The 88,895-nt window shown below is 31.4% G+C and carries 84 protein-coding genes, 1 other RNA gene, 2 pseudogenes and 1 riboswitch (1 of these 88 cut by a window edge); of the genes and pseudogenes, 55 read left to right on the top strand and 32 right to left on the bottom strand.

Translation table 11 applies throughout. From position 1 onward, the window contains the following. The 3 genes from dnaX to ffs form a co-directional block, all read right to left on the bottom strand. On the bottom strand, positions 1 to 1,600 hold the 5' portion of the coding sequence (gene dnaX / locus HMPREF9943_RS00335; RefSeq protein ID WP_004801074.1) for a DNA polymerase III subunit gamma/tau. 104 nt of this gene lie to the left of the window's left edge; 1,600 of the gene's 1,704 nt are visible here — the first part of the coding sequence; the start codon lies at positions 1,598 to 1,600; its stop codon lies off the left edge, out of view. A gap of 56 nt (positions 1,601 to 1,656) precedes the next feature. Next, positions 1,657 to 2,088, bottom strand: coding sequence for a nucleoside deaminase (locus tag HMPREF9943_RS00340; RefSeq protein ID WP_004801075.1), 432 nt, complete (start codon positions 2,086 to 2,088; stop codon positions 1,657 to 1,659). 9 nt (positions 2,089 to 2,097) lie between these two features. Further along, an RNA gene (gene ffs, locus HMPREF9943_RS09765) (signal recognition particle sRNA small type) lies at positions 2,098 to 2,195 on the bottom strand. A 65-nt stretch (positions 2,196 to 2,260) separates the two neighbouring features. Between ffs and HMPREF9943_RS00345 the strand changes: the two genes are divergently transcribed. Further along, on the top strand, positions 2,261 to 4,774 hold the full coding sequence (locus tag HMPREF9943_RS00345) for a translation factor GTPase family protein (protein ID WP_004801076.1): 2,514 nt from the start codon (positions 2,261 to 2,263) through the stop codon (positions 4,772 to 4,774). Here the strand turns inward: HMPREF9943_RS00345 and HMPREF9943_RS00350 are convergent. From HMPREF9943_RS00350 to dnaA, 8 genes are all read right to left on the bottom strand, one after another. Next, positions 4,768 to 6,597 carry an SGNH/GDSL hydrolase family protein gene (locus HMPREF9943_RS00350; RefSeq protein ID WP_004801077.1) on the bottom strand — a complete coding sequence of 610 codons (1,830 nt, stop codon included), beginning with the start codon at positions 6,595 to 6,597 and terminating at the stop codon, positions 4,768 to 4,770. The two genes, HMPREF9943_RS00345 and HMPREF9943_RS00350, sit on opposite strands and share 7 nt — an antisense overlap. Positions 6,598 to 6,722: 125 nt before the next feature. Continuing rightward, positions 6,723 to 8,009, bottom strand: a complete 1,287-nt coding sequence (serS, locus tag HMPREF9943_RS00355; RefSeq protein ID WP_004801078.1) for a serine--tRNA ligase — start codon at positions 8,007 to 8,009, stop codon at positions 6,723 to 6,725. Further along, complete coding sequence (gyrA, locus tag HMPREF9943_RS00360; protein ID WP_004801079.1) at positions 8,002 to 10,467, bottom strand: DNA gyrase subunit A; 2,466 nt, start codon at positions 10,465 to 10,467, stop codon at positions 8,002 to 8,004. The genes serS and gyrA overlap by 8 nt, the downstream gene beginning before the upstream one ends. Before the next feature lie 11 nt (positions 10,468 to 10,478). Further along, a complete protein-coding gene (gene gyrB / locus HMPREF9943_RS00365; protein ID WP_004801080.1) occupies positions 10,479 to 12,404 on the bottom strand; it encodes a DNA topoisomerase (ATP-hydrolyzing) subunit B in 1,926 nt (641 codons plus the stop codon). Next, complete coding sequence (gene recF / locus HMPREF9943_RS00370) at positions 12,379 to 13,497, bottom strand: DNA replication/repair protein RecF (protein ID WP_004801081.1); 1,119 nt, start codon at positions 13,495 to 13,497, stop codon at positions 12,379 to 12,381. The genes gyrB and recF overlap by 26 nt, the downstream gene beginning before the upstream one ends. After that, entirely contained in the window at positions 13,487 to 13,699 is a 213-nt protein-coding gene (locus HMPREF9943_RS00375) for an RNA-binding S4 domain-containing protein (protein ID WP_004801082.1), read from the bottom strand. The genes recF and HMPREF9943_RS00375 overlap by 11 nt, the downstream gene beginning before the upstream one ends. A gap of 144 nt (positions 13,700 to 13,843) precedes the next feature. Then, positions 13,844 to 14,947: a DNA polymerase III subunit beta gene (gene dnaN / locus HMPREF9943_RS00380; protein ID WP_004801083.1), complete on the bottom strand. Its 1,104-nt coding sequence runs from the start codon at positions 14,945 to 14,947 to the stop codon at positions 13,844 to 13,846. Positions 14,948 to 15,088: 141 nt separating this feature from the next. Next, positions 15,089 to 16,423 carry a chromosomal replication initiator protein DnaA gene (dnaA, locus tag HMPREF9943_RS00385; RefSeq protein ID WP_004801084.1) on the bottom strand — a complete coding sequence of 445 codons (1,335 nt, stop codon included), beginning with the start codon at positions 16,421 to 16,423 and terminating at the stop codon, positions 15,089 to 15,091. A 497-nt stretch (positions 16,424 to 16,920) separates the two neighbouring features. On the opposite strand from dnaA, the gene rpmH reads away from it, so the two are divergent. The 6 genes from rpmH (at position 16,921) to HMPREF9943_RS00415 (ending at position 20,575) form a co-directional block, all read left to right on the top strand. Continuing rightward, complete coding sequence (gene rpmH / locus HMPREF9943_RS00390; RefSeq protein ID WP_004801085.1) at positions 16,921 to 17,055, top strand: 50S ribosomal protein L34; 135 nt, start codon at positions 16,921 to 16,923, stop codon at positions 17,053 to 17,055. A 39-nt stretch (positions 17,056 to 17,094) separates the two neighbouring features. Then, entirely contained in the window at positions 17,095 to 17,430 is a 336-nt protein-coding gene (gene rnpA, locus HMPREF9943_RS00395) for a ribonuclease P protein component (protein ID WP_040402473.1), read from the top strand. Then, complete coding sequence (locus HMPREF9943_RS00400; RefSeq protein WP_004801087.1) at positions 17,431 to 18,312, top strand: YidC/Oxa1 family membrane protein insertase; 882 nt, start codon at positions 17,431 to 17,433, stop codon at positions 18,310 to 18,312. A gap of 9 nt (positions 18,313 to 18,321) precedes the next feature. Further along, a complete protein-coding gene (locus HMPREF9943_RS00405; RefSeq protein WP_004801088.1) occupies positions 18,322 to 18,921 on the top strand; it encodes a Jag family protein in 600 nt (199 codons plus the stop codon). 99 nt (positions 18,922 to 19,020) lie between these two features. After that, the gene (gene mnmE, locus HMPREF9943_RS00410; RefSeq protein ID WP_004801089.1) at positions 19,021 to 20,355 is read left to right on the top strand and encodes a tRNA uridine-5-carboxymethylaminomethyl(34) synthesis GTPase MnmE; all 1,335 of its coding nucleotides are present in this window, start codon (positions 19,021 to 19,023) and stop codon (positions 20,353 to 20,355) included. Between the two features lies 1 nt (position 20,356). Next, positions 20,357 to 20,575, top strand: a complete 219-nt coding sequence (locus HMPREF9943_RS00415; RefSeq protein WP_004801090.1) for a hypothetical protein — start codon at positions 20,357 to 20,359, stop codon at positions 20,573 to 20,575. Positions 20,576 to 20,594: 19 nt separating this feature from the next. Here HMPREF9943_RS00415 and HMPREF9943_RS00420 read toward each other — a convergent pair whose 3' ends face one another. After that, the gene (locus tag HMPREF9943_RS00420; protein WP_004801091.1) at positions 20,595 to 21,269 is read right to left on the bottom strand and encodes a PRD domain-containing protein; all 675 of its coding nucleotides are present in this window, start codon (positions 21,267 to 21,269) and stop codon (positions 20,595 to 20,597) included. A gap of 150 nt (positions 21,270 to 21,419) precedes the next feature. Continuing rightward, a riboswitch (Lysine riboswitch) is annotated at positions 21,420 to 21,589 on the top strand. Between the two features lie 48 nt (positions 21,590 to 21,637). On the opposite strand from HMPREF9943_RS00420, the gene HMPREF9943_RS00425 reads away from it, so the two are divergent. The 4 genes from HMPREF9943_RS00425 to lysA are packed head-to-tail and all read left to right on the top strand — an operon-like array spanning position 21,638 to position 25,047. Beyond that, positions 21,638 to 22,096, top strand: a complete 459-nt coding sequence (locus HMPREF9943_RS00425) for an ACT domain-containing protein (protein WP_004801092.1) — start codon at positions 21,638 to 21,640, stop codon at positions 22,094 to 22,096. Continuing rightward, a complete protein-coding gene (dapA, locus tag HMPREF9943_RS00430; RefSeq protein WP_004801093.1) occupies positions 22,097 to 22,993 on the top strand; it encodes a 4-hydroxy-tetrahydrodipicolinate synthase in 897 nt (298 codons plus the stop codon). Between the two features lies 1 nt (position 22,994). Continuing rightward, positions 22,995 to 23,741: a 4-hydroxy-tetrahydrodipicolinate reductase gene (gene dapB / locus HMPREF9943_RS00435; RefSeq protein ID WP_004801094.1), complete on the top strand. Its 747-nt coding sequence runs from the start codon at positions 22,995 to 22,997 to the stop codon at positions 23,739 to 23,741. Between the two features lie 7 nt (positions 23,742 to 23,748). Continuing rightward, positions 23,749 to 25,047, top strand: a complete 1,299-nt coding sequence (gene lysA / locus HMPREF9943_RS00440) for a diaminopimelate decarboxylase (protein ID WP_004801095.1) — start codon at positions 23,749 to 23,751, stop codon at positions 25,045 to 25,047. A 16-nt stretch (positions 25,048 to 25,063) separates the two neighbouring features. Here lysA and HMPREF9943_RS00445 read toward each other — a convergent pair whose 3' ends face one another. Further along, the gene (locus tag HMPREF9943_RS00445) at positions 25,064 to 25,687 is read right to left on the bottom strand and encodes a DUF3267 domain-containing protein (protein ID WP_004801096.1); all 624 of its coding nucleotides are present in this window, start codon (positions 25,685 to 25,687) and stop codon (positions 25,064 to 25,066) included. A gap of 309 nt (positions 25,688 to 25,996) precedes the next feature. On the opposite strand from HMPREF9943_RS00445, the gene HMPREF9943_RS00450 reads away from it, so the two are divergent. The 5 genes from HMPREF9943_RS00450 (at position 25,997) to HMPREF9943_RS00470 (ending at position 31,780) form a co-directional block, all read left to right on the top strand. Beyond that, on the top strand, positions 25,997 to 26,671 hold the full coding sequence (locus HMPREF9943_RS00450; protein WP_004801097.1) for a YiiX/YebB-like N1pC/P60 family cysteine hydrolase: 675 nt from the start codon (positions 25,997 to 25,999) through the stop codon (positions 26,669 to 26,671). Further along, entirely contained in the window at positions 26,672 to 27,757 is a 1,086-nt protein-coding gene (locus HMPREF9943_RS00455) for a hypothetical protein (RefSeq protein ID WP_004801098.1), read from the top strand. 67 nt (positions 27,758 to 27,824) lie between these two features. Next, complete coding sequence (locus tag HMPREF9943_RS00460) at positions 27,825 to 29,570, top strand: DUF885 family protein (RefSeq protein ID WP_004801099.1); 1,746 nt, start codon at positions 27,825 to 27,827, stop codon at positions 29,568 to 29,570. A gap of 96 nt (positions 29,571 to 29,666) precedes the next feature. Further along, complete coding sequence (locus HMPREF9943_RS00465) at positions 29,667 to 30,422, top strand: hypothetical protein (protein WP_004801100.1); 756 nt, start codon at positions 29,667 to 29,669, stop codon at positions 30,420 to 30,422. 596 nt (positions 30,423 to 31,018) lie between these two features. Continuing rightward, positions 31,019 to 31,780 (top strand): hypothetical protein, encoded by a 762-nt coding sequence (locus HMPREF9943_RS00470; RefSeq protein WP_004801101.1) that lies wholly within the window; start codon positions 31,019 to 31,021, stop codon positions 31,778 to 31,780. 309 nt (positions 31,781 to 32,089) lie between these two features. On the opposite strand, the gene HMPREF9943_RS00480 is transcribed toward HMPREF9943_RS00470, so the two are convergent. Both HMPREF9943_RS00480 and HMPREF9943_RS00485 read right to left on the bottom strand, forming a co-directional pair. Further along, the gene (locus HMPREF9943_RS00480; protein ID WP_004801103.1) at positions 32,090 to 33,004 is read right to left on the bottom strand and encodes an alpha/beta hydrolase; all 915 of its coding nucleotides are present in this window, start codon (positions 33,002 to 33,004) and stop codon (positions 32,090 to 32,092) included. 147 nt (positions 33,005 to 33,151) lie between these two features. Further along, a complete protein-coding gene (locus HMPREF9943_RS00485) occupies positions 33,152 to 35,389 on the bottom strand; it encodes a glycoside hydrolase family 16 protein (RefSeq protein WP_004801104.1) in 2,238 nt (745 codons plus the stop codon). Between the two features lie 236 nt (positions 35,390 to 35,625). On the opposite strand from HMPREF9943_RS00485, the gene HMPREF9943_RS00490 reads away from it, so the two are divergent. The 14 genes from HMPREF9943_RS00490 (at position 35,626) to HMPREF9943_RS00555 (ending at position 46,589) form a co-directional block, all read left to right on the top strand. After that, positions 35,626 to 36,228 (top strand): L-threonylcarbamoyladenylate synthase, encoded by a 603-nt coding sequence (locus HMPREF9943_RS00490; protein ID WP_004801105.1) that lies wholly within the window; start codon positions 35,626 to 35,628, stop codon positions 36,226 to 36,228. Then, entirely contained in the window at positions 36,225 to 36,671 is a 447-nt protein-coding gene (rpiB, locus tag HMPREF9943_RS00495; RefSeq protein WP_004801106.1) for a ribose 5-phosphate isomerase B, read from the top strand. Before HMPREF9943_RS00490 ends, rpiB begins: the two co-directional genes overlap by 4 nt. Further along, positions 36,668 to 37,909 (top strand): serine hydroxymethyltransferase, encoded by a 1,242-nt coding sequence (gene glyA, locus HMPREF9943_RS00500; RefSeq protein WP_004801107.1) that lies wholly within the window; start codon positions 36,668 to 36,670, stop codon positions 37,907 to 37,909. Before rpiB ends, glyA begins: the two co-directional genes overlap by 4 nt. Before the next feature lie 16 nt (positions 37,910 to 37,925). Continuing rightward, positions 37,926 to 38,549, top strand: a complete 624-nt coding sequence (upp, locus tag HMPREF9943_RS00505) for a uracil phosphoribosyltransferase (protein ID WP_004801108.1) — start codon at positions 37,926 to 37,928, stop codon at positions 38,547 to 38,549. Beyond that, a complete protein-coding gene (locus HMPREF9943_RS00510) occupies positions 38,549 to 38,905 on the top strand; it encodes a hypothetical protein (protein ID WP_004801109.1) in 357 nt (118 codons plus the stop codon). The genes upp and HMPREF9943_RS00510 overlap by 1 nt, the downstream gene beginning before the upstream one ends. Continuing rightward, positions 38,902 to 39,576, top strand: a complete 675-nt coding sequence (locus HMPREF9943_RS00515; protein WP_004801110.1) for a F0F1 ATP synthase subunit A — start codon at positions 38,902 to 38,904, stop codon at positions 39,574 to 39,576. Before HMPREF9943_RS00510 ends, HMPREF9943_RS00515 begins: the two co-directional genes overlap by 4 nt. A gap of 29 nt (positions 39,577 to 39,605) precedes the next feature. After that, positions 39,606 to 39,833 (top strand): ATP synthase F0 subunit C, encoded by a 228-nt coding sequence (atpE, locus tag HMPREF9943_RS00520; RefSeq protein ID WP_004801111.1) that lies wholly within the window; start codon positions 39,606 to 39,608, stop codon positions 39,831 to 39,833. Positions 39,834 to 39,855: 22 nt separating this feature from the next. Next, on the top strand, positions 39,856 to 40,368 hold the full coding sequence (gene atpF, locus HMPREF9943_RS00525) for a F0F1 ATP synthase subunit B (protein WP_004801112.1): 513 nt from the start codon (positions 39,856 to 39,858) through the stop codon (positions 40,366 to 40,368). Next, positions 40,368 to 40,904, top strand: coding sequence for a F0F1 ATP synthase subunit delta (locus tag HMPREF9943_RS00530; RefSeq protein ID WP_004801113.1), 537 nt, complete (start codon positions 40,368 to 40,370; stop codon positions 40,902 to 40,904). The genes atpF and HMPREF9943_RS00530 overlap by 1 nt, the downstream gene beginning before the upstream one ends. Before the next feature lie 5 nt (positions 40,905 to 40,909). After that, positions 40,910 to 42,433, top strand: a complete 1,524-nt coding sequence (gene atpA, locus HMPREF9943_RS00535) for a F0F1 ATP synthase subunit alpha (protein ID WP_004801114.1) — start codon at positions 40,910 to 40,912, stop codon at positions 42,431 to 42,433. A 5-nt stretch (positions 42,434 to 42,438) separates the two neighbouring features. After that, the gene (gene atpG / locus HMPREF9943_RS00540; RefSeq protein WP_004801115.1) at positions 42,439 to 43,296 is read left to right on the top strand and encodes an ATP synthase F1 subunit gamma; all 858 of its coding nucleotides are present in this window, start codon (positions 42,439 to 42,441) and stop codon (positions 43,294 to 43,296) included. 12 nt (positions 43,297 to 43,308) lie between these two features. Further along, on the top strand, positions 43,309 to 44,709 hold the full coding sequence (gene atpD / locus HMPREF9943_RS00545) for a F0F1 ATP synthase subunit beta (RefSeq protein WP_004801116.1): 1,401 nt from the start codon (positions 43,309 to 43,311) through the stop codon (positions 44,707 to 44,709). After that, entirely contained in the window at positions 44,702 to 45,100 is a 399-nt protein-coding gene (atpC, locus tag HMPREF9943_RS00550; RefSeq protein WP_004801117.1) for an ATP synthase F1 subunit epsilon, read from the top strand. Before atpD ends, atpC begins: the two co-directional genes overlap by 8 nt. 91 nt (positions 45,101 to 45,191) lie before the next feature. Beyond that, positions 45,192 to 46,589: a 6-phospho-beta-glucosidase gene (locus tag HMPREF9943_RS00555; RefSeq protein ID WP_004801118.1), complete on the top strand. Its 1,398-nt coding sequence runs from the start codon at positions 45,192 to 45,194 to the stop codon at positions 46,587 to 46,589. Positions 46,590 to 46,605: 16 nt separating this feature from the next. On the opposite strand, the gene HMPREF9943_RS00560 is transcribed toward HMPREF9943_RS00555, so the two are convergent. Beyond that, complete coding sequence (locus tag HMPREF9943_RS00560; protein WP_004801119.1) at positions 46,606 to 47,958, bottom strand: MATE family efflux transporter; 1,353 nt, start codon at positions 47,956 to 47,958, stop codon at positions 46,606 to 46,608. Positions 47,959 to 48,536: 578 nt separating this feature from the next. On the opposite strand from HMPREF9943_RS00560, the gene HMPREF9943_RS00565 reads away from it, so the two are divergent. After that, the gene (locus tag HMPREF9943_RS00565) at positions 48,537 to 49,037 is read left to right on the top strand and encodes a hypothetical protein (RefSeq protein WP_004801120.1); all 501 of its coding nucleotides are present in this window, start codon (positions 48,537 to 48,539) and stop codon (positions 49,035 to 49,037) included. Positions 49,038 to 49,139: 102 nt separating this feature from the next. Here the strand turns inward: HMPREF9943_RS00565 and HMPREF9943_RS00570 are convergent, their stop codons facing one another. Both HMPREF9943_RS00570 and HMPREF9943_RS00575 read right to left on the bottom strand, forming a co-directional pair. Next, entirely contained in the window at positions 49,140 to 50,270 is a 1,131-nt protein-coding gene (locus tag HMPREF9943_RS00570; protein ID WP_004801121.1) for a sensor histidine kinase, read from the bottom strand. Then, positions 50,267 to 50,965, bottom strand: coding sequence for a response regulator transcription factor (locus HMPREF9943_RS00575; protein ID WP_004801122.1), 699 nt, complete (start codon positions 50,963 to 50,965; stop codon positions 50,267 to 50,269). The genes HMPREF9943_RS00570 and HMPREF9943_RS00575 overlap by 4 nt, the downstream gene beginning before the upstream one ends. Before the next feature lie 167 nt (positions 50,966 to 51,132). Between HMPREF9943_RS00575 and HMPREF9943_RS00580 the strand changes: the two are divergent. From HMPREF9943_RS00580 to HMPREF9943_RS00605, 6 genes and pseudogenes are all read left to right on the top strand, one after another. Further along, positions 51,133 to 51,337 (top strand): annotated as a pseudogene (locus HMPREF9943_RS00580) (CTP synthase); the annotation flags it as partial. A 39-nt stretch (positions 51,338 to 51,376) separates the two neighbouring features. Continuing rightward, positions 51,377 to 51,856 carry a 2-C-methyl-D-erythritol 2,4-cyclodiphosphate synthase gene (gene ispF, locus HMPREF9943_RS00585; RefSeq protein WP_035581601.1) on the top strand — a complete coding sequence of 160 codons (480 nt, stop codon included), beginning with the start codon at positions 51,377 to 51,379 and terminating at the stop codon, positions 51,854 to 51,856. Between the two features lie 63 nt (positions 51,857 to 51,919). Further along, entirely contained in the window at positions 51,920 to 52,702 is a 783-nt protein-coding gene (locus HMPREF9943_RS00590) for a DUF5011 domain-containing protein (protein ID WP_004801125.1), read from the top strand. Continuing rightward, positions 52,699 to 53,265 (top strand): rhomboid family intramembrane serine protease, encoded by a 567-nt coding sequence (locus tag HMPREF9943_RS00595; protein WP_004801126.1) that lies wholly within the window; start codon positions 52,699 to 52,701, stop codon positions 53,263 to 53,265. The genes HMPREF9943_RS00590 and HMPREF9943_RS00595 overlap by 4 nt, the downstream gene beginning before the upstream one ends. Positions 53,266 to 53,358: 93 nt before the next feature. Next, entirely contained in the window at positions 53,359 to 54,987 is a 1,629-nt protein-coding gene (locus HMPREF9943_RS00600) for an autotransporter outer membrane beta-barrel domain-containing protein (RefSeq protein ID WP_004801127.1), read from the top strand. 64 nt (positions 54,988 to 55,051) lie between these two features. Then, complete coding sequence (locus tag HMPREF9943_RS00605; protein WP_004801128.1) at positions 55,052 to 55,234, top strand: DUF4250 domain-containing protein; 183 nt, start codon at positions 55,052 to 55,054, stop codon at positions 55,232 to 55,234. A gap of 29 nt (positions 55,235 to 55,263) precedes the next feature. Here HMPREF9943_RS00605 and HMPREF9943_RS10005 read toward each other — a convergent pair whose 3' ends face one another. Beyond that, positions 55,264 to 55,410, bottom strand: coding sequence for a hypothetical protein (locus HMPREF9943_RS10005; RefSeq protein WP_154647513.1), 147 nt, complete (start codon positions 55,408 to 55,410; stop codon positions 55,264 to 55,266). 143 nt (positions 55,411 to 55,553) lie between these two features. Here HMPREF9943_RS10005 and HMPREF9943_RS00610 point away from each other — a divergent pair, with 143 nt between their 5' ends. From HMPREF9943_RS00610 to HMPREF9943_RS00665, 12 genes are all read left to right on the top strand, one after another. After that, positions 55,554 to 57,221, top strand: coding sequence for a hypothetical protein (locus tag HMPREF9943_RS00610; protein WP_004801129.1), 1,668 nt, complete (start codon positions 55,554 to 55,556; stop codon positions 57,219 to 57,221). 203 nt (positions 57,222 to 57,424) lie between these two features. Continuing rightward, positions 57,425 to 58,492 (top strand): hypothetical protein, encoded by a 1,068-nt coding sequence (locus HMPREF9943_RS00615; protein ID WP_004801130.1) that lies wholly within the window; start codon positions 57,425 to 57,427, stop codon positions 58,490 to 58,492. Positions 58,493 to 58,561: 69 nt separating this feature from the next. Continuing rightward, a complete protein-coding gene (locus HMPREF9943_RS00620) occupies positions 58,562 to 59,389 on the top strand; it encodes an SAM hydrolase/SAM-dependent halogenase family protein (protein WP_004801131.1) in 828 nt (275 codons plus the stop codon). Between the two features lie 107 nt (positions 59,390 to 59,496). Further along, positions 59,497 to 60,474: a mannose/fructose/sorbose PTS transporter subunit IIA gene (locus HMPREF9943_RS00625; protein ID WP_004801132.1), complete on the top strand. Its 978-nt coding sequence runs from the start codon at positions 59,497 to 59,499 to the stop codon at positions 60,472 to 60,474. A gap of 10 nt (positions 60,475 to 60,484) precedes the next feature. Beyond that, the gene (locus HMPREF9943_RS00630; RefSeq protein ID WP_004801133.1) at positions 60,485 to 61,297 is read left to right on the top strand and encodes a PTS mannose/fructose/sorbose transporter subunit IIC; all 813 of its coding nucleotides are present in this window, start codon (positions 60,485 to 60,487) and stop codon (positions 61,295 to 61,297) included. Between the two features lie 17 nt (positions 61,298 to 61,314). Continuing rightward, complete coding sequence (locus HMPREF9943_RS00635; protein WP_004801134.1) at positions 61,315 to 62,232, top strand: PTS system mannose/fructose/sorbose family transporter subunit IID; 918 nt, start codon at positions 61,315 to 61,317, stop codon at positions 62,230 to 62,232. 21 nt (positions 62,233 to 62,253) lie between these two features. Continuing rightward, positions 62,254 to 62,634, top strand: a complete 381-nt coding sequence (locus HMPREF9943_RS00640; RefSeq protein ID WP_004801135.1) for a DUF956 family protein — start codon at positions 62,254 to 62,256, stop codon at positions 62,632 to 62,634. A gap of 251 nt (positions 62,635 to 62,885) precedes the next feature. Next, positions 62,886 to 63,962 carry a carbamoyl phosphate synthase small subunit gene (locus HMPREF9943_RS00645; RefSeq protein WP_004801136.1) on the top strand — a complete coding sequence of 359 codons (1,077 nt, stop codon included), beginning with the start codon at positions 62,886 to 62,888 and terminating at the stop codon, positions 63,960 to 63,962. Then, positions 63,955 to 67,149 (top strand): carbamoyl-phosphate synthase large subunit, encoded by a 3,195-nt coding sequence (gene carB / locus HMPREF9943_RS00650; RefSeq protein WP_004801137.1) that lies wholly within the window; start codon positions 63,955 to 63,957, stop codon positions 67,147 to 67,149. Before HMPREF9943_RS00645 ends, carB begins: the two co-directional genes overlap by 8 nt. A 198-nt stretch (positions 67,150 to 67,347) precedes the next feature. After that, positions 67,348 to 67,896 carry a LemA family protein gene (locus tag HMPREF9943_RS00655; protein WP_004801138.1) on the top strand — a complete coding sequence of 183 codons (549 nt, stop codon included), beginning with the start codon at positions 67,348 to 67,350 and terminating at the stop codon, positions 67,894 to 67,896. Then, positions 67,896 to 69,614 (top strand): DUF2207 domain-containing protein, encoded by a 1,719-nt coding sequence (locus HMPREF9943_RS00660; protein ID WP_004801139.1) that lies wholly within the window; start codon positions 67,896 to 67,898, stop codon positions 69,612 to 69,614. Before HMPREF9943_RS00655 ends, HMPREF9943_RS00660 begins: the two co-directional genes overlap by 1 nt. A 220-nt stretch (positions 69,615 to 69,834) precedes the next feature. Further along, positions 69,835 to 70,044 (top strand): hypothetical protein, encoded by a 210-nt coding sequence (locus tag HMPREF9943_RS00665; protein WP_004801140.1) that lies wholly within the window; start codon positions 69,835 to 69,837, stop codon positions 70,042 to 70,044. On the opposite strand, the gene pdxR is transcribed toward HMPREF9943_RS00665, so the two are convergent. After that, on the bottom strand, positions 70,041 to 71,414 hold the full coding sequence (gene pdxR / locus HMPREF9943_RS00670; protein ID WP_004801141.1) for a MocR-like pyridoxine biosynthesis transcription factor PdxR: 1,374 nt from the start codon (positions 71,412 to 71,414) through the stop codon (positions 70,041 to 70,043). The two genes, HMPREF9943_RS00665 and pdxR, sit on opposite strands and share 4 nt — an antisense overlap. Positions 71,415 to 71,513: 99 nt before the next feature. On the opposite strand from pdxR, the gene HMPREF9943_RS00675 reads away from it, so the two are divergent. Further along, positions 71,514 to 72,386, top strand: a complete 873-nt coding sequence (locus HMPREF9943_RS00675; RefSeq protein ID WP_004801142.1) for a pyridoxamine kinase — start codon at positions 71,514 to 71,516, stop codon at positions 72,384 to 72,386. Beyond that, entirely contained in the window at positions 72,364 to 73,017 is a 654-nt protein-coding gene (locus tag HMPREF9943_RS00680) for a YggS family pyridoxal phosphate-dependent enzyme (RefSeq protein ID WP_004801143.1), read from the top strand. Before HMPREF9943_RS00675 ends, HMPREF9943_RS00680 begins: the two co-directional genes overlap by 23 nt. 331 nt (positions 73,018 to 73,348) lie before the next feature. On the opposite strand, the gene HMPREF9943_RS00685 is transcribed toward HMPREF9943_RS00680, so the two are convergent. The 11 genes and pseudogenes from HMPREF9943_RS00685 to HMPREF9943_RS00735 all read right to left on the bottom strand — a co-directional run bounded on the left by HMPREF9943_RS00685 (position 73,349) and on the right by HMPREF9943_RS00735 (position 80,870). Further along, positions 73,349 to 73,867 (bottom strand): AAA family ATPase, encoded by a 519-nt coding sequence (locus HMPREF9943_RS00685; RefSeq protein ID WP_004801144.1) that lies wholly within the window; start codon positions 73,865 to 73,867, stop codon positions 73,349 to 73,351. Between the two features lie 149 nt (positions 73,868 to 74,016). After that, positions 74,017 to 74,145: a hypothetical protein gene (locus HMPREF9943_RS10330; RefSeq protein WP_004801145.1), complete on the bottom strand. Its 129-nt coding sequence runs from the start codon at positions 74,143 to 74,145 to the stop codon at positions 74,017 to 74,019. Between the two features lie 827 nt (positions 74,146 to 74,972). Further along, positions 74,973 to 75,524 (bottom strand): flavin reductase family protein, encoded by a 552-nt coding sequence (locus HMPREF9943_RS00690; protein ID WP_004801146.1) that lies wholly within the window; start codon positions 75,522 to 75,524, stop codon positions 74,973 to 74,975. A gap of 18 nt (positions 75,525 to 75,542) precedes the next feature. Continuing rightward, on the bottom strand, positions 75,543 to 76,382 hold the full coding sequence (locus HMPREF9943_RS00695; protein ID WP_004801147.1) for an aldo/keto reductase: 840 nt from the start codon (positions 76,380 to 76,382) through the stop codon (positions 75,543 to 75,545). A 19-nt stretch (positions 76,383 to 76,401) separates the two neighbouring features. Continuing rightward, on the bottom strand, positions 76,402 to 76,761 hold the full coding sequence (locus HMPREF9943_RS00700) for a cyclophilin-like fold protein (protein ID WP_004801148.1): 360 nt from the start codon (positions 76,759 to 76,761) through the stop codon (positions 76,402 to 76,404). 136 nt (positions 76,762 to 76,897) lie between these two features. Further along, positions 76,898 to 77,670: pseudogene (locus HMPREF9943_RS10400) on the bottom strand (carboxymuconolactone decarboxylase family protein). 15 nt (positions 77,671 to 77,685) lie between these two features. After that, on the bottom strand, positions 77,686 to 78,141 hold the full coding sequence (locus tag HMPREF9943_RS00715; RefSeq protein ID WP_196793780.1) for an alpha/beta hydrolase: 456 nt from the start codon (positions 78,139 to 78,141) through the stop codon (positions 77,686 to 77,688). A gap of 30 nt (positions 78,142 to 78,171) precedes the next feature. After that, positions 78,172 to 79,335, bottom strand: a complete 1,164-nt coding sequence (locus tag HMPREF9943_RS00720) for an iron-containing alcohol dehydrogenase (protein WP_004801152.1) — start codon at positions 79,333 to 79,335, stop codon at positions 78,172 to 78,174. 12 nt (positions 79,336 to 79,347) lie between these two features. Beyond that, positions 79,348 to 79,932, bottom strand: a complete 585-nt coding sequence (locus tag HMPREF9943_RS00725) for an LbetaH domain-containing protein (protein ID WP_004801153.1) — start codon at positions 79,930 to 79,932, stop codon at positions 79,348 to 79,350. A gap of 9 nt (positions 79,933 to 79,941) precedes the next feature. Then, positions 79,942 to 80,463 (bottom strand): flavodoxin, encoded by a 522-nt coding sequence (locus tag HMPREF9943_RS00730; RefSeq protein WP_004801154.1) that lies wholly within the window; start codon positions 80,461 to 80,463, stop codon positions 79,942 to 79,944. An 11-nt stretch (positions 80,464 to 80,474) separates the two neighbouring features. Continuing rightward, positions 80,475 to 80,870, bottom strand: a complete 396-nt coding sequence (locus tag HMPREF9943_RS00735; RefSeq protein ID WP_004801155.1) for a MerR family transcriptional regulator — start codon at positions 80,868 to 80,870, stop codon at positions 80,475 to 80,477. A gap of 547 nt (positions 80,871 to 81,417) precedes the next feature. Between HMPREF9943_RS00735 and HMPREF9943_RS00740 the strand changes: the two genes are divergently transcribed. From HMPREF9943_RS00740 to rnmV, 4 genes are all read left to right on the top strand, one after another. Continuing rightward, entirely contained in the window at positions 81,418 to 81,597 is a 180-nt protein-coding gene (locus HMPREF9943_RS00740; protein WP_004801156.1) for a hypothetical protein, read from the top strand. 29 nt (positions 81,598 to 81,626) lie between these two features. Continuing rightward, on the top strand, positions 81,627 to 85,910 hold the full coding sequence (locus tag HMPREF9943_RS00745) for a 2-hydroxyacyl-CoA dehydratase (protein ID WP_004801157.1): 4,284 nt from the start codon (positions 81,627 to 81,629) through the stop codon (positions 85,908 to 85,910). A gap of 265 nt (positions 85,911 to 86,175) precedes the next feature. Continuing rightward, the gene (locus tag HMPREF9943_RS09615; protein ID WP_004801158.1) at positions 86,176 to 87,720 is read left to right on the top strand and encodes an ElyC/SanA/YdcF family protein; all 1,545 of its coding nucleotides are present in this window, start codon (positions 86,176 to 86,178) and stop codon (positions 87,718 to 87,720) included. Positions 87,721 to 87,895: 175 nt separating this feature from the next. Then, the gene (rnmV, locus tag HMPREF9943_RS00755) at positions 87,896 to 88,417 is read left to right on the top strand and encodes a ribonuclease M5 (protein ID WP_004801159.1); all 522 of its coding nucleotides are present in this window, start codon (positions 87,896 to 87,898) and stop codon (positions 88,415 to 88,417) included. Between the two features lie 46 nt (positions 88,418 to 88,463). Here the strand turns inward: rnmV and HMPREF9943_RS00760 are convergent. Continuing rightward, positions 88,464 to 88,895, bottom strand: a 432-nt coding sequence (locus HMPREF9943_RS00760; protein ID WP_004801160.1) for a hypothetical protein, incomplete at its 5' end; no start/stop codon positions are given.

Below are 88,895 nucleotides of genomic sequence, written 5' to 3' on the forward strand. Positions count from 1 at the left end.
AAAGAATAATCGGTGAAGCTACCGGTAGATTTTTTGTTTTCATTAACTGAATATATTTATTTCTTAAGTTTTTCCAATCATCATTTTGAATACCTACAAAACGATAACCGATATTAAATATTTCTTTAATCAGTGAGGCAATCTGTTTATAATTTTTATAATAGTTAACTGCATTAACATCCGGCATAAATTCAAAACTTATAATAATTGCATCTTTACATGCAGCAACAGGTGTTCCGGCTGATAACATATGAGCACATTTTGCGGTTTTAAGATTAGACATATATCTTTTTATAATTATCCATTTTTCCTTTACATCGTTGAGTATATGACGATCAGCCTGCACTAAGATATTAAGAAGCTCTTCTTCCTTAACCTGTATATCTGAATCATTATATTCTTCTATATCATTCTTATCTTCTTCAATATCTATAATTGGAGGTTCTTCTGTATCTTCCTCTATAAATTGTATTTCTTCATCTTTTTCTTTCTGAACATCCTTGTTTTTTATAACTTGAGCTTCCTGATGATCATGATTACACATCTTTAAAACAGACAATTCAAAATAAATGTGCGGATTAACGGCTTTAACATATTTTTCTGTAGCATGAATAAGAATATCTATAAAAGACAATGCTTCATCACTTGTAATGTAAGGTACAATCTGTTTAATATCTTCTTGATTCATAACAGATAATATTTGCGTATTATTTGTATTTTTATAAATAACTGTATCTTTTAATATATAAATAAGATCATATGTTAATCGTTTGATATCAATTCCATTATGATCCATTTTATCTAAAGATTTAAGAGCATTTTCCATATCACCGGATAATATCATTTTAATAAGTCTGATTTTATCTTCCATAGAGACAATACCATATATAGCATTAACATCTTTTAAAGAAAGATGCTGATCATTATATGCTAAGCATTGTTCAAGTATAGATAATGCATCTCTCATTCCTCCATTTGCTAATTTAGCAATCTGAATTATAGCAGAATCTTCATATGTTTTATTTTCTTCTAAAAGTACTATTTTCATACGATCAATCAGTTCTTGTTCAGTAAGACTTGTAAAATCAAATCTCTGACATCTAGATATGATTGTTGGCAGAATCTTATGAGGTTCTGTTGTCGCAAGAATAAAAATAACATGTGCCGGTGGTTCTTCTAATGTTTTTAATAATGCATTGAAAGCACCTGTAGACATCATATGAACCTCATCAATAATATAGACTTTATATTTGCCGCTAACCGGTGCATATTTTACTTTATCTATTAAATGTCTTACTTCTTCTACACCATTATTACTGGCAGCATCTATCTCAATAACATCCGGATGACTGCTATTTTCAATAGCTTTACAATTTTCACATTCTCCACATGGTTTATTGTCATTAAGACAATTAACAGCCTTGGCAAAAAGCTTAGCAACAGTTGTTTTTCCAGTTCCTCTTGGTCCACAGAATAGATAAGCATGAGCAATTCTATTCTCTTCAATCGCATGTTTTAATGTTGTTATGATTGCTTCCTGTCCTGAAACATCTTCAAAAACTTGTGGTCTATATGCTCTATACAATGATTTATATGCCATCTTTATCAGCTCCTTTGATTATTATACATGATTTTATAGAAAAAGAGAATTCATTATTATGATTCTCTTTTCTCTTTAAAATATTTTTTTAAAATCATTTGACATTCTTCAAAATCTTTAAATTCTATTTCAGGATAATAATTATAAATATGTGTATTTAAATAATCACTTAATCCTATCCATCTGTTATCTCTTGCACCAATAATTATTTTTTTTATTCTTGATTGAATAATAGCTCCGCTACACATCATACAAGGTTCTAAGGTAACATACATCTCACAGTCATTTAAATGCCAGTTTCCAAAATAATCACTAGCTTGTTGAATCGCAAGCATTTCTGCATGAGAAATAACACAATGCTGTTTCTCTTTTAAATTATGTGCTTGTGCAATAATCTGATTTTGATATACAATCACTGCTCCCACCGGTATTTCATCTTCGCTATAAGCTTTTTTTGCTTCTTCTAAAGCTATCTTCATATAATCCATAAACATTCCTCTAATAAAAAGACCATTACACATAGACCTTGATCCTTAATGCTGCTACCTTCCGGTCCTGACATGGTTCAGATATGCCTATTGTAATGGCTTATTCATTATAACAATATTATTATTTGTTTGCAAGATATTCTATGTTAGAATTACAGCAGGAGACCGGAATATGAAAACCGTTATAGGCATAACTGCTCATGTAGATGCAGGAAAAACAACTTTATCTGAAAGCTTATTATATCTTAGCGGAGCTATAAGGAATCAAGGACGTGTTGATCATAAAGATTCTTTCTTAGACTATAATAAGCAAGAAAGAGAAAGAGGAATCACTATTTTCTCTAAAATATCTTCTATTCATTATAATAAAAAAGATCTTACTTTTATTGATACTCCGGGTCATATAGACTTTAGCGGAGAAATGGAAAGAGCCTTAACTATATTAGATTATGCTTTATTAATTATTAATGGATGTGACGGTATTCAATCCCATACAAAAACAATCTTTAGATTATTAAAGTATTATCATATTCCTACATTTTTATTTGTTAATAAAATGGATATTTCTTATTTAACACAAGAACAATTATTAAAAGACTTAAATGAATTATCTGATCATATTGTTCTACTTAGTGAGATAAATGATGAAGAACTTGCTATGAAATCAGATACTCTTCTGGAAGAATATTTAAATTATAATAAAATATCTCATAAATCATTACAAAAAGCTATTAAAGAGAGAGAAATATTTCCTGTCTATTTTGGCAGTGCCTTAAAGAATATAAATATTAAAGAAATGCTTGATAGTATAACTGATCTGATTATAGAATCTCCATTAAATAATAAATTAAAAGGCATAGTTTATAAAATTCTTTATGAGAACAATGAACGTTTAACTTTTATAAAAATAACGGGTGGTCAGATACATGTTAAAGAAGAAATAAATGGAGAAAAGATTAATCAGATAAGAGCTTATCAAGGTGAAAAATATTCTTTGTTAAAACAGGCAAAACAAGGTGATATTGTTGCTTTAACCGGTATTAAATCATTAAAATCAGGTGATATGATAGGTTATTCATCTTCTCTTATGACATCAATATTTCCAGTTATGCATTATGATCTTCACATAGAAGATAATGAACAATCAGCATTAATGATGGAAAATCTTAAAAAACTTGGAGAAGAAGAACCGCTTCTTCAATTAAAAATAAGAGATATCAATCATATTGAAGTTTCATTAATGGGAGAAGTCCAAATTGAAATATTAAAACAGCTTATTAAAGAACGCTATCATCAGAATATTTCTATTGATCATCAGCAAATAAGCTATAAAGAAACAATAAAATATCCTGTTGAAGGAGTAGGACATTTTGAACCTTTACGACATTATGCTGAAGTTCATGTTTTATTAGAACCGCTTCCTTCAGGAAGTGGTCTTCAATTTGAAAATAAATGTATGAATGATCTTCAGGAGAATTATCAAAATCTCATTATGACTCATTTAAAAGAAAAAACACATCTTGGTATATTAACAGGCAGTCCCATTACTGATATAAAAATTACCTTACTGGGAGGTGCTTCTCATTTAAAACATACTGAAGGTGGAGACTTCAGACAAGCTGTTTATCGTGCTGTCAGACAAGGTTTAATGATGAGTGAATCTATCTTATTAGAACCTTCTTATCATTATGAAATCACAATTCCTTCAAAATACATAAGCAAGATATTCTATGATTTTCAAAACTATAATACTCCTATTATTAAAGAAGATAATGGTCAGAATGCTTTGCTTTATGGTGATGCACCGGTTCTGTTCTTATCAGGATATAATCAGGAACTTATGAATTCTACTAAAGGAAATTGTCATCTTTCTCTTCTTAATGTTTTTTATACACCGGTTAATAATCAGGAAGAGATTATAAAACAAATGAATTACCACCCTTTAGAAGATTTAGATAATCCTTCAGGATCTATCTTCTGTACTCATGGCTCAGGATATTATGTAGAATATGATCATGTTTCCTCTAAAATGCATCTGCCTTATTTTTCAAAAGAAAAAGAAATAACTCATTATACATATAAACCTATTCATATTAGTGATGAAGAAGTTAAACGTGTTTATGAGAATACTTATGGCAAACAAAATATAAGATTAAATAAAGATATTTATGGTATTCATCATAAAACAAAGGCTAATACTGTAACTCAGAAAAAAGAATATTTAATAGTAGATGGCTATAATATGATTTTTTCATGGGATGAGCTTAAAGATCTTTCTCAAACATCTCTTGCTTTAGCAAGAGATAAACTTATTAATATTTTAAGCAATTACCAGGGATATAAAAAATGTTTATTACTTATTGTATTTGATGGTTATAAAGTTAAAGATAATATCGGTGAAGAGATTAATTATCATAATATTCATATTGTTTATACTAAAGAAGCACAAACTGCTGATGCTTATATTGAATCAATTACTAAAACAATGACAGATGAATATCGTGTTACTGTTGCCAGCAGTGATTATATGGAACAGAGTATGATTCTCGGTCATGGTGCATTACGTATTTCAGCTAGAGAATTAATGCTTGAAATTGAATCTTTAAATAAAAAGGAAAAAGAAGAGTATTTAGGAAAACAGACTGTTTTCCTAAATACTCCTTTAGAAGATTTAATTAATCATTGATTTTTCATAACTTTTAATAGATTATTATATGTTCTTAAATGGGCTGTACTTGTTGTTGCTCCTGATTTTAAGGCATTCTGAAATCTTGTCATAGAAAGGGTCCATTGATGAGCAAATACTTCAGATTTACGATTTTGTAAGCCAAAATTATTTGCTAAATAATCTGATAAATAATCTGTAATCTTATATGCTCCGATAATATTTAAATGATTAGCATTCACAAAATCTTTTGAATAATCTATAGCTAATTTCTTAATATAGCTGTCCTCATTAAAATCAATATAATTAACATTATATTTTTTAGCATACCTCTTTACAACTTCACGTCTTTTAACATTCCAGTCACCGGGACAAGGAACAGTTACAAATAAGACCTTTATATTATTCTTAGCAGCAAGATTCATAATACCATCTAAATAATATTCTGCCATATTACTTACTGATGAACTCTTTAAATTAGAACTTCGAGTATTATGAGCAACTGCCGAACTGTCATATCGAATAAAATACCCTTTAGCATTATTATAATGAGAAGGTATTCTTCTTGTATAATCTAATGATTTAGTTTTAGCTCTTTCTGATGAAATAATCTGATAAAATATTTCATTTGTATCGAAGACTAATACTTTAGGCTTTTGTGTTTTTAATGCTTCTTTAAATAATCCATAAGCCATAGAAACATCTTGTAATGCTTCCCCAAATACATAAGATGTAATGCCTTTTTTTTGATACATCCACATTGGATTAATAGCACTATATATATCACTGTTTCCGATATGAAATACATCTATAGACTTTGATATTTCATGATAATAACTTGTTGGTGCAGAAGCTCTATTTATTTTATTTGAAGATGATGTATTTTTAGAAGATGGTATTAGTAAAGCTCTATATTTTTCATATACTTCAGTAATTTCTTCTTTTGTCATCCTCGCAAGAATCTTTAAATAATTCTGATAATACTTTTTCCAAGCTTCTGATTTATTTTTATAATTGTCTAACTTATATGTTTTACTTAAATAATAAGCAAGATAAGAAGATACTTTATAAGATCCTAATATATTTAATAAGTTCTTACTATAAAAATCATATTGATAATTCATTTTAATTTGAGTTCTATACTCATTCTGATTAAAATCAAGATAAGAAACTTTATATTGATCAGCAAGTGACTTAACTGCTTTATATCTATTATTATTCCATCCTATTATATTCGGTAATGAAACAAATAAGACTTTTATATTATTCTTATTTGCATAAGAAATCATTTTATCTAAATCAGATAAATTCTCTTTATTAATCTGATAAGATAACTGATTAGAAGTCATATAATCTGTTTGTGTCATAGAACTATTATTTAAAGTAATCTGATATCCCTTAGTATTATCTAATGAATCATATTTTGGTTTACTAAACTGATTACTGATAACTCTTTGTAAATTAGAAAAACGAGTAGGAAATGAATTATCATAATCAAACAAAGCTGATGTTTCTACAATGACAGCTTTTGGTTTCTGTTTCTTAAGAGAATAAGCTAATAAATCATAATATTGTGTCCTATAACTGCTGCCACTGATTGCATTATATGATCTAATACCGAATTTATGATACATATCCATAGGATTGATGCCATAAGATAATTTTCTATTACCTATAGATAATACATCTATCGTATTTTCTTTTTCCTTTAATAAATCATCTATATTAACTAGAGTATTCCTATCAGTTAAAGGAATTATATAAAGACTGGACATAAAAATAAGACCGGTAAGAATAAAACAAATGATTATTTTTATTTTCAAAGCAGGTTTAAATCTCTTCATAAGATCTCCTTATAACATAGTATACAATATCATGATTTTTAATAAGTACAATACAATATTTTAAAAATTAAGAAATAATTAATATTTATAAGTTATATGATATGAAAAATTAGAGAGATATCTCTCTAATTTTTAGGTTCAATTATTTTTTTACCACCCATATAAGGATGCAATACATGAGGTATAGAAATACTTCCATCTTCATTATAATTATTTTCAATAACCGCAATTAATCCTCTAGGTGAAGCAGTCACTGTATTATTTAATGTATGAAGATAATATGTTCCTCTATCATTTTTTGCTCTAATCCCAAGTCTTCTAGCCTGCGCATCTCCTAATGTAGAACAAGAACCTACTTCAAAATATTTCTTCTGGCGTGGAGACCATGCTTCAATATCACATGATTTTACTTTTAAATCGGCTAAATCACCACTGCAACATTCAAGCTGTCTAACCGGAACATCCATATTTCTAAAGACTTCTACTGTATATCTCCACATCTTTTCATATTCTTTCATAGAATCTTCCGGTTCACAAAGAACTATCATTTCTTCTTTTTCAAACTGATGAACTCGATAAAGTCCTCTTTCTTCAATACCATGACTTCCTCCTTCTTTTCTAAAACATGGAGAATAAGAAGTCATACGAATAGGAAGCTCTTCAGATTTAATAATCTGACCTTGAAATTTTCCAATCATTGAATGTTCTGATGTACCAATAAGATATAAATCTTCATTCTCAATCTTATACATCATTGCATCCATTTCTTCAAAAGACATAACCCCATTAACAACACTTGATCTAATCATAAAAGGAGGTATAGCATATGTAAATCCCTTTTCAATCATATAATCTCTAGCATAAGCAATCATTGCCTCATGAAGTCTTGCAATATTACCTAATAAGTAATAAAAACCTTCACCACTGGTTCTTCCGGCTGATAATTTATCCATACCATTAACTCTTTCAATAATATCAGCATGATGAGGTATTTCATAAGATGGTACAAAAGCATCTCCAAATCTTTCTACTTCCACGTTCTTTGAATCATCTTCACCAATAGGTACTGATGAATCAATGAAGTTAGGAATTTGCATCATAATTTCTTTAAGCTTTTCACCGACTTGTTTTTCTTTTTCTTCTAAAGCAGGCAAGTCATCATTAATCCGTTTAACTTTAGCTTTTGCTGCTTCCGCTTCTTCTTTCTTACCTTCTCTCATTAAAGCACCAATAGACTTAGAAATAGTATTCTTGCTTGCTCTGTATTCACTAGCTTTAGTAAGTGTCTCTCTATATTCTTTATCTAATGCAATTGCTTCATCCACCAAAGGAAGCTTATGATCCTGAAATTTCTTTTTAATATTTTCTCTTACTGCTTCAGGATCTTCTCTTAATTTTGCAATATCAATCATTTTCTTCTATCTCCTGATCTTCTTCATTTTTTTCAACAACAGAGATTGAAGAGACAACAGAATCATTAACTCTAATCAAACGTACTCCCTGTGTTGCTCTGCCGGCTTCTTTGACTTGTTCCATAGGTAAGCGAATAATAATACCTTCATTAGTCATAATCATCAAGTCTTCATGACCTTCAACAGCTTTCATGGCTACCAGTTTACCATTTTTTGAAGAAATGTTAAGTGTTTTTACACCCTTACCTCCTCTTTTAGCAAGTCTATAATCATGTGCCGGTGACATTTTACCATAACCATATTCTGTAACAACAAGAATCTTACTTCCTTCAAGACTGGTTGTCATACCTATAATCATTTCATTCTTTTCAACATTCATTCCCCGAACACCGGCTGCCGTACGTCCCATACTTCTTACGTCTTTTTCATCAAAACGTATGGCTTTGCCATTAGTTGTAGCAATCATAACTTCACAAGATCCATTTGTCAGCTTGACATCTACTAATTCATCTTCTTCTTTTAAAGTAATTGCTAATTTACCGGACTGTCTGATATTTTCAAATTCAGTTAAATTTGTTCTCTTAACAAGTCCTCTTCTAGTTACAAAGAATAAATAATTTTCTTTATTAACATCTTCTTTATGTAAAGAAATCATTGACTTAACCAATTCATCTTTAGCTAAATTCAATAAATTAACAATTGGTAATCCTTTAGCTGTACGCCCAAATTCAGGTATCTGATATCCCTTTAATCGATAAACTTTACCAAAATTAGTAAATATTAAAAGATCATCATGAGTACTCATATTAAGCATACTACTAACAACATCATCATTATTAGTAGTCATTCCCTTAATACCTCTACCACCTCTATTTTGAGCTTTATAAGTATCTACAGGCATACGTTTTACATAACCATTATTTGTAAGAGATATAATAACATCTTCTACAGGAATTAAATCTTCATCTTCAATATCAAATGTTCCTTGAATAATTTCAGTACGTCTCTTATCACCAAATCTGGATTTAATTTCTAATAACTCTTTTTCAATAATTTCAATAACTCTTTCTTCACTTTCAAGAATATCTTTTAAATCAGCAATAATCTCTAATAAAGCATTTAATTCATTTTCAATCTTTTCTCTTTCTAATCCGGCTAATCGCTGTAACTGCATTTCTCTAATAGCTTTAGCCTGTTTATCAGACATATCAAATTCATTCATTAATCTCTGCTGAATAATATCTGTTGTACGAGAAGATCTTATTAATTCAATAATAGCATCTATCTGATCAATTGCTCTCTTCAATCCATCTAAGATATGTGCTCTATCTTCCGCCTTCTTTAAATCAAAAGCAACTCTTCTTCTAATAACATCTTCCTGATGCTCTAAATAAACTTTAAGCATATCTTTTAATGTCAGAGTTTTAGGTTCATCATTAACTAAAGCAATATTATTGACACCGAATGTTGTTTGCAAAGATGTTAATTTATATAACTGATTTAAGATAATTTCAGGCTGAACATCTCTTCTTAATTCAATCACAACACGAATACCATCACGATCTGATTCATCTCTTAATTCAGTAATACCATCAATATTCTTATTTTTAACATGTTCAGCAATCTTTTCAATAAGTCTTGCCTTATTAACCATATAAGGTATTTCTGTAATAATAATAGCTTTCTTGTTATTACCAATCTCTTCAATATCACTCTTAGCTCTCATAACAATTAAGCCATTACCGGTTTCATAAGCTTTTTTAATAGCACTTTTACCTAAAATATAAGCTCCTGTAGGAAAATCAGGACCCTTTATATATTCCATTAATTCAGTTACTGTAATCTCCTTATTTTTTACATAAGCCAAGAATCCATCAATAACTTCACCTAAATTATGAGGAGGCATATTAGTAGCCATACCAACTGCAATACCTGTTGTTCCATTAATTAATAAATTAGGTATTCTAGATGGTAAAACAACAGGTTCCTTTTCTTCACCATCATAATTAGGCATAAAATTAACAGTATCCTTATTAATATCTCTAATCATTTCCATTGAAATTTTAGACATACGTGATTCCGTATAACGCATAGCAGCAGCACCATCACCATCAATAGAACCAAAGTTACCATGACCATCTACTAACATATAACGATAAGAAAAATCTTGTGCCATACGTACTAAAGCTTCATAAATAGAACTATCACCATGCGGATGATATTTACCCATGACTTCACCAACAATTCTGGCACTCTTTTTATAAGGCTTATCACTATAACATCCTAACTCATTCATACCATGAATAATACGTCTTTGAACCGGTTTTAATCCATCTCTGGCATCAGGTAAAGCTCTTGCTACAATAACTGACATAGCATATTCAAGGAATGATTTTCTCATCTCACTTGTCAGATTAACATTCTTTATACCTTTTTCTTCTATATTATTTATATCCATGTCAATCTCCTTTAAATATCTAAGTTCTCTACATACTTAGCATTTTCTCTAATAAAATCTCTTCTAGGTTCCACTTTCTCACCCATCAGCATATCAAATAATAAATCGGCCTCCATCGCATCATCAACATTAATTCTATTAAGAATACGATGTTCCGGATTCATCGTTGTATCCCATAGCTGTTCTGGATTCATTTCACCTAAACCTTTATATCTCTGAATATTATATTTAGCATCTTTCCCTAATTCTTCTCTTAATTTTTCCAATTCATAATCACTATATAAATAATGATCTTCTTTACCTTGTCTTAATAAATAAAGAGGAGGCTGTGCTGCATAAACATATCCTTCTTCAATTAACGGTCTTAAATAACGATATAAGAAAGTCAGCATTAATATTCTAATATGACCGCCATCAACATCCGCATCGGTCATAATTACAATCTTATGATATCTTAGCTTATCCAAGCTGAATTCTTCGCCGATACCGGTACCAAAAGCTGTAATCATACTTCTTATTTCAGCATTGCTTAAAATTCTTTCTAAACGTGCTTTTTCAACATTGAGTATCTTACCTCTTAAAGGAAGAATAGCCTGTGTTCTTCTATCTCTGCCGGATTTAGCACTTCCTCCGGCAGAATCTCCCTCAACAATATAAATCTCACATTCACTAGGATCTTTGCTGGAACAATCAGCTAATTTACCGGGTAAGTCAGCTATATCTAAAGCTGTTTTTCTTCTTGTCATCTCTCTCGCTCTTTTAGCAGCCATACGAGCCTTAGAAGCTAAAGTTACCTTATCCATAATAATTTTAGCAACATCAGGATTTTCCATTAAAAATTTATCTAATGCATTAGCAAAGATTGTTCGAGAGATTTTTCTTACTTCTGCATTACCAAGCTTTGTCTTAGTTTGTCCTTCAAATTGAGGATTAGGATGCTTTACTGATATAATCGCAGTTAATCCTTCACGACAATCTTCACCACTTAAATTTTCATCTTTTTCTTTTAATGCTCCGGACGTTCTTCCATAATTATTAATCACACGAGTTAAGGCAGCTCTAAATCCTTCTTCATGCATACCACCTTCAATAGTATGAATATTATTTGCGAAAGAATAAATATTAGACTGATAACTATCATTATATTGCATAGCAACTTCTACACTGATACCGTCAATAGTCTCTTCACAGTCAATAATCTCATCATGTAAAGCTGTTTTATTTTTATTAAGATAAGCAACATACTCTCTTAATCCGCCTTCATAATGATAAATATTCTCTTTAATTTTTTCTTCTCTTTCATCAGCAATAATAAGCTTTAATCCCTTATTTAAGAAAGCCAATTCTCTAACTCTTTGATTTAAAATATCAAAATCATAAATAGTTGTTTCAGTAAAAATAGCGGGATCAGCCTTAAACAGTACAGTTGTACCGGTATCTTCACAGTCACCAATAATACTCAAAGTATTAACCGGCTTACCGCCATCTTCAAATCGCTGATAATAAATATGTCCATCTCTATGAACATAAACTTCTAAATATTCTGATAATGCATTAACAACACTGGCTCCTACACCATGAAGACCTCCGGATACCTTATAGCCTCCTTCACCAAATTTTCCTCCGGCATGCAGAACTGTAAAAATGGTTTCAACCGTACTTAATCCTGTCTTAGTATTTGTTCCGGTAGGCATACCTCTGCCATTATCAACAACCTTAATAATATTATCTTTTAAGATAGAAACCTTAATTTCACTACAGAATCCGGCCAATGCTTCATCAATAGAATTATCTACAATTTCCCATACTAAATGATGTAATCCTCTTGAAGACGTTGTTCCTATATACATACCTGGTCTTTTTCTAACCGGCTCTAATCCTTCTAATACTTGTATATCATTATCACTATAACTATGATTTACTCTTGTATCTTCCATTTTTTTCCTCCTTAATATGACCCTCACTGATATATATTTTGAGAGCATCATTTATAATCTGATGATGTATTCCATCAATAGATGTTGAAGTAATAAAAGTTTGAATCTTATGATCAATCATATTTAAAAGCTTAGTTTTTCTTTTATCATCTAATTCACTTAATACATCATCTAATAATAAGATAGGATATTCTCCTATCTGTTTTTTAACAATCTCTAATAAGCCAATCTTTAAGGCTAATACAATAGATCTCTGCTGTCCCTGAGAAGCATAGAATGCAGCATTCTTATCATTTAATTTAAATATAATATCATCTCTATGAAGACCGGAAGATGTCATACTATAAATAATATCTTTATAATAAGTTTCCTGATATTTTTTTAATATTATTTCTTTACTATAATCCTTATACATACAATGATAAGATATACTTAAGCTTTCACTTGAAGAAATATAATCATAGATTTTATGTGATATTTCATCTAATAAAGAAATAAAATCATATCTTCTTTTAATAATATCTTCCTGTAATCCAGCCAGCTGTTCACTTAAAACCTCTAAATAAACATCTGCTTCTTTTTTATGATCATGAAGTGATTTCAAATAAGCATTTCTTTCTTTTAAAAGTTTATAATACTTAGAAATATTATACATATAAATAGGTGAAATCTTAGAAATTTCACTATCAAGCAAACTTCTTCTTTCACCGGGAGATCCTTGAATAAGATAAAGATCAGAAGGAAGAAATAAAATAACATTCAAATAGCCAAGATATTCACTTGTTTTTAAAATATCTTTTTGATTAATGAAAGCTTTTTTTCCTTCTTTACTTAATACAATTCTCATAACTGAAGGTTTATTATTAGTTTCTACCTGACCGGTTATTTTAGAGAATTCCTCATTAAAAAAAATCATCTCTTTATACTTATGCGTTCTAAAAGAACGAGCTGTACTTAATAAATAAATAGATTCTAATACATTTGTTTTTCCTTGTGCATTATCACCTATAAAAATATTAATATAAGGATCAAATAAAAAAGACTGTTGATGATAATTTCTAAAAGAGATAAGTTCTAATGAATTAATCTTCATACACAATATAAGAGACATGATCTAATGAAAAAATATCTCCATCTCTTAATTTCTTTCCTCTTCTTATATCAATTTTACCATTAACGCTGACTTCCCCTTCCTGTATTCTTACTTTTGCCTCAATACCGCTAGAGACTGCTCCGGATAATTTTAAAGCCTGTCCCAAAGTAATATAATCAGTTTTAATATGTAATTCTTTCAAAGTATACACTTCCTCTCATATACTTGACTATTATAGCATAAAATGGCTTAATTTTAAACATAAATAAAAAACAATATAATAACTCTAAACATAATAAAAAACGCTTAAATCAAAAATTTAAGCGTTATAATCAAAAATCATCCTTTAAAAAGTTCTTACCGGAAGAACAATCTGAATATTATTATCAGATTCCATATCCTTAACAATAAAAGGTTTCATACTACCGGAAAACTGTAATTTAACAGTCTTAGTATTAACAGATCTAATAGCATCATTTAAATAACGTCCGCTAAATGATATTTCCAAATTATCTCCTTTAAAGAAAGCCTTATTTAAATCTTCTTCCACAGAACCTATTTCTTGTGAAGAAGATGTTAATAAAACCTTATCAGCTGACATATTTAAAGTAACAATACTTTTCTCAGCATCAGCTAATAAAGTAGCACGATCAATAGCTCCAAGAATATCTTCACTGGATACACTTAATTCATATTCATACTGATCAGCTATTAAACGAGATGTATCAGGGAAAGTACCATCAATTAAGCGAGAAAGAATAATATAATCATCAACAATAAATAATACTTTACGATCAGAAACATATAAATCAATAATCTCATCTTTTTCAATAATACGTGATAATTCAGTTAAAGATTTCTTAGGAATAATAACATTAAAAGAACTCTCTTCTTCTAGTGAAGTCTTTGTCTGTGCTAAACGATAACTATCAGTAGCTATACAAGTTAAAAGATTTCCATCTACTTTAAAATTAACTCCGGTTAAGACCGGTCTTGTTTCACTTTCGCTGGTAGCAAAAGCAGTTTTTTCAATTAAATCCTTAATCTTTAATGAATTAATAGTAAGATGAATACCCTTCTTATTTAAATCAACTCTAGGATAATCAAAAGCAGGTGTTCCATTTAAATTAAAATAAGAGCCTGTTGCTTCAATACATGTTAGCGATCCATCAGCAATATAAATAAGAACCTCATCAGCATTAATCTTTCTAATAATATCAAAGATATAACGACTGGATAAAACAACAGAACCGGTTTCTTTAATATTAATATCCTGAGTAACTTTAGTCTGAATAACAATATCACTATCACTTCCCGTTAATACTAATCCATCACTTTCTAAATCAAACTTAATACCGGTTAATACAGGTAATGGACTTTTCATAGATACAGCTCTTGATACTTTAGCAAGAGCATTTAATAATACTTGTCTTTTAATTGTAAATTTCATAATAGTTAATCTCCTTTTATTATCTTATTTATAAGATAAATAATAATAATCTTGTGAATAATGTGAATAAGTTAAAAATATATTGATTACATCAGTATATTTTATGTGAAAAATAAAATACGGAATTGTGAATTACGGTGCTTAAATCATTTTAGATTTAATTTCTTCTACTGCTTTATGATAATTAGGATCTTTTTTCATATTCTTTTCTACCTTATCACAGGCTTTCATAACTGTGGAATGATCTCTTCCACCAAATTCTTTTCCTATTTGGATATAACTAATACTATCAATTAAACTTCTTACTAAATACATAGCAATATGTCTGGCAACAATAATATTAGAAGTACGTGATTTAGAATTAATTTGTGAAACTGTCAGATTGTAATATTCAGCTACACATTTTTTAATCTGATCAACAGTAATTTCTTCATTCTTTTTACTAACTTCATAGTTTTCTTTAAATGCTTCTAAGGCAAATTCCATATCTATCACATTCTTATTGATACCAAAAACAAGCTTATAAAATAATAATCTTTTTAAGCTTCCCTCTAATTCTCTGACATCTCTGTTAAAATGTGAAGCTATAAAATCTAAGACACTTTCTTCAATTGGATAATCGACTTTTTCTAATTCAATCTTTTTAGATAGAATAGCTTTAGATGTTTCAAATTCCGGTGTATCAATACTGACAGTTAAGCCATTAGTAAATCTTGAAACAAGTCTTTGTTCAATACCTTTTAAGTCTTTTGGAGGCTTATCGGAGCTAATAACAATCTGTTTATTTTCATTTTGCAGACTATTAAAAATATTAAAGAACATCTCACTGCTTGCTTCTTTAGAAGCAATAAATTGAATATCATCAATTAATAAAACATCAATATGACGATAACGATAATTAAAATCATTCATTGTTCTGCTGGCAATTGAACTTACATAATCATTTACAAACTGTTCACTGGTACAATAAATAACCTGAACACCGGGCTTATTTTCTTTAATATAGTTACCAATCGCATTTAGTAAATGAGTCTTACCAAGACCGGAATGAGAATAGATAAATAAAGGACTATAAGCAGTCCCCGGCTTCATAGCAACAGCTAAAGATGCATTTTGAGCAATTCTATTAGAATTACCAACCACAAAGTTAGAAAAAGTAAAATCAGGATTTAAATGATCATCATAATCATAAGAAATATTCTCTTTTTGATGTAAAAGCAAATATCTTTCATCACTCATGAGATCAATAATAATGGCTTCATTATACATTTCATTATAGAGTTCCTCAAGCTGATCTTTATAATCACTAACAATGCCAATATTATATTCAGTTTCAGCAGTAACTATAAGATGATGATCATCAGTTATTTCACGAGCCTTTAATAAGGTGATTATAGAATCAAAAACGACTTTATCTGTAGTTGTATGACCAAAAGCATTTAAAGTTTTAGACCAGTTAGCTTCCAGATTATTCATAATCCACCTTCTTTCTTTAATCATTATAGATTAAAATGTGAATAAAATGAAGATAAAAAAGTTATTCACAGGTTTTCCACATACTTATTCACCTATTAAAATATTGATAATGCTTTTTATTTAATCATTATCCACAAATTTATTAATTAAGCGAATGTGAATAATAAAAAGAAAAAATGTGAACAACTTACATATATTGTGAATAACTTTCTTTATTCACTCTTCTATGCACACTTTATTCACTATAAATTATGATATAAAAACCATATATATCAACAATTTGAAGAAATACTGTGAATATTGTTATGCACTTGTGGATAACTTGTGATTAAGATGTGATTATAAAGGATATAAATAAATATAATTATATTTTTAAATATTGAAGGATATTCTATTTTTTTAAATTTTATTGACTTCAAAAAGCTTTTTTCATATAATAGTGTGGCATATGTTATAGAAGTATAAAGCAATAAATTTTAGTTAAGGAGAGTATAAATATGAAAAGAACATATCAGCCAAATAAAAGAAAAAGAGCAAAGACTCATGGTTTTAGAGCAAGAATGGCTACAGTAGGTGGAAGAAGAGTACTTGCTAGAAGAAGACAAAAAGGAAGAAAAGCATTAACTGTCTAAAAATAGTCCACTTTTATGTGGCTTTTTTTCTTAAAAGGTATGAAAAAAAAATATAGAGTTAAGAAGAATCAAGATTTTACAAAAATTATTCAGCATCATCAGAGTCTATCTAACAAAGAATATGTTCTTTATTATTTAAAGAATGATATGCATTTGAGAATAGGCTTATCTGTTTCTAAGAAATTGGGTCATGCTGTAATAAGAAATAAAATCAAAAGACAGGTACGTATGCTAGCTAATGAAATATTTGATAAAGATTTGTCTTATGATTTTATCATTATTGTAAGAAAAAATTATTTAAATAATGATTATAAGACTAATAGAGATTCTCTTATTTCATTATATAAGAAAACATTAAAAAGGATGGATAAGTAAATGGTACTAGATCAGCGTACAAAGAAATATTTAAAGATTTTTGCATTAATAGCTTTTGTCTTTATTTTAGCAGGCTGTACTAACAATATGAATGCTGATGGGACTTTAAAAGCTTCACGAGCAATTACGGAAGAAACAAAATGGACACTTTCTGCAGGTATATTTGATTTCTTTTTAGTTATTCCAATTGCTAAGGGAATATTATTTATTAATAATCTGACAGGTAATATATTATTTGGAGTAGTAGGACTAACAATTGTTATTAATATTATTTTATTGCCTATAATGATTAAATCAACTGTATCATCTCAGAAAATGCAGATGTTACAGCCGGAAATGGAAAAGATTCAAAATAAATATAAGGGTAAGAAGGATCAGACAAGTCAGTTACGTATGCAACAGGAAATACAGGCTTTATACAAAAAGAATGATGTTTCAATGTTAGGCTCATTTTCAATGCTTTTAACTTTACCAATTATGCTTGCTATGTGGCAGTCTGTACAAAGAGTAAAAGTTTTATATGAGAGTACTACTTTTGGATTAAGCTTAGGATTAACACCAATGTCACAAATTCAAAAGGGGCATTGGGAATATCTGATTATTATTGTAATCATGGCATTATCTCAGTTTTTAGCTATTGAGATTAATAATATGATGCTTAAAAGAGATAAAAATTATCATCCCAGCAAAACACAAAATTCTATGAAATCAATGAATATTATGATGACTGCAATGATTATTTTCTTTGGTATGACAATGCCGACTGCAATGTCATTCTACTGGATTACAACTAATATTATTACAGTTATTAGAACAGTTTATATTCATATTCATTATATTGAAAAAGAACAAGCTAAGAAGGATGAAAATGTGATTAGATAGGTGAATAAAATGAAAACATATGAAGGAAAAACTGTAGATGAAGCATTAAGTAATGCCTGCTTAGATCTAGGTGTTGCTTTAGATGATCTTCATTATGAAATAATTGAAGAAAAAAGAGGATTATTTTCAAAGAAAGCTGTTATTGAATGTTATGTAAATAGTATGATAGAAGAATATATGAGCAGCTTTGTTAGAAGAATCTTAACTGATATGGGATTTACTGTTGAAACAGCAACTTTTATTCAGGATAATAGATTTTATTGTAATATTGATACTGATAATAATTCTATTCTTATTGGTAAAAATGGTGTTATTTTAAGAACATTAAATTTTATTACAAAGCATGCTGTCAATACTGAATTTAAAGAAAAAATTGAAATATCTTTAGATATTAATGGCTATAAAGAATCTCGTTTTCAGAAAGTTACAGCAATGGGTAAAAGAATTGGTAAACAGGTTCAAAAAACACATGTAGATGTTAAATTGGATCCTATGCCTGCTGATGAAAGAAAAGTAATGCATTCAGTGATTGCTGAAATGGATCATTTAAGAACAGAATCTTCAGGAGAAGGAAAGAATAGATATATTACAATTTATTATGTGGATTAACACCTCTATTGAGGTGTTTTTTAATAGTCTTCTTAAAAAGAAAAATTAATGATATAATCATAAAAACTAGAAAAGTGAGGAATAGATAAGGAGATTCATATGAATGAGGATATTATTGCAGCTGTTGCTACATCACGATTAGAAGCTGCTATTTCTATTATAAGATTATCCGGGTCAAATGTGATTGAATTTGTACAATCATTCTTTACCGGAAAAATTATAAATAAAAGAACACAGACAATATCTTATGGATATATTGTTGATGGAGAAGAAAAAATTGATGAAGTGTTAGTTTCTATTTATCGGGGAAAGCATACTTTTACCGGTGAGGAGATGGTTGAAATTAATTGTCATGGTGGAATCTTTATTACAAATAGAGTTTTACAGCTTTGTTTACATAAAGGAGCTAGAATGGCAGAAAGAGGAGAATTCTCTAAGCGAGCATTCTTAAATGGAAGAATAGATCTTTCTCAGGCGGAAGCTATCAGTGATTTGGTAACTGCTCATAATGATGAAGCAAGAAAACTGGCATTAAAAGGAATACAAGGAAGTATCAGTCATTTTATTACTGATTTAAAAGAAGATCTTATTCAGATTATTACACAGATAGAAGTCAATATAGATTATCCTGAATATGATGATATAGAAGAATTAACAGCTGATAAATTACTGCCTAAATCTCAGAAATTAAAAGATAAGATGATGCATATCTTATCTGAATCAAAGAATATTAAATTAGTTAAAGAAGGAATAAGTACAGTTATAGTAGGTAAGCCTAATGTAGGTAAGTCTTCTTTATTAAATGCCTTATTAGAAGAAGATAAAGCAATTGTTACTGAAATAGCCGGGACAACCAGAGATATTGTAGAAGGAACAATCAGATTAGATAATCTTGTATTAAATATGATAGATACCGCAGGTATTCATCATACTGACGATAGAATAGAAACAATGGGTGTAGAGAAATCATTGTCATTAATATCACAAGCTGATTTAGTATTATTGGTACTAGATGGTTCTAAACCTTTAGATAATGAAGATTACATGCTTTTAAATAAAACTAAGAATACTCATCGTATTATTATTATTAATAAACAGGATCAGGGATGTGTTATAGATATAGAAGGTATTCATATAAGTGCTAAAGATATGAATATTACAGATTTAACTGATTATATTAAGAATAGTTTTGATTTAAGTGTAATTAATGGAGAGGATGCTCATGTACTCGCAAATCAAAGACAGCTTCAATTATTAGAACAAGCTAATGAATCATTAAATAAAGCTATTGATGCTATGAATAATAAGATACCTCCTGATTTGATTGTAACTGATTTATATGATAGTTGGGAGAAACTTAAAGAAATATTAGGAGAACAATCAAAAGAAGATCTTTTAGATGAATTATTTAAGAGATTCTGTATAGGTAAATAATATGAGTAAATATACATTTTTAAAAGAAAGATATAAGAAATATTTAAAATATTCATTAATACTATTTCTTTCTTCACTATTTATATTTTTAATAGTAACATCACTTAATGATAGTAATAATCAGACATTAAAATTGATTAGTACAGTTACATTTTATCTTTTAACAGCTTCGGGAGTAGAAAGTATTTTATTATATGTGTTATCTAAGATATTAAAATAAGGAACTCATAAGAGTTCCTTTAAGCTTGTTTATAAAAAGCTGTCCCAAAATGAAGAATAATATAACCCAGCTCATTATCATTAAATGATTTACTGTAGTATTTTTCAACTATATCATTAAGAATTTCAGCACATTGAAATTCTCTTTGATCTTTGATAGCAGTTATATCAGATAAAGGATTACTATCAAGCTGCTGATTTGTTTTTAATCTTTCAATAGCCGGATAGAAATGAAGAGTTATGCCATTATAAAATTCTTTATGCTGTTTTAAATCATATCCTAATTTATCTTTAATTTCTAATAATGCTTCATTCATAATATTTTCTACATCTTCACCTACAATATCACTTGATATATCAAAATCTAAATCTAATAAAGAGAGATTAGAAAGATACATAGCTGTATAATAGATATCATTTTTATCCATTTTAAGACAAAAATGTTCTTCTAAAGATGAAATAATCTTTTTAGCAATAGGATATGTTTCTAAATTTTTACATTGAATAAGCTGTGATTCACTATAGCTGATAAAGCTATTAGATAATAATCGGCTAATAGATAATGATAAATGAATAGATAAATTCTCTTTAGTAGAATAGGGAATATCTAAGTGATAATCATTTAAATATTGATTGATTACTTCATTTATATAGTCTTTGATATTATGGAATTCTTTTTGTATTATGATACTCATTGAAAGACCTCTTTCCTAACTATTTGACATGATATATGAAAAGGAGATATTTGTCTATATCAAAATTTAAAGAAAGAAAATAGATAAGATTTTTAATATAAACTGTTTTTCATAAATTATTGTTAGATTCTTGTTATTGTGCTAAAATTAAAAAGAAATAGAGGTGCGGAAATTAAGAAGTGACTATTATATGAATACAGTCAGATAGTCATAGAGGAATAACGCCGAAGAATTCTTAAAGCTGTATATGAAAGAATTCTGGTGAGATAGAGAATATCTATATCATTGTCACAAAATATTTGTGGAGAGCTATTGTATAAGAGAGGATGCAATAGGTTACTATTGCTTTTTTTATAAGGAGGCAGATGATGAAGAAAAAGAGTATCAGTCAGGTAAAAGTTAATGAAAGCATTATTCAGGTATGCTTAAAGAATGTAGAAAAGAATTCTTTATTTGTATCTGAAATATTTAAGATTATCAGCCGACATAATGTAAATGTTGATATGATATCAAGTATTATGTTAAGTGATGAAATGCAAATAGATTTTACAGCTGATGAAAGTTGTCAGAGTCAGTTAAATGAGGCTATTATGGAGATTCAAAAGAATCATCCTAGAATAGAAATGTATTCTTATAAGAATATAGGAAAAATATCTATATCGGGAGATATGGCTGAAGAAACCGGAGTTGCCTATCATATTTTTAAGATATTTGCAGATTGTCAAATTTCTTTTAGACAGGTTACAACTAGTGAAACAAGTATGGATTTTGTAGTAGAAAAGAAATATTTAAAAACTATTTATGAAAAGATAAAGGAGATGATGTAAATGTCATTATTTGAAGGAAGTGCTGTTGCTTTAGTCTTACCAATGCTTGAAGATGGACAGTTAGATATTGAAGGATTTAAAAGACAGGTTCAAAGAATGATAGATGGTGGGGTACAGGCTTTACTTGTGAATGGAACAACCGGTGAAACCGCAACGATTACTGTAGAAGAAGAATATAAACTGGTTGATATTACAGTTGAAATGGCTAAAGGAACCGGAGTCAAAGTTATTGCCGGTGCCGGCAATAATGATACTTATACAGCTTTACAACTTGCTAAATATGATGAAAAGGCAGGGGCTGATGCTTATTTGGTGGTTACACCTTATTATAATAAGACATCTCAAAGAGGATTAATTGATCATTATACTTATATAGCTGATCAGGTCAATATACCAATGATTATTTATAATGTTCCGGGAAGAACAGGAATGACTATTACTCCTGAAACAGTTCAAGAGCTTGCTAAACATCCTCATATTATTGGTATGAAAGATGCTACTGATAATATCTCTTATTTAATGGAATGCTTAACACGAACACAGGGATTAGATTTTGATATTTATAGCGGCTGTGATGATAATATTCTTCCTTTTATAGCAGCAGGAGGAAAAGGAGTTATTTCTGTAACATCTAATCTTTATCCAAGAGAAATAGAAATGCTAGCTCAGGCTTCATTAAAAGGTGATTTAGAATTTGCCAGAAAGCTTGCGATTGATTTAAATGATGTCTCTAAGAATCTCTTTATAGATGTTAATCCTATTATGCCTAAAGCAGCATTAAAACATATGGGAATTATTAAAAACGCTTCTTTAAGAAGACCATTAATAGAAACGACAAAAGAGAATAAAGATAAACTCTTTAAAGCAATGGATTTATTTGAAAGTAAGAGGTATTAATATGAAAGTTCTTGTTTATGGATATGGAGTCATGGGAAAGAAAGTATGTCAGGCTGTTAAGGATGATCCATCATTAGAATTAATTGCTGTTATATCACATGACTTTGATATAACACCTGATGTTCCTTATTATTATTCTTTAGAAGAAGTTAAAGAAGAAGCAGATGCTCTTATAGATTTTTCACATCCTAATAACTTAGAAGAAATTTTAATTTATTTAAAAGAAAAGAGTATCCCGGGTGTTATTGCAACAACCGGATATAATCAGAAACAACTGGAATTAATCAAAGAGTATACAAAGATGATTCCTATCTTTCAGTCATATAATACTTCATTTGGTGTTGCTATGATTAATAAGATCGTCTCTCAATTTACCAAAGAATTCTATACAAACAATTATGATGTAGAAATTATTGAAGCCCATCATCATCGTAAGATAGATGCTCCTAGTGGAACTGCAAAAATGCTTTATCAAAGTGCTTCTGAGTCTATTAAAGACAGTTATCCTGTTTATGACAGAGAGTCTAGACATCAGAAGAGAGATAGAAATGAAATAGGAATATCTTCTATCAGGGCAGGAACAATATGTGGAGAACATACTGTTCTTTATGGTGGAGAAGATGAATTGATAGAAATAAAACATACTGCTCTTTCTAGAGATATTTTTGCAAAGGGAGCTGTATCAGCAGTCAAAGTATTAATAAATAAAGAACCGGGATTCTATGATTTAAAGAATCTCTATGAATGAGGATACTATGATAATACAGACAAAATATGCTCAAATAAAGAATAATGAATTGTATATAGATGATGTTAGAGCCTCTGATTTAGTTAAGCAATATGGAACACCTCTTTATGTTATGAGTGAGGGACATTTAAGAGATAAATTGGAAGAATTACAAGTCTTTATGAATCAGTATGAAAAGAGCTTAGCTTTATTTGCTTCTAAATCATTTAGCTGTTTAGCTATGTATAAACTGATTAAAGAATATAATATTGGGATAGATTGTGTCAGTGCCGGAGAAATGAGTATAGCTTTAAAAGCAGGTGTTGATCCTGATAAAATTTATTTCCACGGAAATAATAAACTTCCCGTGGAAATAAATTATGCCTTAAATAATAATGTTTATCATTTTGTAGCAGATAATTTCTATGAATTAGATTTATTGGAAAGAATAGCTTCTAAGCTTAATAAGAAAGTCTTTATTACATTACGTGTTGTACCTGAAATTAAAGCGGGAGCTAATGAAAAAATACAAACCGGTATGAAAGATACAAAGTTCGGTTTTCCATCATCTGAAGGAATATATTTAAAGGCTATTCAACAGGTATTAGAATCTTCTTCTTTAGTTTATGAAGGATTACATGCTCATATAGGCTCTCAGGTCTTTGATTTAAATGCTTATAAAGAAGAAATGTATAAGTTTATGAAGTTTGCGGATGAAATCTATCAGACATTTCATATCGTAACGAGTAAAATTAATGCCGGCGGAGGATATGGTATAGCTTATATTCAAGAAGATAAACCCTTAGATTTTAATGTAATTACTCAAACAATTATGTCTATTATTTATTCTCATTATGATCAAAGAGGATGGACTCATCCGTCAGTTATGATAGAACCGGGAAGATATGTTACCGGGAATGCCGGTATTACTCTTTATACAATAGGCTCTATTAAAGAAATACCGGGTATGAAGACCTATGTTGCAGTAGATGGAGGAATGACTGATCATATTAGAACAGCCTTATATAATGCTAAGTATGAAGGTATTATTGCGAATAAGGCATCAGAAAAGAAAAATAAAATTGTTACTATTGCAGGAAAATGTTGTGAAAGCGGTGATATTTTAATTAGAGATATTAAAATACCTGATTCTGTTGAATCAGGTGATCTATTTACGATATTTTCTACAGGAGCTTATCACTATACGATGTCTTCAAATTATAATCAGTTACCTAAACCAGCGATTGTCTTTACTTATAAAGGGCAATCAAGGCTTGTAGTTAGAAGACAGACATTTGATGACTTAATAGCTTTAGATATAGAATAGAGAAATCTATTCTTTTTTATTGATACCATATATATCCTTTATTACCGGGCTGAATATAAGCATTCTTAGGTACTTGCTTTAATATTAATACAATATCTCTATAATCAGGAGCGGGAGATATTAATCCCATAAACATAAGTATCATAGAGATAGTAATAAGCCATTTCATAGATACAGGAGTTATTAAAAATAAAATCATAAATAGAATACCTAATAAAGAAGGAGATAAAGCCATTAATATAAAACGATTTCTTTTTAATCTACAAGGAGATATACAAAAAGCTCTTAATTGTCTTAAAGATATGCCGATATAAACTTTAGATTCCTTATAGTAACATAAAGCATGACATAATTCATGTAAAGGCATACCTACAAAAAAGCCTATAATTAAAGAAAGAGGAAAAAATCTAAAATCAATAAATATATCATTTGTTTGTATTCTCTTTATAAAAACTATAATAAAACAAATAATTATAGGAATAATAAAATATAAAGTTAATCCTTTAAAAATATTATCAGGTCTCTTTAAATAAACAGCATGATTAGGAATATATGTTTCTTTTATTTCCTTATCCCATTCCTGTTTTCCATTAGTAACTGTATTCCAGTCTATATTCCCTTTCCATATAATCTTTGACATATGATTACCTCTCTTACTTGTATTATATACTAATTATAAATGAATATGGATATAAGTTTTTTAAGACAGAATAGACAAAAGAGTTTCTTAACTGAATTACAGGAGATAAATATAATAATATTCATTTTACTAAAGAATCATAAAAAAACATTATAAAAAGTTCACAAAAGAATTGAATTATTAACTTTTAAATATTATAATTTAGGAAAGGAGACGTGATATCAATGGTTTCTTTATCTAAAGAGTGAAGGTCATAATATTCACTCTTGCTTATGTATAATAAATATTTTAGAAAGGAAAGTGAATAAGATGAAAAAAGGAATAGTATTTATTGTATCATTGTTGTTAGTTTTTAATTCGAGCTTAATTGGCGTACAGGCAAAAGATGTATCTGAAATGAATGATAAGGAAAGAGAAGAATATATTAATAAGGTATTTGATCCTAAACTGGTTGACAGATTAAATAAACAGGGAGATAAAAAGCAGGTATATCAGCCTAAGTCGTTAACTGGGAGTAATCGTGGAGTCAGAGCCGCTAAAGGAAGGTATCCAAAAAGAAAAGGTGTTATACTTTATACTCCTGATAAATATAAAGGAGTCGTCCCTCTTGGACATGCAGGCATGGTTTATGATAGAGGTTGGATTATAGAATCCTTGGGAGATGGTGTTCAGTGGGGTTATAATAATTGGGATACCCAGCATAGTAAGTGTTACGCTTTAGGAGTAAAAGGAACATCGGTTAAACAAGATGCCAAAGCCGGTGACTATTGTGTAAAGCAGATTGGAAAACCATATAATTATAACTATTATAATATGGGAACTAGAAAAAGTTTTTATTGTTCACAGCTTATATATGCAGCTTATCTAGATACATGCGGTGTTGACCTTAATACACCTAGTTTTGATATTGGACCTTTAAAAGCAATACATCCGGTAGAATTACTTGAAGGACCAAAGACAACCTTACTTTATAGGAGCAGTTAAATGAAAAAACTATTGTTATGTTTTTTTCTACTTTTAGCCACAGGATGTACTGTTAATGAAAAGAAGGAAAAGATAGACTGGGAACTAGGAGTTATTGAAACGTCTATCTATAAGAGAAATACAAAGATTGTTTATTTTGATGGCGATTTTAATATAAAGGGTGAGGATAGTTTAAAAGCAGCCGGTGTTTCAAAGAATTTAGGAGAATCTTCATACCAAAAAGAAAATGCTTATTTTGAAGCAAGAGGTTTAACTAGAAAGAATGATGACAAAAAAATCATAGAATTAAACAGGAATACAAGAAATATTAAATTTTATGATGTGGATAGGATAAACATTCAAGGTGTTATTGCGAATGATAAATACACATATACAATCAGTAATTTGGATAGAAAAGTTTATATAACTCAAACAGATTATAATAATAAGAAAGTAAAAGAAATTACTTTTAATGATATTATAACTTTAAATCTTTTCTTAGCCGGAGACAAGATAGTAGTTCCTTACAATCTTCTTGAAGATTCAAGGAAAGAATTTATTAATATTTATGATAAGCAATTAAACTTAATTAAGAAGATAGACTTATCTCAATATGGGCGTAGCATAACAGAAGCAGTCGTTATTAATGATAAAATCTATCTGCCTGTTTCTAGTAAAACTAATGAGGATGGAAGTGAAGAGATAAGTAATAATCTGATTGTTGAGTTGGATGTGAAGAGCTTAGATTTTAAGATTATTAAAATTAAAACAAAGGAGCTAGGCCATGTTAATAAATATGGCGATTGGCTTATTATTATGAATTCAGAGTCACCTACATATGAAGGTAGAAAGATGACTTTCTATCATACAAAAACAGGAGAAGAAAAGATATTTAATCTTAAGCATCCATTAAGGGATGTTGAGGTTTATGGTGACTTTATCTATAGTGCAAATTATTATAAAGAAAATAATGAAAGGGGGTATATATTAGTAAAATATTCAATTAAAGATAACATGAAAGAAGTGAGATATAAAAAAGTTAATTTATTGAATAAGTATAAAGAATATCATTATTATTCTGATATCTTTGTAAATTATAACAATTAGAGGAGCCATGCTCCTCTTTTCTTGATTAATGAGAAAAGAAAAGCTATGATAAAAAAGAGGTGATCTTATGAAAATTAAACAGTTATTGATAAGTTTTATTGTATTGGCTTTTATATTAAGCGGATGCGATCATAAAGGTAATAATGAAAATAATCAAAAGGCTTTTGACACCTTTATTGATAATGAATTTAAAAGAGAGATATCATCAGATTATTTGAATATGCATGTTTATTTAGAGCATCCTGATAAATATGGTATTGATACAAGTAAAGTAAAGGTATCATTAGGAACCAGACCTACAAAAGAAAACATTGAAAAAGTAAGAAAAGAAAATGAGAAAGCAAGAAAGGCTTTTTCTGCATTTAATAGAAAAGATTTGACTGAGATACAAAAAGATATCTATGATACTTATAAATTTCAATCTGATTTAGATAGTAAGATGAGTGATAGTAAGTTTGATTATTATGAACAATTTTTTAAAACAATGAATGGTATTCATACAGCACTGCCTTCTTTATTTTCTGACTGGCAGCTGAGAAAAGAGCAGGATGCTAAGGATTTAATTGTTTTAATTAATGATATTCTTCCTTATGTGAATGATGCTTTAGAATATACAAAAATACAGGCAGATAAAGGATTATTAATAAGTGATATAGACAGTATTATCAGTTATTGTAAGAAGATTGCTGATGGAGGAATGAATAGTGCTGTTTTAAGTGAAATGAATAAGGCTATTGATCGGTTGAATTTAGGTACTATAAAGTCTAATGATTATAAGAATCAGTTAAAAGAAGCATTTCGTTCATCTTTTCTTAAAGCCTATACTAATATTATTAATACTTTTAATAGTTTAAAAAATAAGAATAATCATAGAGGATACGCATCACTCCCTAATGGTAAAGAATATTATGCTTTATTATTACAGTCTCAAATGGGAGCTAATGATTCTATGTCTGCAATTAAGAAGTTATTATCAAATGGCTATACAGAGAGTTATCAGAAGCTTACAAAGCTTATTACTCAGAATTATAATATTTATTCTTCTATGACTAATATTCGTACTCAGTTTAATAGCTATGATGAAATACTTCAGTATAATTTAAAAAGATATAAAGAGGACTTTCCGGAAGTAAATAATATTGAATATGAAATTAAGGATATTAATAAGACGATTGCTACTGATGGGGGTATTTCTGCTTATTTTAATATACCGGCTTTAGATTCTAAAGCTAAGAAACAGATCAGAGTGAATCCAAATGCCAGAGATATTAAGAAGATAGATACTTATATTACGGTATCTCATGAAGGTATTACCGGACATATGTATCAATATGCTTATACTTATGCTCATAATAAGAGTCATTATATGAAAGCTATCGCAAATAATAAAGGATTTACAGAAGGATATGCTGTTTATTGTCAGTATTATTGTTTAAAGTATTTAGATTTAAATCAGAATGTTCTTAATGCGTATAAATATAATGAGATCTTATCTTATATTGCGATTATGCAGGCTGATATCGGTATTCATTATGATGGGTGGACATTAGATCGCTTTAAGAGTGAAATGAAAAACTATGGATTTAGCTTAGATGATAATGGGGCTAAAAAACAATATGAACAGTTATGGGCTAATCCCGGAGCTTTTGCTCCTTATTATCTGGGATATCTTCAGATTAATCAATTATTAAAAGAAACAAAAAATAGATTAAAAGAGAAGTTTGATCATAAGAAGTTTATAGCTTCATTAATAGAAAGCGGAGCAGCTCCATTCTCAGTTATTAAAAGACATATTGATAAAATCAAAGAATAATAAAAGAGATTTGAGACAATAGAACTAAAAATGTAGTCATTTAATCGGCTTGTAAATTTAAAGCTCAGCATAAATAATAATGGAGGATGTGAATTAATGAAATATATAAAGTTAAATACAGGTATCCCGTTTAATATTGATAATTTTGAAGATAAAACAAACAAAAACTATCCTTATTATCAAAAGGGAAAAAAGTATGCATTGTGTCCAAATTGTGGTTCTTCCGTTCAAATCATTGGTGGAAAAAATAATACAACACAAAATAGAGCAAGGAGAATGTATGCAGCTCATACACGAAGTGAAATCAGCGGTTTGAATTTTGATGAAGAATCTAAGTTTAACTGCGTAAATTATGAAGGAAATGCTAATAACTGGCAAAGAATTTACGAGGCAAGACCGGATACACCAGAGAATCAGGAAATTCTAGAGTTTATTAATGAACATATTGATGACATAGCTCAAGCGATTGAAGACATTATCGGTTTTAAATGTAAGTATGCAAATAGCAGAAGCAAACTGTTTGAGGATTTATATCAATCTTTTAGAATAAATGGAGGTTTACATATAGAACCTAACCAGTTTGCTCCGGAATACTTACCTAGAATGATTGTAGAGCGAGCAGAACCAATAAAATGCTGGGGAGCTATTCCTTTAGAAAGAGCTAGAAAACATATCATACGAAATCAAAGATTCAAAGATTCAATGGATGGGGTTCAATTTAAACCGGTGATAGATGTTAGACTTGTTGGAACATTGGACAATGATGTAAACCCTACTCAGCTTAACATAAGGTTAATCTTTGGAGAAGAGGAGTTGGACTTACATCATATTTCAGCAAGAATAAGTTATTAGGGGATAGAAAGAATAAACTTATATGGATATACTATTAACGCTTATATTCGAAAAATTAAAAATTGATGGGTATAAATGAATCAGATGAAAGCATAATTCAGTTCCGTAAAGTATTTGACTATGCTGGGGAGTTAGTAAGAAGTAAAGAATTACTGCGTAGATATCCGAGTATTGTAAATGTATTGCGGTCGTTACTAGAATATTTGAACAAATAAAATATGTAAAATATAAACACAGATGCATTTTATATCATCTACGTTTAAGAATAAAAGTATAGTATATAAGAGAAACTTTGATAATTTTGATAAAATGATTGAAATTAAATGAAATAAATTGTACCTCTTTCATTTGGAGGCTTTTAGTTTATATGATTTCAAAAAACTATTGCTTTTATGTGAAATAAATATTAAAATAGTATTAGAAAGTATTTTATTAGGGAGGTGTGTCTATGGAAAATCAATTTATTCTCTTTCTAGGGGTGATTCTCTGCTTTTCCTTAGTCATGCCTATATCCTTTTAGAGCAACAATAAAACGGTTATTCTATTCATATAGGCATGCTTATTATATTTTTTTAAATACAATAGGAGGAATTTATATGAAGAAATTAAGAAAATATACACTCATTATCTTATCCGCTTTTCTGTTTTTACTTACTTCTAATATGCATGATGCTTTTGCATATAATGGAGAAAAAGTCGTATATAAGGACAAGGATGCCATTGTCAAAGTTAATGATAGAGGCAATCAAAGAATTGTAGAAGTCATCAGTTATAAGAATCATAAAAGATTTCTATATACAATTAATAAGTCCGACATTCAGTTGAAGACTTTTGATGCCAAAGGCAGACCGATTGAGTCCGGGATACTGGCTTCCAAAAAGGATGATAGAATTAATCCGATATTATCATCAGATAAGATGCTAAAGGCAAGAAAGCCAATTTCATGGGGAAAGATTGTTGAAACAACAACGATTTTTGCTCAGAGATTATGGTATCAGATGGGGTATAGAAATAAGACAACTTATATGAGAATAGGCTGCAAGGCTAGATATACCATCAACTATAATGGTTTAAGCAGCTGGCAAATAAGAAGATGTGAGTGGTATTCTAAATCTATTAGATTATATAACGGTTATACGGATCAATTATCTCTTTGTTTTGCAGGTTTTACTATTATTGTGTCAATGCTTCGTTTTGCTTTTCCTTTGATTACAGGTGGGCTAGGAATACCGGCAGCAGCGGCGGCAGTTGGAGCAGCATTTGGAGTTCTTTATAAATTTGCTGATTTAGTAGCTAAAGCTGCAAACGAATATGCAGATGCTGATTACTTCTATGATATTATTAAGGTCTGGGCATAAAAGGAGATAAAAACAATGAAATCTAAAATGTCCTTTCGTCAATATTGCATACTTGGGAAAGTGAAATATCCTCGGTACTTAAAGGTATTAGGGCGCATATTTCAAGCTTTATCAATACTGGCTTTCATCTATTTTGGGTTTTTAAATAGAATAAATCCTCTTCCACTTGAGATAGTTTGCATAATTATATGTTTTTGGTTATTATACTTTGTCTTACTTCCAATATTAGCTTGTAAGGAATCATTAAGACAGTATAGAGAGTATTACAATAGTGATGATGAAGAATAATAAAAGCCTCCAATGGAGGCTTTAGTTTATATGATTATCTAAAAATTCTTTGAGTTTTTCAAAATATAGATCAGGATTAGTAATGATACTGTCGGCATGCTCTGCTCCTTTTACAATAACAAGTTCTTTTTCTGCATTACAGGCATTATATAATTGAGAAGCATTACGGACAGGAACAACTGTATCTTGGTCTCCATGGATAAATAGAGTAGGTATATGTGATTTTTCTACCTGTTTAATGGCATCTGCCTTTCTTATATCATAGCCTAAGATATTCTTAGATAAGATAATAGCACTGGAAAGAATTGTTCGTGATGGCAGTTTTGCTTCTTTTAAGAAATATCTAAATTCTTCTTTAATATTAGAGTAGGCACAGTCAGAAATAATGCATTTTACATCAGAAGATAAATCTTCACCGCTAGCCATTAAGACTGTAGAAGCTCCCATAGATATGCCATGTAAAGCAATCTGAATAGGTTGAAAACGGAAATATTTTTGTAATTCATGTATCCATTCAATCAGATCTAAACGATCCTGCCATCCAAAGCCGATATATTTACCTTGACTATCTCCATGAGCACGATCCTCAGGAAGTAAGATAGTATATCCTAATTCATGATAGAATCTAATGAAATATTGAAAATCTCTATAACCGCTTGAATGATATCCATGTACACAGATAACAGCTTTATTTGTATTTCCTTTAATAACTGTTCCTTTAAGTCTAATCCCATCAAATGATGTAATAGATAAAGTTTCCTTTTCTAAATTCTTAATATAGTCTAATTCATTTTGTGTTAATGGATGTAATATAACAGAAGAATGTTTTCTTCTTCTGGCAGCATATAATAAACCTATATATCCTGATACAAAGTAACCTGCTGCAAGTGTAGATACTATTGATGTTCCGATAAGTACTTTAGTTTTTGTTTTCATAAAAATCACCTCTTATATTAAGTGTAACATAATTAAAATAAGATTGAAAAATGAATTTTGTTAAAAAAGAATATATCTTTTATCAATGAAAAACCTCTTAGACAATAGTAGTTGATATATACTATCTGCTAAGAGGTTATTTAAATATTAAGCCTTTTGTTTTTTACTAAAGTATAAAACAAATAAACTGATTAATGAGATAAGCACAAATCCCATTATTGATGTTGTATCAGATGTTTTTGGAGACATTCTTTCTTTATTTTTAGGTATTTCTTTTTCTATACCGGGCTTTGATGAGTCTTTTGCTTTTGGTGTTTCTTTAACACTTGGCTTTGATGGGGTTTTTGGTTTTGATGACTCATTATTGCTTTCTGATGCAATTACTTTCTTATTCACTTTAAATAATGCTGTAGCACTTCCTTCTTCAGAGACAATAGAAAGAGTATGGTTCTCTGCTGATAAAGTACTTGTATAATCTTTTGATAAAGTTACAACAGTACTTCCACTTTTTACAGTATAGAATTTCTTATCAATGACTTTATTGTCAACCATAACTTCTTTAAATGTATCAAATGGGGCTTCTGATTTAAAGACAGCTTCTTCTCCTTGTGTGACTGATTTTGGATTTTCCAGCATTTTAAATACTTTTTTCTTTTTAACAATAGTCAATGTTGTTGACTTTCTTGCCAGTAGATAATCTTTTTCCGCACTTAAGCCTTGATGAGTATATTTAATATCATTTGGCAGAGCTGTGTAATGAATTGTATATTGTCCCGGTTTTAATGCTTTTAATGATGAAAGATCATCTTTACCTTTACATAACAGATTAACTTTAGTCAATCCGCCTTCCGCTTTAAACTGAGGAGAATCTTCAATAGAATAATCAATATGATAATTATTAGAAGTAGTAAGACCTTTTAATACATCAGTATCTCCTTCCTCTATAGTAAGAGGCTTAACTCCTTCTAATTTTGGAGCTTTAGCATAGTATTCCTGAGCATCTTTTTCCTGCTGCTGATTTCTTGCATAAACAACATGATCAATTTCAAATTCAGTACCGGCTAAGTTTTTACCGACTTCTCCCGGCCAAGAACCGCCCATTGCTAAATTTAATTGAATATAATGAGGTCTGTTTAATGCTGTTTTAGCAATTTTATCATGACTGTAATCAACACGTGCTACAATTTTATTGTCAACGTACCATTCAATAGAATCTTTATTCCAGTTAATACCGAAAGTATGATAGCCGTTATTAAAATCTTCATTAATAGTATGGCTGGTACCGCCCAGCTTATGGTCATTCTCCGAGTTAGCCGTACCGGTATGTAATGTTTGCCATACTCTCTTATTATCCGGATGATTTCCTGCTTTCCCTGTTAATTCCATAATATCAATTTCACCGCAGCGGGGCCATCCATATCCTTGTTTACCATTGATATTGCCATCTAATGTGAAATCATGACCCAATGTCCAGAACGCCGGGAAAACACCCTGTCCTTTAGGAAGCTTAGCTCTTATTTCTATACGTCCATATAAGAACTCTTTATGACCATGAGTCCTTACACTGCCGGAATTATAGATAACCGTTCTGCTTGGATTTCTTGGATTTTGATACTGATCTTTTTTATCTCTATCTGTAGCTCTTAAAACAAGCTTACCATTTCTTATAAATACATTTTCTTTATTGTTAACATAGTGCTGCTGTTCATGACCGCGAATTGAACCCAATTCATATTCCCAGTCTTTAAGATTTAATGACTTTTGATCAAAATTATCATACCAGAGTGTTTTATAAGTCTGATTCTGCTGTTGATTGTTACCTTCTTCAAATAACTGAATATCATCAGCCTGAATCTGAGAATTAATAATATTTTGATCCTTATCAGTCCATTTCATAATACAAATTGCTACATTTGTATAGTTTTTTGTATTGAATTTTAATTCAACATCCTGATATTTCCAATCATATTCTTTTTTGTAAGAAACAGATACCTCAGCTCCATTAATAAGAGTAGAAACATCTTGTGTTTTGACATTAAAGTATGCCAATCCTCCTTGTTTCCCTACAAGAACCTTTGCTTTGGCAATATAATTGGTGTTGGGCTTTAAAGTCACCTTTTGATATGCACAGGCATTACGTGATCCTTGAGGAAGTAAACAATACCAGTTTCCTGATGCAGCCGAATTCCCATAGCTGGAGAATTGGGCATCACCGGTTTTTAGCCAGTGATTATGGTGGTTTTCAAATGAGGAGTCTTGTAATAAATTCCCTGTATCCTGTTGTATAGGGACAAGTGGTGGAGCACTTTGAGCAAATGCAAGATGCATTTGAGAACAAGACATCCCAAGGGCTAAAGTAAGCATTAACTTTTTCTTTAAATTCATATTTTCTCTCCTTTCGTTAGTGCTTTCATAAAGCATATCATTATTAATACTAACATTCAAGATTATTATTAATACTAACATTCATGTTTAAATTAAAATAAAAAAGAGTTGTATTTATGATAAGTAAAGCATATAATAATAAAAATGACTAATGGTCATTTTTATATAAAAATATATTAAATAGTATTTTTTTAATAGTTTTTATGATATTATATGCCTGATTGAGGTGAATTATTTTGACAACTGTTGTAGAAGAAAAAGAGATTGATTTAATAGCACAAGCTATTGGTAATGGAGAGATTGTTGCTTTTCCTACAGAAACAGTATATGGATTAGCCTGTAAGTTTAATGATTCAGATGCTTTAGATAAACTTATGGACGCTAAAGAGAGAGATTATTCTAAGGCTGTAACGTTAATGCTGAAAGATATAGATGATATTGGCAAGTATGGTGAAACAGATGAGAATATCATGAAGATAGCAAGAAAATTTATGCCGGGAAGAATCACTTTAGTGCTTAAAAGAAAAAAAACAGTAGATCCAATAATGACAAATTATCTTCCAACAATAGGAATAAGAATACCTGATAGTCAGTTTGTATTAAATCTTATTGATAAGACAGGACCTATTTTGGTAACAAGTGCTAATTTATCAGGTCATCCTAATACTACTAATGAAAAAGAGGTTCTTCATCAGCTTGAGGGACGCATTAGTTATGTAGTTAAAGGACAGTGTTCTTCTGCTTTGGCGAGTACAGTTGTCTTACTTACTGATGGAAAGATAGAGATATTAAGAGAAGGATTAATTCATAAAAAGGATATAGAGGAGGCTCTTTTATGACAATCGCAATTGCATGTGATCATGGCGGATACAGATTAAAGAATGTTTTATTCAAAGAATTACAAAGACAAGGATATAAAGTTAAAGACTTTGGAACATATAGTGAAGAATCATGTGATTATCCTGATTATGCTGCCAAGGCAGCAAAAGCTGTTGCATCAGGAGAATGTGATAAAGGTGTTGTAGTCTGTGGAACAGGTATTGGAGTTTCAATAACTGCTAATAAGGTTAAGGGGATCAGATGTGCTTTATGTCATGATGTTTTTAGTGCTAAAGCAACAAGAAATCATAATGATGCAAATATGTTGGCTATGGGACAGAGAGTTATCGGGGAAGGTTTAGCAATTGAAGTATTAAATGCATGGCTATCTTCAGATTTTGAAGGTGGTCGTCATATTCCTCGTATTGAGAAAATGATGGCTTTAGAAAAGGAGCAATTATGAGAGATCAGAAACTTTTTGAAAGTGTACAAAGAGAATTAAATAGACAAAGAGAAAATATTGAATTAATTGCATCAGAAAACTTTGTATCTGATGAAATCATGGAATTAGCCGGTTCAGTTTTAACAAATAAATATGCTGAAGGATATCCTCATAGAAGATATTATGGAGGATGTGAATTTGTAGATGAAGCAGAAGAATTGGCAATTGAAAGATTAAAAGAAATATTCGGCTGTGAATATGCAAATGTTCAGCCGCATTCCGGCTCACAGGCAAATAGTGCTGTTTATTTTGCATTATTAGAACCCGGAGATAAAGTGCTGGGGATGAGTTTAAATGATGGCGGTCATTTAACTCACGGACACCCATTAAATTTTTCCGGCAAGACTTATGAATTTCATGCTTATGGTGTGAATAGAGAAACAGAATGTCTGGATTATAATGAATATAAAAAGAAAGTAGAAATGATTAAACCTAAACTTGTGGTTGCCGGAGCAAGTGCTTATTCGAGAATCATTGATTTTAAACTGATGGCGGAGATTGCTCATCAGAATGGTGCATTATTTATGGTAGATATGGCTCATATTGCCGGTCTGGTAGCTGCCAATGAACATCCATCACCTTTTCCTTATGCTGATATTGTTACCAGTACAACACATAAAACATTAAGAGGACCTAGAGGCGGAATCATTATGGCTAAGGAAGAGTTTGGCAAAGTGATTGATTCAGCCGTATTCCCCGGTATGCAGGGCGGACCGCTTATGCATATTATTGCTGCTAAAGCAGCTTGCTTCTATGAAGTAATGCAACCTGAATTTAAAGAGTATGCAGTTAAGATTAGAAAGAATGCTAAGGCATTAGAAGAATCATTGAAAGAAGAAGGATTTAGATTAGTTGCCGGCGGTACAGATAATCATTTATTATTGGTGGATGTAAAATCAAGTTGTGGTATTTCCGGTAAGAAAGCACAAAGATTGCTTGATGAAATTCATATTACAGCTAATAAAAATGCTATTCCGTTTGATACGGAGAAACCTTTTAAGGCTTCCGGCATTAGGTTAGGAACTCCCGCTATGACTACTAAAGGATTCAATGAAGATGATTTTAGAGAAGTAGGGAAGATTATCTCTTTACGTCTTAAGAATAAAGAAACAGAAGATATTAAGCAGGAATGCTTAAAAAGAGTTAAAATACTGACAAATAAGGTTGTTATGTATAAAGATCTTAATTATATAAAATGATATTGGGAGGACAAATATGAGTGTTAAGATTTTAGACCATGCTTTAATTAAGCATAAGTTATCAATTATGAGGGAGAAAAGTACATCTACTTATATTTTTAAACAGAATTTAGATGAGATTGCAATGTTGATGGCTTATGAAGTATCTAAAGATTTTCCTTTAAAATTAAAGGATATTGAAACACCAATCTGTAAAACAACAGGATATGAATTAGATAAGCAGATTGTTTTAGTACCTATTCTAAGAGCCGGTATTGGTTTAGTAGATGGATTTAGAACAATTATGCCTAATGCTAAAATAGGACATATCGGAATGTATCGTGATGAAGAAACGCTTCAGCCTCAGGAATATTATGCTAGATTTCCAAAAGGACTGACAGAATCAAAAGTGATTATTGTTGATCCGATGCTGGCAACAGGAGGTAGTGCTGATATGGCTATTCAGGATATTCTTGATCGAGGAGCTAAAGATATTATGTTAGTATGTTTAGTAGGAGCACCGGAAGGCGTTAAATTCTTGCAGGATAAATATCCTGAGCTTGATATTACATTAGCGGCTTTAGATGATCATTTAAATGATCATGGCTATATTGTTCCCGGTCTTGGAGATGCTGGAGATCGTTTGTTTGGTACTAATTAATGATTGAATATAAGATTAGACGACAGTCTTATATTATATTTCTTATTGGCTTAATAGCCACTCTATTTACCGGTGAGATCAGATACCCGGCAGGTTTTATGATAGGTTATCTTATTTCGTTATTAGCTTTTATGATGACTGCTAGAATGACAGATCTTCTTTTAGACAATAAAAGCAATACAAAGATTTTAACAGTTTGTCTATTTATAGGTCAGCTGTTTATATATTCTGCCGGTCTATTAATAGGTTTACTTTTGATGGATTATGTAAGCTATATTACTGTATTTATTGCTTATTTTGTAATAAAAATGACTATTTATTGGGATGCTTTTAAAGAAAGGAGGAAAATCGAATGAGTACATTCTTTAATAACTTACAGCCGGAACTGATCAGTTCAATTACAGTTATGATTATTCTTTCTATAATCTTTATAAAGGTAGGGAAAAAAGCAGAAGCTGCTGATCCTTTAGAAAGACCGAAGGGAGCACTATTAGTAGCTGAAGTAGGCATTAAGACAATTTATGATTATTTAAAAGGATTAATGCCTAAAAAGTTTGAAAAGAATTATTATCCTTATTTTGCGATGTTATTTGCTTATCTTATTGTTTCTAACTTATGGGGACTGACAGGATTTGAAGCTCCCACTACAAACTATTCAATAACATTATCGCTAGGTTTGATTACATTTGTATTGATACAATGGAATTCTATTAAAGCTCATGGCATAGGATCTTATATAAAAGACGCTTTATTGCCGCCTACTAATTTATTAGGTAAAGTATCACCGTTGATATCATTATCAATGCGTATATTCTGTAACTTATTAAGCGGCTCATTTATTATGGGATTAGTCTATGGAGCTACAAAATGGGTATCTTATCATTTGATCCCATTCAATTTTTTAGGACCGGTCATTGCTCCGATATTACATATCTATTTTGATGTGTTCTCAGGAGTTATTCAGGCTTTGGTCTTTATGACATTATCTTCAATTCTGATTTCTATTGAGAATCCGGATGAGGAATAAAAAAATTCAATTTTAGGAGGAAAAATTTTATGACAAGAGGTTTAGTTGCGATTGCTGCCGGAATTGCAGTATTAGCTGGTTTAGGAACAGGTATTGGTGAAGGATTAGTGGCTTCAAAAGCAGTTGAAGCTATTGGCAGAAATCCGGAAGCAGAAAATTCTATTAGAACAACTATGATTTTAGGTATTGCTTTAACAGAGACAGTTGCTTTATATGGTTTATTAACTGCTTTAATTTTAATTTTCGTATTCAAATAAATATTTTAAAGGAGGATAGGCTATGGAATTAAATTTACCGGATATAGCTAGTAAATTAGCTCCTAATATTCAGACAATCATTGTTCAGTTATGTTCAACAGGTATCTTACTATTTGTCTTTAAAAAATATCTTTGGAAACCAATGATGGCTTTCTTTGAAAAGAGAGCTGATTATATTGAAAAGAATATAACAGATTCTAAAGAAATGAGAGAACAGGCTCAGGTCTATTTAAATGAAAGTGAAAAACAGGCTAGAGAATCTGCTTCTCAATATAAGATGATAGTTGAACAGGCAAAAGAAGATGCCAATAAACAAAAACAGATGATTATTGCGGATGCAAATCAACAGGCAAGAAAAAAATTAGAACAGACAAGATCTGAAATTGAATCAGAAAGGCTTCAGGCTCAGGATTCAATGAAGAAAGAAATTGTAGATATTGCAGCTGAAGTAGCAGAAAAAATTATGAATAAAGAAATGGATTTATCTGCAAATAATGAAATGGTTCAAAAGTTTGTAGATGAGGTTGTTAATTAATGGATACTGTCAGCGAAAGATATGCAGAGTCTTTATTTGAACTTGCCTTAGAAAATAATACTGTTAAAGCTTATTTGGATGATATAAAGTTGGTTGATACAGTATTAGAAAGTGATCCTGAATTTGTGGTTTTCTTTTCTCATGTACTTATTGAAGATCAGATAAAGTATCAGCTTTTAGAAGATAGTTTTAAAGATAGTGTAGATCATTATATTTTAAATTTTTTAAAGCTTTTAGTTAAGAAAAGAAGAATTCGCTATATTAGAGAAATAGTCAAAGCTTTTATTAAGCTTTGTAATAAGCAGTTAGGTATTGAAGAAGGTATTATTTATAGTGCCTTTGATTTAACTGATAAACAGATAAATTCTATTGCCCGGGCAATAAGTAAAAAAGAAAATAAAACTGTACAGTTACGCGTTATTAAAGATGAAAGTCTTATTGGCGGAGTAAGAGTACAAGTCAATACGAGAGTCTATGACGGCTCTGTAAAGAATAAAGTAAATATGTTAAAACATAGTTTACTGGAAAGCAGGTGAACAGTGTGGGATTAAGACCGGATGAAATTAGTGCCTTAATTAAAGATCAAATCAAACACTATGATGATATCATCGAACAAAAAGATATTGGAACGGTTATGACTGTTGGAGATGGCGTTGCGGTTATTCATGGATTGGATAATGCAATGGTCAGTGAATTAATAGAATTTCCCGGCAATGTCTTTGGTATGGTTATGAACTTGGATGAGGATAGTGTAGGTATTACTTTGCTGGGTAATGCTGATGAGATCAAAGAGGGCGATGAAGTAAGACGTACAGGAAAGATTATTGAAGTACCGGTAGGTGATGAATTATTAGGTCGAGTTGTTAATCCATTAGGACAGGCTATTGATGGTCAGGGAGATTTACGTACTTCTAAGACAAGACCTATTGAAAGAATTGCTCCTGGTGTTATGACAAGAAAATCAGTTGATCAGCCTTTACAAACCGGTATTACTACCATTGATTCTATTATTCCGATTGGTAGAGGACAAAGAGAATTAATCATTGGTGATCGAGAAACCGGAAAAACAGCTATTGCGATTGATACAATCTTAAATCAGAAGAATCAGAATATTTATTGTATTTATGTTGCGATTGGACAGAAAAATTCTACTGTTGCTCAGGTTGTTAATAAATTAAAACAGGGAGGAGCAATGGAATATACAACAGTTGTTTCAGCATCTGCCAGCGAAATGGCTCCTGTTCAATATATTGCTCCTTATGCCGGATGTGCAATAGCTGAGGAATGGCTTGAACAGGGAAAAGATGTATTAATTGTCTATGATGATTTAAGTAAACATGCCGTAGCATATAGAACACTATCATTATTATTAAAGAGAGCACCGGGAAGAGAAGCTTATCCGGGTGATGTCTTCTATCTACATTCTAGATTATTAGAGAGAAGCTGTCGTCTCAATGAAGAAAATGGAGGAGGATCAATTACCGCCTTACCTATTATTGAAACACAGGCAGGGGATATTTCAGCTTATATTCCTACTAATGTTATTTCTATTACAGATGGACAGATTTTCTTACAGCAGGAATTATTTAATGCCGGCTTTAGACCGGCTATTGATACCGGGTTATCAGTATCACGTGTAGGATCTGCTGCTCAGATTAAAGCTATGAAGCAGGTTTCATCATCATTAAAGTTTGAATTAGCTCAATATCAGGAAATGCAGGCATTTGCTCAGTTTGGCAGTGATCTGGATGAGGCTACTAAAGCAACGATTGATCATGGTGAAAAAGTAAGAGAAGTGTTAAAGCAGGCTCAGTATTCACCTCGTTTAGTTACTGAACAGGTTATTACATTATTTGCTTTAAAGTATGGTTTTACAAAGACGATTAAAACAAATAAGATTAGTGAGTTTATGACGGGTATTACGGAAAATGTAAAAATGACACATCCTGAATACTTAACCGAAATAGAAGAGAAAAAAGTTCTTTCTGATGAATTAATAAGTTCATTAAAAGAAGTGATGTCTGCTTATGTTAAACAGTTTGAAAATTTACAGAAAGCTGAGTAATAATTATGGCAGGATCAATGCAGGCGATTAAACGCCGAATCAAGTCAGTGGATTCAACAAGAAAAATAACACGTGCAATGATGTTGGTAGCCAGTTCTAAATTAATGAAAACAAGAAAACAGATGGATAATATGAAACCATATTATTCAAAAGTAAAAGAAACCTGTGCTCATATTCTATCAGATGCTAATGGGGATATAGAGTCTCCTTATTTAAAGAAGAATGGAAAAGGCAGGAATGTTGTTATTATGATATCCAGCAGTTTAGGATTATGTGGCGGATATAATGCAAATATTTTTAAAAAGACAAGAGAAGTATTGAAAGATGAGGATCTTGTTTATGTGATTGGGCATAAGGGAGAAAGCTATCTGAGAGTACATGAAAAAGCGGAAATAAATACAGATTATATTGATCTTAATTCTACTCTGGATTTTAGAGAGATTATCAGACTTACAAATCATTTGTTGGAGGGCTATAAAGCACAAGAGATTAAATCTATTCGTATTATCTATACTGAATTTATTAATAACTTAACTTTTACTCCTCAAATTATTAATCTTCTTCCTGTAGAAGAAAAAGATTTTGGAAAAAGTAAAGGTATTCATAAGCAGACAGTTTTTGAGCCTAGTCCGGAAGCGGTATTAGATAGTCTGATACCAATGTATCTTCAATCAGTTATTTATGGTTATTTAATTGAGAGTGTAACCAGTGAAAATGCTTCAAGAAGAACATCAATGGAAAATGCGACAGATAATGCAAATGAATTAATTGATGATTTACAGTTAAAATATAATCAGGCACGTCAAAGTGCTATTACAAGTGAAGTCAGCGAAATTGTCGCTGGTGCAAATGCAGAAAATTAGAGGAGGTGCCATATGTCAAATATAGGGAAAGTCATTGCTGCTCGTGGACCTGTTGTTGATATTCAGTTTGATAGTAATAAAAATCTTCCTGATATTAACAATGCTATTAGGCTCAATAATCGCGGTCAGGAGCTGGTAGTAGAAGTTGCTCAGCATATAGGTGATGATGTTGTACGCTGTATCGCAATGGGTTCTACAGATGGTTTGACAAGGGGCTTAGATGCAGAAGATACCGGAGCTGCTATTAGTGTTCCGGTAGGAAGAGAAACATTAGGAAGAATGTTTAATGTTTTAGGTCATGCTATTGATGGTAAAGAGGAATTAACAGAAATAGAACATATGCCTATTCATAGAATTGCTCCTAGTTATGCCGAACAAAGAACAGAAACAGAGATATTAGAAACCGGTATTAAAGTTGTAGACTTAATTTGTCCTTTTATTAAAGGAGGTAAGATTGGTCTATTTGGTGGTGCAGGTGTTGGTAAAACAGTTCTTATTCAGGAATTTATCAATAATATTGCTACTGAACATGGCGGTTTATCTGTATTCTCCGGAGTAGGTGAAAGATCAAGAGAAGGTAATGATCTTTATTATGAAATGAAAGAAAGTGGAGTATTAAATAAGACAACTCTTGTCTTTGGTCAGATGAATGAACCACCGGGATCCAGATTAAGAGTTGCCTTAACAGGACTTACGATGGCAGAATATTTCCGTGATCAGGAAGGGCAGGATGTTCTTCTATTCATTGATAATATCTTCCGTTTTACTCAGGCCGGATCAGAAGTATCAGCTTTACTTGGACGTGTTCCTTCACAGGCAGGCTATCAGCCTACTTTGGCAACAGAAATGGGTCAGCTGCAAGAAAGAATCACATCAACAAAGAAAGGATCCATCACATCTGTACAGGCTGTTTATGTCCCTGCTGATGATTTAACAGATCCTGCCCCTGCAACAACATTTGCTCACTTAGATGCACGTGTTGTCTTAGATCGTAATATTGCCGCATTAGGTATTTATCCGGCTGTTGATCCATTGAATTCTTCTTCAAGAGGATTGGATCCGAATGTAGTTGGTAAAGAACATTATGAAGCAGCTCATGGTGTTCAGCAGATCTTACAGAGATTTCAGGAATTACAGGATATTATTGCAATCTTAGGTATGGATGAATTGAGTGAAGAAGATCGTAAGACGGTTGCCAGAGCAAGACGTATTCGTAACTTCTTATCACAGCCATTCTCAGTAGCTTCACAGTTCACCGGTATGGATGGAAAGTATGTACATGTAGAAGATACTGTTAAGGGATTTAAAGAAATTTTAGAAGGAAAATGGGATCATTTACCTGAACAGGCATTTCATAATGTAGGAACTATAGAAGAAGCGGCAGCGAAAGCGGAAACAATGAAAAATGAGTAAAATACATTTACATATAGTTACTCCTGCTGGAACTTATAGAGATTTAGATGTTGATATGCTTAATATCACAACAACTGATGGGCAGATAGGAATACTTCCTCATCATATTCCATTAGCAGCTGGAGTTGCGATTTCAGAAATGAATTATAAGCTTGACGGACAGTATTATAAATTTGCGATTGCCGGCGGATTTCTTCATGTAACACCTGATAATACAGTTACTGTTATTGGCAATGCTGTTGAATCTCCGGAAGAGATTGATCTTCGTAGAGCAGAAGAAGCTGCACAGCGTGCTAAAGAACGTATGAAACAAAAAGATATTGATTTCAAGAGAGCAGAAGTTGCTTTAAAGAAAGCACTTGTACGTATTGATGTCAAAAATGGATTATAATAGTCATTCTTAGGAATGACTTTTCAAATTCTGTAAATTTTAAATAATGTAAGCGTAACCGTACTATAATAGATACAAATGGAGGTATTATATGGATAAGAAAAAAGTAAAGATAGTAACTATTGGCGGAGGAAGCAGTTATACTCCTGAATTAATGGAAGGATTTATCAAAAGATATGAAGAAATGCCTATCAAGGAAATATGGTTAGTAGATATTCCTGAGGGTGAAGAAAAAATGAATATTGTAGGAGCTATGGCTCAAAGAATGTGGGATGCTTCACCTTATGATGTTAAAGTACATTTAACTCTTAATAGAAGAGAAGCTCTAAAAGATGCTGATTTTGTAACAACACAGTTTAGGGTAGGATTACTTGATGCCAGAATAAAAGATGAAAGGATACCTTTATCTTATGGTCAGCTAGGTCAGGAAACAAATGGAGCAGGAGGTATTTTTAAGGCTTTCAGAACTGTTCCGGTTATACTGGATATAGTTAAAGATATGAAAGAATTATGCCCGGATGCATGGCTTATTAATTTTACTAACCCTAGCGGTATGATTACTGAAGCTATTATTAGATATGGTCATTGGAATAAAGTTATAGGATTATGTAATGTACCTGTTAAATCTATTTTAGATGAACCACCAATGATAGGATTAAAACCTGAAGATTGTATTTTTAAGTTTGCCGGATTAAATCATTTCCATTGGCATAGAATATGGAATGCTCATACGGGAGAAGAAGTGACACTTAAGGTTATTGATGCATTATTTGAATGTGATGATAAATCAGCACCTGAAAATATATTTAAGATTCCTTATTTTAAAGAACAGCTTTATGCAATGGGAATGATACCTTGTGGATATCATAGATATTATTATTGTGAACAGGAAATGCTTGCTCATTTAATTGAAGAGTATCAGACTATTGGAACAAGAGCAGAACAGGTAAGAGAAATTGAAAGAAAACTTTTTGAATTATATAAAGATCCGAACCTTAATTATAAGCCTGAAGAGCTTGCTAAAAGAGGAGGAGCACACTATAGTGATGCAGCCTGTGAAACAATTGTATCAATCTATGCGAATAAGAATACACATATTGTAGTATCTACAAAGAATAATGGAGCAGTACCTAATCTTCCTTCAGACTGTGTTGTAGAAGTGAGTGCCTATATAGGCAGATCAGGACCTCTTGCGATTGCTTTTGGAGATCTTCCATCTGCACAAAAAGGATGGCTTCAGGTTATGAAGAATATGGAATTGACAGTTTTAGAAGCAGCCGTTAAAGGTGATTATGGACTGGCATTAGAAGCTTTTACCGTTAATCCGCAGATTGTATCAGGAGGGGATGCAAAACATATTCTGGATGAATTATTTATTGCTCATAAAAAATATCTTCCTCAGTTTAAAGATACAATTAAACGTTTAGAAGAGGAAGGAATTACTATAAAAGATGATAAAGCAAGATCATTAACAGAAGCAGGAGTATAAATTAAAAAGAAATCGATTAAGTTCGATTTCTTTTTATAAAATCATTTGTCCAAAAAGCATAAAGAAGATAAATAGTCATAACAATCCAAATGACAGGTTCACAGAATATAACTGCCATATAATGATATTGAGGAATAAAAACATAAACAAAGATAATCTTACCAATAAGTTCTATAATACTTGATATTAAAGGGAGCATCTTTTGACCAATACCTTGTAAGGCACTCCTTGTTTGCATAAGAATACCTAGAATAAAATAATTAGGAGCTACTATTCTTAAATAAAGAGAACCATTATAGATGATTTCAGGACGAGAAGAACTGGAAATAAATGTAATCATATTATCAGAGAAAACCCATAATAGGAATGTTAATAAGATAGTTACGAATAAATCATAGAGATAAGCATTTTTTAAACCTTTACGTACTCTATCAGGATTATTAGCTCCTTTATTCTGTGATATAAAAGTAGCAATACCATGACTCATGGAAACAAATGGCATATTACAGAACATATATAGCTTTCTTGCTGAAGTATGACCGGCAATAATATATTCTCCTAAACCATTAATTCCTGATTGTAATATAACAGATCCGCTATTAACAATAGAAGTCTGTAATGCCATCGCATATCCTTGTCCGATTAATTCTTTATACAATTGTTTATCAAAGATAAAATGCTCTTTTTTAGGAATTAATAGAGGTGTAAATTTTAAAATATAAATAAGACATAGAATGACTGATACACCCTGAGCAATAACAGTTGCAATAGCAGCTCCTGAAATACCCATATGTAATGAAGTAATAAAGAAAATATCCAGAATAATATTAAGTATTGAAGAAAATATGAGAAATACTAGAGGTATAATACTATTACCAATAGATCTTAATAATCCGGCGAGAAGATTATAGGCAAACATAATTGTTAAAAATACTACAATCCAGAATATATAGCTATATGCTTCATTGAATATATGTGCAGGAACATTAATTTTAATTAGTAAAGGTTTAAGTCCTATTAAAGCAATAATAGTAATTAAAACACTTGATATAAGTCCAATCACAAGACTTCCGGCTACTGATTTCTTCAGTAAAGTATTATCTCCTGAACCATAAGATCTTGCTGTTACAATAGCCAGACCATTTCCTATACCTAAAGCAAAGCCATTAACTAAATCAAAAACAGAATTAACAGATCCTATAGCGGAAAGAGAAGTACCGCCTAGATATTTAGCTACTATAAAAGTATCCATAGCATTATAAAATTGTTGAAAAATACTTGAAATAAATATTGGTATTGCAAAGATCACTATACTTCTAAAGATTGGACCATGAAGCATATCAACATTCATAAAACTCTTTTTATTCATATAAAAAACTACCTTTCTTATCTATTATAAGACAAAGTTAATATAATATAGTATATTTTCATCATCAGAAAGAGCAATATAAGTAGTATTGATATATAAATCTATCTCATAGTAAAATACATAGTACTCATAAAAATAATAGAATATGAATACTATGTATTTTTTAGTGAACGAAATTACATAAAAAAAGTAAGATATATGTAAGTTATGCCATATTTTGGTATGTTATTCCATATAAGTTCACTTGTAATTAGAAACATTGTATTTTGTATATGAAAAGATAGAGGTAAGTTGCTTAGTAAGAGAAGGTGAAAACTATAAATTTTATATATCACTGATAGTTATGACATTCTATGGGTATAGAACTAGAGAAAGGGTAATATTTTTCTGTAGTATGCTCAATTTTAACAAACCTTACAGAGAGTTGTAATTATTGTGGTGGTGGAACATTAACAAAAACTTGTGGTTAAGATTTTGAAAGTACATGATAAAATAAATTAACTTTATTTGTAAGTAACATTGGTATAATATAAATGTAAGTACTAAGATTATTTTAAATATTAAAGGAGAAACTAATTATGGAAGAATTAAATTATTTACCGGTACATATGATTGTTGAAAATCATGAAATTGGCTTTGATAATAAAAGCAGAAAATTTGACTTGATTATTGTGAATAGCGAAGAAATAGAAATCATAAATAAGAATATTTCTACTAAGATTAAGTATGATGAAATAGATAAAGTAGAAATATCTCTGTGCAGTATTATGTCTTTTATTAGGATTTTATCTGTTTGGATGATTTATCATATTTTTATTACTATTTATGATAAGAACGGCAATATCTATTCATTAGAATGTGAGAATGATGATGTATTGATATTCTTCCTTCAGAAGCTGCATGATGAAAATATTGAGATTATTGATATATTAGACTTAGAGGAAAGCTATCTTAAGTATAGAGATAAAGTCGAAAGAACCGGTTATTTTGAAAGAATAATGCCGAAGAAAGCCAAAGAGCATCATATTGAATATCCTACTAGAACTAATATTGCAAGAACAAAAAGTAAGACCAGGTAATATTTCGTTAATATTAGCTTAAATGCGACACTTAAAATATAAATAATGTTTTAAAACAATCAAATAACTAGTAATTAATATTTTAAAGATAATAAAGAGACTCTAGTGAGTCTCTTTAAACTGTATATGTCTTGGCAGCATAACAATAAATGTTGTGATATTATGATGGGAAGTAATAAGAATTTTTCCTTTATGCATTTTTACAATATTTTTACTGATTGCCAGTCCTAATCCTGTTCCTCCCTGAGTAGTGCCTCTGGCACTATCTGCACGATAGAATTTATCAAAGATATAAGGGATATCATTCTTATCAATAGTATCTCCCATATTCATTATTTTAATAGATACTGTTTCATTATCACTTAATACTTCTATTTTTAATTCACTATGATCATATCCATACTTTAATGCATTAGATATAATATTTTCAAATACTCTTGCTAGAAGCTGTCCATCACCAATAATTGTTACATTACGATCCTGTATGTTTAAGACGGGAGTAATACCATGTTCCTGAAAATTAACAAAGAATTCATCAGTAATCTGCATAATAAGTTCAGATATATTAATAACATTAAGTTGCATCTTTACTTTAGTATTATCTAATTTTGTAAATTCAAATAAGTCATCCATCATAGATTGTAAACGTAAAGACTTGGAATAAGCAATATGAGCATAATTATTAATATCTTCCTGAGATAAATCATTACTTTGAATAAGATCAAGATAACCAATAATAGTAGTTAATGGAGTACGTAAATCATGAGCTATGTTAGTAATAAGATCATTTTTCTGTTTCTCGGCATTTCTTTCAGCATCATAAGCTAAGCGTTCATTCTGTTTTAATATCTCACTCTCTTTCTGATTCTCTTTTAATGTTTGTGCTAAAGCATTAATATTAGCAGCTAATAATCCTAATTCATCATCATATTCAATTTCACACTTTACATCATAGTTACCCATAGTAACTTCTTGAATAGATTCATTTAAAGTATTAATATAACGCAAGGTTAAATTCATCAGCATAAAAAAGATAGCAACAAAGAGAAAGAAAGCTAAAACAAAGTTAAAAACAAGAGTGGTTGTATCATTAAAATCAAATAAATGAAACAGATCAAGAAGATATTCAATAATACTGCTTAAAAGCATCGCAATTAAATAACTAAAAGAAATATTAATAAGAATGCGCCATCTAAAAGATGATATAAATAAATGTCTAAATTTCGCAATCATAGAGTAAACTTATACCCAATACCCCAAACTGTTTTAATATGTCTGGGATTTCTAGGCTGTCTTTCTACTTTCTCTCTTAGTTTTCTAATATGTACCATTATTGTATTATCAGCATTGGTAGGTTTCTCATTCCAGATTGTTTCAAAGATGTCTTCAGTAGAATAAACCGTTTCAGGATGAGTCGCAAGTAAGACAAGAATATTATATTCAATTCTTGTCAGATTAATCGGCATATCATTAATAGTAACAATTTTACGTTTGATATCAATCTTTAAATCATTCGCATTAATAATGCTTGTTTCTTCTTTCAATGGACTATTTAAGACAGTATATCTTCTTAATTGAGATTTTACTCTGGCAACCAGCTCATTAGAGCTAAATGGTTTCCCAATATAGTCATCAGCTCCCTTTAATAATCCTTCAACTTTATCATCTTCAGTAGTCTTAGCAGATAAGAAGATAACAGGAATATTAGAATTCTTTCTTAATAATTCTAATGCCTGAAAACCGTCAATACCGGGCATCATAATATCAAGAATAACTAAATCAATAGAGTGTTCTTTAATATCTTCTATAATATGCGCGGCATCATAAGCCTTAAAGACCTGAAAGCTTTCCTGAGTTAAATAGATTTCAATCAGATCACATATTTCTTTTTCATCATCTATTACTAATATATGAGGTATATTATTCATTTCTTATCTCTCCTTATTTATATAATAATAGAATAAGACAGCTTTGACAATGAAAGACTTTTTAATAATAAAATTATTGCAATGTAATAAGCGCTTTATTGTTTTGAAGGGCAGCCCCTAATAAAAGGGAACTGTATTTTTATTGGGAGGCATATATGACTAAATTTATATTTATAACCGGTGATGGTGCAAAAACAGCTCAGGATTTAGGTTATTATGAGAGATTTATTGATAAAGAAAGAAGAGAAGAGTATCTTGGTGCTACTGTTCAAGTTGTTCCTTATATTACTAACGAGATAAGCAGGATCTTCATCAGATGCAAATATTGTGATTACTGAAATAGTAGGTGATAGAGAATCATTGATTCTTCTTTTTTATATTAAAATTTGTTAATATGATAAGGGAGGAATCATTATGAGAATTGGACAATCAATTGATATACATCAGTTATCAGATCATAGAAAGCTTATTTTAGGAGGAGTAGAAATCCCTTATGAAAGAGGATTGAAAGGACATAGTGATGCGGATGTATTGTTGCATGCGGTTATAGAAGCTATTATTGGTGCTATGGGAGAAGGAGATATTGGAAAGCATTTTCCTGATACTGATCCTAAGTATAAAGGAATTTCTTCAATGATATTATTAGAAGAAACTTATAATCTTATGTGTAATCATCATTATAAGATAGGAAATATTGATACTATTATTATGTGTGAAGAACCAAAGATGGCTCCTTATATTCCATCTATGAGAGAAAATATTGCAAGGGTTCTTCATACTGATATTTCTAATATTAATATTAAAGCCACAAGAGGAGAAAAATTAGGCTTTATAGGCAGAAAAGAAGGTATTGTTTCACAGGCTGTAGTATTATTAGAAGAAGATAAGTAATATATTATCTTTGAAATATTTACTAAATAAAAGTATAATGGTTAAAAGACAGGTGGTGATAATATGAAGAATAAAATAACTGTATGTATTTTATTATTCTTCATTATATTAGAAGCCTGTTTTATTTATATTGCTGAAACTATGACTGTTTTTAGTTTAAAAAAGAATGTTTTTACTTTTGAATATGGAACTGTTATACCTACTAATCCTGATTATTATGTTAATTGTTCTCATAATATTAAAGATTCTATTCAGCTTAATCTTAATAAAGTGCAGACAAAAACAGGAACTTATAGTGCATCTGTAACTTATATTAATAAGACTTATGACTTTAAAATTATTGTTGAAGACAATACCAGACCATATCTTGATTTAAAAAAGATTGTTTATAAAATACAGGCAGGAGAAATACTGTACGCAAGTAAAATAGAAACTCAGCTTAAAAAATCCAGTAAAAGTCATGTCTATTTTTTGTATAGTACTGAAAGTGAGAGTTTAGTAAAATATAAGAAATACAATCAGATGGGAACTTACATAGAAAGAGTCTTAATAGTTGATAAGAATGGAAATAAGTCACAGCCTAAAAGAGTAAAAGTTATTGTCTCTAGAAATAAAATTAAGCCTGTAATAAAAGGTGTTTCAGATATTACAATAGCTTTAGGTTCATCTTTTGATCCATATAGCGGTATTAGTGCTCATGATGATTTAGATGGTAATCTGACTTCAAAGATTAAAATCAAAGGACAGGTAGATACTTTAAAAAAGGGTGAATATACTCTTACTTATAGTGCTACTGATAGTTCAGGTAATACAGCAGTTAAGAAAAGAAGGGTAAGTGTAAAATGATTACAAATATTTATATGCTTGTATGTATAGGTTTATTTATTTATATTAGATTTATTGAAAGCACAAAAGACTTTAATTATACAGCTTTAAAATTAGGAGCTATGTATCCGCCAAAGATTCATGAAAAAAAGGAATACTGGCGTATTCTAACATGTCATTTTATTCATATAGATCCTATTCATTTATTTATGAATATGTACTGTATCTATTATCTTGGGCATTTCTTTGAATCAATGATGGGAACATTACAATATGGAATATTAGTTTTTTCTTCTATGATTTGTTCAGGATTAATTACTTATTTTGCTTCTTATTATAGTGATCATGCGATGCATACACTCACTTTAGGAGCAAGCGGTGTATTCTATGGATATTTAGGAGCTGTGATCGGATTAGCTTTATTTCGAGGAGGAAACTTTGTTTCTCTTTTACAGAACTATCTTTTTATGATTGTGATTAATTTAGGGTTTACATTATTTGCACCCGGTATATCTAAATCCGGTCATTTGGGAGGATTGCTGGGAGGATATCTTTATATATTTGTGATAACACAGTTTTTTTAAGAGAGGCAACTCTCTTTTTTTTACATTATTCAAACGTAAATATCACATAATTCTCTTTTATGATAATTATAAGATCACAGATAGGAGGCAATTATGAATAAACCATTAAAGAATACAATCGCAATAAGCACTTTAATAGGATTAATGGCATTGACAGGAGGAACTTGTTACAGTGATCATAAAAGCATGAATAATGTATTTCCATTAGAAATGAGAAAAAATATATCAAACAATCATCAGTCACAAAAAACTGCTGAACCTTCAAATAAAAAAGCACCTTTGGGGAGTAAACCGCCACAAATGAAGAAAAAGTCATTAAATCCTTTATATTATGGAGTTTTTACTGCTGAAGCATTAGCCATTTCTTTAGCAGCCGCATATCTGATTATGACAAAAGGATCTAAAAAAGATATTAAAGATGTCTTGAAAAATAAGGATCAAAAAATTATAGCCGGATTAACAGTTGCATTGCTTACCGGAGGAATAACTTATGTAAATACTAAAATAGCCTCAGTACAAACAAATAGAATGACTATGCAGGTATCACAAAATTCAGCATCTGCTTCAGGAACGGTTACAGTATCTAAAGATAAGACTTTAACAGGTTCTTATAGTTCATCTTCTCAAGATCAGTCTGTTATTTTGGTGAATGGCGGAACTGCTTCTATTAATAATGCACAAATTATAAAGAAAGGTGATACAGGTAATATTGAAAATTCAGAATTTTATGGTATAAATTCCGGTATACTGGTACAAAAAAATAGTACAGCAATTATTAAAAACAGTACTATTAATACATCTTCTAAAGGTTCAAATGCAGTTTTTGCAACCGGTACAAAAGCTAAGATAACAATATCTGATTCAACAATAAAAACAACAGGATCGTCAGGATCAAGAGGACTGGATGCAACTTATGGAGGGAGTATTATTGGAAATAACTTAAAAATCAGTACTCTTGGTCAGAGCTCAGCAACTTTAGCTACAGATCGAGGTGAAGGGAATATTCATGTTTCTAACAGTACTCTAAAAACAAATGGCGGCGGATCACCATTGATCTATTCTACCGGTAATATATCTGTTAATAAAACCACAGGAATTGCTAATAATTCACAAATAGCTGTTGTTGAAGGAAAAAACAGTGCTTCAGTTAGATCTTCTACATTATATGCAAATGGCAACGGTAATAGGAATCATGTGGATGATGCCGGGATAATGATCTATCAGTCAATGAGTGGTGATGCATCAAGCGGTACAGGAGTCTTTAGTGCTTCTCAGTCTTCTTTAAATATCTCAAGTACATCCAAATATTATAAAACGGCACCAATGTTTTTTATAACTAATACAAATGCTAAGATTAATTTGACAAATACACAGTTAAATTATGGAAGCGGAATATTATTAAATGCCGCTGCAACAAGTGAATGGGGAAAATCCGGTTCTAATGGAGCTACAGTTACATTAAATGCTTCATCACAGACACTGGCAGGGAATATTAATGCAGATAAGCTTTCATCAGTTACACTTCATCTTAAAACATCTTCCTATAAAGGGGCTATTAATAATAAGAATACAGCTAAGAATATAACACTGACACTGGATAAGTCATCATCTATTACATTAACCGGTGATACTTATATAACATCATTAAATGATGAAGATACAAGCTATAGTAATATTCATTTAAATGGCTATAAACTATATGTAAATGGGAAAACTCTCTGATAGACTTGACCTTTTATAAAAAATATCATATATTAGGAAAGGTTTTGAATAAGGGGGTAGAACCATGGATAAGAAATTACCAAGTGATGCACACATATTAGTGAGTTTCTTAAATACACAATTAAGAGATCATTACCAGTCTTTAGATGCATTATGTGAAGATTACCATGTTAATCGGGATGAATTGATTTTAAAGGCATTATCTGTAGATTATACATACAATACTCAAGCTAATCAGTTTAAATAAGCACCTCATTTTGAGATGCTTTTTCAATACTATTCTTTTTGACTAAGCCATTTATATATTCTATAAATAACATAAACAATAAACTCTAGAGAAAACAGGAAGAATCCGATAAATAAAAGATAAGGAAGATATCGTAAAAATAATGCAAAGATGTAAGTTATCAAGCTTTCTATCATATAAAGCCCTCCTTTATTATGAAGTGTATGATATTTTAATATGAAAGTCAAAACATCCTGTCATCTATTTGTTAAAGTTTCATAGAGTCTTTTTATTCACTGATTGAGAAAGATATGATAAAGTAAATTAAGGGGGTAAGTCTATGAATAATATATTTAAAAGCTTTAAAGGAAATATAAATGGCTTATTTAAGCCTGGACTTTCTAAAAAAACATCAATTTTTACTGCGATAGGATTAATTGTACTGATGGCCGGATATTACTATTTTAATCATCCTGCGATTAACTTAAAAGATCCGGAGTTTTTACCGATATTATTTATCTTTGTATTAATATTATTGGTCTTTATAAGTATCTTTTTTAATGGTCATGAGAAAGTTAAAGGAACATTACAGAGTACTTTAGGTATTGTTTTAGGACTCATTATTATCGGCGGGATAGGAGGTATGTTTTTTACTAGTAAAATATTCCATGCTAAGCTATATTCACAAAGAATTAAAGTTGAAGAAGTTAAATTTAATTCAGATACATTGAAAGAAGTAGACTTTAATAAAACACCGATTATAGATAGAAAGAGTACAATTAAGCTTGGAGATAAAGTTATGGGTGAAATACCGGAGCTTGTTTCTCAGTTTGAAGTTTCAGATGCTTATACTCAGATTTCTTATAAGAATAGTGTATATCGTGTAACACCATTGGAATATCCTGATTTTATTAAGTATTTCTCTAATCAGTCTAAAGGTATACCCGGTTATATTCTTGTTAATAGTACCAACGGAAAAGCACAGCTTGTTAAATTAAAAGATTTAGGACTGGGAGGTATGAAATATGTACCATCTGCTTATTTTAATCATAATTTACAAAGAAAGCTTCAATTAGATTATCCCACTACAATATTTGGCTCACCGTCATTTGAAATAGATGAAGAAGGACATCCCTGGTATGTATGTACAACTTATGGATATTACGGTGTAGGGACAAAGAAATATGTTAATGGAATGATTTTATTTGATCCTATTACGGGACACTCTAAGAAATATAAAGAAGGAGAATTTCCTAAATGGGTAGATAGAGTCTATCCGGAAGATTTAGTTATCAAAGAAATTGATGATAATGGATCATTAAAAAGAGGATATCTCAATTCAGTCTTATCACAAAAGAATGTTACTTATACTTCTGATGGATATAATTATCTGGAAAAAGATGGAGATATATGGATCTACTCAGGTATTACATCAGCAAATACTGATTCTTCAAATCTGGGTTTTGTTCTTACAAACCTAAGAACACATAAGACATTAAAATTTGCTTGTTCAGGAGCCAATGAAAAGGCGGCTATGGAATCAGCTGAAGGGGAAGTAAAGAATTATGGCTATAAAGCAACTTTTCCATTATTAGTGAATGTTTCAGGCAATCCGGTTTATCTGTTATCTTTAAAAGATAATGGCGGATTAGTCAAACAGTATGCCATGGTAGATGCTAAAGACTATCAAAGAGTTGTCGTCTATTCGGCTGATACCTATCGTAATCTTTCTAAGTTACAAAAGTCTTATATTAAAACGTTATCAGGAGAAGAAATCACATCTTCTTCTAAAAAAGAAACCATTAAAATTAAAACCATACGAATTTTAAATGTAGATGAGAAAACAAAGATTTATCTTACTGATACAAACAATAAAAAATATAAGATTGAAGCTACATCTTCTAATGAAGATACTATAGCCTTTCTAAAGGAAGGAGATAATATTACTATTCAGTATATTGAATCAGATGTTAATATTATCAAAGAGATTTCTAAGACCGGTTCTTAATAAACCGGTCTTTTATTTACTTTGTATATCAAATTATTATATAATTTAATTAGAAATACAAAATATATTAGAAAGGAGTTGTGATTCCCTTGGTGTATTTAAGCAAGGTATAAGAATTATATTTATAATTAATAAATTAAAAATTCAGGAGAGAAAAGCATGAAAAAAATCGACAATTCAGATTACTTTATAGGAGTTTTTAAATGAGTAAGCTATTATTATGTATACTTTTAGTACTGGCTTCAGGCTGTTCATTTTCTAAGAAAGAAGCTATTGATTATGAATTAGGTGTTATTGAAACGACTACTCTGGATCGTAAAACAAGATTTCTTTATCTTGATAAGAATTTGAATATTGTCAGAAAAGACCATTATAAAGCAAGTACAACTTCTTCCAGTGCTGAAAATCCTTCTTATCAAGGCAGAAAAGTTTATTTTGTTCCTAATGGATTAACTGATGAAGGAATTGAAAAGAAGATATTAGAAGTTGATAGGGATACTCATCAAATTAAATCTTATGATGTAAATAGGGTAAATCTTCAAGGTATTGCTGTCAATGAGAAATATACTTATACGATAAGTAATGATAATACAATTACTTATATCACACAAACAGACTATCATAATAAAAAAGTAAAAGAATTAACTTTTCATGATATTATTACTCTTACTGTTTTAAAAGCTAATGATAAGATTATTGTTCCTTATGGGCTTATAAAAAAGACAGAAAAACAATTAATAAATATTTATGATACAGAATTAAATTTAATTAAGAAACTGGATTTATCAAAATATGGTCATGGTATTACAAGATTAATAGTTATAGGAAATAAAGCTTATATGCCTATTTCATCAAAGTTTAATTATAATACTTATGATAATGATAATAATAATTTGATTGCAGAGTTAGATTTAAAGACATTGAATTATAATATTATTAAGCTTAAGGCATCTGAGGTGGGAGATGTATCTTTTTATAAAGATTGGCTGGTAGTGGTTAATTCTGATGCACCTCGTTATGAGGGAAATAAAATAACATTCTATCATACCAAGACTAAAGAAGAGAAAGTTTATGAATTAAAGGATCATCTTGCCAGAATAGAAAGGACAGGAGATTATTTTTATGGATTGTCATATATAAAGGATGGTTATAAGATTACCAGATATTCAATTAAGGATAATATGAAGGAGCTGAACAGTAAGAAATTTTATCCGTCTAAAGGGTATAGTGTACATTATTATTGTTCAAATATTTTTGTAAAGAATAATTAAATTTTAAAATCCGACTTATAAGAGTTGGATTTTTTCTTTGTATGGCTTACAATATAAAGGGTGATAAAAATGAATATCGTATTACAGACAGATTTTTCTAATACATGGGGCGGAGTAGCCAGTATGAAAGGAATTATAAAAAGTGTCAATGATTCATTAGATATTATTGATTTAACACATGATATTGATAAATTTAATGTCTTTGAAGCATCACTTTCATTACATCGAGTCATTCCTTACTGGCCTTCTCAGACTATCTTTATTTCAGTGGTAGATCCGGGAGTAGGCAGTGAAAGACTGCCGCTGGCTTGTCTGACGAACAGTGGCAAGTATATTTTTTCTCCTGATAATGGATCTTTAACACATATGAAGAAACATATTGCTCAATCAAGAATAATAGATTGGAAGTATGGTTTAAGAAATGAAGGATCTGTTTTTGATGGCAGAGATTTATTTGCGAATGCTGCCGCATTACTGGCAGATGAGCAGATTACATTTGAAGAACTGGGTAAAGAATATCCTGTAGAATATTTATCAGAGTGTGAAGAATATAGTATTCGTCCTTTTTTAGAATTGCATAAGACTTCAGGATTTATAATGACCGGTAATAGGCATTTTGGCGGTATTGAATTAAACATTAAGAATAAGGATTTTGATAATTGTGACTTTGATTTTGGTGATAAGGTTAATATAGTTATTAAGAATAATGAATGTATTTTATTTGATGAAGAAGTTAAGTATCATAAAGCTTTTAGTTTTGTTTCTAAAGGAAAGGCTATTCTTTATCCCGGAAGCAGCGGTTTTTTATCTTTAGATATTAATCAGGGACATTTTATGAATACTTATAATGTTAGTGCCGGTAAAGATTATCAAGTAATAATATCTAAAAAACCATGAAATTTCTTTCCCTTTCTAAGATGAATTGAAAACGCTTAGAATTAATGATATGATGATATTAAGTAAGACTACCAAGAGTCTTAAATAATTTGGAAGGGAGAGATAAAATGGTAGGAATTATCATTGCGAGTCATGGAAAGTTTGCTGAAGGTATCTTTCAGTCAGGCAGTATGATCTTTGGTGATCAGGCAAATGTTAAAGCATGTACATTAATGCCCAGTGAAGGTCCTGAAGCAATTAAGGCAAAGATGGAAGAAGCCATTGCTTCATTTGATGATCAGGAAGAAATATTATTTCTGATTGATTTATGGGGTGGGACACCATTTAATCAGGCAAGTGCTTTAATCGATGGTCATGAAGACAAATGGGCAATTGTTGCCGGATTAAATTTACCTATGCTGATTGAATGTTATGCTTCACGCTTATCTATGACTTCAGCACACGATATTGCAGCACATATCTTAAAGACTGCTAGAGAAGGTGTAAAAATCAAGCCGGAAAGTCTCGATATTGCTGAAGAAAGGAAGATTGAGATGCCAATTCATCAGGGAGCTATTCCTGAAGGAACAGTACTTGGTGATGGCAAGATCAAGTATGTACTTGCTAGAATTGATACAAGACTGCTTCATGGTCAGGTTGCTACTGCATGGACAAAAGCAGTGAGTCCGACACGTATTATTGCTGTATCGGATGCTGTATCAAAAGATAGTCTTAGAAAAACAATGATTGAGCAAGCTGCACCGCCGGGTGTTAAAGCAAACGTTGTTCCTATTTCTAAGATGCTTAAGGTGGATCAGGATCCACGGTTTGGGAATACTAAAGCGATGCTTTTGTTTGAAAATCCACAGGATGCTTTAGAAGCTATTGAAGGCGGTATTAAGATTAAAGAGCTGAATCTAGGTTCTGTTGCTCACAGCAACGGGAAGGTTGCAATCACAAAAGCCGTTTCTTTAGGAAAAGAAGATGTTGATGCATTAGAAAAGCTGATTTCTTTAGGTGTTAAGATTGATGTCAGAAAAGTACCATCTGATAGTCCGGAAGATATTCAGTCAATATTAAAAAAAGCAAAAGCGGAATTAAAGTAAAGGAGATATTATGTCAATAATTACAATAATAATGATTGTTATCGTTGCATTTTTGGCTGGTATGGAAGGTATTTTGGATCAATGGCAGTTCCATCAGCCATTAGTTGCATGTACATTAATTGGTTTAGTTACAGGACACTTGCAAGAAGGAATTGTTCTTGGCGGTGCTCTTCAAATGATGGCTCTTGGCTGGGCTAATGTTGGGGCGGCAGTTGCACCCGATGCGGCATTAGCTTCTGTAGCTTCAGCAATCATTCTGGTATTAGGCTTAAAGGGTGGAACAACAAATGTTACAACTGCTATTAATACATCAATTGCAGTTGCTATCCCTTTATCAGTAGCCGGTTTATTCTTAACTATGATTTGTCGTACAATTGCTATTCCGATGGTTCATTTTATGGATGCAGAAGCTGAAAAAGGCAATATTAAAGGTGTTGAACTCTGGCATATTCTAGCGATTGGATTACAGGGTATTCGTATTGCGATTCCGGCACTGGCTTTGTGTATTGTTCCTCCGGAAGCAGTTACCAATGCTTTAAATGCTATGCCGGCATGGTTATCAGGCGGTATGGTTGTTGGCGGCGGTATGGTTGCTGCTGTCGGTTATGCGATGGTTATTAATATGATGGCAACAAAAGAGGTATGGCCATTCTTCATTATCGGTTTCTGTTTAGCAGCAATCAGTCAGTTAACACTTATTGCTTTAGGTTTAATCGGTTTAAGCTTAGCACTCATTTATCTTGGATTAAAAGAGAAGTCAGGTTCATCAGGCGGTAATTCCGGATCAGGAGATCCGTTAGGTGATATTCTGAATGATTATTAGGATCGGAGGTAAAGAAAATGACTGAAAAAATAAAGCTCACAAAGAAAGATAGATTTGCGGTTGCAGTTAGACATCAGTACCTTCAAGGTTCTTGGAACTATGAGCGTATGCAAAATGGCGGTTGGTGTTATTCTATTATTCCTGCAATCAAGAAGTTATATAGTAATAAAGAAGATAGGATTGCTGCATTAAAAAGACATTTGGAGTTCTATAATACACATCCATATGTTTCTGCACCTGTTATGGGTGTTACACTGGCTTTAGAAGAAGAAAGAGCCAATGGTGTTGAAGTCGATAATGCAACAATCCAAGGGGTAAAAGTCGGTATGATGGGACCTCTTGCCGGGGTTGGAGATCCTGTATTCTGGTTTACGGCTCGTCCTATTTTAGGAGCATTAGGGGCATCATTAGCTTTAGGTGGCAGTATTATCGGACCTTTATTATTCTTTGTAGTATGGAATATATTAAGATTTGGGTTTATCTGGTATACACAGGAATTTGGTTATAAACTGGGAACAGAGATTACTAAAGACTTATCCGGAGGATTGCTTGGTAAAATCACTCAGGGGGCCTCTATTCTTGGTATGTTTGTGATTGGCAGCTTAGTACAGCGCTGGGTAAGTATTAACTTTACACCTATTGTTTCAAAGGTTACACAATCTCCGGGAGCATATATTGACTGGGGCAAGCTTGCATCAGGAGCAAGAGGTATTAAAGAAGCATTAATCCAGTATAACAGTCTCGGTGCTAACGGCTTAGATAAAGTAAAGATCACAACTCTTCAGGAAAACTTGGATTCATTGATTCCGGGTCTGGCTGCTGTATTGTTAACTTTATTGATTTGTCAGTTATTAAAGAAAAAGGTATCGCCAATTGTTATTATTGTTTGTCTGTTCGTTGTCGGTATCTTAGCTAGATTAGCACATCTTATGTAATAAATATCAGGGAGAAATGATATGGTTCGTTCACTCAATTCAAGGGTTGATTTAACAATTGATGCAACATCCTATTTCGGATTGGCCAGCTATGGTAAGGTCATGATAGGAAATACAGCATTTGAATTTTATAATGATCGTAATGTATCGGATTATATTCAAATACCTTGGGATGAGGTTGATTATATTGCCGCCTCTGTAATGATAGGTGGAAAATGGATCAGCAGGTTTTCTATCTTTACAAAGAGTAATGGAAATTTCTCTTTTTCAACGAAGGATAATAAAAAAACTTTAAGAGCTGTCAATCAATATATCCCTTCAGAAAAATTACGTAAATCACTGACATTTTTACAGGTTATTAAAAGAGGATTCTTCTCTCTTTTTAAGAAGAAGGATTCTTGATATTAAAAAAAGTATATCAGTTATGATATACTTTTTTGATTGTTTTTATTTTTGAAATAGTCCTTGAAATACAAAATTTTTCGTTATATACTACTACAGAAGGAGTGAGAGGAATGACTTTAGTATATAGAAAAAATAAGAAAGACAATCCTATATATCTTCAGGTGTTTTATTCTCATTTTTATATTTCTATTTAAGACATATCATCGTATATTGATATGTCTTTTTTTTAAAAGAAAAGAGGTTAAATGATGAAAGCATATTTGATTTTAGAAGATGGTCATGTATTTGAAGGAGAAAGCTTTGGATCAGATAAGGAAATTATCAGTGAATTTGTTTTTAATACATCTATGACAGGCTATACAGAAGTATTAACTGATCCTTCTTATGCCGGTCAGAGTGTTGTGATGACATATCCATTAATAGGAAACTATGGTGTATCTTATAAGGATCAGGAATCTAATCATCCTTTTGTAGAAGGATTTGTGATTCATGAACTATCAAGAATAGGATCAAACTTTAGAATGCATATGAGTCTTAATGATTATATGATAGAAAATAATATTCCCGGTATTCAAGGTGTAGATACCAGAGCTATTACTAAGATTATTAGAATGCATGGCTGTATGAATGGGATGATTACAACACATAAATATCAGGTTCATGAAGTTTTAGATAAAATCAAAGCTTTTAAAGTAACAGGAACTGTTGAAAGATGTACCTGTGATACCAGCTATAAGATAGGGAATGGAAATATAAGAGTGGCTTTATTAGATTTTGGAGCAAAAAGAAATATTGCTAAAGAACTTGCAAAAAGAGGATGTGAAGTTACCGTTTTACCGGCTTCTACTAAAGCAAAGACTATTATTAATGATCATTATGATGGTATTATGCTTTCTAATGGCCCCGGAGATCCATCAGAGAATATAGAGATTATTGAAGAAATAAAGATATTATCACAAACAGATATTCCTATTTTTGCGATTTGTTTAGGACACCAGATGTTAGCATTAGCTCATGGGTTTGAAACAGAAAAGCTTAAATTTGGACATCATGGAGCTAATCATCCGGTTAAGGACTTAAATACAGGAAGAGTTTATATTTCTACTCAGAATCATAATTATGTGATTAAAGATCATACGATTGATAAGAATATCGCAAAACCATGGTTTATAAATGTAAATGATGGAACAATAGAAGGAATGGATTATCTTAACAAAAGAATTAAGAGTGTCCAGTTTCATCCTGAAGCAAGTGCCGGACCGCATGATACAGCTTATTTATTTGATGAATTCATTAAAATGATAGGAGGAAATAAAAATGCCTAGAAGAGAAGATATTAAAAAAGTATTAGTCATTGGTTCTGGTCCTATTATTATTGGACAGGCAGCAGAATTTGATTATGCGGGAACACAGGCATGTCGTGCTTTAAAAGAAGAAGGAATAGAAGTTGTGTTAATTAATTCCAATCCGGCTACTATCATGACAGATAAAGATATTGCTGATCATGTTTATATTGAACCGCTCACAATACCAACTGTAAAACATTTGATTGAAGTAGAAAAACCGGATTCTATTTTACCTACATTGGGTGGACAGAATGCTTTAAATATTGCGATGGCATTGGCTGATGAAGGCTTCTTAGAAGCACATCATGTACAAACGATTGGAACTGATACAAATACAATTAAAGAAGCGGAAGATCGGGAATTATTTAAAGAATTAATGGAGAAAATCAAGGAACCGATAGCTCCAAGTACCATCGTGAATGAAGTAGAAGATGCTTTAATATATGCTAAAGAAATAGGTTATCCGGTCGTTGTGAGACCGGCCTATACTTTAGGAGGAACAGGAGGAGGCATTGCTTCTAATGAAAAAGAGCTTCATGATATTTGTTCCAATGGACTAAGGCTTTCAAGAGTTTCTCAATGCTTAATTGAAAAGAGTATTGCCGGATGGAAAGAGATAGAATATGAAGTTATGAGAGATGGTGAAGGGAATTGTATTACAGTATGTAATATGGAGAATGTAGATCCGGTAGGTGTTCATACCGGAGATAGTGTTGTTGTTGCACCATCACAGACATTGGGTGATCGAGAATATCAGATGTTAAGAAGCTCAGCATTGAATATTATTACTGCTTTAAATATAAAAGGGGGATGTAATGTCCAGTTTGCATTAAATCCTTATAGTTTTGAATACTGTGTGATTGAAGTCAATCCCAGAGTATCACGTTCTTCCGCTTTAGCTTCTAAGGCAACAGGATATCCTATTGCTAAACTGGCTGCTAAAATAGCTTTAGGTTATACATTGGATGAAATAGTTAATGCTGTTACAGGAAAAACTTATGCTTCATTTGAACCGGCATTAGATTATATTGTATGTAAGATACCAAAATGGCCATTTGATAAATTCTATGATGCTTCAAGAACATTGGGAACACAAATGAAAGCAACCGGAGAAGTAATGTCTATCTGTGATAACTTTGAAGGAGCTTTAATGAAAGCATTACGTTCATTAGAACAGAATGTTTATTATTTAAATCTAGAATCATTAAAGGATAAGGATACTCTTTATCTAAGAAAGAAATTAAAAGATATAGATGATCAAAGGTTATTTGTGATAGCTGAATCATTAAGAAAAGGTATATCTATTCAAGAGATTCATGAAATTACAAAGATAGATATATGGTTTATAGATAAGATAAGATATCTTGTTCAGATAGAAGAAAGGTTAAGATCCCAACCTCTTACAATAGAATTATTAAAAGAAGCAAAGAAAAGAGAATTTCCTGATTCAGTAATCTCAGAGCTATCAGGAATGAAATCAGATAGAATTAGACAATTAAGATTAGAAAATAAGATTACAGCAGCTTTTAAGACTGTTGATACATGTGCTGCTGAATTTGATGCAGATACACCTTATTTCTATTCAATCTTTGGCGGTGAACATGAAATACAGCCATCTCATAATCGTAAAAAGGTCATGGTCTTAGGATCAGGACCAATTAGAATAGGGCAAGGTATTGAATTTGATTTCTGTTCAGTTCATTGTGTCTGGGCATTAAAAGAGATTGGATATGAAACAATTATTGTGAATAATAATCCTGAAACTGTATCAACAGATTTTGATATTGCAGATAGATTATATTTTGAACCGCTGACAGATGAAGATGTCAGAGAAATTGTAGATTTAGAACAGCCTGATGGTGCTATTGTTCAGTTTGGCGGACAGACTGCTATTAAGCTGACACAGGCATTAATGGAAATGGGAGTTAAGATTCTGGGAACATCTGCTGATGATGTAGATGCCGCTGAAGATAGAGAAAGATTTGATGAAATATTAGAAAAATGCGGTATTGACAGACCGCAGGGACAAACAGTCTTTACTGTTGAAGAAGCTTTAGAAGCAGCGAATGAACTGGGCTATCCGGTTTTGGTCAGACCATCTTATGTATTAGGTGGAGCAGGTATGGAAATAGCCTTAAATGATGGAGATGTAAAGAAATTTATCGGTCATATTAATGAACAGTTTCAGGAACATCCAATTTTAATAGATAAGTATCTATCGGGTAAAGAATGTGAAGTAGATGCAATATGTGATGAATATGGTGTTTTAATCCCCGGTATTATGGAACATGTAGAAAGAGCCGGTGTTCACTCGGGAGATTCTATCTCCGTTTATCCTCCACAAAAGATTAAACAAGAAATGAAAGATATAATTGTTGAATATACAAAAAGATTAGCTGATGCATTACATGTTAGAGGACTTATTAATATTCAGTTTATTGTCTATGAAGATCAGGTATATGTTATTGAGGTTAATCCAAGATCATCACGTACAATTCCTTATATTTCTAAAGTAACCGGTATTCCTCTTGTTAAAGTGGCAACTAAGGTCATTATGGGACAGTCTATTAAAGATCAGGGATATGATTATGGGATTGTTCCGGAAAAAGAAACAATCGCAATTAAAATGCCGGTATTCTCGTTTGAAAAGATTACCGGAGCTGAAATAAGTTTAGGACCGGAAATGAAATCAACAGGAGAAGTATTAGGAATCTCTAAAGACTTTGATGAAGCAATGTATAAAGCATTTATTGGAACAGGTATTGATCTTCCTAAGAAAAAAAATATTATCTGTACAATCAAAGAGTCTTCAAAAAATGAATTTCTTCCAATCGCAAAACAATATCATGACTTTGGTTATGATCTCTATGGTACCAAAGGAACCTATCAGTTTCTTATTGATCATGGAGTACCATGCCAGCTGGTTAATAGAATTAATGAAAAGCATAATACATTATTTGATCTAATGTTAACAGATACAGTAGATCTGGTAATTGATATTCCTACAAGAAATAACAATCTGAAGGATGGCTTTATGATTAGAAGATTTGCAGTAGAAGCAGGAATTCCTATCTATACATCATTAGATACGGCTCAGGCATTAATTAATTCTCTGGAATTAAGAAGAAAAGGAAAAACATCCTTAATTGATATTGCTCGGCTATAGTAAGCATAAAGACAGATTGATATTGATATGATACTTCCAAAGTAGACAGTCTAATTAACTAAAATTAGATTATCTACTTGGAGGTATTTTTTATGGGAAGAAAAGCGAAGTATAGTATTCTTTGGCTAATCTATAAAAATAATTGTATATTCATAATAAAACTTGATATAATAATGGTGTATCAAGGAGGTAAGAACTATGGTATGGATTATTATAGTAGCAGTAATTGCTTTAATATTATTATGGGCAGTATCTACTTATAATGGATTAGTTAAATTAAGAAATAAAGCAAAAGCGGCATGGGCACAGATTGATGTTCAGCTGACAAGAAGAGCTGATTTGATTCCAAATGTTGTTGAAACGGTAAAAGGTTATGCTAAGCATGAGGAAGAAACTTTAGAAAAGGTTATTCAGGCAAGAAATAAGTATGTAACATCTTCTACTATTGACCAGCAGATGGCTTCAGCAGGAGAATTGACACAGGCACTTTCAAGACTGATGGTTTTAGCGGAGTCATATCCTGAGTTAAAAGCCAATCAGAATTTTATGCGGTTACAGTCTGAACTTTCAGAAACAGAAAATAAGATTGCTTATGCAAGACAGTTTTATAATGACGATGTAGCTAAATATAAGAATATGATTGAAATGTTCCCGTCTAGTCTGATTGCTTCTTTGTTTAATTTTAATGCTTTACCATTTTTTGAAGCAGAACAGGAAAGCAAGCAGGCACCAAAGGTCAGCTTCTAATGAAGAAATTATTGAGTATAGCTACAGTCATTCTTGTAGCTATCTTTTGTATCACACCAATCAGTGCTGCTGACACTCATATCTCTTCTATTACAATAGATTGTACGATCAATGATGATGGCAGTGCTGTTTTTACAGAAGTATGGGATATGCATGTTTATAGGGGAACAGAAGTTTATAAAACATTTAAGAATATGTATCAGAAAAAACTGACACTTTTATCAGTTTCTGAATCAGGGCATCAGTATACTAATATTGGAAACTGGAATACGAATGCTAATAAAGCTGATAAGGCTAATAAAAGCGGTATTCATACAATTAGCGGAGGCTATGAATTATGTTTTGGAATAGGGGAATATGGACATAAAGTCTATACGATGAAATATTCTATTTCAAACTTTATTAATCAATATAAAGATTATCAAGGTATTAATTATGCTTTTATGGGTAATATGTCTTTAAATGTTGGTAAGGTCACAGTTGATATTCATGCTTCTACTTCTATTAATAATAAGAACTCTAAAATATGGGGTTATGGTTATGAGGGAAGATGTGATTATTTAGATAACGGTCATATTCATATGACTACCACTGGAAAAATAAGCAAAGTACAATTATTAGCTCGTTTAGATGAGGGACATTATACTCAGACTGATAAAACATATAAGTATAAAGAATTCGAAAAAGTATCTGATGAGGCAAAAAAAGGATCATCTTATGATAAAAAAGATAATGATTCATTTTTAAATTATATCTATCTTGCTCTTATTCTGCCGATTATTGCTTTGCTGATTTCAATTATCAGTAAATTCGGTTTCTTTTCTTCAATAAAAGTAAAAGAAGTATTTACTGATGGAAGTACTTTTGATAAAGAAAGTGTTCATCCTTTTAGAGATCTTCCTACTAAAGATTTATTTTATTTCTATTATTTAGCGGATATGGCAGGATTAATCAATGATAGTAATAAATCAGGTATTTTATCGGCCTATCTGTTAAAGTGGATTAGAAATGGTTATGTTCACTTTGAAAAGGGTGAAAAAGAAGGTTTTATCTTTAAGCATGATACTTATACTATTGACTTTACAAAAAATTTTCCTACTGATGATAACCTTGAAAATACACTTAAAAATTATTTTATTCAGGCATCAGGATCAAATCATATTTTAGAAACTAAGGAATTTGAAAAATGGGCTAAAAACAATTATACAAAAGTTCGTAGCTTTTTTAGCAGAATTATATCTGAAACAAAAGAGAAGTTAAGAACAAATCATCTTTTAAAGGTAACACGATCAAAAGAGAAAAAAGGAATACGTAAAATAAATTATACAAACTATGTTTATGATATGTATGTAAAAGAAGATTTAGAGCATGTTTACGGATTATATTTATTCTTAATAGATGAGAATAATATGAAAGAAAAAGAAGCTATTGAAGTTCATCTATGGGATGAATATCTGATGTTTGCTAGTATATTAGGTATTGCCGATAGAGTACAAGATCAGCTGAAAATTGTTTGTCCTGAATATGAACAGATGAATTATGATTATTATCAGTCATCAATTATTTCCAGAGCATTCATTTATAATGCAGTTATGTCCAGTGATCGTGCTTATCGTACTGCCAATAGTGGATCTGCTTCATCAGGCGGCGGAGGATTTTCTTCGTTTGGCGGTGGAGGTGGAGGCTTCTCCGGTGGCGGCGGAGGCGGCGTACGCTAAAGCATTAAAGACAGAATCAATTAATGATTCTGTCTTTTTTTAATATAAATCTAATTTTACAAATATTGTAATTAATATTGTATCATAATAAAATTAAGTTAGTTAAATCTAATTAGGAGCTGATTCCCTTGAGCTTATGAGTTGTATAAATAATATTGCTAAGTATAATCGGTTGTAGATAAATAAAAACCGATAGAAAGGAAGGTATCACAATATATTTATGAATAAGAAATTACGGGTACTTTTAGATGCATTAGTTGTCTTATTTAGTCAGATATTCTTTATGTGTGTTATTCCGATAGGGAATAATAAACCTCTCAGTCTATTATCATTTTTTACTAATAAAAATATTATTCTGTTTTGGGTTGTCTATGTAATAGTGACTGTTCTGATCCATATTATTATTAAGAAATTTAAACATAATGATTAGCTGTTATTCATACATATTTGATAAAGTTTTTCTAGACATGAAGGAATAATTTCTTCTTTTAAGGAAGAATAATTAATAATAAAAACATGTTGAGTCTTTGCTCCATAATGACTCAGACTTTGAATATTGATATTGAAATGGTGTGCTCTTTTTATGAGAGTATGATCATCTATTTCAATATCCAGTTCGAGAAGAAAATGCAGACCGGCGTTTTCTTCTTTTATATGAGCAATCTTAGATAAAGGACTCTGTGCTATACATTTAAAAAGAAAATCTCTTTTATGTCTATAGATATTACGCATTCTATTAATATGCTTTTCAAAATATCCTTCTTTTATAAATAAAGCTAAAGTATATTGATCGAAATGAGAAACAGGGCAAGTATAAAAAGAGAGTTTATGAAAAAATGATGAAGCAAGAGAAGGAGGAAGAATCATATAAGATATACGAATAGTACTTGTGAGTGATTTAGTAAAAGTATTCATATAGATTGTTTTTTCGTTATTATCTAAACTAAATAGAGAGGCTAATGGTTTCCCGTTCATTCTAAATTCACTATCGTAATCATCTTCAATAATATAATGATTCTTTTGTCCTGCCCATTTAATTAACTCATAACGCCTTTTAATAGGCATAGTAATACCGGTAGGGAAATGATGGGAAGGTGTTACATGAAGAATAGTAGTCCGGTGAATCTGTTTTAAGTCTAAGCCATTTTTATCTAAAGAAATTTGTTCATAATGAATATGATGTGATTCATATAATGACTGAATCTTTGTATATCCCGGTGCTTCAAGTCCATAAATATGATCATATCCAAATAATTGTATAAGCAGACTATAGAGATATTCAGTTCCTGATCCAATAATAATTTGATCACTTGAAACATGAATATCTCTATAGTCTCTTAAATGATCTCTGATAGCTTCTCTTAATATTTGACTGCCTTGAATATTGCCTGGAATCATTAATTGATCTTTATAATTATTAAGAACTTTTCTAGTTATTTTAGCCCATGATGAAAAAGGAAAATTATCGGAATTAGTACGATTAGAAGAAAGGTCATATAAATAGGTATTATCATTTTTGTCTAAGTGAAATAAAGGAATAGGGTGATTATGTTTGTCAGGAAGATCTAATTCGCTGATAAAGTATCCTATTCTGTTTTTAGAGTATATAAAACCTTCACTTAATAATTGCATATAAGCATTTTCAACAGTAATAGTACTGATATTTAATTGCTTTGCGAGTGATCTTTTAGAAGGCAGCTGAGTGTGAGGCTTTAATAGTGAATTAAGAATATCTTCTTTGATAAAATGATAAAGTTGATTAGTAAGTGTATCTTGATTGTTAAAAGTATAAGTAAGCATAAAGTCTCCTGGTTATATAAAAATATTTAAAATTGACACTATTAATCGGGTCAATAAAAAGTATAATGATTATAAATAAAATGTAAAGAAGGTATTATTATGAAAAGAATATTAACAGTACAAGATATTTCATGTTTAGGTAAATGCTCATTAACTGTAGCACTTCCGCTTATTTCAGCAATGGGAGTAGAAACAGCTATTTTACCAACTGCATTATTATCTACTCATACAATGTTTAAAGATTTTACGTTTAAAGATTTATCTTCTCAGATTAAGCCGATTACTGATCATTGGAAAAAAGAAGGTATTGTATTTGATGCTTTATATACCGGTTATCTTGGAACAATTGATCAGATTGAGCTGGTTAAGGATCTTTTTAAAGATTTTAAGAAGAGAGATAATATTATTTTTGTTGATCCTGTAATGGCTGATAATGGTCAATTGTATCCCGGATTTAATCAGGAATATGTTAAAAAGAATACTGAATTATGTGCATTAGCTGATGTGATTGTTCCTAATATTACAGAAGCATGTTTTTTAACTCATACGGAGTATAAAGAAGAATATGATAAGAAGTATATTAAAGAGTTATTGATTCGATTAAGTTATCTGGGAGCTAAGAAATCTGTTATAACAGGTGTTTCTTTACATCAGGGGATGACCGGCTTTATGGGATATGATAGAGAAACTAAAGATTATTTTTGGTTTGAGAATAAATATATTGATGTTTCTTATCATGGAACAGGAGATATTTTTTCAAGTGTTTCTATCGGAGCTTTAATGAATGGATTAAGTTTTTATGATGCTTTTAAGCTGGCTTCTCTTTATACAGCTTATACTATTAATGAAACACTTAAGAATCCTCATAAGCCATGGTATGGAGTAGATTTTGAAACTACAATAAAAGAGTTGGTAATAGCTTTAGAAAAAGCAAGAAAGGATGAAAAATATGAATTATCATATGAAGTGTGATCCAAAGAAAACCAGAAAGATTGTAGAAGATGTTAAACCGGCTGTTTTAATTGCTGCTACAAAATATACTGATGCGGATCAGTTATCTGTCTTAGAAGAGAATGGTGTAACAATATTTGGAGAAAATAGAGTACAGGATTTCTTGAAAAAACGGAAAGAATATAAAGGTCATGCACACTGGCATTTTATTGGTACATTGCAAAGTAATAAAGTTAAATATATTATTGATAAAGTTGATCTGATTCATAGTATTTCTTCTTATTCATTAATTGATGAAGTAGAAAAACAAGCATCTAAGCATGATTTAAAAATACATGTATTAATACAGGTAAATATTGCACAAGAAGAAAGTAAGCATGGTTTTAAGAAAGAAGAAATGGATGATGTAATATCTTATATTATGAATAAACAGCATATTGTTTTAGAGGGTCTTATGATGATGGCTCCTGATATAGAACCATCACAAACAAGAATTTATTTTAAGGAAACAAGAGAATTATTAGAAAGCATTAATCAGAAATATCATCTTCATCTTTCTAAGTTATCAATGGGTATGAGTCAGGATTATAAGATAGCTTTAGAAGAAGGAAGTACAATGGTAAGAATAGGACATGCGTTATTTAAAGGATGAACATGATGTTTATCCTTTTGATTTATAATTAATAAGAAAGAATATGGAGAGATAGAGCTTTGACATTTGAGCAAGAAAAAACAGTAAACCGATTTAATTTACTGTTCTGTGAATTGCTATGTTATAGCTTATATTTCATTGTTTGAGTGAGACAAACTTGGATTTACAAATTATGATCCAACCATGTTTTAAGTTTATCAAAACTGTAATCATCTTTTAATGCTGTTTCTTCTTTTTATAATCTTCTTTAAAAGGATTTTGTGCTCCTATTTTAAATCTTTCCATATTTTCAGGAAACATTTATCGTAATTCAAAATTTATATTGTACTTCTTAAACAAAGAATCTATTTGAAAATTTTATTATATTTACAATTTCTTCAATATCTAAATTATCCGTATAAAGTAAATGATTTTTGTTCATATTTCTAGATAGAAACTCATTTCTTGATGTAATTGATAACTCACCGGTTCTTTCTATTTCTTTTCTAGACAAATCTCGTTCTTTAAGCGTTTGTTCCTCTGCTAGCAAAACGCAGTATTTTAGGTTTACTTGTTTCGTTTTTAGGAACTCTTTCATTTTTTTAATTTGTTCTTCAAACAGCACATAGTTAATTATTACTGTCATATCTCTAGCAAGTAAATTATTGGTAATACTAATAACATTATCCCAAAACAAATCCATATAGTAGCCATCATCTTCCCATGGTGCTACCAATCCACTTTTAATCATTAAATAAATGCTGTCTCCTTCTATAACAGCACTTTTATCAAAAGAATAAGCCAGTTCTTCACTAACACTACTTTTCCCAACACCCGGTGGTCCGGAAATAATATAAACACAATTTTCCATCTTAGCACCTCTACAAATTTAGATTTATATAACTAAATATATACTATTTTTTTAGGTCAATTTTTTGGTTTGTATAAAATGAATTCACTAAAATTTCAGGGTTAATTCCTATAAAAGCTTTTTATTTGGAATCTCTTTATATATTTCCTCTACTTGTTTTTTGTAATTACCCAATCATCTCCACCACCTTGAGAGTGACCGACGATACCGGCATTATCAAAATCAACTTTTTGATAAAATACACTTTTTTTGTTTCCAATTTTTGCATTTTTATGCATATAATGTAGGCTCATTTCAGTACTAAAAGCATTCCATAAATTTTTTTCAGTTCCAATGACAATAACAGGATAATTTTGTTTTTTGCCTCTAATTATTTGGGATAATAAATCAAAAATTTTCCAAAATCCAAGAGTGTTTCTTCTTCTTTTTTTGATAACTTCATACTTTCATTTTGTTATATATTTCTTCTCAATCTTGCCACCCGTTTTAGTGGTCGATTGATAATTTTTAGGTACTGCCGGTTTATTTTTTAGATATATAAAAAATATTATTAGAAGTAAAAGAATCACTATAATCTTCAATAATTTCTTCAAATAATTGATATAATTATACCATATTTTAGTCTGATTTCATAGGTCTATAAATTGAGAATATAGTCGGTTTTCTTTTTTCTCATGGTATAAGTTTTGTAGGTGTCTTTGATGATTTTTAGGGTATCTTTTACTGCCGATATGCATTCTTGTAGTTTGGATGGTGATGTAATATTTTTCTCTTTTCCATATGTGTAGTGGATACCTCTAAATGAATAGCTTTTTATATAATCATGATACGATATCTTATGGTGTACAGTATCGGTATCGTTTTTGTCGGCACGTTCTACTTCAAATTCTATGCTTTCAACATTATAGATTTCTTTTTTATGGTTATAGTTAGTATATACATATCAAAGTAAAAAAAGTACCTGCCATGTTTTAGACAGATACATGTACTATTCTGTTATATAATTATCATGATATTAGATATTCATTAATCGTATCTGATAATCTGTCTGGCTTCTCTGTTCAGTTATATACAACCCCTCATAAAATGAGGGGTTGTTGTTTATTTACTTCAATGCCATACCGTCCTTAAAAGCATTACCGACCTTTGCTCCTACACCAAAGTAGGTGTTTCCGAAAGGATCAAAGCTGATTGGCTTTACTTTTGTAATATCTACAACTCCATCTGTAACCACACTCTCATCTGCTGAGATATTCACAATTTCTCCAATAAGGATTCCATTTTCAAAGCTCTTTACCTTGCATTCCATAACAAGAGGAAGCTCATCAATAAGTGGTGCATCCACAAATTCGCTCTTTGTAGCGTGAAAGCCTGCTTTTGTAAACTTATCAGGTATTTTCCTTCCGGATTCTATACCTACATAATCGCAAGGAATTACTTGGTCTTCTGTAGCCATACTGATAGTAAAGGCTTTTTTGACCTTCAGGTTATCTGTTGTTTTATGGTCTGAAAGACTGATGGTGATCTCCTTAAAATCAGTTGTGATGCCCCATGCAGCATTCATGGCATTAGGAACATCATTCTCATCATAAGTTCCGATAATTAGTACCGGCTGTGGGTACATGAGTGGTTTTGCACCAAAATTTACTCTGCCCATTAGAAAGTCCTCCCGTTCTTATTTGTCTTCTCCAAGTTCCATTGCCGCATATCTTGCAAGGGCTTCTGGTGTCGCAACATAATAAGGTGTATTTTTATTTACCTTTGCAATAGCTGCCATATCATCATCTGTTAATACGAAATCAAAAATATCAAAGTTATCTTTGATATGGTCAGGATTCTTTGAACCCGGAATTACCACGTTACCACTTTGTACATGCCAGCGAAGAATTATCTGTGCATTACTCTTTCCATACTTCTTTGCAAGTTCTGTAAATACCGGCTCATTTACAAGATTCTTATCTCCATGTCCAAGCGGATACCATGCCATAAGTCCCATCTTCGTTTCAGCAAGTTTCTTCTTAAGTTCTGTCTGCGGAAAATAAGGATGTGCTTCTACCTGCACAACTTGAGGCTTGATTTCCATAGTATCAATAGCTTCCTGAATCAGTTCCTGAGAAAAATTTGAAAGACCGATTGCTTTTGCTTTTCCGGTTTTTACAGCCTTTTCAATGTTCTTATAGCCTTCACGCCAATTATCGGTTGGCTGGTGAAGGAATAAAAGATCTACATAATCGGTATCAAGACGAGCAAGCATCTCATCAACAGCTGTATCTTTTTCATAAACTGTTGGCCAGAGCTTTGATACGAGATAAATATCCTCTCTTGCAACACCACTTTTCTTGATGCTGCGTCCGGTTGCAGTTTCATTCATGTAAGCGTTAGCTGTATCAACGAGTCGTACACCGCCTCTAAGTGCCGATTCAACTGATTTCTCTGCTTCCTCAGGTGAAAGCATAAATACGCCGATACCTGCCATAGGCATCTTGTTTCCGTTGTTAAGTGTAAAATATTCCATTTGTTGTTCCTTTCTCTTCTTATTTTTCCAGAGACAGATTAGCTGTTACATCTCCGTCTCCAAGAATACTTTTCAGTTCATTTTGTGTAATATTATCGATATGCCCGAGCTTTGTAAAATTCCAAGAGTTCTTGTCATAATAGATTACAAATCTTTTACCCAGATATAAAATCAGGTCGCCATAGTCTGTATCAATTTGCTCGTCATTTGTGGGAAGTTCTGTAGGAAAATCTCCGACTTTTTCAAAATTTGAAAAGTCGTGCATATCTATAGTAACCGATCCATCGGCAAGAAGCTTCTTTAATGCAGCTACTGAACTGTTATCAGTCAATGTGGCTACAAGGTTGCAGCCATTTACTTCTATAATAAGTTTACTCATCTTATTTGTTCCTTCTTGTGAGTCATTGTTTTCACTTCTGATTCCGCAATATCTTCGTTTCCATTAGTATGTAATGTTTCTATTGTACTTGCTTGTTCTGCCGAAGTCACCATATAATGCTAGACTTTTGGTTCTTTTATAGTTCGTTATATTCCTCATCAGATATCGCCTCAAACCATTCATTGCTTGTGTTCTCTCCCGGAACTGCTAATGAGATGTGAGAAAACCAGCTGTTCTTCTTAGCACCATGCCAATGCTTTACATTTGGAGGAATCACAATAACTGTACCTTCTTTCAGTTCCTGTGCTGCCTTTCCTTCTTCTTGATACCAGCCTTCACCGGCAGTACAGATAAGAACCTGTCCACCACCTTTTTCTGCATGATGAATATGCCAATTGTTATAACATCCGGGTTCAAAAGTTACATTGACAAGTGGGAACTGACCATTTTTAGAGTCAGTGAGCGGATTAAGAAAACTGTTTCCCACGAAATACTGAGCAAAACCATCGTTAGGAGCTCCCTGCCCAAACATATTTGCATTATCAAAATCTTCTTTATTACTGTAGATCATTTGTCTTCACCACCTTCTCCATATACTTCCTTAGCAAGATTAAATACAGCCCACGCCTTAGGCCAGCCTGCATAAAAAGCTACATGTGTAATGAGTGCAGCTATTTCTTTCTGTGTCACACCATGATTCTTGGCATTCATGATATGATGCTTTAATGCATCTCCCACAAGCCCCTGTGCCATGATGGCTGTAACTGTAATCATACATCTTGTTTTTACATCAATATCTTCGTTATTCCAATTTTCCCCGAAAAGCACATCATCATTAAAATGTGCAAACTCCGGTGCAAATTTTCCCAGCATATCTCTGCCTGCTGTCTGAACTATCTTCTTTTCCATAATTAACCTCCTAATTTATTTCAAATATTCTTCAAAGAAACTCTGTATTTTATCAAATGGAATTATATTCATCTGATCATACAGATCTGTATGACTGGCTCCCGGAATAATCAGAAGTTCTTTATTAGTTGTGTACTTGCTGTCTTTTGTCATGTCCTCATAAGCATCCTTTGACATATAACAGGAATGTGCTTTTTCTCCATGAATCAAAAGATCAAAAGCGATAGTTAAGAAACCTCTTGTTGCCATTTCCTGAGCATAAAGACCGAAAGATTGTTCCTTCACCGCCCCAAAAGGTCCTGAAACAGCAGTAGCAGGTAACTTTTCAATAGCATCCTTTGGTATGAACATATCTGCCGCAAGTGTAATGCCAAAGTGATTTACAAATGTCACTTTTTTATGATCTACTTTTTCATTTCGGGGATAAACCTTATCCCATTCTGTTGTAAGATTAAGATTCCCTGTTTTCATCATTTCTCTTTTTACCTCACTTTCCCATCTTTATAGTGACGCTCTGAAAATGTCAGCAATATCTTTCTCAAGAAGTGGAGCCCATGCATTTTCAAGACCTTCGTTTTTTGCTACATGATGAGCCATCTCATCAATACGGCTCTCATCAATTCCCACTTCCTGCAAATGCATAGGAATATTAATTGATTCAAAGAACTTATATGTAGCATCAATTGCTTGATTTGCAATGTCAAACTTATTTTGATTTGAGTCTATTCCAAATACATTTATGCCATATTTTACAAAACGCTCTACTGTTTTTTCACTTAATATATGCTTCATCCATCTTGGAGTGATAATTGCAAGTCCCTCACCGTGAGTAATATCATAGTAAGCTGAAAGAGCATGCTCCATTCCATGGCAAGGCCACCCTGACTGGCTGTTACCAAGAGAATAAATTCTGTTACATCCGTATGTACAGCAAAGCATCATCTCTGCCCTAGCTGTATAATCTTCAGGATTCTCCAGACACTTCTTAGTATTTATCATAAGACTCTTTAAAGCACCTTCCATGAAACTATCATTAAGAAGTGTGGAATCCTCACAGAAATATTGCTCCATTATGTGATTCATGGCATCAGCGCATCCTGCCGCTGTTTGTTTTTTTGAAACTGTAAAGGTATAGGTAGGATCAAGGAATGATACAGCCGGATAAAGAAGCGGATCTACATATCCGATTTTGTCATTGGTTTCAGTTCTTGAAATAACTCCGCCCGGATCATACTCACTACCGGTTGCTGCAAGTGTGATAATATCCACAATCGGAAGTGCTGTCTGTGCTTTCACCTTGTAAGAAATCAAATCCCAAGGATCACCGGCGTACTTTGCACCGGCTGCAATAGCTTTAGAACAATCCAGTACACTTCCTCCACCTACGGAAAGAATGACATCAACGTCATTTTCCTTGCATAGTTTCACACCTTCAAGTACACTTGGATCATATTTCGGGTTTGGCTGAATTCCTGAAAGCTCCACGATTTCAAAATCCTTAAGAAGTTCCTTTACTTTGTCATAAAGACCAATCTTTTTAATGCTTCCACTACCATAGGTCAAAAGCACTTTTTTTCCATACTTGTTCATAACTTCAGGAAGTTTTTCTACTACTCCCTGACCAAAAATTAATTTTGTTGGTGTACAATACTCAAAATTTTTCATGTTTTCTCCTCCTTACTCTTTCTGTTCTTTAGCATCGAGATACTTGATAACCTTGGCAGGAACACCGCCTACAACTGCATAATCAGGCACATCTTTTGTAACAACTGCTCCGGCAGCAACAACAGCATATTCGCCAATCGTTACACTTGGACATATAGTCACATTCATGCCAAGCCAGGCATTCTTTTTCACAAGTACTTTTCCATAGGTATACTTTGAGTGACGTTCATTCATATCATGATTGATGGTTGCAATACGAAGCCCCGGTGCTGACATTGCGCCATCTTCAAATTCAATTCCGCCTGATGCGGAAAGAATTGCTGAATGATTAATAAATACATTCTTTCCAAACTTTACTCTGTTTCCAAAATCACAGATAAACGGAGTAAGAATCCTTACATCATCAAGCTTTCTACCAAAAAGTTCTTCTAAGTATTCAACGTACTTTGGATCATCCGGCATACATGCATTTGCTTTTGCACAGAGAGTTCTTGCACGCAGCATCTCATCTACTGCATCTTTAAAATATGGCTCATTGATATAAGTAGGACCGCCCTGATCCATGAGTTCATATACATATCCTTTTTCGTAATCCATAAAAACCTCCTACATTAATCCATTAGACCTAAGCCAGCTCTCAATCTGAGCATCAGCGCTTGCGACATTGCTTCCGTTAATAGGAAGCCCCTTCTTTACATCTGCTCCAGAACAAAGCTTCTTAATATCAGCTTCACTGAACCCCATGCCACTTCCTTCATTTGTACAGAAAGGAAGAATTGTCTTTCCTGTAAAATCAAATGAATCAAGGAATGTAAAAACAGCCATCGGCATTGTTCCCCAGTAATTTGGGTACCCAAGAATTATAGTATCGTACACGTCTATGCTTTCCGGCATAGATATCAGTTCCGGTCTTGCGTCATTGTTTTTATGTGCTTTTGCTTCCTCAATACAGGTGTTATAATCCTTTGCATAAGGTGTTTTCATTTCAATCTTAAATATATCTGTGCTAATTCTGCCCTTGATTTTTCCGGCAATGACTTCTGTGTTTCCAACCTCGATATATTGCATAGAGCCACCAAAATAGTTTTCATCTGCTCTTGAAAAAAACGCCAATAATCTCTTTGTCATAGCTTGTCTCCTCAGTCTTTTTTAATTTCCTCAGCATCCCATCTAAGGACACCCGTTTTTACTGCTTCTTCATATCTGGATATCTTGTAATTAAGTCTGTCCATAGTAGTCTGATATTTATCAAGTTGTTTCTGTACTTTAACACGAACTTCCATCAAAAGATCTCGTCTTGCTTTGATGGTTTCATCACCTTCCTGAAAGAGTCTTACGTACTCTATCAGCATTTCAACCGGAACTCCGGCACTTCTCATACAAACAGCGTTCTCAACCCATTTAATGTCCTGCTCAGAATAATCACGAATGCCACCTTTTGTACGATTAACCTTCGGGATTACACCAACATTCTCATAGTAGCGCAGTGTATCAGGAGTAAGATCAAATTTCTCACATACTTCCTTAATTGTCATGGTATTTCTCCTCCAAACCGATTTGTTTTTTAGTATTCTATATCTATACTATAATCCTTAGAGTTAACTCCAAGTCAATAGTTTTTTAAAAAATTGATAAATTGTAAAATGAGAGAGATATACTATATTTCAGCTTAATTTTATGGCTCTAATTTTTTCTTTTTCATCTGTTTAGCCTTCTGTTTTCTTGCAATAATTTCTCTACATAGCTTCTAATTATCTAAAAGTATTTGTTTTTAGAATTTTTTATATAGTTGTAGGGAGTTTCTGTTGTTACGGACTTTTTGTTTGCTTAATACCTGTTTTTACTTTCTTGCTGACGTCTCTGTTCTCATCACTAACTGAAAGGGAATATAGCGCTATGATTTTGTTTGTGTTTGATATATCATCTTATTCAGTTAATATTATGCAACTTACTGAAATAACAGCAGTTCAGCCAATAATATTTATTTATAAAATGCAGATTTCTTGACTTTTAAAAAAAATGTATTAGTATATCATTATTTAAATGATACAAATAAGTAGTATAGAAAGGTGAAAGCTTACAATGGATTATAAGGAAGAAGTAACCAGTAAATGTATTTATTTTAATATGAGAGTTATTTGTGAAAAAGCAGGTGTTAATTATTCTACTTATCGGGGATGGAAGAATAATGGCAGAGGCTTTTCTCAGAAAAAAGCAAAGGCTCTTTATGATGCTATGAAGAATGTAATGGTGAGTGTTTAAGAATAGATAAATGTATGGGGAGGTCATCTATGAAATACTATTTAGGAATAGATGTAGGAAGTACAACAGTTAAATTATATTTAACTGATGAAAATAATCAGTGTCTTTATTCCAATTATCAGAGACATTTCTCTGATGTTAGAAAGACAATTTATGATTTATTAAAAGAACTTAAAGAACAGTTTGGCGATATAGAAGTATATGTCAGTATGACAGGATCCGGCGGATTATCATTGGCAAGTAAGATGAATATTGATTTTGTTCAGGAAGTTATTGCCTGTACAAAGACAGTAGAGAAGTATATTCCACGTACTGATGTAGTCATTGAACTTGGTGGAGAAGATGCTAAAATCACTTATTTTGAAGGATTGCTGGAGCAAAGAATGAATGGAACATGTGCCGGAGGTACCGGGGCATTCATTGACCAGATGGCTTCATTATTACAGACTGATGCTTCAGGTTTAAATGCATTAGCAAAGAATGCAAAGACAGTTTATCCAATCGCATCAAGATGCGGTGTTTTTGCGAAAACAGATGTTCAGCCATTAATTAATGATGGTGTTTCTAAAGAAGATATTGCGATTTCTATATTTCAGGCGGTTGTTAATCAAACAATTTCAGGACTTGCCTGTGGCAAGCCGATTAGAGGAAATGTTGCTTTCTTAGGAGGACCTCTTTACTTTTTAGATGCTTTAAGAGATCGTTTTATTGAGACGCTTAATTTAAAGGATGATGAAATTATTTTTCCTGATAATTCTCAGCTTTTTGTTGCTATGGGGGCTTGTTTGGAAGCAAAAGAAAAGGTAGAAGAAGGAAAGACTTTAACGTCTTTAATTCATTCTTTAGAATCAATTGCTTTAGAAAAAACTGAGTTATCTAATGTTTTAGAGCCTCTCTTTTCTAATCAGGAAGAATTAGAGTCTTTTAGAAAAAGACATCATGAACATATGACTTTAAAACGTGATTTAAGTACATATAAAGGAGATGTATATCTTGGTATAGATGTTGGTTCAACAACGTCTAAAGTTGTTTTAACGGATAAAGAAGGAGCTATTCTTTATTCATTCTATAATTCTAATCAGGGCAATCCATTACAGCTGATTATTAATTTAATGAAAGATATTTATAAGATGCTTCCAAATGGTTGTAAGATTGCAAAAGCGGGGGTTACCGGTTATGGTGAATCATTGATTAAAGCTGCCTTAAAAGTAGATTATGGTGAAGTAGAGACTATTGCTCATTATACAGCGGCTAAAGCATATGAAAAAGATGTTGACTTTATCTTAGATATTGGCGGTCAGGATATGAAAGCTATCAGTATTAAAGATAATGTTATTCAGAATATTTCTTTAAATGAAGCCTGTTCGGCAGGTTGCGGTTCTTTCTTAGAAACATTTGCGAAATCATTAGGATATAAGATAGAAGAATTTGCTTCACTTGCATTACAATCACAGCATCCTATTGATTTAGGATCAAGATGTACGGTCTTTATGAATTCTAAAGTAAAACAGGCGCAAAAAGAAGGTGCTTCAGTAGAAGATATTTCTGCCGGGTTATCGTATTCAGTTATTAAGAATGCTCTTTATAAAGTTATTAAATTAAGATCTAAAGAAGATATAGGAACACATGTTGTCGTACAGGGAGGAACTTTTTATAATGAAGCGGTATTAAGAGCTTTTGAGAAAGAAACCGGTATTGAAGCTGTAAGACCTGATATTGCCGGATTAATGGGTGCTTATGGTATGGCACGTATTGCGATTGAAAATGATGACCTGGCAGGATCAACATTATTATCTTTAGAAGAACTGGAAAAACTGACTTATGAGAATGAGATGAGGAATTGTGGTAAGTGCACAAATAACTGTATGCTGACAATTACTTCATTTAATGATGGCAGAGAATATATATCCGGTAATAGATGTGAAAGAGGAGCTAATCTTCCATTAACATCTAAATTATTACCTAACTTATTTGATTATAAATATAAGCGTATCTTCAATTATCGTCCATTAATGCCAAAAGATGCTAAAAGAGGAACAGTTGGGATACCAAGAGTTTTAAATATGTATGAGAATTATCCGTTCTGGTTTACTTTCTTTACAAACTTAAAATTCAGAGTTGTCTTATCAGCACGTTCATCAAAAGCTATCTATGAGAAAGGAATAGAATCTATTCCCAGTGAAAGTGCCTGTTATCCGGCAAAATTAGCACATGGACATATTGAGAATCTGATTGCCAGAAAGATTAACTTTATCTTCTATCCATCTGTTGTTTATGAAAAGCTTGAATATGAAGATGCCGGTAATCATTATAATTGTCCAATTGTAGGAAGCTATCCGGAAGTGATTAAGAATAATGTAGATAATATTCAAAAAGAACATATTAATTTTAAAAATCCATTTATTTCTTTAAATAATCCTAAAACATTATTTAATGTTCTTAAAGACTCACTTAAAGAATTTAATATTACTGATCAGGAAATGCACTTAGCAATTGATAAAGCTTATGAAGAATTAGGCAGAATGCGTGCAGATGTTAAGGATCAGGGAAAACTGGCACTGGAATATATGAGAGCTAATGATAAGAAAGGGATTGTTTTAGCAGGCAGACCTTATCATGTAGATCCGGAGATTAATCATGGGATTGCTGATCTGATCACAGGGGAAGGTTTTGTAGTATTAACAGAGGATGCCATTGCTTCCTTAAATGATGAGCATGTAAAACTAAGAGTTGTTGATCAATGGACTTATCATTCAAGACTTTATCGTGCTGCTCAGTATGTTTCTACTCAGGAAGATCTTGAACTTGTTCAGTTGACTTCATTTGGATGTGGTCTGGATGCAGTAACCAGTGATCAGGTTGCTGAATTATTACAGGCTAGAGGTAAGATTTATACCTTGATTAAGATTGATGAAGTATCTAATTTAGGACCGATCAGAATACGTATCAGATCTCTAAAAGCAACAGTGAATAAGGAACGTCAGCCATTATGTTTAGAAAATCATTATGAGCCTCCGGTTGTTCCATTTACTAAGAAGATGAAAGAAGAGGGATGGACTATTCTATGCCCACAGATGTCACCTATCCATTTTCAGTTTGTAGAAACCGCAATGAGAGAAGAAGGATATAATTTTGAAGTTCTTCCATCAGTAGATAAAGGAGCAGTTGAAAATGGCTTGAAGTATGTTAATAATGATGCATGTTATCCTAGTATTTTAGTAACAGGACAGATGATGGAAGCATTAAAGAGCGGTAAATATGATATTAATAAGACTGCTTTAATGATTTCTCAGACAGGTGGAGGATGCCGAGCAACAAATTATATTGCTTTTATCAGAAAAGCATTAAAAGATGCTCATTTAGAACATATACCTGTTATTTCTGCTAATCTTTCCGGTTTAGAGTCTAATCCGGGCTTTAAGATTACATATAAGCTGGCAAAAAAAGTGGTTATTGGAGCAATGTATGGAGACCTGTTTATGAGAGTTCTTTATCGTGTACGTCCTTATGAAAAAGAAAAAGGATCTGCCAATGCTTTATATCGGTCATGGGTAGAAAAATGTCAGGAAAATGTTAAAAATGGCTCTATGAGACAATTTAAGAAGAATGTCTATCGCATTGTTCATGATTTTGATCATTTACCGTTATTAGATATTAAGAAACCAAGAGTTGGTTTAGTAGGAGAAATATTAGTTAAGTTCCATCCAACTGCTAATAATGATATAGTCAGCATCATAGAAAATGAAGGTGCTGAAGCAGTGATGCCGGATTTGATCGATTTCTTCCAGTATTCATTCTATAATGCTAATTATAAGAAAGAACATTATGATGGAACATGGAAAGGACAGATGTTAGGAAATCTGGCGATTAAGTTTGTTGATTTCTTAAGAAGAGATATGATTAAGGCATTAAAAGAGTCTTCACGCTTTACTCCTCCTCATCCTATTAAAGAAATGGCAAAGAATGCATCAGAAGTAGTATCATTAGGAAATCAGACAGGAGAAGGCTGGTTCTTAACAGCTGAAATGATTGATTTAATTAATGAAGGAGCTTCAAATATTGTCTGTATGCAGCCATTTGCCTGTCTTCCCAATCATGTTACAGGAAAGGGTGTTATTAAGGCATTAAGGCATAAATATCCACAGTCTAATATTGTGGCGATTGACTATGATCCCGGAGCATCAGAAACAAACCAGCTTAATAGAATAAAGCTGATGCTCTCAACTGCTTTTAAGAATATGGAAAATCATCATGAAGATAAAGAATTAACTGATTTAGATAAACGCATTGAAGAAGTATTTGGAGTATTGTAGAAATAGACCGGAAATAAAAAGTACCTCATATCACACAATTGAGGTGCTTTTTATTTTAGATATTATAACGATTATCTAAATACACGTATATTCCTTTTATACTAAATGAAAATATAATTAATATATTAATACACTTCAAAATGAGAACAGATATCTTAATTTTTGTACTATTTTCAGAATTAGAAAATAATACTATTTTTATTGTATAGGAAAGCGTTTACAACTAAAATATAGATAAGACGATAAAATAAAAGGAGGTTTATTTATGAAGATTAAAAAGATTTTTATCGCACTGATTTTTATGATCGGTATGTCAATAAGTCAGATCTCACCATCACTGGCTTATAAAGACTATAAGTTTAATGAAGGAGGCAAACAGCTTTATACTGCTTATATTGATGAATTAGCTAAGAATACTACTGATAATGATGCGTTAGAAACAAATCTGCTTAATCAGGCAGAACAATATTCTAATCTTGATTATGCGGTCATGAAGAATATAGGCAAAAAGTGGAATGAACTATTTTCTAAAAACTGGAAAAGATATACATTTAAATGGGATAAAAATGTTCATAATGCAACTGCGGATGAATTAAAAACAAGCGGTATTAAAGATAGTGAAAAACATGCCTTTGTATGTCTGGGATTCCAGTTAAAAGATGGAGAAATGCTTGATGAATTAAAAGGAAGATGTGAAACGGTAGCAGCGGCAGCTCGTTTATATCCTAAGACTAAGATTTATGTTTCCGGTGGAGCTACCGGACCTAATAATCCGGATCAGCATACAGAAGCTGATCTTATGAAAGAGTATCTTGTGAATGTATGTCATATTGATGAAAAACGTATATTTACAGATCCTCGTGCTATGACAACTGTACAGAATGCAGAGAATACATTTGATATGTTAAAGAGAGACAAGATTGAATCTATTACAATCGTAACGAGCGGTTATCATACAAGAAGAGGAACATTGCTTTATTATGCAGAATCTCAGATGTATGAACAGGGCAGAGGTTATAAGTGTGATATTATAGGTAATCTTGGCTATTATTTAGAAAAAGATGGTAAAGAAAAACCATTAGAACCGGCTTTACATGCAGCTAGAAGCTTAAAGCAGATTCTTGGCTTGCCACAGACTACAACAACTGAAGTGACAGTAAAGAATAATCAAATGATTTATAGTGAAGGCGATAAGCTTGATTTAACGATTACAGCTACTAAATTAGGGAAGAAAACAGAAATTAAAGATTATAAGGTTTCCGGATATGATTCTAAAACAGCCGGCAGACAGGTAATAAAAGTAACATATAAGGTAGATGGAAAAGAACAGACATCAGAAGTGGAAGTCTTTGTTAAGTATAAATTCTTAACAGATGAACAGGTATTTGATAAGACTCATCCTAAAGATATAGTTATTAAAACAAATGGAGCATTAGAAAAACTGACAGGTGTTTATTTAGATAATAAGATATTAGATAAGAAATCTTATACTCTCGCAAAAGGAAGTACAATACTGACTTTAAAGAAAGAACTGTTATCTAAGTTATCTAATGGTAAACATACTGTTAAACTTGTCTATGGTAAAGAAGATAAATTGGATATGGAAATAGTAATTGCTCCTAATGCCGCTAAGGCAAGAGAAGAACAGAAAAAGATTGATGCTAAAAAAGGCAAGACATCTCAAACGCAAGATAATACAAAGGCACCGGGTAAAACAGATACAAGTGATCATACATCTATAATAGCGGTTATGATTGCATTATTATCATCACTGGCGGCTATCTTTATCTTAAAGAAAAGAGTAAATTAAGCTTAGTTTTGAAATAGAATAAAAGAATTAAATGAAATCCTCCCGGATAGGTATGATACTTATAGGGAGGTTTTTATTATGAAGTAAATGTTAAAATTTATGATAAATATCAGAATAATATATGTTATAGTGTATAAGAAATATAAATAATGAAAAGAGCAGGGGGTTTTATATATTGAAGAAGATAAAAGAAGTTATCGTGGTTGAGGGAAAGACTGATACGGCTGTGTTAAAACAGTTATATGATGTAGAAACAATAGAAACAAATGGCAGTGCATTAAATGATATGACAATAGAACTTATTAAGACAGCTGCCAAAACAAGAGGTGTTATAGTATTGACAGATCCTGATTATCCCGGTATGCAGATTAGAAATAAGATTGTTAACGAAATACCTCTTGTAAAACATGCTTTTATAGATAAGAAAGATGCGATTGGGAAAAAGAAATTAGGTATTGCAGAAGCAAGAAAAGAAGCTATTATAAAGGCATTAGAACAGTGTGTAGAATTTAAGGAATATGAAAATACCCTGACATGGTCTGAATTTATTGATTTAGACATTATTAATAATAAAATAAGAAGAGAATATCTTTATCATTATTTTCATTTAGGATATGGTAATAATAAGACATTATTTAAAAGACTTAATATGGTAGGTATTACAAAAAAAGATATTCTTAAAGCATTAGAAAAGTAAATATAAAAGATGAGGTTCCGTATACTACAGAACCTCATCTGCTTTTTTATCTTTCATGATCTCTGTCTAGATTGACTACCTCAATAACTTTTAGCTTTCCTTTATAATTTATTACAGATACTGCATACTCATAGATAGGTCTCTCATTTTCTCTATAAGGTTTAAATGTAGGGTCTTCTCCTTGAATAGAAATAGATCCCAGTACATACCTATAGCTACTGTCAATATATTTATAGAACATTCCCGGTTTATCTTTTTTCTCAAAATACTCCATTGTATGCTCATTGGAAAAGAATCTTTTTACTCTTTCCTTTGCTTCCTCACTCGTAAAATTATAAGTGAACACCTTGAAATTATCATAGCTCCTATTTGAATGCTCTTTCTGATAATTCAGCTCTTTTCTTAGCTTTTCATCAGGCTCCTGAAGGAGAGACTTGGCAATCTTGACATTGCCTTCTTTCATCGCCTGAAGAAAGTT

Source organism: Eggerthia catenaformis OT 569 = DSM 20559, from assembly GCF_000340375.1.
In the GTDB taxonomy this organism is placed as follows: Bacteria; Bacillota_I; Bacilli_A; order Erysipelotrichales; family Coprobacillaceae; genus Eggerthia; species Eggerthia catenaformis.

Coding starts and splice junctions, on each gene's coding strand:
- HMPREF9943_RS00700 (WP_004801148.1), bottom strand. CDS start 76,761: ATGAGTAAACTTATTATAGAAGTAAATGGCTGCAACCTTGTAGCCACA.
- HMPREF9943_RS00740 (WP_004801156.1), top strand. CDS start 81,418: ATGGATTATAAGGAAGAAGTAACCAGTAAATGTATTTATTTTAATATG.
- HMPREF9943_RS00570 (WP_004801121.1), bottom strand. CDS start 50,270: ATGATTGCGAAATTTAGACATTTATTTATATCATCTTTTAGATGGCGC.
- HMPREF9943_RS00345 (WP_004801076.1), top strand. CDS start 2,261: ATGAAAACCGTTATAGGCATAACTGCTCATGTAGATGCAGGAAAAACA.
- HMPREF9943_RS10005 (WP_154647513.1), bottom strand. CDS start 55,410: ATGATAGAAAGCTTGATAACTTACATCTTTGCATTATTTTTACGATAT.
- HMPREF9943_RS00465 (WP_004801100.1), top strand. CDS start 29,667: ATGAAATATATAAAGTTAAATACAGGTATCCCGTTTAATATTGATAAT.
- HMPREF9943_RS00600 (WP_004801127.1), top strand. CDS start 53,359: ATGAATAAACCATTAAAGAATACAATCGCAATAAGCACTTTAATAGGA.
- HMPREF9943_RS00715 (WP_196793780.1), bottom strand. CDS start 78,141: ATGAAAACAGGGAATCTTAATCTTACAACAGAATGGGATAAGGTTTAT.
- HMPREF9943_RS00680 (WP_004801143.1), top strand. CDS start 72,364: ATGAATTATCATATGAAGTGTGATCCAAAGAAAACCAGAAAGATTGTA.
- HMPREF9943_RS00630 (WP_004801133.1), top strand. CDS start 60,485: ATGTCAATAATTACAATAATAATGATTGTTATCGTTGCATTTTTGGCT.
- serS (WP_004801078.1), bottom strand. CDS start 8,009: ATGATTGATATTGCAAAATTAAGAGAAGATCCTGAAGCAGTAAGAGAA.
- HMPREF9943_RS00615 (WP_004801130.1), top strand. CDS start 57,425: ATGAGTAAGCTATTATTATGTATACTTTTAGTACTGGCTTCAGGCTGT.
- HMPREF9943_RS00695 (WP_004801147.1), bottom strand. CDS start 76,382: ATGGAATATTTTACACTTAACAACGGAAACAAGATGCCTATGGCAGGT.
- HMPREF9943_RS00620 (WP_004801131.1), top strand. CDS start 58,562: ATGAATATCGTATTACAGACAGATTTTTCTAATACATGGGGCGGAGTA.
- HMPREF9943_RS00745 (WP_004801157.1), top strand. CDS start 81,627: ATGAAATACTATTTAGGAATAGATGTAGGAAGTACAACAGTTAAATTA.
- HMPREF9943_RS00665 (WP_004801140.1), top strand. CDS start 69,835: ATGAATAAGAAATTACGGGTACTTTTAGATGCATTAGTTGTCTTATTT.
- carB (WP_004801137.1), top strand. CDS start 63,955: ATGCCTAGAAGAGAAGATATTAAAAAAGTATTAGTCATTGGTTCTGGT.
- HMPREF9943_RS00445 (WP_004801096.1), bottom strand. CDS start 25,687: ATGTCAAAGATTATATGGAAAGGGAATATAGACTGGAATACAGTTACT.
- HMPREF9943_RS00685 (WP_004801144.1), bottom strand. CDS start 73,867: ATGGAAAATTGTGTTTATATTATTTCCGGACCACCGGGTGTTGGGAAA.
- HMPREF9943_RS00675 (WP_004801142.1), top strand. CDS start 71,514: ATGAAAAGAATATTAACAGTACAAGATATTTCATGTTTAGGTAAATGC.
- HMPREF9943_RS00515 (WP_004801110.1), top strand. CDS start 38,902: ATGAGTACATTCTTTAATAACTTACAGCCGGAACTGATCAGTTCAATT.
- dnaN (WP_004801083.1), bottom strand. CDS start 14,947: ATGAAATTTACAATTAAAAGACAAGTATTATTAAATGCTCTTGCTAAA.
- HMPREF9943_RS00425 (WP_004801092.1), top strand. CDS start 21,638: ATGAAGAAAAAGAGTATCAGTCAGGTAAAAGTTAATGAAAGCATTATT.
- HMPREF9943_RS00530 (WP_004801113.1), top strand. CDS start 40,368: ATGGATACTGTCAGCGAAAGATATGCAGAGTCTTTATTTGAACTTGCC.
- HMPREF9943_RS00605 (WP_004801128.1), top strand. CDS start 55,052: ATGGATAAGAAATTACCAAGTGATGCACACATATTAGTGAGTTTCTTA.
- HMPREF9943_RS00415 (WP_004801090.1), top strand. CDS start 20,357: ATGAGTAAATATACATTTTTAAAAGAAAGATATAAGAAATATTTAAAA.
- HMPREF9943_RS00555 (WP_004801118.1), top strand. CDS start 45,192: ATGGATAAGAAAAAAGTAAAGATAGTAACTATTGGCGGAGGAAGCAGT.
- atpC (WP_004801117.1), top strand. CDS start 44,702: ATGAGTAAAATACATTTACATATAGTTACTCCTGCTGGAACTTATAGA.
- atpG (WP_004801115.1), top strand. CDS start 42,439: ATGGCAGGATCAATGCAGGCGATTAAACGCCGAATCAAGTCAGTGGAT.
- HMPREF9943_RS00420 (WP_004801091.1), bottom strand. CDS start 21,269: ATGAGTATCATAATACAAAAAGAATTCCATAATATCAAAGACTATATA.
- gyrB (WP_004801080.1), bottom strand. CDS start 12,404: ATGGAAGATACAAGAGTAAATCATAGTTATAGTGATAATGATATACAA.
- HMPREF9943_RS00720 (WP_004801152.1), bottom strand. CDS start 79,335: ATGAAAAATTTTGAGTATTGTACACCAACAAAATTAATTTTTGGTCAG.
- HMPREF9943_RS00690 (WP_004801146.1), bottom strand. CDS start 75,524: ATGGGCAGAGTAAATTTTGGTGCAAAACCACTCATGTACCCACAGCCG.
- dapB (WP_004801094.1), top strand. CDS start 22,995: ATGAAAGTTCTTGTTTATGGATATGGAGTCATGGGAAAGAAAGTATGT.
- HMPREF9943_RS10330 (WP_004801145.1), bottom strand. CDS start 74,145: ATGCATAAAAATGCAAAAATTGGAAACAAAAAAAGTGTATTTTATCAA.
- glyA (WP_004801107.1), top strand. CDS start 36,668: ATGAGAGATCAGAAACTTTTTGAAAGTGTACAAAGAGAATTAAATAGA.
- HMPREF9943_RS00730 (WP_004801154.1), bottom strand. CDS start 80,463: ATGACAAAGAGATTATTGGCGTTTTTTTCAAGAGCAGATGAAAACTAT.
- HMPREF9943_RS00470 (WP_004801101.1), top strand. CDS start 31,019: ATGAAGAAATTAAGAAAATATACACTCATTATCTTATCCGCTTTTCTG.
- dapA (WP_004801093.1), top strand. CDS start 22,097: ATGTCATTATTTGAAGGAAGTGCTGTTGCTTTAGTCTTACCAATGCTT.
- rpmH (WP_004801085.1), top strand. CDS start 16,921: ATGAAAAGAACATATCAGCCAAATAAAAGAAAAAGAGCAAAGACTCAT.
- pdxR (WP_004801141.1), bottom strand. CDS start 71,414: ATGCTTACTTATACTTTTAACAATCAAGATACACTTACTAATCAACTT.
- HMPREF9943_RS00635 (WP_004801134.1), top strand. CDS start 61,315: ATGACTGAAAAAATAAAGCTCACAAAGAAAGATAGATTTGCGGTTGCA.
- recF (WP_004801081.1), bottom strand. CDS start 13,497: ATGAAGATTAATTCATTAGAACTTATCTCTTTTAGAAATTATCATCAA.
- HMPREF9943_RS00350 (WP_004801077.1), bottom strand. CDS start 6,597: ATGAAGAGATTTAAACCTGCTTTGAAAATAAAAATAATCATTTGTTTT.
- atpD (WP_004801116.1), top strand. CDS start 43,309: ATGTCAAATATAGGGAAAGTCATTGCTGCTCGTGGACCTGTTGTTGAT.
- HMPREF9943_RS00735 (WP_004801155.1), bottom strand. CDS start 80,870: ATGACAATTAAGGAAGTATGTGAGAAATTTGATCTTACTCCTGATACA.
- HMPREF9943_RS00510 (WP_004801109.1), top strand. CDS start 38,549: ATGATTGAATATAAGATTAGACGACAGTCTTATATTATATTTCTTATT.
- HMPREF9943_RS00565 (WP_004801120.1), top strand. CDS start 48,537: ATGGAAGAATTAAATTATTTACCGGTACATATGATTGTTGAAAATCAT.
- HMPREF9943_RS00595 (WP_004801126.1), top strand. CDS start 52,699: ATGATTACAAATATTTATATGCTTGTATGTATAGGTTTATTTATTTAT.
- HMPREF9943_RS00660 (WP_004801139.1), top strand. CDS start 67,896: ATGAAGAAATTATTGAGTATAGCTACAGTCATTCTTGTAGCTATCTTT.
- upp (WP_004801108.1), top strand. CDS start 37,926: ATGAGTGTTAAGATTTTAGACCATGCTTTAATTAAGCATAAGTTATCA.
- rpiB (WP_004801106.1), top strand. CDS start 36,225: ATGACAATCGCAATTGCATGTGATCATGGCGGATACAGATTAAAGAAT.
- gyrA (WP_004801079.1), bottom strand. CDS start 10,467: ATGGATATAAATAATATAGAAGAAAAAGGTATAAAGAATGTTAATCTG.
- atpE (WP_004801111.1), top strand. CDS start 39,606: ATGACAAGAGGTTTAGTTGCGATTGCTGCCGGAATTGCAGTATTAGCT.
- HMPREF9943_RS00460 (WP_004801099.1), top strand. CDS start 27,825: ATGAAAATTAAACAGTTATTGATAAGTTTTATTGTATTGGCTTTTATA.
- HMPREF9943_RS00590 (WP_004801125.1), top strand. CDS start 51,920: ATGAAGAATAAAATAACTGTATGTATTTTATTATTCTTCATTATATTA.
- mnmE (WP_004801089.1), top strand. CDS start 19,021: ATGAATGAGGATATTATTGCAGCTGTTGCTACATCACGATTAGAAGCT.
- atpF (WP_004801112.1), top strand. CDS start 39,856: ATGGAATTAAATTTACCGGATATAGCTAGTAAATTAGCTCCTAATATT.
- HMPREF9943_RS00485 (WP_004801104.1), bottom strand. CDS start 35,389: ATGAATTTAAAGAAAAAGTTAATGCTTACTTTAGCCCTTGGGATGTCT.
- HMPREF9943_RS00560 (WP_004801119.1), bottom strand. CDS start 47,958: ATGAATAAAAAGAGTTTTATGAATGTTGATATGCTTCATGGTCCAATC.
- HMPREF9943_RS00405 (WP_004801088.1), top strand. CDS start 18,322: ATGAAAACATATGAAGGAAAAACTGTAGATGAAGCATTAAGTAATGCC.
- HMPREF9943_RS00610 (WP_004801129.1), top strand. CDS start 55,554: ATGAATAATATATTTAAAAGCTTTAAAGGAAATATAAATGGCTTATTT.
- HMPREF9943_RS00575 (WP_004801122.1), bottom strand. CDS start 50,965: ATGAATAATATACCTCATATATTAGTAATAGATGATGAAAAAGAAATA.
- HMPREF9943_RS00645 (WP_004801136.1), top strand. CDS start 62,886: ATGAAAGCATATTTGATTTTAGAAGATGGTCATGTATTTGAAGGAGAA.
- HMPREF9943_RS00400 (WP_004801087.1), top strand. CDS start 17,431: ATGGTACTAGATCAGCGTACAAAGAAATATTTAAAGATTTTTGCATTA.
- HMPREF9943_RS00340 (WP_004801075.1), bottom strand. CDS start 2,088: ATGGATTATATGAAGATAGCTTTAGAAGAAGCAAAAAAAGCTTATAGC.
- rnpA (WP_040402473.1), top strand. CDS start 17,095: ATGAAAAAAAAATATAGAGTTAAGAAGAATCAAGATTTTACAAAAATT.
- HMPREF9943_RS00625 (WP_004801132.1), top strand. CDS start 59,497: ATGGTAGGAATTATCATTGCGAGTCATGGAAAGTTTGCTGAAGGTATC.
- dnaA (WP_004801084.1), bottom strand. CDS start 16,423: ATGAATAATCTGGAAGCTAACTGGTCTAAAACTTTAAATGCTTTTGGT.
- HMPREF9943_RS00640 (WP_004801135.1), top strand. CDS start 62,254: ATGGTTCGTTCACTCAATTCAAGGGTTGATTTAACAATTGATGCAACA.
- HMPREF9943_RS00655 (WP_004801138.1), top strand. CDS start 67,348: ATGGTATGGATTATTATAGTAGCAGTAATTGCTTTAATATTATTATGG.
- lysA (WP_004801095.1), top strand. CDS start 23,749: ATGATAATACAGACAAAATATGCTCAAATAAAGAATAATGAATTGTAT.
- HMPREF9943_RS00455 (WP_004801098.1), top strand. CDS start 26,672: ATGAAAAAACTATTGTTATGTTTTTTTCTACTTTTAGCCACAGGATGT.
- HMPREF9943_RS00480 (WP_004801103.1), bottom strand. CDS start 33,004: ATGAAAACAAAAACTAAAGTACTTATCGGAACATCAATAGTATCTACA.
- HMPREF9943_RS09615 (WP_004801158.1), top strand. CDS start 86,176: ATGAAGATTAAAAAGATTTTTATCGCACTGATTTTTATGATCGGTATG.
- HMPREF9943_RS00725 (WP_004801153.1), bottom strand. CDS start 79,932: ATGGATTACGAAAAAGGATATGTATATGAACTCATGGATCAGGGCGGT.
- HMPREF9943_RS00450 (WP_004801097.1), top strand. CDS start 25,997: ATGAAAAAAGGAATAGTATTTATTGTATCATTGTTGTTAGTTTTTAAT.